The organism is Rossellomorea vietnamensis (assembly GCF_008180415.1).
Taxonomy (GTDB): Bacteria; Bacillota; Bacilli; order Bacillales; family Bacillaceae_B; genus Rossellomorea; species Rossellomorea vietnamensis_C.
On the sequence record NZ_VTEI01000002.1, the window covers coordinates 1 to 115,343 of the forward strand.

The following is a 115,343-nucleotide window of genomic DNA, read 5'->3' on the forward strand; positions in this document are numbered from 1 at the left end:
CCGCTTGGCATCGTAGTCGAGCTGAGCCTGCAGGGCATTATAAGGCTTACAGCGTTTTAGCTCGTAGTTAATGGTGCTCTTGCTTCTTTTCAACTGTGAGGCAATGTAAGACAGCGATTTCTTTTCCAGGCAATAACTTTCAATTAATACACGTTCCTGTGGTACGATATGGGTATAGCTCATTTGGGAACACTCCTTAGTTGATTGGCGTTAACTATTGTGTACCCACTTGAGCTATTTTAATTTACGAGCCGTTCGACTTAATATGATAATCTATATTACAAAAAAGATAATTAAATTACTTAATAATCCACTATATATATTCCAATTTTTCCAATGGTAAAGTAAACTATAATTTTCGATTAAAGCAGCAAAAGTTGTTAAAGCAATAGTAAAAGTCAAATAATGAATGATTATTCTTACCCTTCCTTTATTTATGGGATAAAACATAATAAATATGACTCCAAATGTCGGGTAGATAAGAAAATATAAAGAGAAACTCATTTTTGTTGCATTCTCAAATTCTCTATATGGAAATTCCACCAAGTTACATAATAATTGAGCATATTGATAGATCCATGCAATACCTTGTCCAAATAAAAATGTTATGTGAGCAATTCTTTTGCGATCTTTAGGTACACATTGTATCAATACAATGATTGATAGTAGCCATGATAACAATAGTATCGATACTTCTTTGTTCATTTATAATCAACCTTTATCAATCGTTTTCTAAACCAAAGATAGTATTTATGATTAATAAATAATGAAATAATGACAGTTACTAAAGTCCAATACCACTTCCATTCGTCATATTCCACCAGTGTTGTATACTTCTCAAGTACTACTTCAAACAATGTGAAAAACCCCGAAAAACAGAGGTAATATAAAAAAGCGGTAAACCTTTTGATGTTATATGGATAATATAAACTAAAAAAAATTGCGACTGTTGGGAATAAGAAAAACTCAAACGAGAAACTTGTCTTGTTATACATATTTGCTTGAGGTAATAATTGTGTGGGATATTCAATCCATCCCTTTTCAACAGCAAATAAGCCAGCGGGCCAAGTTATAACTTGAAGAAACAAGAATAATACCCATGCGTCTCTTGATTTACCTTTCGGAACTAGTTTTATTAACGCAAAAATACATAACAATGAAAAGCCTGTTAGAAACCATCTCTCAAGATTCATTTTTAAGAAACACCCTTAAGAAGAGTTTTTTATTATCTTTTCCATTATTGGTTTATATATTCTTATAAGTAAAATGTAAAATACAATTAATTCTTTTATTAATGAGCCTGTTAGATTATGTGTTTCACTGCACAAATTCACCTAAAAATGAATTTCTTTGTTGCGCAGTTTGAGTCTACTCCTTTATACGAGGTTAATCTAGGGAGTGGTAAACAGTCTGTCATTCTGTGGTACACTATTTGTCATTAGGGGGTAAATAATATGTCACAGGTGGTACATTTCAATGGCCGTAATCACTCCAATAAAGCCAAAGATTTGTCCAACTCTATCATCTTTTTTACCAACTTACGCTAAGGAATATACCAAAAGATATTCGCCCTATATATATTTCTTACAACTATCGAATAACTCTTTGGTTTTTCAAACCCATTGTTTTTAGTAACTCTAATAGAAGCAGTATTGTCTGCTGCACAATCCCCAACGAGGAGTTATTTCAAGAATACCTGGTTGGGTACTAAGCAATGCTGCAGACCCGTAGTAACCATGTAGAGATTCCCGTTTATATAATCACTTAAGATCGAATACGCCAAAGTAGAAATGAAATCATGTTTGTTATCTAGCAAGAAAGCTGCTTTATCCTATTTATAGATCACAATTTAAACCTCTTAAAGAGTTTTCTGTAGTAAAGAAAAGATTTTATACTGCCAGTGATATGTATACCTCCCTATATACGTTTTTAGTTTGTATATAGGTGTGTTAGCGTGGAAAAGACATCCCAAATCAAATTTTTTCAAAAAATGCTGACGTCCTAAATGGATGCCAGCAACTGAAACTTAAATCAATTTAGATAAATAAATATGACTTGGATGTGAAAGTACCATGAATGGTATCCTCACTACTTTGAAAGAAGACTAGCTAGAAAAACGTGGGCACTGAAAAAGTCCAACAAAGACTATTAATTGTAAAACTTGCCTTTTCCGCTTCAGATATTATGAAAGAGCTTTGGTTTCCGTTGAAGATAACCGGCTCATCTGAGTAGGCACTTGATGGATCAGGTCTTATAACGAAAGCCGCCTGTCATTTCATTAATTGGGTACCCAGCGGTATAATTAAGGGAACTTTTTTCCCTTATTCGTTAATCCAAGTTAAATACTGGGTAAATAGAGGAACTTTTTTCCGTTATATGATAAAACAGAACATTTTTTAAGTGTATTTAGTTAAATAAGGGAATTTTCTTCCCCTATCTTAGCTTTTTTCAATGTTTCTTAGTAAATAAGGGAACTTTTTTCCTCTATATATTATTTAGAATACTGGGCCATATTGGAAAGTCTCATCGGTCACTGGTTTGAGTTAGCATTTTTTTATGGACTAGTTGAAAAAGGCCGCATTCCTGACAGGCAAATGTGCCCAAATGATTCGATACATTGCATTCAATGAAAAAAGTCAACTTTTTCTTCCTATTTAAGGAAGGAAAGTTGACTTTATCTTTGTTCATAAAAAGAAAATTTTAAAATCTCTAGATTTTCAGTGCCCTTAGAAAAACCCGTAGTTATTTAAAAGAAACTATTTTCGAAATAAATCGGGTAGTCACTGTGACAGTGTATAAAAAGAACCCTTATACAAATTCACTCAGCAATAACCAATAACATGGATTGAGCGGAAGATCAGGGTCCACAGGAATATCGTCTGCGTTATAACCGACGATAAAGCTTTCTGGTTCAGTGGCAGATGCCCAGCCTGCGACGAAAAATTCATTCACAATTGTATTGTCAGTACTGAATATATCTGTGCTGCCTATATAAAAGGAATCGATGCCGGCAATTCCTTTTCCAGCAGTATTTTGGACGGTATTTCCATAGAAAGCGATGAATTTAAAAATATTCAAGATCGCCCCAAACAGTAAGACAGGAACATTTCCTTCACTAATGGTTGTGTTATCGATAATATAGAGACCAAAATTTTCACCTGTAAATTCTTCTATAAGAAGAAGATGCCGCAAAGTAAATGGAGAAGCCAGTTGAGTATTATTTCTGATGACTAAATCTCCCGTCAATGTACCAGAACTAACTGATACATTTGTAATAATGATGAAGGTGCACCTGGTATCTCCTGAATCCGAGACAAAAGTATTTGTATCAATAATACTTTGACCTGATGTAGAAGCAATATTGATATACCGGTAACTGTTGTTCAGCCCAGCATTAGGTGAATAAACAAAATCACAATTGGTAATTTGAAATTCTGTTGCAATCAGTGAAATACCAAACTCACAAACAGAAATCTCACAGTTATCGACATAGATTCCGACAGCTGATAAATTCCCTACTCTAATGACGGTCTCAGTGGATGTTACTGACACGAAATCTTGAACGAGGGACATGTTCTGGAAAACAACATTCGATACTGTCACATTAAACATGTTCGTTACACCGTTATTCGTAGTAATCACAGTCGTTGCGCCTTTTCCTTGACCCTCTATCGTAACCGACTTATTAACATTTATAGTGGAATTTATAATAAAGGTTTCAGCATCAAGCAATAATCGATCACCATTGACTGCTGCGGCTAAAGCAGCATCTATCGTGGTAAACGTTTGAGTGGATCCTACAAGCAGGGTATTTCCTGTTGGAGTCGGAATCGGTCTTGCTGCAGGAGGAACAGGCTGCAGCTGCTTATAAAAAGTATTCCCTGTGGAGGTATCGATATAAAGATCTCCTTCATTACCGAGATCACAGGTTGGTGAGCCTACTCCTGTTAGTACCGGGGTTCCTGCTGGCCCGGTCGCTCCTTGAGGCCCCGTTGCTCCCTGAGGCCCGGTCGCTCCTTGAGGTCCCGTTGCTCCTTGTGGCCCGGTCGCTCCTTGTAGTCCCGTTGCTCCTTGAGGTCCGGTCGCTCCTTGAGGTCCCGTTGCTCCTTGTGGCCCGGTCGCTCCTTGTGGTCCGGTCGCTCCTTGAGGTCCCGTTGCCCCTTGAGGTCCCGTTGCTCCTTGTGGTCCGGTTGCTCCTTGAGGTCCCGTTGCTCCTTGTGGCCCGGTCGCTCCTTGAGGCCCTGTTGCTCCTTGAGGCCCGGTCACTCCTTGAGGTCCCGTTGCTCCTTGAGGTCCGGTTGCCCCTTGAGGTCCGGTCGCTCCTTGAGGTCCCGTTGCTCCTTGAGGTCCGGTCGCTCCTTGAGGTCCCGTCGCTCCTTGAGGTCCCGTCGCTCCTTGAGGTCCCGTTGCTCCTTGAGGCCCGGTCACTCCTTGAGGTCCGGTTGCTCCTTGAGGTCCCGTCGCTCCTTGAGGTCCCGTTGCTCCTTGAGGTCCGGTTGCTCCTTGAGTTCCCGTTGCTCCTTGTGGTCCGGTCGCTCCTTGAGGTCCGGTCGCTCCTTGAGGTCCCGTTGGTCCAACTGGTCCAGTATCAGTACCTAATAGCTCTTCAGACACGACACGATGTGCTGCAACTATCTGCCCATTAGCATTTTTTCCCCAAGTCGAAACTTGTACTTCTTCTTCAGCAGCTCCTTGAACTGTAAAGACAAACTCGAATCCATCTAAGTCTGCAAAATAATTCCTTGTGATCACCGCGTTTGGCAAAACATTCAGAGATTCCAACACATATAATACGCGGGAACCATTAAGATAATAACCTTGAATGAGAACGGCAGCGGAATTACTTGAACTACGGTTGTCAATCTTCACTGTTACTTGTCGAGTAAGCCTTTCCCCATTGGACGGGTTGTTCACAATAGGTCCCGTTGAAAGTATAGACATAGTTTTCTTACCTCCCTTTTAAATTTGAACACTATTCCTACCGAAGTAATCTCAGTTGATAAGACTATGAAACTGTTCTTCTATATGAATAGCTGCTACTATACTATTCGAGTCTATGAAAAGTTGATTGGGTTGAGGCAGTGAGAAGATTATATTGGGGATAGGAATGGGGTACCTTTTACCAGTGAAAGTCTGTAATCTCGGTTATATGCTCTTAAGAAGGATTCATTAATGACTACCTTATCTGCTGGTGATAGCAGCAACCAAAATAGAGAATTCCTTAACCTTCCTAATAGAATATTTTGTGAAAATACGAGGCAGATTATCGCCGTATTGTTCCAACTATTCATTTTTAAAAAAGAGAAGAATTTATGTTACTGATGTACCAATGCTATGAAACTATCTCTATTTATGCAGCAGAAATACAAGATATTTAAAAGAACTTATGCTGCCATTACCGAGAAGCATAAGAACAAAATCTTCTCCAGCGCGGGTCCATAGAATACTTCTCTGCTTGACTATAAAAAGGATAGCAGGATAAAAAAGGATCTTTCTGCAGCTCAGTATTGCCATGCTATCGATCTCTCAGTAACAGATGAAACGAATGATTTCACAGCAAAAAGGACTTCAGCTTGTTTAAAGCTAGAAGTCCTTTCTATTTGGTTGATTCTGCTCGCTGGATGAAGGAATCTCTAAATGCATGATAATCCACCTATCTCATACTCCCTCAAGGACCCTAACCCACACTATGGATATAAACCACCAGAATGAGAAAGAACGCAATTGTTTCCAAGTTAAAGAAATAAGGGTTCACTTTACTCTTTTCCAGGTATGTAATCGGTTTGACCATGCTGGTTTTGACAAGCAGCAGTATGTAATAAATAGAGAATAAACAAAAAAGGCTCATTAAACCTTTAGAAAAAAGCCTTTTATTTACAAGGCTGCGACAATTATTTCCCAATACAAGTATATCAAGAGTTTACAAATAAAAAAGCCTAATCCTCTATATCTTACCGAGGTATGAGGCTTAGGTCTTCCATATTCATACTAATTATGGAGTATATTCAATTTAATAGTTTGATTGTACTGTGCAGCAACTGATATTGTATTGCTATTGTTCTTCTTAAAGTAAGCCCATTTTTGGTATCTAAAACTTCATCACTACAGCAAGATTCCGGGCAGTATTTTTCAAATTTTCATACCCACTTTGAAGCGCTTCCTCTAACGTCATCACTCCTGGCACTATGCTGAAGATTGCATCAATGCCGTGGTCATACACATTGGTATAATCGTTGGTTAAACTACCTGCAAGGGCAATGACGGGTACATTATATTGTTTTGCTGTTTTTGCTACACAAATGGGGGTTTTTCCATAAATCGTTTGATGGTTAATGCCGCCTTCTCCTGTAATGACTAGGTCGGCATCTTGTACCGCTTCTGCTAGTTTCGTTGCTTCAATGACAAGGTCCCCGCCGCGTTTGAGGCTTGCAGATAAAAAGGCAAGCAATCCTGCTCCTAACCCACCCGCAGCTCCTGCACCTGGTATAAATTGAATGTCTTTGCCCACGTCGCGGTTGATGACATTGGCATAATGAACCAAATGAGCGTCTAACAACTCTATTTGCTCCTTGGTTGCTCCTTTTTGCGGGCCATATATCGCAGAAGCCCCTTTAGGACCAGTTAGTGGATTATCAACATCGCACGCCACATCCACTTCCACATGATGAAGACGCTGATCAAGATTCGTCAGATCAATTCGACGAAGGTTGGCAAGCGCCGCTCCTCCAAAGGGAATATCCACACCGTCTCCATCTAGTAATCTTCCACCTAAAGCTTGAAACATTCCAGCGCCGCCATCATTGGTCGCGCTTCCCCCAATTCCGATAATAATCCGTTCCACACCTTTATCGAGAGCAATGGATATTAATTCACCTGTTCCAAAAGTCGTTGCCGTCATGGGATCACGCTTAGTAATCGGCACCAGCTCAAGCCCCGAGGCAGCGGCCATTTCTATGACAGCTGTCTGTCCGTCTCCAAGCAGTCCGTAAAACGCCATTACCTTGTCTCCTAACGGGCCGGTTACCGTCGCATGCTCGATCTTCCCGCCCGTTGCCTCGACTAACGATTGAACCGTTCCTTCGCCCCCATCTGCCATAGGAACTTTTACAAATTCAACATTAGGTAAAACTTCTTTCAGCCCTTCTTCGATCGCATTGGCTGCTTCTAACGCTGTTAAACTCTCTTTAAATGAATCTGGTGCAATGACCACTTTTTTCATGGTTGATCCCTCCCTTATTTTTATAAAAATAGTTTAAATACGCCAAAGATCAGTGTTGATATGATGGCAATCGTTAATCCAACAAGGGACTCATATGGAATCAGCTTTAACCTTTCTTGGAAGTTCATCAGCACGCTTCCTGCGGTTGCGTGGAAGAAGCTTCCGTGCGGGAGGTGATCCAGGACGGTTGCACCTGCATGAATCATGGCTGCACCGGCAAGACCTGCTACACCTAATTCGAGTAACGTTGTACTAAACACACTACTTGCAACGGCCGCACCTGCCGTCGTTGATGCTGTTGCCGCTGACATGAAAATACCTGAAACCGGTGCCAGCACATAGGCCGGCAATCCAAGCACATCAATCCCGTCAATTAAGAGATTTCTAAGTCCAGAGTTCGAGATGATCCCAGCAAGGGTACCTGTTCCTAAAAGTAAAACAGCCACACCAGACATCTTGTTTAATCCAGAAACAATAAATGTATTGATCGATGTCATTTTCCCCATCACTAACGCACCGACAAGTCCGCCAATTGGAAGCGCAAGCATCGGATCGATTACAATGTCAAATAACGGGCGTAGTGCCAGTAACACAATGGTAACGAGCGGAGCAATAATGGCAAGCCAGAAGGATGGCAGCTTTTGACCATCTGTTTGTGTAATTTCATCAAGTGATACTTTCGAACCTTTATTCACTAACCTTTTCGCAAGGACATATGTAACAATTAATCCGCCAACCGCCGGTATGATCCCAGCCGCCATGACCGATGTTAACGATACGCCAAAAGCTTCTGAGACCGCGATCGTATTTGGATTGGGTGACATAATATTTCCTGCCTTACCTCCACCAATCATCGCTAGTAATATTGCCGTTTTTGATAGATTTGCACGGCTGGCAATCGCTAGAGCAATGGGCGCCACGGTTATGACAGCTACATCGACAAACACACCGACAGCTGTTAAAATCATCGTCGCGATCGCTAGGGCAAATAATGCTTTTTTCTCCCCAATTTTCTTTACAATGCTTTCTGCAATGGAAGCAGCTGCTCCCGACTCAATTAACACCCCTGCAAGCACACCAGCTGCTAAAATTCTCAGAACAGCAGGGATGATGCCTTGAGCTCCGCCCATCATTAGATCAACGGTTTCAGGAACAGAAGCTCCCCCAACTAGACCACCAACCATCGCTCCTCCTACTAATGCGTAGACGGGCGGAACTTTCCTGAATATAAGAACAATTGCTAATACTAAACCTATAATCGCACCTAAAGCGCTTACTTGAACATCCATTGTTATACCCCCTAGTTGAATCTTAATTAGTACCTATTGTAAGCGCTTTACATACACAATTCATCGTTCGGATGAACAGAAGAAAACGTATTCAAACCTGTTTTCTCTGTTCATCCGCACAACTCATTTTTCCTCACTCACAAAAGTATTAATAACAAGGGAGAGATACAATTCAAATAAATCCTGATAGTTTCTAGGATCCTTGCCCGTGATTTCCTTAATCCGTTCTAAACGATACTGAAGCGAATTTCTGTGGATAAATAATTTATTGGCTGTATTGATCGCTTTTCCATTTTCATGTATGTACACCTGCAAGGTCTTCTGAAGGTTTCCTAATTCATCCTCTTCCTTTAACTTATGAATCAATTCAAAAAATGGATTGTTTTCGATTTGATTTGCTAATTTACTCATGAACACATAAATAGAAAGGTCACTGAATAGGAAGATGTTCTTTTCAGGTGTTAACTTTTCTCCAACCGTTATGGTTTCTTTCGCCTCACTAAAAGATTGATAGAGACGTTTAAATGTCGAATAATAATTTCCAATCGCTATTTTGACGGCAGGGTCGATTTTACTCAGCTGAGCGAGCCAAATTCGAACCGTGCTGATTGTACGTTCCTTTTCCCACTGGCCATCTTGGATGAATACTTTTTTTACAATCACGATCTCGCCCGTATAAGTAGTAACAGTGAGGTCGTCATGTTCGATGATGTTGTTGATCATCCGCTCTACTTTCTGTTTTCGATCCAACTCAAACGAGTGACTCTTTACGACTATAACCACCCTTGGAAGCAGCAAATCAATCTGTAACGCCTTTGCCTTTTCAAAAAATAAATTCTCATCCAGATGGCTGCCGTTAAGCAACTGATGAACAAACTCTTCTTTTATTCGTTTATCAAGCTGTAATTGCTTTTGCAAATAAGCCTGCTCAATAATCATTTCTGTTGTCATCTTCACTAATTCTCCATATCCTCTCGTTACATCAGGGGCTCCCGTGATTCCTACAACACCAAGGATCTCACCTTGAAACATAATCGGTAAATTAATTCCCTCTTTGACCCCATTCCAATTCTCCGTGTCGGAACCTCCAATTTCTACTGCTTCTTTTCTCCTCAATACTTCACTCGCTACTTCATGTTTTGCCGAAAGACGCTTTTTATCACCTGAACCAATGATCACCCCTTCTTGGTCCATGACATTGATATTATAAGGAAGGATTGCCATGGTTCGATCGACGATTTCTTGAGCAAGTTGTTCAGTTAGATATATGGTCATTCATTTGCTCCTCCTTTTCATCTATTTTCTTAAGAGACAGAAGGTTCCTTGTCCCGGAAGTAAGTAATTCATAAAAACGGTTCAGTCCATTTGGCTCATTTCTGAATACCTCTGTTTTAATACATCCAGTCTCCCGATCCCCTCATATACATAAAAATAAGCAAGTGATTTATATCATCCGCTCCCAACCAAACCTTTATATTAATTTTTTCATCACTTGACGGAGGTTCCCTCAGAATATGACACAGTTTTGCTTGAAGACAAACAAGAGATTTTACTTGCTCTGCCATCTTTCTTACCGACTTGCGCCAATGAATTTACCAGGCTCCGCCAACGTGTTTACCAATAGAAGTATGTTCATGGTTTTATAAAAGAAGTCTAATCCTACTGATCTTTACTGAGGAATTAGGCTTAGGTTATCACACTGTGCTAATTATGGATTAATATCTTCTATCGAATCGTTTCATTGAACTGTTGAGTATTAGCTGAATTTTTCTGTATAATTTTTAAGCCTTGAGAGAGGATATTCCTTATAATCACATAAGGAGGAAGGATTTTCAATGTCCGAGGTGACTAATAATAATACTACTAATAATAATGGCTTGAGCACTGCAAACAAAGTAAACCTTTCAGGTATTGGTATTGGAGCAATTGTCCTTACTACTGTTTACACAGCTATTTTAGCTTCCCAACTACTGGCTACAAAGCACAAGGTCGATTATCTTTACTACAAAGAAATAACTCAAAATAAATAGATTAAATTAACGGTGAACTCTTTCACCGTTTTTATTATTCCTCCCTGGGCATAAGTTCAAAGTTGGAGGCTACTACGTAAAACAATCATTATTCATGTAGTGGTAAACAGTCTGTCATTCTGTGATACACTTTTTGTTATTAGGAAGTAAACCGGATAGTCAGTGTGACAGTGTTGATATCCTGAAGAAGGCAGCAATCCGGGGAGACAGAGGGACAGGTTCATTGTCCCCGAAGTAAGTAATTCATCAAAACGGTTTATTTCAAATGGCTCATTTCTGAATACCCTCTGTTTTAATACAGCCATACTTGCGCGCTCATGCACACAAAAAAAGAAGCAAATGACCAATATCATCCGCTCCCAAGCAAACCTTTAAATTGATTTTTTCATCACTTGAAGGAAGTTTCCTTCTGAATATGGCACAAGTTTTCTTGAAGACAGCCAAGAGATATTACCTGCTCTGCCATCTTTCTTACCGGCTTACGCCAAGGAATTTACCAGGCTGCGCCTACGTGTTTACCAATAGAAGTATGCTGTTCCCAACCTAGCTAGTTATGGATTCATTTTTTTGAATAGCTTATTTATACTGTGAACCAATATCCTGTTTATAACAATTCAGCTGAAATCGAGCTAGCTTCATTCTTTCAGTCTTTTCAATTCCACTTTTCCAATAGTAAAGTAAAATGGCGAAGGAAAAGGCGGACGTTTCCCTTTCATTAATTTTGATAATGAAATATTTAACCAGTTACGTTTTTGGTGTATGCCCGTAAAGAATAAATATAATTTGTCCTGATCCTGTTTCGATTCACCATAGCAACCGTTGGGATAGCCTATTCCATTCCTATACCATTCCGCACCTTCATCACAATCCAAAATTAACTTAGGGGAACGAGACCAATTTCCACGGTCTCCATTTGGTTCGGCACCTTCTAGCAGCCAGAGACCTTGTTTAGGAAATGGGTGCCTGCCATATAAATTTGTACTTCTACAAACAGCCATTCCATAACCGCCCCGATAAGACTTGTGGATTGTTGCATCGTAGTAATTTTCATCTTCATTAAATAAGGTTTTAGGTTGGGACCAATTGTGCAGCCCATCGTCGCTTTCAACGTATTTAACACAATATTGAGGAGTCCCCTTCTTTCCAGTTTCCTTCTTAGTAGTTACATACCACATTCTCCACTTTCCCTCTATGTAGCTTACTTTTGATTCAAGAACATTGGGACTTTCTTTCGTTCCCGCTAGAATTCGTGTGGGATGACGCTTCCAAACACCTTCTCTTTTTTCTATGACTCCGATGGAATAGGGGGATGTATTATCCACCACTTTTCTTGATCCTCTACCAGTATAATACACGCGTTCAACGATATCCCCATCCGTACCTCTTCCGGAAACATAAAATGGTGTATGAAAACCAAAGTAATCCCAGCTTCCTTTCTCTGAGTTTTCGAATATTGGATTTGCCTTTTTGGGATGCCCTGATTGAGTCGTAATTTTCCATTCATTAGAGCTGAGTGTTTTCCCCTCAGGAAGGGTTGCGGTAAAAATATTATTTTTAAAATTAGTTTGAAATCCACTAATAAACATCCACCATTGGTTTTTAATTTTTACAACATGAGGATCACCAAAACCTAATACGTTATGTATATCACCATATCCATCTACTTGATCAAACAACTTTATTGGCGCATTTATTAAAAAGTTCATGTACAATCCCCTTTAAAGTATCGTTTACTTGTATCATTTCCACTATGTAACTAATTAAACTAGTACAATCACTGAGAAAGAAGTTCCTTGTCCCACTCAATCCCGAATTCCCTCGATTTTAATACATCCATACTCGCCATCCCCCTTCTTTACAAAAAAAAGAAGCAAATGATCTATATCATCCGCTTCCAAGCAAACCTTTGTATTTTTTTTACATCACTTGACGGAGGTTTTAACATCCACTATTTTCGACATAAACCGGGTAGTCACTGTGACAGCGTTTTTACTCCATCACTGATTATAAATTTATAAAAATACACCAGCGCAGTTTGAGTAAAGAGGTAAATGGGGAAGGAAAAAAATAACTCATATCCATTTTTATATATAAACACACCCACCTTTACATTTACATATTCAAACGCTATACCCATTAGAGACCAAGCAAGGATATAAAGCAAAAGCCGGATATTCTTAATTTTCCATTTTTCCATTATATATATAAAGAAGTAGCCGAAGGGCCCATATAAAAGATAGGCTACTAAATCCATATCAGTATACTTTTCACCATCCATAATATCATAATAATCATAGGGTGATGCACCTAGTGTATTATCAAATAAACCAGCAACGACAATCCCCCACATAATGAGTAAAAAAGAGATCATCCGGTTTCGGAAAGGACTTTTTATGGTGAAAATAAGACCGTATAAAACAATAATTAAACTTATTACAAAAATGTCATTTAGACCAAAACGTTCCTCTACCAACAAGAATGAACCTTCCATTAAGTCCACCCCAGTCTTTTAAAAACCTTATGACACAGAAACCCCAGTATCATCAATAGTGTTACAAATAACAAAGAAAAATGGATGGACCATTTAGCATATGTCACAAGCTCTTCACTTGTATTAAACCACTCAAAAGTTCCAATTAAAAGAAGCATGCCAACAGCCTGCATGAACCTTGCAATCATTCCTGTTGTATTGAATACCAATACAAAGAAAAATGTTAATACTAATGGAACAACGAAACATTTGTATAGAGTATAAGCTATATACTTACTGGGATCATCATTAAAACTGATAGCTTTAAATATAGCAGCCACTATTTCATATAAGTGGCTGTTCATTAAAGTGAAGAAAAGAAAGTAAAAACCTATTTCCCTATTACTTATGGACCTTTTAATAAAAGCCAATAAACCAACAACCAGCCAGCACGTTACTAAATATACAGCTAAAACCATATGAATCACCCTTAATCTTTAGATCCCCTGCTCCTTAAAAAGAGTACCCACCAAGGATTAACATGAATAGTTGGTCATCGCCAATATAAATGATGTTTACTTGGGCTCTGTTTACGTAATAATTGGTTTAGTATGTACATTATTCATTTTCTTCATTATCTTGATACAATATACAGATTTTAAAAATGAACCAGTCTCTCTGTCCCATGTCACATATTCATCCTCAGTAAATTCTCAGTGCATAATCCCCTCTTCACAGGGTTTTATGAAAAGATAACTCTCTCCTGTCAAACGCATGTTTTCCTTAACCGACTACCCCTTTAACTTTATGCAAAACTCCATCAGCAGCTCTCAAATTTCCCCTTAAACTCTGTCACAGTGACACTACCCGGATGCTCCTCAGCCACTACATAGCTTTTAAGACAAACGGTGATGAATTGTCGGCAGTATTATCTTCATATGTGATCCATTCTCTTCTAAAGAATACTGTCCGCCAAAATCAGTATAGAATAGAAACAAAGTTTACGAAAAGAGCCTCTGAAATAATAAAATCCCAGCGGTACTATCTATACCACTAGGATTAAGGACTAACGATTATAAGTTTTCAATTTTTTTCACATCTTCATGGGATAACACGAAATCGAAAAGCTCTAGATTAGATGCCTGATTTTCACGGTTGTGAGATTTAGGAATAACGACCACACCACGTTGAATTTGGTATTTTAGTAGTACTTGCGCGCCAGATTTTTTGTAGGCTTCACCGATTTCATCCAACACTTCTTTTTGATGGGCATCGGCTTTCATAGGTCCCCATGCAACTGGTGTAATGCCCTCTTCTTTTAATAAAGCAAGGAGATCTTTGTTCGGTTCTTTTAGATTAATTTGGATTTGATTAACAGCTGGCTTCACTTTGGCAAACTCTTTCAATTCTTCTAGATGATTTTTTCCAAAGTTTGAAACACCGATTGCTTTTAGTTTGCCCGCTTCGTAATATTCTTCAAAGACTTCCCACGTGTTTTTAAGTTGGACTTTATCCTCGATAGGAAAGTGAATAAGAAGCAGGTCGAGATAGTCCGTTTGAAAGTTTTTTAGACTGTTATCGATCGCTGCTCGAGTAGCTTCCTTTGAAGAAGTATATTCTTCATCAGCTGGAACTTTTGTGGTAATAAATAACTCTTCTCGAGGCACTGTGCTCTCTGCTAAAACCCTTCCGACAAGTTCTTCGTTTCGATACATGATGGCTGCGTCTATTGAACGGTAACCCAACTGAAGTGCTGATACAAGTTCAGGAATTTCATTTGTAACCGACCCGTTATACTCATTATTTACTTTCCCATACGTATTTGTACCAGTACCGACAATTGGCATTTTCAACCCATTATTAAGTGTTATGTATTCCATATTTTTAAGCACTCCCTCTGTATACTGTAATTTTCAGCTTACAAAGTACATCATATCAAATATGGGAATTTTCAAAAAGAAATCTGTATTAGGGCATAATTCTATTTAGAACAAAGCCCCCAGGTCTTAGCACATTTGAAGAATTCAAGAGATATACAACTTGGCCTTCCTGGATAGGCAGCCCCTATGTGAATGGTAAGTCAATAAAAAAGGAGGTTTTCGCAAAAAATTTGGCTATTTTAAAAGTAATGGATTTCCGCTCCACGTGAAAATGAGGAGGAGATAAAACAGCATTCAAAAGCAACAATCTTTTAGAAAAGAGCCATAAAAAAAGACCACTTATGAAGTGATCGAGGTTAAAATACATATTTAGCACCAATATTCTTATACAGTGGTACAACAGGGGCTTACAAATTTCTATAAACATCATCACTCGTGTATTCCCTCAGAATACCTTCTACAACGTAATATAAATCCACCCTCTAAACAATGGTGTCGTGTTGTGTTATTTTTGCAGCAGCATATCGACGTGAGGGATATTATCTTCTAAATAGGTTTCAGATATGGCCTGAAAACCAAAAGAACCATAGAATTTCCTTAAATAATCTTGGGCTTGAATTTTTACAGTTATTTCATTTAACTCTTCTTGGATAAACTCCAGCCCTTTTTTTATAAGTTCCTCTGCAATTCCTTGGCCCCTGAATTCTTTCTTTACAAAAACTCTTCCAATAGAAACTTCTTGATAAGAAACACCTGCTGGTAAAATCCTTAAATAAGCAATGATTTCTCCGTCGTCTTCTTTAAAAAGATGATATGAAAAAGGATCTTTACCATCAACTTCGAGGTAGGGACAATTTTGTTCAACCACAAAAACTAAAGTTCTTTCTTTTAAAAGATTATATAATTCACTATTTGTTAGCTCGTCGAATTTTTTTAAATTCCAACTCATTGAATTTCACCTCTTATTTGGCAAATGCACAAGCACCTGATGCTGTCGTTCTGGCTGCTTTTATCATATCATTTATCTTTTCTTAAATGAACTAACAGGGAATTGCTTGAAGTGAAACTCATCAAAATCATAATTCCCATCATGGTAAACAGTCTGTCAATCTTTGGCTAATCGTTCTTTGACTGACTTCTTCAAGGTGAAGTTCTAGAATCTTTCGGCAATTAACCATAAAAATGCCTCCTGATATAATAATGTCATGCTGCTAGCATGTAGGGTTATTATACAGGAGGCTTTCATTTATTCCATTTATAGTGGTCCTACATTCCAGCACTGGGTGGCTCTTTTCTCCGCATTGACTGGCTCAAAACTCCGCAGAAGTAGCTCATTTCAACTGCAATAATCAAGGAAAACCTTAATTGTATAACATGTACTATATTCGACATAAACCGGGTAGTCACAGTGACAGAAACTAAGAGGTGGATTTCTCTGCTAGCCTTAGCTTTCTGATATCTTGCTTAATGACCATTTAGAATATTTTTCATCGTACTCTATAATTACTGCACGCATTTCTTCTCCCTCCGTCACAAAATCATTTAAGTTATGAATATAAGTATCTGCTATCTTACTGATATGAATATATCCAGGAAGCTTCTTGCCAAAGTAACCTATGGATCCATTAACAAATGATTTTGTTATTGCCTTAACCTCAAAAGAAACTACATCACCTATTTGTGGATTTTCGTATCTTTTCATATTATAATCCTGCCTCTTACCAACAGATAAAGCACTCTGAAGAGCTTGATGTATCATAATTCTCCATTCATCTGCAATGATAAGTCTATCATCACCTTTATGTTGCCATCTATACATTTGAGATGCAGGAAAGAAATTCCCAATTAATCCGAGTCTGTATAAATCATTTAAAACAGCATTAAAATTTGTATCCATAATACTGTTTCCAAAGAATTTTGTTACTCTATTCCTTAACTGGTTTACAGAAAATATTGATTTGTAACCTGTTAACACATTTATAATGTCTTCTATTTGTTCTGAAGTATATAAAGCTCTCATTTCTTCCCTAATTTCATTTAAACTATCTATAGAATATTGTTTATGTAAACTAGAAAAAACTGACTGGGAGAAAGACGTGCTATCATTATTTATGCTGTTTTGAGCAGATATGATAAACCTTACTATATCCCTTGGTTTATGCCAGCTGTTATTGAGTACATAATTTGAGGGCTCAATATCATGAATTTTTTCTGGAAACCACTGAGCAATAATTTCTTTATCACTTCTAAGACTTTCATCATCTTCAGACTCACTTATAGCAATTCTTCTTAATAAAATTTGCATTATAGGATGACTGAATGAATTAGTATTGTTATAATTCCATATTAGAGGTATCTCAAAACCAGATGTAACTTTATTCAGTTCTTTAGTTACTATAAACCTGGAAATGGCATTTACAATCTCAGATCTTATAGAACAAATTACTTTTATATTACTCATATTTGATGAAGAAAAAATTGAGTTAAACCTCTTAATTGTAAAAATCAAATCTCTAATTAAATATAAATCTCTCTTAAATACTTGGGCATCTCCGTAATATGCTTCAAGTTCGTCTACAAAGATATGATATGGTATATCTGTCTTTGAAACTTTTGTTAAAGCAACTTCTGCATCATCAACTAGCTTTACAAAACTTGAGTAGTTATTTTGAGGTGAACCATTATTAAGATCCACTTCCATCTCAGGTGCAATTGAAGCGCCTGTAGAATCATTAAAGGGAATAGCTAATTTTACCCTATTAGGTATTACACTTTTCTTTATATTAATTGGTCCTTTAATTTTTGAAACGATTTTTTTAAAACTACTCCATTGTTCATCATCCTCAAATAACCCACCATTAAATTCTTCATTATCCGCAACTATTCTCTTAAAAAATAACCATCTCCAAATATATTCAAATTCTGAATTATTAAGCAGTGTATCTTTATCTATCGTGATAGAGGATAATCCTCTTTTTGAAAATTTATCAAACTCTTCTTTTTTAAGTTCTGCAAACTCTTCCTTAAAGAAAACGAAAGAAGAGCATGCGCTTTCATCTCTCTCTCTAATCAAGTTATCCAAATAGAAAAGTAGTGCTGTTTTACCAGTTCCTTTAAATCCAGATATAAAACAATGATTTCCTGAGAGTAACAAATCAAAATCTATGTTCTGTGGCAATATAAATGTCTTAATAAAATCCGAGAGTCCATCAAAATTTATTTCATCTTTAGCATCAGGTTTTCCAGAGTAAATATTTTTTACAGTTATGCTTTTCATAAAAGTCTCCCCCTTTATAGAGTAATTGATTAAGTACTCTGATAGATTTAAGTGTCTGATGTAAGGAATAACAGATGTAATAAGGACATTGCGTCAGAATCTATGTTTTCAGACTGATTATTTACAGTTCCTTTAATTTAACTATGAACATCAATAAATTAAAAAAGGTATTAATAAGATTTAATGCAGAGATAACGGCAGTACTAAAGTTTTAATTGCATTAACCTTTATTATAAATTGACCTGCACCTCAACAGTCCTCTTCATCCCATCCCAAACCCCAGCAATCAACTCAACCCCACCCTGCTTATCCAAACTCTCATTATTCCGTTCACACCTAGATAAGTGTGTACAGTTAGGACATCCCTCATCACATTCACAAGACTTAAGAATCGACAAAGCCTTATTAAGAATATGGTGAAGTCTTTCAGAGACGGTATCCATGATGCCTGCTCCTCCGCCTCCTGTTTCATACAATACAATGGTCGGAACATTGCCGAATTCATTTAAGTTGGAAGATGATAGTAAAGCAAAATCACTGTTTGAACACTTAACCACGGATGGGATGGCAGATGTTAATGCATGCTCGACTACATGTAATGCAGAGTCGGTTACCTGGTTGTCGGCAAATTGCAGCCAGAGGCCTTCTGTCGTGTATTTAACCAGATACATATTGGTTTCGGTTATTAAATCCGAGATCGAACCGCCATATAAAGGGACTTTTTTGTATCCCCACAACCTTCTGGTGACTTCCAAAGTTCCTTTTCCAAATTCCAGTGACTCATTAATCCTGCTACGTTCAAGTTCCGTTTCAATGTAGATCGAATCTTTGACCTGGGACCTTGTTGTATATTCTGCTTTAATTGGAATCACTAATATTTCGTTGGTTCTCTGTGAAATCCTTAAGACTCTATATGTATGCTGGTTGTATAAAAAGACAGCTCCATAATGGTAATCTCGTAATACAGTCCGCTCATCAACGCCTTCCAGGATTACATCTTTTGTATTGCCTTTTTGAGAAAGGATTGAATAAACTTTGCCGCCTGAGACCAGAGGATTGTACAATAATTCTTTAGTAGTTAACTCCCATGTGCCTTTTTTGATTTCTGCCATATTATCTAGAAAACCAGCAGACTTTCTTGCGGCAGAAACCTTAAAGTACTGATGGACCCCAGATATTTTTCCATTCAATTCATGAGCGGCATACTGAAGGTGTTCCGCTACAATGTTGGGATTGGAGACATCAATTGCTACATGCTCTGCTTGTCTTTCCATGAATTCTACCGGATTACTGGCATAGTATTGTTCCAGCGGATCTTCCTGGAATATCTGAATCACCAAGCCTGGACCTTTTCGGCCAACTCTTCCTGCTTGTTGAAGGAAACTAGCTTTGCTGCCTGCATATCCGACCATTATGCAGATATCTAAGTCTCCTATATCTATCCCCATTTCCAGAGCGGAGGTCGACACAAGGCCGGACAATTCCCCTTTTTTGATTCTGCTCATGATTTCTTGTTTTTTATAAGCATTTATGTGGGCATGGAAGGGTGAAAAGTATTCTTGGGGCATCCCTTCCATGCCCCATTTTTCACGTAACGTCGTCCTGATTGCTTTGTTCAATTCAAAACTAGCTGTCTCCGTCGATTTACGATTGCCATGGAACAGAATTGATTTAGGCAATTTTCCGTATTTGTATGCTAGATGTTTTAGAATTTCTATAGCTTCCGAAATTGGCGCCCTCCTGAGCCGGTTGTCAGTTTGGTTTCCTAACAAGCCTGGGGTCATCAAGAGAATTTCCCTTTGATAAGCAGGGCTGCCATCTTCCTCAATCAATGAGAATCCATTGATTCCTTTCAACCCAGTGATGTCTTCGGCCAATTCTTTTGGGTTTCCTATGGAAGCAGAACAGGTGATGAACTGTACGGATGTTCCTAAAGCTTTGCACAATGATCTAATTCTCCTTAAGAGCATCGACACCTTGGAACCCAGCACCCCGTTATAGGCATGAAGTTCATCGACAACAACATATTTAAGGTTCTTGAAGAAGTTCATGATGGCGGGGCCTTTCTTTTTAAAATGCACCGCCCCTTGAAGGATGTAATGGAGATAATGAACATTTGTCAGCCAGTATCTGGCGTTCTGGTAAGTCAATTCTTTAACAGAATCTGCCTTGCCTCCTTCCAGGATTCCCACGCCAACCTCTTTGTCACCTAACCTGATCGTTTTAAAACCAAAAGAAGTCTCACTTGAAGAAGTTCCATGATCGAACATGTCCAATGATTGCAGTTGATCCCTTGTTAAAGCTTTCAATGGAGAAAGATATAGGGCCGTCGCTTTGTCGTCCTCAATAAACGACTCCAATACCGGGATTGAGTACACCAGGGATTTTCCTGATGCTGTCCCCGTAGTAATCACCACGTTCTCTCCCTTTCTTACCTTATTTACTGCTACAGCTTGATGGGAGTATAGCTGACCTATTCCTTTCTCTTTCAACTTCATAGAAAGTTCGTGAGGTAATGGGTACTCGAGATCCCCAAATGTTGCATCCTTTTCCGGAACCGAGTATTGCTGAAGTTTCGAGCCTTCCCTGTTACTGACCTCTTTGATGTCAGAGATGATTTTACTTAGTGGAATATCGTTAAAAGATAGAGCTTCCATTCGGTTATCCTTAAGAAGCTCCCTCTCATCTTTACTAATCAACAGATCATTAACCAAGGAATCACAAGCAGCACAATAGATACCATCACCTAATTGTCTCTCTGGATGAAGTACCCATTCAGCCATCCTCAACCCATTTGTGGGCTGCTTAATTTCTCTTTTGTAGGGTTCTCCCCTAAGTTGAGTACTGATTTGATAAAAGTTCAACTGTGCCTTTTTAGATGTAAAGCAATCCTGACAAATTAACGGCATTGCACTTCAGCCTCCTCGACCTGGACATCATATGATTCAGCGATTTGACTTAATATAAATCTTCCTCCCACTTTAGATAGGTGTTCATTGTTCTTTCCAGGATATTGAATACAAGAAGGACATCCCCCTGGACATGAACACGTTTTCAGGAGATTAAGGGCAGACTCTATGATTCTATTTAAGTTTTCTCCTATAGCAGTGGTGATCCCCATGCCGCCAGATTCGTTCCCGTAAAATCCAATGACCGGATTTCCGTCAAAATTTGGTAAAGAAAAACCTGAAAAACTAGAGATATCCCTGCTGTCACAAATAATTGTATCAGGAATGACTGAGAGAATAACATGCTCTGCAGCACGCAATGAGCCCTCAAGTTTTTCCTGTGTAGCCTCTTCACCTAGTAAGTCAGACAAGGAACCAATGCTTTCTTTTGAAAGATGAATCCAGCATCCCTCTGAATCAAAATTTGAAGAGATTGGGGTAAGAAGCTGCTCCGTTTCTGCCACCCTAGAGTTGAAATAAGACTTATTATAGGCGAAAACAGATCTCTTAATATTCAACTCTCCGAATTTCAAATTCACATGACCTATAGAGTTAGCTGAGGTTTGTTCACTAATGGAAATGGTATCCCTATAGATTGATTGTGTATAATATTCGATTTCCCCAGCAATTTGTTTCACAAGAATTTCGGCTCTATTACTATTAAAGCTGTCTACCTTGTACCCTTTTTCATTTGCATTCCAATAGACAGCTCCTTCATGAAAGTCACGTAAAGCGGTCCATTCGTCGACATTTTCAATCAGGACTTCCCGATTTTTTGTCGAGACCACTTTATAACTGGTTCCACTACCGGAACGAAGACTGCATCGTTCTGAGAGCTCCTCAGTCGTTACCTCACTTAGATGTGCTAATATAGCTGACTGGTAATCCTCGTGGATATCAAATAAGTTTAAGTCCTCTTTTATTAACTTTCTCCCCAGTTCTTCTTGCAGATATTGAAGATGAAGCTTCAGCAGTTCTCTGTTCCTTGGATCAATCCTTACAACCTCCGGGGGCTTTTCAAGGAATTTATCAGGATTCTGCATATAGTACTGCTGCAGCGGCTCATCTTCAAAAATCATTACGGCTACGCCTTCCCCTTTACGTCCCACTCTTCCAATTTGCTGAGAGAATGCTGCCTTGCTGCCAGGATAACCCGAAAGAATGGCCACACTGAGATCACCAATATCTATTCCTACTTCCAAGGCATTTGTGGCAATAACCATATGGACATCGTTTTTCTTAATGGCATGGATAACTTGTTTTCTTTCTTCAACCGCAAGCATCCCATTATAAAATGCCGAAAGTCTCACGCCGGAGACATCATCTTTCTTCAGCCTTAGTTTTTTTCGAAGTACATCTTTCATGGATCTTGCCGTCACTTTCCCTTGCAGTCTCGATCCCTGGAACATAATGGTCCTGATTAATCGATTTTTTTGTACCAGCACATTCTCAGCGATAGATAGCGCATCCGAGACAGGGGCTTTCCTTTCGCCTGTATCCAATGTTAATCCAGGATTCCAGAAGATTATATTCCGCTTTCTCTTGCTTGAATCATCATTATCCACCAATTGAAATCCATTTCTTCCCGTCAGCAGTTCGCCAAGACGATCAGGCTGGTCAATAGTAGCCGAACACAATATGAATTGAATACTGGTATTTCCAAGATTTTCACAGATCTTCTGTAATCTTTTCATCACCAGTGAAACATGGCTTCCGAAGGCTCCACGATATAGATGCATTTCATCAATGACAATGTACTTTAAATTTTTCAGCAGGGTAATAGTATCCTGAGAAGAACTGTTATTCATCGCCATATTTTTCAAAATAGAGTGATGAATCATATCCGGGTTGGTGAAAAGAATTCTTCCATCTTTCAGAAGTCTTCTTCTGGACCCGAGTTGAGTGTCCCCATCAAACCTTCCGAATGAGAGGTATTTCTCACCCAACTTGATCGAACGCTCGTACCAATCATCCAAGTCTTCATCTTCTGAACCGGTATCTTTAAGTTCTGTCCATCTGTATAACTGTTCCACTTGGTCGTCAGCCAGCGCTTTGGTCGGAAATATGTATAAAGCCCTCGCCGACTCATCCTCCATCAATCCCTGCAGAATCGGAAGGTTATAGGATAAAGTCTTTCCGGATGCTGTATGAGTTACAAGAACAACATCTTTCCCTTTTCTTACTGAATTATATGTATCCGTTTGATGAACATAGAGATCATTGATTCCCATGCGGTTTAAAGCTTCTTTTAAACTTACTGGTAATTCTTCATTCAGGGTTCCAAAAGAAGCTTCCGAATCTGGCATCTGATGGATATAGATATCAGCCCGCTCTTTCTCACTTAATTTTTCCAGAGAATCAATAACTTCATCAGATTTAAACTGGCTTGAGCCTACTCCAGGAATACGTTTATCAATCAAGATAGAACTTTCTTCTGGTGCCAGGACTACAGGATTGCAGCAACCCGGACAATACACACCTTCCTCTTGGGTTCTCATCCATGAATGCTCACTATCAATCTCCTGCCATTCACCCATATCCATAGCTGCCCCAACCTTGTATTCAACTAGTCTATATTCTCCGTCAGGGATAACTTTTCTACTCAGCTGAAGTCCTTTCAGCATAGAACCACAGTCACACTGTAAAAAGGCCATTTATATTCAACCTCCCATTTTAATTGTTCTGATTTTTCTTAATTACCATTATACGACAAAAGTAGTCATATAATGTGAAAATCTGTAAAATACATTCTCAATAAACCAATAAAAAAAGACCACTTTTAAAGTGATCTTAAGAATTATTAACAGATTAACTAACGTTTACAGTTATAAGCGGCTGTTCATTAGATATTATTTTTTATTTGCTAGAAGGATAAACCCGTTGCTAAGTCCCTATTCATGATTATGATGAGGATTATTGATATAGGTATGAGTTATCCTTCCATTATGATTAATGGATCCTTAATTTGTGTCTCCTTCGTAAATACCCCATAACATAAGAAGAAAGAGGATTTACCAAATTTTATAAGGCTGAAGTCCTTCTTAAGTTCGCCAAGTAAATTAGTTCTGGATTAATTTTTAATTATTAAAGATTATATCTACCTTCTTAATAACACCTATAATATCTTGAACAAATTGCTCTTCATTTTTCTTCTCTAATTCAAATAATAAGTTCTCCAAGGTATCCTCAACTTGTGATTTTAATAATTTATGATCTTGATTAAAAAAATTGTGACTGGTATCACTAAGTGAATTAACCTTATAATTTCTTAGACACTTTTTAAACGCCTTATTTATATCAGCCGTTTCTATCACTTTGTGACAGGAATTACAAAGAGTTACAAGATTATCCTTATGGTTGGGACCTCCGAGTCTGCGAGGAATCTTATGATGCACATGTAAATCCTTTTCTGCCTCACAAACAACACACCTCCACTCATCTCGATCCTTTACACTCTTTTTTAAATCCTCCCTAAATGTTTGAGACCAAACATCCAGCAACTTTAATTCACCATTAGTTTCTCTTAGTTTGTCCATAACTTCTTGGTGTGGAAGGATAATACTCTCTATCGTCATATAGATGGGTTCAGCAATGGCATCGTCAAATTCAATATACCTGTTATCCTCTTCTTCATCAATATCATAGGAAAAGATGATTTCAGATAGGTCACAAGTAAAGCCCATTATGAGGTCCTTGTTCTTACCACTTAACTTTTCTTGAATCAAAAGAGACTTATTATAAATGTCGGTTATTGATAAGGATCTCCAGTTTGTTATACGCTCTTTAATGATTTGAGGTATATGTTCTCTCCATACTTCTTTTAAGGACGAATCAGCTTCATTGTAGTCTGAACCGACTGCACCCTGTATGTATTTTTCTATAATTTTTAATGGATCCTGATGCTCAAGATCTATTATATCCCTATTCTCTCCTAATTTGCTCTCTCTGATATCTAGAATAGCTTCAAGTTCATCATGAATGGAGATTAGTTCTTCAATATGAAACTCTAATAGTTCATTAAAAGAGTAATCATTTAAATTCATATTGTTGTCGGGTAGTATATAAAGATCCATCTCACCACTCAGTTCTAAAATTCTATCAAGAAAATATTCTCTTTCTCTTTTTTCACCTGATTTTGCAACCACTTACCACACCTTTGAATTCTATTTATACTAATTTTACTTGGCTCATAAATTCGTTATCATTAAATTGGGAAGTGTCATTTTACATAGCTCCAATACTATATGATTAATAGATAGAACATCCTTAGAAATTTTTAATATATCAAATCCGCACTCCTCTCCACCGGGTTTCATCTTATTACAATGTTGATCTCACATTTCATTAATTGCTAAATTGCAAGTAGCTGTAAAGAATTCACATTCTATTTAGTAGCCCTTAGATATAGCAGTGACTTATAAACATTAAACATTTGCAATATCAATCAACCTTTCATAAATCTCCTTCCAAGAGCCATCCAAATCCACTGTCATCACTTCTAGACATACATTCTCACTCCATTGGTAACTCTCTTTTACATCTGTTCCATTCGCAGGATAGATCAGCAGCCCCCTAAGCTGAAGCTCCCTATCCTGGTGCATTAAATAGGTGAATAGTTGATACATATTGTGGCTGTGAAAGGTTGCTTTGCCAAAATTCTCTTGGAATGCATTTTTATAAAACTTTGCATCTATAATGATTTTTTTCTGTTCTTCTTTGTGAGTAAGGGATACATCTGTCTTCATCTGAGGCAGGTATGATTTGTTCCCTTCCAGCCCCCACTGTAATATCTCGGAGGAAACACGATAATCCTTCTGTTCAATTCGGTAAAAATGAAACAGAAACTTTTCGAAAATAGCATTCAACGATCTTTCATCAAGTTCTGCTGAGAATAAACTCCACTTTCCTTGTCTGTGAGACAGTAGCCTCAACTCAAATAATAAGGTTGCCAGATGTATCATCCGTTTGTAATGCTCGTTATGTCTTTTGAATATCAATTGGGAAAAGATCCTTTTAGTAAGAGAGAGATCCCTTACCTCGTGAAGGAGCTCCAATTTCAAAAAACTTTTCTTGCGTGTCTCTGTTTTTAAATACTGGTTCATACAGATGGACTGCAATGTGAATTTCATAATTTGATTTGGCAGGATATCGAGCGAGTATTCATCTTTCTCGCACACAAGCATCGGTTTTTTTCCTGCGAGATAAGGAATGGACTCATTAATCAGCATACGGCCGGACAATCTGTTCGTCACTTCTTGCTTTTCAACATAATCCCTCACCAGTCCACGATGCTGAAGCCAATCCACTTCTCTAAGAAATTGGTCCACGATAAAATCATATGTAATCAAATCTTCATCAACATCACTCAGGCTCTCAATCAACTCTGGCATGTCGTTGATATAGCTGAGGAGACAAAAAAGGTTACGGATCGGGACTTTAAACACCTGTTCCATATCAAGACCCTTCTAATAGAGAAACAACCATGTCCGGACGATCGAAAAAGTATTCTTCCAGTAGCGGCTGAATTTCGAACATAAGAATTCCTTGGTACCAGGCATGCTCATCCATGTCCTCAGGTTTCCCAGTGAAGAACGAATGGCCAATGGCATATCCTTCACCTAGCTGAAAATCTTTCTCAATTTCTTTATTAATACCTGAGACAATGTCAGTGATCTTTTGCAGCATTTCTGCTGACACACCTGTTTCTTGAACAGCTCTGTACCACTTTTCACCAAAGGCTGGATTAAGGGTGATAAAAGCAAACCGCCTACGCAGAGCGACCTCAAGTTGAGCCAGTGATCGGTCTGCCGTATTCATAGTCCCGATGAGATACACATTGCTTGGTACGGTAAATTTTTTCTTAGAGTAACCCATTGTGACATACTCTTCCCGCTTGTCCCTTTCAATCAGCATGAATAGTTCACCAAATACCTTTGACAGGTTTCCTCGGTTAATTTCATCAATGATAAAGTAATAGTCTTCTCCAGGGTTTTCTATCGCACGCTGGCAGAAGTCATAAAAAATACCGTATTGAAGAGAAAACCCATTCTTATCTGGTCTAAACCCCATCACGAAATCTTCATAAGCATAGTTCTGATGAAATTGAACCATTTCGATTCTTGTAGAATCTTTCACACCCATTAAGGAGTATGCCAATCGTTTAGACACAAAGGTCTTCCCTACACCAGGAGGTCCTTGCAGGATAATATTTTTCTTATAACGAAGCAGGCTGGTCATTGTATTATACTGGTCTTCCTCCATGAATACCTCTTTAAGGAAATCCTCTTTGTAATAGCTTTCAAAGTCTGCTTCTGAATACGTATTACCAATCGCTTCCTTCAAATTAGATTTCAACCTCCAGATGAAATGGTTATTCTCTTCATACTCACCGTTGAACAGAACACACCAATAGCAGTCTGTCCCGTCATCTCTTACTGGCACATTTATTCCCGTTGCTTCTATTACGCGCTTCGCCAGTTGAACTACCGGAGTATTAAACGATGAATGGTGTTTACCAAGCTCAACTGCAAGCTGAGAGGCGGTAGCCTCCCCACCTAACTCGTACATTTTATGAAGGTAGACAAAATCGCCCTCAGTAAAAACTTCATTATTGTTCAAAAGCTCTAACCATTTTTCTGAACTTATATTGTCTTGTGAATTTTCATTAGGGGCAGTATTCCCACTAGTATCATTCGTTTCTTGAAATGCATCTATGACGTTTACCATTTTCCAGTGTAAATCTTCATAAGTAAAAGAAGAGACATCACTTGTTTCTTCGATATCCCGCTCTCCTCTTCTTGGATGTTCTGAGCCATAGAGCATTCCATATCTAAGTCCACTGTCCTCTACAGCCACAAACAATTGAGGGGCATTTTTATGATTCATATGATTCTTTTCGTAAACTGCCAGCCAGCAAGTTGAACCACCAAAATTCTGATTCCAGTTGAAGCCATTCAGGACTCTATCTTCAAACAAATCAAATTCCTTTAGCTCTTCCATTTTACGAAGCGCCTCATGAATCTTTCTTTGTTCTTCCAGAACTTTCGCTTTCTTATCCGTATAGTAAAGCTGAAATAAGATCGAGAAGTTGTTCCAGGAGTTTAAGATGTTTGTTTCATACTTAACTCTTACTTCTTCCTTGATTTCTTCCAGTTCATAAACTGTCAAAGACCCATTTTCGATAATCCTGTCTACTACTCTGGACTTGATTAAATTAACCTTCTCGGAATTCTTATACTGATTTTTCAGAATTTGAAGACGAGCAGCATCAAGCTGAGAAAGGCTGTCCAGCATCATTTGTGGATCTAACTTGTATGTATGCAGCTCTGTCGCAATACTATATAGATAGTCAACCGCACTTTCCACTTTGATTTCATCATATGTAGTGCTGCAGTAAAAGAAATCCTGAATATCGAGCATCGTCAACCCTTCATAGTCCTTATCCAAATTAAAAAGAGCAATCTCACACAGCTCTAAATAAGTTTGATAATTAGAGCCTACACTGGAAAGCTTTAGGTTAATACCATAAGACCTCTTCACATCCATAAAAACTTCCTGCTTATAAATTGGATACTTCTTATAATCGAAAGCTGCTAATATATAGCCAAATAAAGGTGCTCCTAAGGAAATTTTAGAATTAAAGGCCTTGGCTTTTTCACGGAAAGCTTCGATCTTCTCATCTATTGAGTCGGTAGAATAGATCAACTCATTCAATAGGGTAGCAGCCACCTGCGGTTCCGTCTCTGCAAACTTCAGCAAATCATCAATATTACTCCAATACACAAAGCTGCCAGACGTCGGATTTTCCTTCTGCAGCTTTTTTACTATATCCAGGACCGTAATCTCATTAATATCCTGCTTGCTCATGAATTCATTCAAGCGGGAAAGGATTTCTTCTTTATAGGACTCATCGTAATTAGAGCTTTTCTTAAACTTCAAGTAACGTTTGAACGACAGATCTATATATGAATCTTTTAAAAGATACTTTTCCAATTCTTGTGTAGACATCATATACACCTCATAAACTATTTTTGTCACCCTATAATTATAAAAGCTGCCAGTAAAATTGAGAGACATACTTATAGCCTAGCATAATTCCCACTAATCCGACTAAACAAATGTAAAACTCCACTAACTTTGTTAAAATATAGTATATATTACTAGAAAGACGTGATTTCATGCTAAAAACACTAATGTCGAAATTATTTGCTCCCCAAAAGAAAGAAGCGCCTATAGAAAATAATCCAGAAGTCGAGGTCAAAAAGCAGCAAGTGGTCATCTATGAGTCCGACCCCAACCGGTTAATGGAAATAACAAAGTCTCCTTTTCCTGGAGGTAGCGATCAAGGGTATGTATATTTCTTACAAGAAAGCCTAAATGGAACCTTTAAGATTGGCAAGACCGCTTCCATTGATAAGGATATGAAAATCTTCAAAGAAGAACTTCCATTCAAGACTCAATTGGTACACCTCATAAAGTCGGGAGAATCTTCAGGGACAGAAGCCTCTTTCCATAACTACTTCTCTCCACAGCACTTAGAGAACGGATGGTATGACTTAAGTCGAAACCAGGTAGCATGGATCAAAGAGGAAAACTATACCGAGCAAATCAGGGAAACGATAGGCATCGCAGAAGACAAAAGTGAAAAACCCCTGACTCAAAAACAAATCGATTATGCCAAAACCCTTGTGAAGCGATTGGAAAAAGACTATGTAATGACAGCCGATTATTCGGCACTGACAACCAAAGATTTAAACAGATTGCTGGTGTATTTCCGTTACAAAAATGAACGGGCACTACTAAATCTTGTTAAAAAAGGCGTTCTCTCTCCGAAACAACAAGTACATTCATAATCACGCCGGCATGCTGGTAAACCTAAAATCAAAATAGTTAAAACCCCAGAAGCCGCTCTTCTGGGGTTTTAACTTATAGACTGTCTAAGATTATTGTTCAAGTTTTTTCCACTTCCAGTAGTTATAGAGAAATTGTATTCCGTCAAGAGCCAAGAAGAAAACAGCCAAGATAATAATTTGTGTAAGGTCTAATTCTGCCAAATAAGAAATACCGATAATTAAAATAACGAGTATGGGAATGGACCACAAAGTTCGTATCATTTTTCTTCTGTAACTTAACTTATAATAGGAGAATACTACACCTTTATCTTTCTTTTCTTTGTTTTTATATACTAGAGCTAAAATTACTGTAGCGATCAGGCCTCCAATTAAACTAGGTATCATTATATTTAGTAGATTCTCAATAGCGATTTCATCTCCTTTCTTTCCAATGATGGTTTAGGCTTAGCCAGGTGTTTTTACTGGTTGTTACATTCTCTTCCCACTAACCTGCAATATCATTATTTTGTCAACTGCTTTTATCAGATGACACCTTTCGCTTCTTCCGTTCATTCGCAATTTCTTGAAAATAGTTCGTGAATTCCGATTCTCCTGAATAAGACAAGCAAAGATATTCCTTCGCGCGCGTCATTCCAATGTAAAGCAGAGATGTTTCTCTCTCAACATCATCTTCCAGAGCAAAAGGCATATTATCCAGGTTGACGATGAAAACGGCCTGAAAATCAAGTCCCTTGCTGCTATCGATCGTGCTGATTTTCACACGCTCATCATCTTTCTCAAATTTCCGCTTCGATTCACTGTTTTCTGTGATCCAGAAGTAGTCAATTCCTTCCGCTTTCAAAGCATCTTTTAATACATCCACATAGCTCATTTTGTATGTCTTTTTCACTCGATATAGAATTAACATCTAAGAAAGAGGAACCTTTTTCTGCTCATGAAGTTTCTTAATTTGCTTGGCGACGATCTTGGCTTCTGTAAAGAATGAATCTGCCTTAAGAATTGCTGGGTCCACTCCCTTACGCCTAGTACTTTGAGGGGCAATAATCTCGCCTTCAAAGTCCTTCGCCACAACCTTGCTTTTCAAAGAAGAATGAGATTGATAAAAGTCCCATGCAAATTTCACAATTTGAGCGGTGTTACGGTAGTTGATATTCAGTACCTTGGAACGGCCCCTGAAGTTCAAGCCTGTATCCTGCACGTAGCTTCTTTTTCGTTTATAAATCGACTGTGCACGGTCTTCTACCAGCAGAAGAGATTTCGTCTCAGGGTTTAACAATGAACTTACAAGTTCAAACCATTCTGACTCAAAATCCTGTCCCTCATCAATTAGAATTGCATCATATGTAGGTAGTATAGCTTCGCCGTTTTTCAACTTTAACAGAACAGCCGGAATTCTACTTTCTGATATCTTCAAGTCATTTTTCAGCCAAGAATGAAAGTTTCTTACCGTAATGTTATGTGGAATTGCTGCTGGAAGTTCGTCTGTATTGGTATAATCAAAGTCAAAAAGATTGTCAGGTTCGTGCATCATATGGTGAATCATCTGCTCGATATTACGAGCTAACGAAATGTTATAACAAAGAATTAGTATCTTCCAATCAGGATGATCTTTCGTCAGCATCTTTGCCCGGCTGCCTAGGATAAGTGTCTTCCCACTGCCGGCCACTCCCCGGATTAAACGGTTTTTGTCACCGATCTGCTTAGCCAGATTTTCTTGATGTAAGTCCATCGCCTTAATATCGTGTAGTGAAAGCAGCAACTGATCCTGATAAGGCACCGGCCTTTTAAACTCTGCACTGATCCGCACCTCTGGAAACAAATGATAGCGGATAGAATCCATCTCTTCTTTCGTCAGTGGTTCTCTTAATCGATAAGGAACAATAAACATGTTGGCAATCTTCTCATACAGATTCTCTTCTGAAAATGCTTCTTTATCTGGATCCATTTCATCTCTTGTCAGACTAAGAGAAGGTTCAATCACACTATATAAATCGTTCTCGATAAAATCTCTTTGAGACAACCTCGTAAAAACAGTGCCGAATCCATAAGGAAACTTCAATTGAAATTGATACTTGCCATCCAATTGAACAAGATTTTTATCCTTTTTCAATGCATCAACAATATGAAACACATTATCTCTGGCCTGTTTCAACGGGCTCTTCACCTTGGTCTGTTGCCCAGAAGTTGTCACCAATGTCCACTCATCTTGGTTCAATTGAAACAAAGTATTCTTGGTATAATCTTTCACTTCCAGAACCAGTAAACCAAGGTCAGGACCAATAATAACAAAATCAGGTCTTCGTCCATGGATATCCGGTTCAAAATAAACAATATAATCATCAGGTAAATACGTCTTTAATGTTCTGAAAAGCAGCCGCTCCCCTGCCGTTGCCGAAGACCGAATAATCTCTGGAATTGTATAAGCCACAACTAACACTCCAAATTATGAGGTTTTCTTTTATTATACTACAAAAGAACTCCTATTTTTACATAAAATGGGTAGATTGGGATTTTACTTGGTGAGCGTTCTCTTCCCTTTACACCATAAGAACGGTTATAAAATCTTCTTGTGCTACTGATTATCATAACTTTTTGACGGTATTGATCTCACTGAGAAAAAATATTTTATTAAATAACCATTTTTATCCTTTTTATTGCCTATAGACAGTTTAACCTTCTTGGATCCACTTGAATAATAGAGCTAAAAGGATGATAATGAGATGGACGAAATAGAAAAAGAATATGTAAAGCAAATAGGAAAACACATACGCGGCCACCGGCAAAGACTGAACTTGACCATTGCCGAACTGGCTGAACCTTCAGGATTAGACCCCACCCACCTGGGTAAAATCGAAAGAGGCAAAACTCATCCTGGAATGGTAACCGTCGCCAAAATTGCGACTGGACTGAAGCTGCCAGATCCCCACCTTTTATTCATGGAATCCAAAGAGAAATACTACCCGATTCCGATAAAGCTCTTATATTAATCTTACAAAATTTTGGGGAAACCCTCCTCCCCAAAATTACTCCCTTAAGGAAAGGCTCAATGAAAAAAGAACTTTGGTACATTCAGGACCAAGAAGTCTTCATCTATACCTTGATTGGCTTTCAAGAGCCTGGTGGATATGGGGAAGTACATATCAAGAGTAAAACAGAAACGATCCATATATTCAGGGGATACGAGAGAAGAAAAGTCTTGAAGGAAGTCAGGAGAGAATTGAACACCCTGCTTAGAATTCAGACAACGGAAAGAAATTAATTTTTTGGCAATGTGACAGTCCAATCGTCTGGTAGCAATATAGATTTGAATAGAATCAAAAAAAGGAAGAAAACTTCTGCCTTTTTGTTATGTTATGTAGTACCCAGGATGGTTAATGCTCACTATTTAATAAAAGTCACTTCTAGAGATGAACGCTCTACCTTGAAGTATAGGTGATAACCCTTTTCCTCTTTTGTAAATATCGGTACATGATAATCATAAACAGAATCAAGAAAAGCTTTTAAATCAGCAACATACCTTGAAATTACCCATTCCTCATTGCTGTGTATAAAATCTTCTGCTTCCTCTAGGGGGGAAAAATTAAGATCTGCATCTAATTGCTCACTGGTGACTACATTGAAACATTTAACGAAAAACATCATAAGACCTCCAAGATAGTAACTTCGACATCATAGAGGGTGTTTTCCTTTATTTATTACACAGAATTCACTAGGAAGTATTATGTTTCGGTCATTTCGTAACTATAAAACGTTAGTACTTTAACAAAAAATCATGCTCTATTTTAAGGCTGCATCCCTGAGTGATAAAACCAGAAGTATTGTGTTTCAAGACCGCAAATATCTTAAGAGTCGTTTTACATTTATTACTTCTAAATCATGGAAATATACTAAACACTCGTTCTGATTTTGCTTAAAATGTAGCTGAGGACTAAGTACCTCAGCTTAACGTATTTTGATAACCTTTCTTGCCAATATAACTCCCGACAATAACAAGTTAATAATATATGCTTCGGTTTACCAATAAAAGAAAATCCCTTAATATTGCTTATGTTTTCAATTCATCTTCAGCGTTATCCTTAATCTTATTTTCTTTAAGATACTCTTTTAAAACATCCAGTGAGTTTTCTACTGTTGCTTTTGAACTTTCAATTACGGCGTCATCTATTTCATCTTTAGTTAGATGCTTAATCAGTGCAACTTTTTTATATGAAACATGTATTTTAACTAAGAGGTCATCAGGAATGTTGAGATGTAACATTGTTGCTTTCCATGTATCGTCAGATAAATTAGCCTTAAGCAAATTATAGTCATCTTGATTATATGGAGAACAAGAGTTTAAAACAGAGATATTGTCTCTCATTTCTTCCCTGATTAATTTAAGCATCGTGATAGTAGTTTCTTTTTGCTTTACTTCTTCTTGAATTTTAGATTTAGCAATCTGGTATTTGGCAACCAATAATGCTACAATACCTCCTGCTATACCTCCAATGACATTACCATTAAAAGATAATAGAGCACTAATCCAATCAGCGCCAGTTTTCGAGTATTCCATGAATGAATAGGTAGATCCCACAATAAAAAAAACCATAATAATAATAAAGACTAATGTCCAAAGCAATTCTTTAACAGTAAAATTCATTAAGAACTCCTAATCCTTTCATCTAATCCATCTAATAGCCTCCGAGCCGTGGGCGTCTTTTTTATTCGTGCAGGTCGAAGGCCTCCTGCTTTTCCCCGTATATCATTACCTCTTGAAATATCCTTTTTACCATTTTGCTGTGGTAATTGGGGGGATTGAATTAGCTCAAACCAAATTACCAAATTGTTCAAAGAAACATCAATATACTGATTACATTCATTACATAAAATTCTGTGAGGAACTTCATGTGCAGAAGTATATACACCTAATATTGTATTGTCATGAGGGCATTCAACGATATATTTTTCTTGCAAAACTTTGATTTTTGGGTCTGTACAAATCGCAAATAATGAGATAGAGTATTCTTCATCAATATCTGTATCGATACTGAATTGCAAAGGGGTTAAGAACTTCCTTACTGCTTGTCGCCTCGTTCCTAGCCAGGAATCTAATTTACTAATAACAAAATTATCTATCTGGTGGTAGTTCTTCAAAATGTTTAAAGTTGGAAAATACATGATTTTGCATCTCCTTTGTGGTATATGCATATAAAAAATGAATAACAAAGTGTTCTTTTGCTACTTCAAATTTCGTTTCAATTTTCTCAAGTGGTTGACCGGTACGCTTATAAAACCATGTTATCCATATTTTATCAAACTTTTGCAGTTTTTCTATAGACTCTTTTGTGTCAAAGTATATATCTGCAACAGCAATACCTTCCTCAACTTCACTTGATCTAGCATTAACAGAGGCACCAGTGGCATCTGAAAAATATATTCTATTTACGATACCTCTTTTTCCTTCAAAATATCCTTCATATATGTGAAAATCTTGCTGTATTAAAGCTCGCTCTAATAATCGCTTTAATCGATGAGGTAAATCAACCGGATCATAAGGACTATGTAAGCCCACTTCTCCAGCTACCTCTTCTGCAAATGTTGTTATCTTTTCTTCTAGTGGTGCCACTGCTGCAGTAAAAGGTTGTTCTGCTGTTTCAGTAAGATCTTTAAACATCTTATATAATATGTTCTTTACACCTTCCATAGATTTTGGTGCCAATGAAAAAGTTTCTCTCACAATAGTGGATATTTCATCATATAGTTCTTTTATTCTAGAATTGTTAACCCAAACATTCCCTGAACGCTGTCTCATTTTGATATGAATCTTTTTGTCAGTTGGTAAAATATCCACCCATACATATTCGGTTTCATTTCGAGGGGGTAATTCTTCACCTTCTTCATCAATTGCCCCTTTTATAATAACAGTCTTTGAAAAGCAAAGTGATATTTTATTTACCAATTGTTCTTCATGTATTTTTAAGTAAGCTAGTTCGAGATTTTCTGGGCAACTAATAGTGTGCAAGTTATTAAAATTTACTGTTCTTAGCCCTTTCATTCTAAGAGCATCTCTAATTGCCTCAACATTTTGTAAATTAGCGACTGCGCTATCAGGGAAAGAGGAGACAAACAAAATTCTATTCTTTCCATGTGCAATTTCTTCAGCCAAAAACTCTTCAACCTCTGTCTGATTTATAATTCCTGAAACCACGGATTCTTTAATTAGATTAACAAGTTCGTTTTTCGTACCTGATACTCGTAGTCCGTGTCTCCTATTAAACATTCGAATTCTTTCAAGGTTGATATTTGACATAACATCTGAAACAACTTGCATAAAATAGCTCCTCTCATTATGAATATTAAAGTATATGGGACTGAGGGACAGGTATCTCGTTCATCTCATCACTCTTATCGTAAGTTTCCTTCTTTTTATATAGGTAATCTGTTGTCCCTATAAATTTGCATATGGGACAGTTCCCCTTTTCCATTAGTCCCATATAGACTCTTAGTCAACCTCTCTTAATCTTTCCTTGCATCTTGTAATTCCTCTTGGAATCTATTTATTGAGTTATCTTAAAAACTTTGTGATTTAAGATTTGCTAGATGGAAAATCTATCTGCACTTCCATAAAACGTTTTACCTCAAACCACAACATCTCTCAACAGCTGGAAAATTATTGCTTACTTATATCCTACTACATATCTACATGTTTTTGAACCTATGTGAATATTGTCGACATTAGTCAAACGGAACTGTCTCATCTTTGATAATACAAAGAATATCCCCAACTCCGCTACCATGAGTTTTATGAACACTTATACAATAAGCTGATTCCATAGGATATTTCTATCTTTACTTAAAATAAAAAAATCCGTCAGAACCTCCGACGGACTTTCTTAATAAATTTTGAGAAAGAACATACAACTCATTAAGATAAAAAATATAGCTATATCCTGGTTGAGTTGTACATGGAGACAAGAAACTTGTCCCACATTGAGGAATACAAACTTATCGGGACATTTACCTGTCCCTGCATCAAGAATAAATCTTTCTATTTATACTTCCTTTTAATTTTCGGGACAATCTCCGGTAGTACTTTCAGGAGTTCCATATTATGTTCCAATAGGTTACTAGTTTTGGGGTTTTCAATCGAACCATAATCTACATTACTTGTTAATTCATCAATATAAGGAATATCCTTTGGATTCGCTGATGAATAGGTTTCTAACGATTTCTCAAGAATCATTCCATTAAGTCCCCACTCTTGGGATAATTTATAAATTTCATTTTTTAATTTATTTCGCTTCCATTCTTCATATGCTTCATCAAAGTTCACATCACTCGCTACATTCCCTGGTTCTAATTCCTCTTTAACAAATTGTTTCAGTAGCTCTGCTTGGTCAAAATCACCCATATTACTTAATTCTTCAATATGTTGATAAATAATACGTAATGTTTCTGCATCCACTGTTTGTTTTCCGTTTGTTGAAGTGGTTTTCTCCCCGATTAATTGAATAATATAATACGCATCAATTTTTTGAGTACCAGCTAGTTTTGCTTCACCCAAAGGTAATATTGGTAAATCTTCTGGATCACCGTCTGGATTATCATCTCTCGTTACGTTACGATAGGCACCGACATAACGTAGCCATTCATGCTCTGATATACCGAATGCTTCATCTACCCAAGCAAATTCATAATATTGTTGAATCGTATTTAATTGACTGTTTGCTTTTTTAAAAGCTTTTACGAAGATTTCCTTTGCCTCATCATCTCTTTCTAAGGCTTGCCATGCCGTTGGATCTTGTAAAATCTCCATCACTTCTTGTGAGTATTTTACAAATTCCTCTACAGCTACAGGGTAGGGTTCTACTATTGCTTTACTATTCTTTCCACCACTTCCGTATAAAATCAATGCATCATTTACTGTTTGTTCCGTTATTCTTGGGTACTGGAAGTTGACAATTGTGCCAAATTCCTTTTCTTTCCCATGAATTCGGTTTGTGCGTGAATAAGCTTGGATTAATCCTTGTAGTGCCAGTGAACGATCCACATATAATGTGTTAATAAATCTTGAATCATAACCCGTTAGTAACTGATCCGCAACAATAATAAGGTCAATGTTTTTTGGGTTCCGACCACTCCCACCACGTGTTGCTCGTTCAACGACATCTTCATAATATGCATCTTCTCCTCGTCGTTTATCACCGTAAGCATATTCAATTCCCGTGAAAGCAGCGTAATCTCTAAACATCGTCTTAATTAGTTCTGGGTCGGTAGGTTTTGTATCTGCATCGGTTCCAAAACTAAATGTCATTGCTACGTTTAAGGCAATATCATCTCGTTCTGCTAATTGCTTTTTAAACTCTTCATAGTATGCTATTACACGATGTTTAAATGCTACCGTTAAAATGGCATTGAAAACCTTATGTTGTGATTGATCTTCCCAGTTGTTTAATATTTCCTCAACCACTCTCGGAATATGTGTCTCATCATGATAAAACAATAATTTGCGTTTTTTTGCTTCTTTTTCAACTTCTAACTCAGAAAGTTCATATACTTGTCGTTCCAGTTTTCTTTTGGGTGTGTCAGGTTGTTCAGCTAGTTTATATTCAACAATTTGTTCACGTAATGTATCGTAACTTTCAAACTCTCCGGTATTTATGTAGTCAACATGAAATCCTAATACGTTTTTATCTGCAATTGCTTCATCAATTGTATATTGATGCAATCGTCGTCCGAAAAGCTTTTCTGTTGTATCGATTAGTTCACTCTTCTCATTGATCATTCCTTTAATCTTATTCTCGTCAAATAAGGGTGTCCCAGTATAACCATAAAAGAGACCATTTTTCCGGAAGTAATTTTTAATTGTTACCATCATGTCACCCATTGTCGTTCGGTGAGCTTCATCAATAATAAAGACGATTTTCTTATTTGATAAGCTTTCATCCTTCGCTTCAATTAAATCTTTCACTAGATAATTTAATTTAAACGTTGTCGTTACAACGATACTTGTACTAGCAGATGATAAAAGTTTACGTAATTGAAATGTATGTGCTGTATCATCAACTGTTACTGATTCGTATTGTGCATAGGCTTTGAAATTATCACTCGTACGACTATCGAGTTCTTTCCGATCCACTAAGAAAACAACGTTATCAAATCCTGCTCTAGTCGATAAAAATAAAGCTGTTTTAAAACTGGTGATTGTTTTACCAGAACCTGTTGTATGCCAAACAAATCCACCATGAGGAATTTTATCCTCATTATCCCAGCCTAGTGCTGCACCTTCGACAGCTTGCAGGGCATGTACTTGATAAGAGCGTAATAACATATGTTTACGATTTTCCACTTCTTTTGCTTCATCAATGACTAAATAATCGCCAACTATTTGATGTGCCATCGGAATCATTAAAAGGTGACCTATGACATCTTTCCAATGATTAATCGGTCGATTATATTTGTCTGCCCAATGAAAAACAAAGCTTGGATTAAACGCTTGAATTGACTTTGGTGTCGCAAAGTAACGTGTAGATACTTCAGATGTCATCACCATCATTTGAGAAAATGCCATAAAATTGTTCACATATTCACCAGCAGCATAATAACGTTTAAACTGATTAAATGCTTCTTCTAACGATTTGTCTGTACGCTTTTGTTCAATATTAATAAGTGGTAGACCATTAATGAGTAAAACAATATCAAAACGATTTCCGTTCGGTGTTTCTACTTCTCTTGCGATATTATAACTAGAATCTCCACCACGCACTTGTGCCTTTTTAAAGATTGTCATTGTAATTTGTTCGCGTGTAACGTCAGGATGAGAATCTCGATAAATGCCATCAATTTTACCAGTCGATTGTTCCATTGCTAATAACTTTGCAGCTTCATAACTGTTTTCAATTTGCGATACTTTTGCCATTACTTGTGCAAATTCATTATCTGTTAAAGGAACACTCTCCAAGACATCTGCATTCATTCGATTTAGTTCCTTCCGCCAATGATTGACTAAATCTTGTACAGTTACTTTTTGTTTATTTCCATTAAGAAAATCTGGTGCGTTCCATTTATATTGTTGTAGCTTAGCAACGTATTTATCTTGAAAAGCTTTCTCAGCAGCATTTTTTCGTCCATTACTCATATATGTACCTCCTTCCTATACAAACATCTCTTCTAAATAAGCCTCTTTTACCTTCTTAAGTTTTTCTAGTTTTTTTTCTTCGGTTGTAATCTGGGCATTTAGATTTTTGAAGAACTCACCGATTTTTTGTTGTTCTTCCAATTCAGGTACATAAGAACTTAAATTCCCTAACGTTACTAATCCGATACGTTTTCTAGTTGTTCCAGTTGAATTTTCTATTGCTTTGGTTCTAAAATTATCATGGTTAATCAAAGTTAATATAAAGTAATTATCAAATTTATTTTTATCTACTTTTAATCTAATACCATCTGATGCCATTAAGTATTTTTCTTCATGATACGGTAATATAGCTGCTCTAGCCAGAGGCTCAGCCATTTTTGCAATGATGATATCCTCTGGAAAAATTAAATTGGAAGACAGTGATGCTGCCTTTTCTTTCGAAGTGTATATTTTATATTCATTGGAAAAATAACCATCTCCTATATTTTGTAGTTGAATAATTCGTGTACCAGTTTTGGTGTAATCATCTGTTTTTAAATCCGAACCAAAAGGTCCTCCTGTATAAGAATATGCGTCCGATTCATCTCTGAAATCTTTTAAACTTTTTTCTTGCCATTTCCCTTCAAACCCATTAAATCTTCTTCGCGGTTCGACTTCGCCTTCTTGTGGGAACATATCGGTTAAATAAGCAGACTTTAATGCTTTTACTTTAACTATTTTTCGTTCTTGAATTGTAATTCTTTCATCTAATATCTTAAAAAACTCACCTATTTTTTGTTGTTCTTTATAAGTCCGTGGAATGTTAATATTTGTTTCTAAAATATCCTTATTATAGAGTCTCTGAATAGTACTTCCTTCCAAACCATTCCATTTTATTATCTTATAGAATTGTTTTAGAAAAAGATTATTTAACTTGCCATTATGTTTTAACCATACAATATTCGAATCCTGAAAATAAGCATCTTCACCATTATATTCTACAGTCCTTCCAATACTTCCTGAAGCTGAAATTAATATATCTCCTATATTTGGATACGGGTACTTTAACTTATATTCATTAAAGATATCATATGAGATAAACGCATTTGCTTTTTGCCCGAAGGTACCTATCTTATAGAATGGCACATCTCCTACAATAGAAGTTTGCCATTTAAATATTCGCTTATTCATTTCAACCGTACCAAAATCTCCTAAATTTCCTTCTGTCCACTTTTTCTCAAACTCTTTAAACCTTCTCTTCGGCACCAACTTATTTGTTTCCATTACTCTGTCACCACCAATTCTTGCAGCATTTCGTCAAATTTTGCTTCTAGTAATTTACTTTCTTCTTCAATAGTTTCTAACGTATCAGCATATCTTTCCTTTAATTCTTTCAATGTATCCAGTTCCTTTATAAGAGGTACTTCTACAAGTTTTGAGATGTCTCCTATTAATTGACCAAACCACTTTTTATACATGAGTTGGTCGATTTCTTCATGTGTTAAGTTTTCAATTCTTTTTTCAACTTGTTCAGTTAATGCTTTTTCTTTTTCTCTAATTGCTTTGTTTAATGATGATCTTTCATCCAATAGCTCTCTAACCTTGTGTAATAAAACATATTCATCCGTATCTTTTGCAACTTTCTTTAATTCTGCTTTTACAGCTGATAAAGTAAAGTCGTCTTCTCTAGCATTTAATGCATCTCCCAATGCTTCCGCTTCTTCACTTTCTTCTACTTTTGCTGCTTCAACGAGTTCATTTACTTCATCATTAATAGCTGCTAAAGCTTCTTTTTGTGTTTCAACATCACGTAGTTCTTCTGTATAAAGTTCCCTTAATACAAGTTCATTTGGAACAATCGCTCCTACCCAACCATCTTGTTCTGTCCGTTTCGTTTTACCAGAACCTTTTGTAACCATATTGGCTTCACGTGTTTTTCCTACTGTATAAAAGTCACTAATCGCAATTTTCTCTGTATCTTGGGATAGTATATTTCCCCATAACTCAGCAATAATTTGATAACCATCATACGTATGAACGTGATTAAATTGTTTTGTTAGCTTTTTAATTTCCGATAACATTTCTTCATTTAACGGCTCAATATCATTCACATCAGCCACCGTTTTTAACTTTTTCCAATATGTATACATATAGGACTCTGTTACTTCTTTTATTGCTTTGATTATATTTTGTACGCTTTCATGTGTTAACACTTCTTCTGTTAAATCTTTAACTGACTGTGTTACTTCCACATAGCCTGGACGTACTTCAGTAAGCGCATTATATAAAACATCTTTTGTCATCTCGTGTAGCACTGTTAGTGTATTAACTTGGCTTAATGGGATGCCACCATACAAATGTGCATCTACATCGTGGGCAATATCTTCTTCTACCCCTTCAATATAACGTTGGATATTTAATTTATATTCATTATCTTTAATGTCTTTTCTAGTTGCATTATTACTGTACCCTGGTTCACTCGTGCGTTCGATATATGTATCAACAATTTTAGCGATGTCCTTCTCTTGTAAGACGTGCTGCTTTCCTTCTTTTACAAACGATTTAGAAGCATCAATCATAAGAACAGGATCATCTAGCTTTCGGTTTTTTTTCAATATTAACACAGTTACTTGAATGCCTGTATTGGTAAACAGTTTATCTGGCAACCCAATGATTGTATCAATATAGTTTTTCTCTAATAGTCGTTTACGAATTTGCCCTTCTGCCCCTCCGCGGGATAACACACCATGTGGTAGTACAATTGCCATCGTACCTTCTTGACCTAAATGGAATAAACCGTGTAATAAAAATGAATAATCACCTTTAGAATCTGGTGGTAAAACCCCAGCAATTTCAAATCGTGGATCTGTTACTTTTAAGTCTTCTTGATTCCAATTTTTCACTGAATATGGTGGGTTCATTACTACCGCATCAAACTGAACACCCTCATTGGGACGTTCTGGATCTTCAGGCCAATCTTGTCCTAATGTATCGCCATTTTTTACAGTCATTTTTTCCGGTCGAACACCATGTAATAGTAGGTTCATTCGTGTTAAGTTATATGTAGCTGTATTTTTTTCTTGACCATAGTAATGGAGATCTTTTCGATTATCTTCTTTTAAATGTCGACTAACCGTTAAAAGTAATGAACCCGATCCCACTGTAGGGTCATAAATCGATTTTACCTCCGTAGTTTTAGCAACAATTTGTGCCATGACTTCACTTACTTGACGTGGTGTATAGAACTCTCCAGCTTTTTTTCCCGATTCCATCGCAAACTGACCGATTAAATATTCGTAAGCATCTCCTAACACATCACCTTTTTGAAGTGCAACCATATTTAAATCAGCAAATAATTCAATTAATTTACGAATATTTTTACTTCGAGCATTCAAGTTACTTCCTAACGCAGTGTCTGTTAAATCAATTGTAGAACTAGAAAAAAGTCCTTTAAAATCATCGATATCACCTGTTGTAGCAACCGTACGTTCGAAACTTTGTAAGCTCTCTGTTACCTTCTCTAATTCAAAAGTGCCTTCACGAATATCTTTTAACCAAGTCTGGTATAAGTGTTTAGGTAAAACATAATATCCAAGGACATTTTGAATCATATTGATGAGATGGTTTCCATAATTTGAATAAGCCTCTTCATAAGCTTGAACAATTTCTTGCTCATTCCCTTTAGTACCACTTGTTTTTACAAATGTTTCAAGTGTTTTATCACTAAGGAACTTATAGAACATTAACCCTAGCATATAATCTTTATAACGGCTGGCATCCATAGAACCACGAAGGTCATTGGCACCGTCCCACAATCTTCTTTTAATATCATCTGACGTAATCATATGTTTTCCTCCTTGTGTGTGCATACATTCTCATTCAAAGTGACTAAAATATTATTAATAAGTGTCTGCCATGTGAAATTAAGCCTCTTTTACCCATTTTAGTCTTTACTTCAGAAAAGGGAAATACCTTGTTCCTAGAATCTGCTTTCAAACGATTTATCGAAGTAACTAATGTCCCATTCAATTTTACAATTTACATCATACACATGCAAAGATACTAATGCGTATGGGTAAAAATCTAAAAGTCGTCATTGAACGATTGGGACATACACAAGTTGTATCATTTTAGAAATCTCATACCACACAGGAATTTAGCGGCAATTGGCGAGCATAATTGAAAAAAGAAATTCTAAATTAACTATTACCGACAGTATGAGTCTACTGTACATTATTAACTGCCTATTACAATATATAATAGTGAACGGGAAGCTTCCTGTTGATCTATGTACTTGTTGTAACATGTACAAAGGGACGGTTCTGCAACTTCCTTTCATGTAAAGAAGTTTAGGGATTGTCCCCTTGTTCTCTATGTTATTTAGTTACCTCATCAACTATTTTTCTTTGAATACAAATATCAACTATAGGAATCAAGACACTTTTAAGGTCTTTGACTGAAATATAACGCATTGAACTACTCGTTTCATACCTATTAGTTTGTTGATCCACTAAATATGAATTTAAGATTATTGATAGATATTCGGGAAGTACAATTTCTGTGTTAGATTGAATTCTCACTAAGTGATCATGGAACAAATAACCGTTTGCTTCTTCATCGACTATTGCTGCCGGTCCTATACTCCCTTTTACTCGAAAAAGAATATCTCCTTTTACAAGAAATTTTTCCTCTGGTATATTGTCTACTTCAACTGATTCCTCATTTTCAAGGTTTATTTTTTGGACCCTTATATTTTTCGCCTTAATAAGCCCAATTTTGTTTGAACCGTCTGCTTTATGTTTTGATGGGTTAAATCCACTATCTACTTTACCCACTTTATCAAGTGGCAATATACTTTTAGCCTGTCTAGTTAACTCATTAACAAAATCATCCATTAAAGGATTAAGTCCTGAAGGAATCCATGTATCTCCACTTAGAGCCTGATAACCTACAGAAAACAATTTTTTCTCTTCATTTTTAGTCATGTCTATGTTAATATATTTTTTAATAATATTGTTAATCAATCCTGAAGTAGATTGAGAATCTTCTGTATCCAAATCATTAAGTTGCAGCTTAATTGTTTGGGTTTTTTCTTTTCGTAGTTCCTCTTTCATCCAAGGGATACTAATTTGTTTTAGATCTCTGAGGCTTAGTCGTTTAACAACTGTACCTTTACTTAGAGCCTTGATCTGTGTTTTTACATATTCTGTAGTAAATGCCCAATAAATATAGTTAGGGTCAATTTTGGGTACGCATACTGCAAAGATATCTGAGACAAGAAATAATTCATTTTTCGGTAGGATTGTTGGTAAAGATGACTCAGCCTCAACTAATGGGATCAGCATATCCCCACCTTCAGTACAATATCTAAGTCTTCTCGAAACTTTATCGTTAATCTTCTTACTATTTTTTATTCCTCCTGTGAACTTATCAATACAACTACCATCGATATATTTATCGTAATTTTTTATTTCAACGTTTGAAACTTTCCGATTACTTGGTACTATTAGACATAGACTTTCAAGTATTCTTGTTTCTTCATACTCCCCTAAATTAGTTTGTTGAAAATGAAAATTTGGTTCCCACCTTTCTGTATTTGTTAGAGACGAATAATCAATTAATTTAATTTCCATTTATACACCTTCTCTCTCAGATAATAACTTACATAACTCCATAAACTCTTTTATTTCAGTTGGTTGTAATTCTTGCTTTTTATCTACTTTAATATCACTAAAATCCCCCATAATGACGTCTTCAGGTTCAGTCAAATCCTTTGATTTTTTCTGTAGTATTAACATACAGGTTGATACACCAGAGTAAGGCAGAAAAACATTAGAAGGTAAAGAAATAATGGATATAACATAAGCTTGTTTCAGGATGGCATCTCTAACCTTTTTTGTAGCTCCTCCCTTAAACAGAAAACCAGAAGGTAGAACTGTAATTATATAGCCACCTGGTTTTGCAATAGTAAACGCCTTATCTAAAATTAATAATTCTGTTTCAGTCGTTTTAATGTCAGTTAGCAAATCCCCACTACTAAGTAATTCATTTCTATCCACTCTTACACCAAAAGGGACAGTGTAGCTAACAATATCAACTTTCGATTTAGGAACTCCTTCCATAATTACATTTTTTTGATCTACCTCTATAGATAAGCCTGTTAATTTTCCTACTTTTTTCTGAATTTGAACGAGCACTTCCATTAGCTCAAAAGATAATGTTTCTGTTGTGTTTAATTCTTTAAGGAGTTTCCTTTGTGTAAATCCCAGTCCAGATGTGATATCAGCTAAACTAATAGGTGTATCCTTCACAATCGACTTTGCCACTTCAGTAATGGCGTTAGTTACAAATTCAGGATCTTGTAGCTCACCATGTGAGGACTCTAGGGAAATCTTTCTCAATATTAATTCGAGTTTCACTAGTAACTCATCTTTTGAAATGAACATCAATTCTTTCATTACATCAGGGTACTTTACATCAACCAAATTCACCCCGTTTGTTAAATCCTCTAACTGATTAAGCACTACTGTAAATTCATTAAAATAATTCCCTCCTTTAGCACTAACTTCATTTTTAAACATATCAGCAATGTTCATCTGTGTTCCTCCTTTAAATTTTTATTAGGATTATTTTTAGTTTTTCTAATAACTTAATTATAATACGGATTATTTTAAATATCAATAATAAAAAAGGATTATTTTTAGTTTTTTATTAATGGTTAATTTAGTAATTAATAAATAGCCGTAGAACGATATAAAGTCCTACAGCTTTAATATATGATACAAATCAATAACACACTATAATATCGACTTAATTGTTTTAAGGACTTAAATCAATCTGCATTTCCTTAATAAACTGTTTCTTTTCCTCTTCCTTATATCGTTCAGTAAGAAATTGAACAAGGTCCTCTTGTCGTGGTTGCCCGAACACCATTTTATATAAAGCTAAAGAAGTACGTAATGCCTTAAGCTTTTGAAAATCCTAATTATCTGTCACAGTGACACCTTAGTAATTGTCGAACTCTATATTATTCTATAAAGGAAGAAAAAAATTATATTTTCATTCTGACATGGGCAAATATAAGCGAACTTGCAAGTCATGTAATGTTCAACCATGGACACCTTAAGCCTCCAAACATGAAAACAGCTTACATTACACAGTATGTTATAATGCTTGGAGGCTGTGTAAATATTCATTCTCCCCTTTATTGTCATTTAGCGATTCTTCAAATCTTCACGACGCTGGAAGAAATAATGCAGTCTGTACTGGCATACCTCTTTTGTAAATTGATATAATAGATTCTTCTCCTGCTCTTCAGGCAAAACTTGCACATCAAACTTATTATCCTCAAGTGTAATCAATCCTTTTGAACTCCCACTCCACATGGTCATCGGCATTTTCTTAATTAGATTTGCAAGCTTCTTCTCATCATACTCCCAAAGCTTCTGTGAAGATTTATCGGAGAAATCGATCCGCTTACGGTATTCCTCACTAGTCAAGTAGTCGTGAAAGTAAGTTGCTGCTTCTTCAGGAGAGATCGGATCAAACCAGTGCTCTGGCCCTCTTTCCAGCATCGCTGAAAGCAAAACCATTTTATAACTCTTTTGCATTCCTGTTTTCTCTACTTCTCGGAACCATTCTTCATGTTTTAAGAAAACTTCCTCTTCTTTTTCCGACAATTCATCTGCCCAGTCAAGGAAAGCATGGTAAGACTTCCACTCATCGTAATACGGCTTGGCGCCTATTGATCCTTTGAGATGCAGTTCAAGGTAGGTTGGTCTTCTCCCCAATTCCTGCTTCACTTCTCTGTAGGCAGCTAATAACTGCTGCTTTCGCGGCTGCTGCTTATGTGCCAATTCATTGATCAGATTAATAGCTTTCACATCGATTTCAAATGCACAACTTTCTGGTACTGTCGGAAGGATCTCGCCTTTCTTCCGTTTCCCGTCCAACTCTTGATCAAAGACGGATAGTTTTACATCTGCATGGCGATAATTACCGATTAAATCGATAATGACACAGGAGTCTTTGGATGAGTGCAGACGTAATCCACGCCCAATTTGCTGTGTGAAGACGGTTAAGGATTCAGTCGGCCGGACAAACAAAATGGTATCGACTGATGGAATATCAATCCCTTCATTAAACAAATCTACAGTAAAGATTGCTTCTAGTGTTCCTGCTTCGAGCTGCCTGATAGCTTCTTTTCTGCTGATGTCTTTCTGCTGTGAATGAAGGCTGACTGTATTGTAACCTTGTCTGTTGAAGTAATCAGAAAGGAATACCGCTTGTCTGATTGATGAACAAAAGACAAGTGACTTTGTTTGTTTATGCTTTTCCCATGCACTGATGATATTTTCCGCTATGTCTTCTCTCAATTGAGCTTGTAACAGCTGTTCCTCGTCATATCGATTACCAAGCCAGCGGATTTGCGAGTAGTCGGTATCATCGTACACACCGAAATACTGGAAGGGAGAAAGCCAATTTCTTTGGATGGCTTCCAGGAAGTCCATCTTGAAGGCGACATTTCCTTCACAAAGTGCATACACGTCACGATCGTCATTACGGTCAGGCGTAGCAGTGATGCCCAGGAGGAACTCTGGGTGGAAATAGGATAGCAATCTCTGGTAGGAATCTGCTGCTGCATGATGAAATTCATCAATAACAATTAAATCAAAACTATTAGGATTGAATGCTTCCAGATGCTTCTTCATCGAGAGTGTGAATACGGATGCAAAGACAAAATCCGCTTCTCCATCTTTTGTTCTACCATTATAAATGCCAGTGGATGCTTCGGGCATGACAATCTTAAAAGATTTCTCTGCCTGATAGAGAATCTCTTCACGATGGGCAATAAACAATACTCGTTTAAATTTTTCAGCGAAAAAGGCTGCCAGGTATGTCTTCCCGAGCCCTGTAGCCATAACTACCATAGCTTTCTTATAACCCTCATCATACGTTTTTTCCAATTCTTCCAGCGCTTCAATTTGGGCAAATCTGGGTTTGATGGTCCCGTACTCGGCTTCTGGTTCATGAACTTGCCCGATGTCTTTCCGTTTATTGTCCTCTTCAGGAAGCATAGCTTCAATCTCTTCCTGTTCAGTCCATTTACGAATCAAGGTGGGGTACTTTTCATGATATTCTTTATATTCACTCTCATACTCTTTTATGGTTTCGTTATTAACGGAAATCGTTTTTTCATGATAAAAGAGATGAATGAACTGCTCCTGCACTTCCTCGAACAATTCTTTGTTTTGCTGGACTGCCAGGCTCCATTCCACCCCTTCTGTTAAAGCAGAGGCGGAAAGATTAGAAGAACCTACAACCAAGAACTCGCCTTCCGAGGTTTCAATCAAGTAGGCTTTTGGATGAAAAGAAACCCCTCCGCTTTTCCACAAGCGCACTTCAATGCGATCGTCAATCGACATTAGCTCTTTCAGTGCTTCTGGTTGTGTAATATGAAGATAATCTCCAGTTAACAGCTTAATATCTGCCTGAAGTTCTGCTGCCAGCTTTAAAGCATTCTTTAGATACCGAACACCGGATTTCATAGAGAAAGAAGTCAGTATATATACTGACTTCGCTGACTGAATTTTCTCTTTGATCGTTTTGCCTAGATGTGATGTGATTAACTGAATATCAGACATTACTCATCCTCTACATCAATTAAGAAGATTTTTTCGTCAAACGCCCCTCGTTTCTCAGCTTTCTTAAGACGGATCTCTTCTATTTCTTCAAGAGTAGAACCATGGGACTTGGCAAAGGCATGAACGATTTCCATCAAATCAGCCAGCTCTTCTAGTGCTTCTTCCCTGGTTCCTGCATCCCTGTATTCTTCTAACTCTTCAAAACTTTTATTTTTAAGTTCTGTTATGTACTCTTCTTCAGAAAGGATTCTTGTTGAGAATTTTTTCCCGTTAGATTCAATAATTTCAGGGATTTTGTCACGTACTAGTTTGTTGTATGTAGGCATAAGGGTTCCTCCAAAATTATATATGAATATTATAATAACTTCCAATTTTATCTTACCAAAACAATGTAAAAAGAGCCATCTGATTTCAGAGGACTCTTTTGGGTATTACCATTTAATTCACTAAAGGTCTGAAGTATTTCTAGTCATTAGAATAGTTAAAACTACAATCCTCTGAACAGAATAAAGAATTATCAGTTATTGGTTTTCCGCAGTTCAAACAAAACTCCTTTTCATGAGCCGCCATATAACCACCCCTCTCATATTTAGAAGATATGAGATTTAAACGGTAATTATTATCAATACTTTGGTTTGTCAGTTCTTATAACACTAGCATTACTCAAACTGAACAATAATACTAACAACCTCAGCCCGAGTACCAAGCCGAATAGGCGGCCCCCAAAAACCAAAACCTGATGTCACAATCGAATGCATTTGTTCCTTCTGCAGATGTCCCCAATCATTTTCATAGATCATATTAGTCAGCAGGCTCCCAGGGAAAATCTGCCCGCGATGGGTATGGCCGGACACCATGAGGTCAATGCCTTCCTGCTGTGCGATGTCGAGGTCATATGGCTGGTGATCGATTAAGATTTTAGGTTTAGTTTGGTCGACGTCATTCATTAATGCATCTAATGGCAATCTTTCATCGTCGATCCGGTCTTTACGTCCGATCAGCGTGAACTGCCCTTCGATGTCTACTGTCTCGTCATAGAGCACTGTGATGCCTCCCTGCTCCAATGACTGAATCAGTTCCTTCATGGTGCCATCGTGTCTGTCATGATTGCCAAGTGAGGCATAGACTCCGAGTGGTGCCTGGAGATCTGATAGAATTTTATCAATCTCCTGGTCAATGAATGGCTGCACATCGTCGTCGAAGAGATCGCCCGGAAGCAGAATGATGTCGGGGTTGAGTGCATTGGTTTCTTTCACAAAACGCTCTGCATGATCTTTCCCTGACAGCAGGCCAAAGTGCATGTCGGCGGCCATCACGATATGAAGTTCGTCGAGTGTAGAAGAGCCTTTATCGATCTGTATTTCATAGTCGCGGACAACGGGGCTGAATGCATTATAGCTGCCCCATGCCATAAAGAAGATTAGCAGCCCAAGGGTAATGAATCCCGCCCACTTCTGTGTTCCATGCCTCGGCAGCCTGGTGAGGCGCAGGAGGATGACTGTCACGTGAGCAAGTGGAACTAGCAGCAGAAGCAAATAAAAGCAGGCCATCCAGTATGCTCCGATAATATTGATAAACGTGAGTCCAGTCATGCGGCCAACGATAAACGAGGTGGCTGCCAGCACAATGACCAGGCTGTAGAGGATCTTAAAACGTCTGGTTGAAGACTTCGGCCGCAGCCAGTGTAAACCGCGCCAGCCGATATAGTAGACAAGGCCGCCATATAGCAGCAGTGTGATTATAAAAACAAGAATGACCATATGTATTCTTCATGCCCCTTTTTAAGTGATTTCAATTCTGCAGTCTTATAAGCAATCGCAGCCTAGCCTATATCCGAAATGGTTAGCATTCAGTAAACGATGATGATTAAGACCTCACTTTTTATAGTACCGCATTCCTATCGAAATCACTAACGGGAAGAGTCGGGATTAACAGAAACGTGAAATGGGTGATTACAGTGATGCCCGTAACCTAGTGGCGGCTCTGCGAAAATGTTCAGAAGAGGTCGTTGATGGTACAGGTTACAGAAAAAATCGCTCTGAACAGCATGCTCTACGCAACAACTCCTGCAACCTGTTATTTCACCGGGCCCATACAGGCCCAATGGACGGTTTGATTCTCTTGGATCCGTTTGCCATACGGGCCTCCCCCTCTCTCTTCCACCTCTCGAGCTTGGCCAGGAAATCATTCGTTTCTTTTACCAGGTTGGCAGAAGAGGTTGGGGGCTTAGGAGTACTCCTGGAACTCCTGATTTTCCGCAGCAAAGCCTTCTCGTAGTAGGCAAACGACTTGATAGTGCTGTCCTCATTCCGCTTTCGATAGGAGGACTGGATATCCTCCATCCAGCACACCAGCGTCTCCAACTCGATATCCTTATTTTTTCAATGGCACACTGCTCCTTAAGGGAAAGATAGAACCCTGAATTTCGCAGCTTCAAAAATTTTTCCGTGACCTTCTCGACTCTCATCTGCACATCTGGATTGGAAGGCAGGTCCTCTCGCGCGCGCACGCTCTCTTTTTCTTTCTTTTCTCTACCTTTCTTACATTCTTCTTTTAGTGGCGCATTCATTACCGGCTCGTCATTCTGTTCTTCATCCTCCGTTCTCCCGTTTTCGTGCACAGAAAAATCATTTTCATTTTGGAGTAATGTGAACAACGTACCGATTTTGGTTTCCTCAGTAGAGATGAGACCATACTTCCTCAAACGTTCCACACTCAATCTAATCATATTCTTCGACGGAATCTTCAAATTGCCACTCTCCACATACTGCAAATCTTCAGCCAGCCGCGAATACGAGCGTAAATATTGGCCTCTCAACACCTTCACTTCTTCCACATACATGAATTCCTTCTGCAGTGCCCTGCAGCTCAGCAATAATAGAAGCCTCAAGGTAAACGGGCTCCCCCAAACCGGACTATCAATCATGCTTCGGTTAAATTTGATCCATCCTGTCATTTGTAATTCCTCCCTATAAGTCTTTTTACCTTTTATGTAGAGAGTTTTTAAGGAAAGAGACACCGTTTTAACAAACTATTTGTATATCAAAAAAATTTAATGTGCGAAACCCACATTAAAAAAAGGCCCTAATCGCCGGTACATTAATAGGTTCGTGTACCAGGATTAGGACCTTATTCTCGATTCTGATTTCAGCCCTTTTTTATATGGACTGCTTCATAACTACGCTTTTTCCACATTTACTCTTTTTGTTGCAATTGTCTTTTGGAAAGTATCGTCATGTTCTACAAAAATCATGGTGGGATTGAATGTTTGGATAAGCTCTTCGATTTGCATGCGAGAGTAAACATCAATAAAATTTAATGGTTCATCCCAAATATACAGATGCGCCTTTTCACACAAACTCTTGGCAATAAGCAGCTTTTTCTTCTGTCCACCTGAATAAAAGGAGATATCTTTTTCAAACTGTATCCGATCGAAATCCATTTTTCTCAATATCGACTTAAATAGAGTCTCATTAATCTGATGTTCCTCGATAAAATCAGCCAGAGATCCCTTTAAATGGGAGGTATCTTGCTGAACATAAGAAATGATGAGATTAGATCCCTTATTCATAACACCTGTATGCTGAATTGGACGTCCTAAGATTGATTTTAAGATACTGCTCTTTCCGCTGCCATTCTTTCCTTCCAAGACAATTCTATCTCCTTGTTCAATAGAGAAGCTGACAGGTTTGTTCACCAATTGACCATCATACACTACAGACATATCTGCAATTTGAATGATTTCCTTGGATTTATATTTTAAGGGTTCTATCTGCAGGGCTTCTGTTTTTTCAACATTTTTTAATAGGTTCGATTTTTCTTCAATTGCTTTTTGCTGCCGGGCCTCCAGGTTCTTTGAGCGTTTCATCATTTTCGATGCTTTATGCCCTACAAAACCTTTATCCAATTTTGAACCTGAATTCGTTGTTCCATTCTTAGTAGCTTCGACTTGATTAGACCAGCTTGCTGAACGTCTTGAAGATTGTTTCAGCCTTCCAATATCTTTCTCCAAGCGTTCATTTGCTGCTTCTTCATGTTCCTGCTGGCGGTCAAAGTTCACTTTCCAAGAAGAATAATTTCCACTTTGAACTTCAATATTCTCTCTGTTTATAGACAAAATATGATCTACGCAGCCATCTAAAAAGTTTCGATCATGAGAAATTAAAATGAATCCCTTCTTCTTTTTCAAGTAACTAGAGACCACTTTCCGTCCTTCAGTATCTAAATGGTTAGTGGGTTCATCAATTAACAAAAATTGTCCCTCGTTTAAAAATAGAGCAGCAAGCAGGACTTTTGTTTGTTCACCGTTTGACAGCGTTTCAAAGGGGCGGTACATTGCTTCGGCATCGACATCCAAATAAGCAATTTCCCGAAGGAACTCCCAATCTTCTGCCTGCGGGCATATTTCTTCTAAAATTTCATGAGTATCCTTACTTTTATCTCTTATTGGAAAAGGAAAATAGTTATAATCGACAGAAGATATAATTTTTCCACTGTAATCAAATTTCCCTAGCAGCAAATTAAAGAAGGTTGTTTTCCCTCGTCCATTTCTGCCTATAAAACCCAACTTCCAATCTGTATCGATCCCAAAGTTTACATTTTCAAAAATGGGATCAAAACTACTCGGATAAGAGAAAGTTAAATTTTGAACTTGTATCATTGACATATAAATTCCTCCTTTGTATTTTACGCTTATCTACAAATACAAAGTCGGTATATCCATCTCGACTACTTCACTCCGTACAAGCCTGATGGAGTATATCGACTTATACGGAGTAATACATGTGTAACATCCAATTCTAAAGACATATTATCTCTCCTTTTCATTAGAATATAGCTCATGAATGAATATTCTTTTAAAAAAAATAAAAATCCTTTCCATCTTCGGAAGGATTGATAATTAACTTTATATACATAAGCCTCGAATATACCATATGATTTGGCACATAAAGTGTAACTGACTACAAACAATAATCAGCCTAATCCTATACCTTAAAAAAAGTATTTAATTTCATAAGGTAACTGAATAAAGAATCAATATTTGTAAGTTCAGTCCTTTCCATTTCTTAAAATATGTTCTACAGCCTTTTTCATAACAAAAATTATACATCAAGGATAACACAATTGTCCGCCCTTCGCTATCCACGTTGCTATGGTGACTTCTTCCTTGGTTTCTAAACTTAAGGAGTTATTGCACGGTAAGAGTTTTCTGCATACAAAGGTAAAACTATTTAGTGGTAAATAGTCTGTCATTCTGCGGTACACTTTTTGTCTTTAGGTGGTATATGTCCAATCATGATTATCCTCTATAAGTCTGAATCTACGCATCTAGTCGATGGTATAAGGAGCTATTATAGTATTAAAACGAAACTTACCTTGCGGATTACTCTCTTCATCTATTAGCCAAATTAAATAATCTATCCTGCTATTGAGTTCATTTGTTTTTCCGATAAATGATAAATCATCTTAATTTTTCCCATTCCACACTTATAGCAAATAGTAGACTGCTTCATAAGCACCTACCATACCGTTTCAAAATAAATTAACCTAATTATTCTTTAATCAGAATTCACTTGATACACATTTAAGTAACTGTATGTTCTGAGCAATAAAGAACTTTAAGCATACTTCTTTCATATTTGACAATACTAAAGTCACTCTTAACTTTAGGTGATAGAATGATCCTTTCTGTGTTTATGTTTATATTGATTTTCTTGTTAATTGTTTTTTGCAACTATAAAAAGAGACTTCACCTTTTTGAGATACTTTTCATATGGATGACAGTCTGGTTAGTTACACATTCAGTATCATCTATCCTTATAGTCAATTTAAAATTATTAAGCTTATCAGAAAATCAAAGTGATTTTTGGACTCATTTTTTAAAAAGGTTTTTGCTATATCCATTAATTATTATTTTCTTTTTCGATTTTTACCTTAAAATTAGAGATCGCGTTGGGAAAATCGCTCTTTTAATTTTTAATATCTGCTTTATGTCTTCATTAGAATTTTTATTTATTTTTTTAGGTGTATTGAAAAATGAAAAGTTTTATGTTCACCATTCATTAGTCGAATGGACAGTTACAGTTGTTCTAACCTATATACTTTGGATCTGGTACAGAAATCAACGTCTAATGAGGTCATGATATGTTTTTATACCTTCCTGAAAAGTTTGATATTAATGAATGGACTATTATTGCTTTAGTCATTTTTAATATAAGTATTTTTTTCTTTATGCATAAAAGAATCCCAAAGGAAATAACCCCTTTAATTGTATTGCTTAGCATTTCATTTCCTAAAATTATGGACCATTCAATGGGAGTTATGCCGTTTGATCTTTATGACTTAACAGACACTAATAAATATGAGTTGTTTGATTTAATTTTATATGGGGCCTATCCAGCCTTTGGCTACTTATTTGTTTATTTCTTGGACTATTTCAAATTAAAAGGGAAGAAGCTAGTCTTCTACTTTTTATCATGGACATTCATTTCAGTTGCTTTTGAACTATTACTAGTTAAGTTACATGTGTTTCTTTACACTGGCTGGAAAATAGTTTATTCATTACCTGTTTATATGATTGTTCTTTCCCTAACATTTTTGTTTTATAAGTTCCTTATCTACTACAAAAACTACAAGAACAACAAGCAAATTAATGAGGGTGAGTAAAAAACTTAGCCTGATTCTTTTCTAAAAATTAATTGAGTCTCCTATGTGTACAAGATTATCTCCAGGTGTACTGCTTGATTAGGTATAACTTTAAGCTTTTATAGAAAAGTTTCATACAGCGGGTACTAGCGGTAACCAGCAGACTCCAGCATAAAATAGAGACAGTCAGATGTCCCTTCTTAGAAATTACATTTAAATATTGGACATTAGGTTCTGTTTTCAGCCCTCTTCTATCGAGAATCTAAAAAGCACCTTTTTGACTGTCTAATAATCAATAGACCTAGTTATTGTGTAATAACATCACAAGTTGGCACAACTTGATACGTCGTGTTTTTCGGTTTTGCTTTTCATTAAGAAGCTATTTAGCCAAGAACCACTCTAGAAGAGAGAATGATGACCCACAAATAATGCAATAAAAAAAGCCACTGGATGAGAGTAGCTTTTTGAATAGTTAAGCGCGATTTAGTTCAGGAGAGCGTTGATCAAAAGAGAATAGTCCTATATGTTAACTATAGTCTCATAGTGAATAGAATCTATTTACTTTTACAAATTTCCCACCAACAAAAAAAGACCCACTCGGTTAGGAGTCAGTTTCAATAAGATTGGTGTTTAGATGAAGTAAAATAAACTCTCGGAACCCCTCTAAGCTTACTCCTTATCTTAAACATATTATTTACTAATCTATTGTCTACAGTTAAAAAACTTAGGTTATAATGATCAGCAATAGAAGCATTAACAGCATCAGCCGACCCTAGTTCCTTAAAGACTTCAAGTTGTTTGATTACAGTATTCTTATTTCCGGAAGCTACTTGAAGAACATCATTTTTAATCAATTCTTTAACTTTGTCTACAGTTAAATCAATTAATTCGAGAGGATTAACTTCCTTTAAATCAATTTCTGGATGTTTTCTTTTATATGACTCAAAGGGTTTTCCTGCCAAGAAAGTTATTTCATTTAATATTGTTGGGTTTATAAAAAGAAAGATTGGTTTATCGTCTTCGTTTATTACATACTGTTCAAATAAATTTTTGACTGTGTTGTGCCAAGAGTCGTATTCGTTTGCTAATGCCAAGATTATACCAGTATCAACTAGAATTTTTTCGTTATTATTAAATCCTTGGAAGTTTAAATTAAAGTCAATTTTTCTCATTATTCCAGTTATCTTTAACCTTGTTTAAATCTATTTTAGAAGAACTACTACCAATAAAATTCTTTAATAAATCTTTTCTTTTTTTATTAAGTGGCTTAATGGAATTTTTCTCAATTACTAATTCCATATCTTTACCCTCCTCATTACGCATACCATCACCTCTAACTATATGTTAACAAGATTAGCATGCGTGTAGTTACCATAATTATACCAAAAATTTCTACACCACTTCAAGATAATGAGGTAAATATTGTAACTATTTAGCATATACTAACTTCTTTTTTCCTCTACCCGACATGAAAAGATGAAAACTAACTAATTATTATTATAAAATGAAAATTATGTAGAATTTTTTAATTAATGACCTCATTCAAGTGTTAGCCGAAAGAGTCAGCTAACCAATTCATCGATAACTCTCAAGGTTTTTGAAGAATGTTCCAAGCTTATCATACTTCGAATTGTAAGGTTAACTCCAATTAATCTCATATAACTTTAGCTCACTGATTTAGCTTGTCTCTAAGGCAGCATCAAGTGTTCTTGAAAAAATCACTCAACTAACAGGTCCTTATCTTCAATAAGGATTATAAACAGTGACCCCAATCTAACTGTGTCCCTGTTTTATGGCCATTTATCAACAATTCTAATTAACATTGCTGAATAGAATGGCCCAATTTAGTTCAAGAGTGCATTGACTTGTTTGATTGTGTAGTCATTTAGACTATAAATGGTATGTGTATCTTCAGCGTTCATGATCGTTCCAGATTTTTCACTAATCCAAAGGAAATACGTCTCCTTCCCATGTACGATTTTGAATTGAGGGTCTGCCATATCAACAATTCCAGGTTGCTTTTTGGCTTTACTAATCGCTTCTGTAATCATTTCAATGGTGTCAGGTTCCTCGATAACAAGCTTTCCTGAACCTTTCTCCATTTTATAGATCGTTATCTTTTCTAGTCTTTCGAGTTCAGCTTGTGGCTGGCAGCCAATTAATACGATTGATATAAGAACGAAAGATAAGAGAAAGCTAATTTTTTTCATAAATAGAAACCTCACTTCACTCTCTTTATACTTTAGACGAAAGCATCTCTTTTTAGTTACACTTCTTTCAGCAGTATTCGTACCAATGGCTTTACACAAAAAAACACCTGTCATTCCTTCACCGTTGAGTTATTCAACGTTTCGGGACACTGACAGGCACTTTCTTATCTTTTCAGAAGATAATTTTCCGTTGTTATGGGCAGAAGACCCATGATCTTTTCTACGGCTTCTTCAATGTTATTTACATGGAGGGTTATTTTTTGATCTTCTGGATACTGCATGGCGGCATGCCCATACTTGGGATCATAATAATGCTCCAGAAGCAATGACAGGAACGGCTTATACTCCCCTTGGTCCAAATGGGTCTGAAGTTCTCTGGCGATAGGTGTGTGAATACGGCTTTTGATTTTTTGAAAAGCATCGCGAAGTTCCTCAAGATGTCCTTCAATTCTGTACTCTTCAAGAATATGAAGCACTCTTTGTTCCATAGGCATTTCTATAAAAATATGAGTTCCCTGCTCTTTTTTCTTAAGCAGCGTTTCCGGCACGGTTACCTTGCCAATCCTCTTGCTTTCTGCTTCAAAGACAATGAATGGGGAAGATTTCAATTGAGAGATTTCATGCAGGAGCATTGAATCGAACTTTTTCTGGTTGTTTGGACTACTGCCAATGTGTCCAAAAACAGACCCGCGGTGGCCGGCCAGGCCTTCCAGATCCAGGACAGGTTTTCCCTTCTCTTGCAATCGTTTTAGGATCGTCGTTTTCCCTATTCCGGTACCTCCGTTCAACACGTAGGCATCGGCATTAATCTCAAGCCCCTCCATTTTTTCCAAGACCCACTGGCGGTAGGTACGTACTCCCCCTTGCAGGCGCCAAGCCTTTATCCCCATTAAATCAATCATGGTTGCGGCCGTTTTACTCCGCATTCCTCCTCGCCAGCAAAAGACAGCTATCTCTCCCTCGATTTGTTGAAACTTTTTAATAAATCCTGGCAGCTTGGCAGAGAAAATCTCAAGCCCTCTCTCCTTAGCAGCTTCCGGGCTGACCTGCTTATAAAGCGTGCCCACTTCTGCTCTCTCTTCATCATCAAACACAGGGATATTGATGCTTCCCGGCATTGTCATCTCGTGGAATTCAGATGGAGAACGAACATCCACTAACGTCCAGTCTTTTTTATCGTTCTGCAATAGTTCATCGATCTTTATATCTTTAAACAAAATAATCTACCTTTCTATTTAAGGGAGAAAAATCACCCAATCTGTTTCCTAAAAGTATTTTAGTGAGAATACTATTATCAATCTTACAGAAATGATCCTCATCTAAACCGCTATAAACCTTCTTTACCGGGGAAACTCATCAATAACCATTACAGTTAAACTGTTGTGGGAAGCATCCCGCTTTTTTCGAAGTATATCTATTATACCACCAAACGAAAAAGCCTGTGCTTATCCGGTTTGCGGTCTATGATCCAATATAGTCTGTTTTTCCCCTACTGCCTGCACGGATGGTATTGAAGACGACCACCACACTCTAAAAAGCTGAAGGACATCTGGACTTTTAGCTGCTTCAATGAGTATGTTCAATGGAAATAAAGTGTACCTACAGAGATTGACTGCATAAGATAGGATGATCATTTTTTCACCGAACCGTATCGTCCACCCTTGAAAGGAGTGCAGCTATGGAATTAATTCCCATGACAAGCAAGAGTAAGTACTTTATCCAAATGCTCAACTTGTATACAATCCTTTACGGTGAAGACCCGTTAGAAATGCAGAAGCAATTTCTCCATCATTTTCAATTTCCAAACTTCGAAGGGTATTTCGCTGTCATAGACAAAAGACTCGCAGGATTTATATATGGGTATTCTTCTCGTAAGGGGCAGTATTATCATGACTTATTGTCAAAGCAGTTGAATGGAGACCGTAACTGGATGGAAAACTGCATGGAGCTGGCGGAGTTAGGTATCCACCCCCGTTACCGAAGGCGGGGAATTGCCAAGGAACTAGTGAATGCATTGCTTAAAAATAGAACGGAATCTAAAGCTTTGCTGACAACACGAAAGGATAATGAAGCAGGAATCAAGTTTTATAGAAAGATGGGATGGATGAAACTCAGTGATGGATTCTTCCCGAATGTTCCCTATGAATATATTATTTTTGGGAAGGACTTATCTCCTTCCGTTAGGGGAGTGGATTTCTGACTTTATCTCAGGCAATGCAGGTTATTCTGGAAAAAGCATTCGGGACGCAGTGCCCCGCGTCCCATCCATTAGTTTGTTTGGAACATCTTCTTTAAAATACTCTTCTTACGAAAAAAAGCGGGACAGGTGAAATGTTACGCTGGCAAGCTTGTGATAAAAAAAGGACTTTGTTTTTAGAAGATTTCAACCAGTAGAGATAGTTTTCTAGTGATGAGGGGTTTTCTTTATGAAATGATACTGATGCTTGCGAGGTGATTGATACTGAATATAACTAGAAGAGTATACAGTTTATGGACTTAACTTCCTGGCTGTCTGCTTAAACACTCAATATCTGATTCAACATGATAAACTCTTTTATTCAACACTTCCGTTCTAGCATCAACGTGATCAGATATTTTCTCAGTATACTCACCAAGACTTTCTATAAAATCTTTTTGTAGTTTCTTCAGTCCATCTTCAAGCCTGGCTTGTCCGGTTTTTAATTCACCTAAATCTGTCTTTAAATCTCCTAGGTCTGTTTTTAATACACTTACATCTGTCTTTAAGTCTCCAACATCCGTTTTTAATGAACCTACATCTGTCTTTAAGACTCCTACATCTGTCTTTAAGTATCTAACATCTGTTTTTAATGAACCTACATCTGTCTTTAAGTCTCCAACATCTGTTTTTAATGAACCTACATCTGTCTTTAAGTCTCCAACATCCGTTTTTAATGAACCTACATCTGTCTTTAAGTCTCCAACATCCGTTTTAATTCCTTGCAGTTCACCCAGAATTTGTTTTAATATATCTTCCACAACTCTTCCCTCCTCTTTTTGTGAAACTAATCCTATTATAACAGCTTCGTGCTAAAACTTTTTAAAAATAAATGAATTATAATCATTTTTTCTTTGGTTTGTCTTTCACAAATTGACATATCTTTTGATGAACAGATTTATTACTTAGCACTAATGGCCAAGCGTTTCCCATTTAACGCCTCCTAATGATAAACAAAATGATTTAGTATTATAGGAAAAGTCTAATCCCTTTAGTCACAAGGAATTAGACGAATAAACGGCATGGGTAATTCTTATATTTCAGGTTGAATACAGGTAGTAATTACAGGTCCTGCTTTCCCCGTATCAGTAACCGAAGTAAAATACTAGAAATCAGGCAAGCGAAGAGCCTGCTGTAATAGAAAAATCATTTTATAATTGATCAAATTTTTAACCATATAACCCCTTATTAGTATAACTGAACATAAAGAGGCAATAGCGGAACCCTCCACCATTGCCAAAAGGTAAGAAATACAACACTATTCTAATTAGCCAAAGAGAAAATGGAGCATATTAACTTTTAGGAGGTGGTATCGTGGCTGACAATAAGAAAATTCCCAAGGGCACCGGAAAATTCGGGGCATTAAACAAAGAGAATAAAAATGACCGGCACAACGAGAATGCCAAAGCAGCGGCAAATCTTGAGCAGGAGTATCCCAGGATTAATACGGATAATATTTAATAGTAAGTGAATAGAGCTGTTAATAACAATACAGCACACATTGAAGACAGCGCGGCAGTTGACACTATTCAGTTGTTTACAATTCGGTTTTCTGTCGATGTGCCAAGTGTTTAGCACGGCACTAATCAACAAATAAATTCATAAAGACCTTTTCAAAGTCAAACAAGCTTAGAGAGACAACTATCCCTAAGCCTGTTAAAGGAAATTCGTAAGCTAATATAAAAATAAGACGTGTAAAACTTGGATAGATAAGGGAAAAATGTTCCGTTATTTCGAAAGGAACACTGCAATTAGCTTAAATAGCGGAACAAATTTCCCCTATCACTTTGAAAAGACGGAAAAAAATCTATTTTGCCTTGAATAAGGGAATTTTGTTCCCTTATATCTCTGAATCCAGCACGATTCTGCTGCTTAACGGAAAAATGTTCCCTTATTTTTTTGGATAGAGTCGATTTTCATATGTACCTTGGGTCTCAGCCCCCCTTAATAATTTTAAGGAAAACCTAAAGGACTAGAATTACGAATTTCATTAAATTCTTCTGCTTGCTGCATGAAAGGACCCTGCTCACTGCTAGTAGTGATTTCGATTCCCAACCCAACGTCCCGAAGAATTCCCCTTAATTTTTCAAAGTTCCGCTTATCCTCTTGGGTTACATCAACAAATCTGTATAACTCACCATGAGGATACTGATTTAAATGGGAATGCAGGCGTTCAAGAATTTTCCTGTCACGATCAGATAGCGTTCCTAACTGTTTTCCAGTAGTCATTGCGAGCCAAATGCCGTTTAATACGTCACTTAATTCAGTTGTGACCAAGTTAGGCTCAAACCAATTTTTCTCCATCTGAATAGAAATCAAGCCTTCAAGTTCTACTAAATTATCTTGCACCTCTGTAAGAATAACTTGCTCACTTACGAAGTTTACCCTCGCTATTCTCCAGGCTAAGATTAGGATGAGCAGTATATTTAAACCTATTGATATCTTGAAAAGAACTTTGATTTTACTCCTCAGTTTCATTCCCCCCTTACCATTTATCAATCCCTAAAACCTTCCAAGCCCTCTCCGAGTATATAATGTGAAAACCACATCAAATTCTGCTTCATAATCGCCGCATGCATACCCGGCTGGTCGGAACTATAAGCCATTCCTTTAAAAACAACTAGTTCTGTTTCCACATTCATATCCCTTAGCCCTCTATATAGATCATAGGCATTGGTAATCGGCACCCTTGCATCCATTTCTCCATGCTGAATCAACGTGGGGGTGCTTGCCGATTTTATATAAGTCATAGGCGAGGCTTTACTGTAAATCTCTGGATCATCCCAAGGAGTACTTCCTAGATACATCCTGAAAAAGTAAGGGATATCTGTATTAACATAATGATTTCTCAAATTCGTTATAGCTCCACCAACTGATGCTGCCTTGAAACGATCGCTGTATATTGAACAGAAGGCGGCGATAAATCCTCCCTGGCTCCATCCCATCACCCCAACTCGATCTCTATCGGCTATCCCCTTGCCGACCAGCAAATCCACTCCGGATATCGCATCATCGTAGTCACCGATTCCGAAATTACGATAGTTGGCTTTGTAAAAGTCATTTCCATACCCCGTGCTGCCTCTGTAGTTGGGTTCCAGAACGATAAAGCCCTTCTGTACAAACGCCTCAACCGGATATTTGTCATTAAAGCAGCCTGAATGGATCGGAAAGGATGCCCACCCTGGGCCGCCATGGACGAGCACCAGCAAAGGATATTTTTTAGAAGCATCAAAATCTGCCGGAGTTGTAAAAACTCCTTCAATTTCAACATCATCACTGTTTTTCCATGAGATGATCTCTCTGTTACTCCTTAGATTACCTTTGAAAATACTGTTTTCATTCGTTATCTTCCTATCGTCTAAATAGACTTCAAAGGTTTCGTTGGTTGCGGCCTTCGTATAAGCTAAATGATTTCCATCTCTTGTAATAGAAGCTTCACTTATCACGCCATCTGTATTGATTTTTTCCACTGTGCCGTTTTCAGATAAAAGGCCAATAAGGTAATTCGTTTTATAATGCCATCCTATTAAAATGCCTTTGGATGTCCATCGGATGGGAGTAACCGTACTATCAAAATCATGTAAAGGCTGAAGGTATTTACCGCTTTCAAAATCATAAATTTCGATTGTGCTGTCTTGAATTTGGTTTTTATAAAACTCCTTCTCTTTCAAGCTGGCTGTATAGCAAATTTTGCCGGCATCCGGAGAAAAGCAAACGCTCCCTCCCAACAGCTTTTTACAGTTTATCTTTTGTAACTTTCCAGATTCACGGTCTGCTATGTATAGGTCCCTGTTTGGATCATCCTGGGCTTCCGGGCTTGGTTTAGCGATGAATGCAATTTTTTTCCCATCTTTAGAAATATCAAATTCCTGCACATGAAAATCTTTAGCGTCCGTCAGTTGATAGACTGTGCTGTTTGACCTGGACGTACCAATTTCAATATAGGATAAAATATGATTCTGGTATTCCTTGCCTGCATGATGAAAGTTCCCATAGATCGCCTTGCGCTTCGTTATTGTCTCTGATTCTTTTTCCCGTGAAGTAAAATAAATTCCATTTCCAGGAGGGTCCCATTTGAATGTACTTATTCCTTCATTCGCATCGGTTACTTGTGTTCTGCTATCCCCATTTAATGACTGAATGAAGATTTGATTCTTCCCACCGACTTCGCTAAGGTAGGCAAGACTCTTTGAATCTGGAGACCATATAGGAGATGTACCTTCTATATTGCTTAGTGCATAGCATTCTCCCTTATTATTTTCAAATATCCATATGTGATTTCGATACAGATTGCCTTTCCAGTCAGCTGTCGTTTTGACGAACGCAGCTTTTTCACCATCTTCGCTGATATTTACGTATGATAAGGTAGGTATGGATAACAGTTTTTCTATATTGAGATATTTGTTTTCTTTGCTGGTCATACATTATTCTCCTACTCTTGGATTCATAATTTAGAGGCACTCATTTTGCATGAAAATTCTAACAATATCCATTATTATGTTACCAATATTTTCATTAAGGTGCTATCATAGATTTTCTGTTTTCCAGATGGATGCTCTTGGCTTTTTTTAAAAGGAAGACAAAAAAATGATTACGCGGGTTAACCACATAATCATTTTCATAAAACTTCATCTAAACGATTGGGCTATTTTCACCAGTTCTTCTTTGTATAACATTTGCCCCGATTCACCCGGTTTATAATGTAAGCTATACATCTTTTGTTCTTCCTCTAACCACACCATACTGCTAGTTTTAAATTTGAAATCATTATTAACTTCAACTGATTGATCTTGAGAATAGTACCCTTCAAACTTTCCTTCTTTAACTTGTTCTCCGGCAAAAGTTAGATTTTCAATATTATCATTCATGGATTGAAAAAAAAGTCGAAGGGTTTCTTTCTTCTCTCCGATTAAGGTAACGGTGTACATCATACCGACAGGGCTTTCTCTGGTTCTGGTTTTAACATCTGAAACCTTAAAAGGCACTTTTGCTGGGAATTTAAACTCGTCTCCTAAAAAAGACGGTTTTTCTATATTAATGTTGTAATAGTGAATGCTTGTTTCGGCAGAATGGTTTTCAATGATTCCTAATTCTGAACCACCGTAGTAGGCTGCTACTGAAATACTTGCAACTGCAAAAATGGAAGACAGAACGGGAGCGAACTTAATTCTCTTTTTTGTGCTAAGAGTCTCTTTAGAGTTGATTTGATTAACAATGTTGTTCTTCATCCTGCTGGTGAATCCATGATTTCTAAATGTGTCCGCCTTCATCATGGTTCGAAGATTTTTCAGTTCATCCATTGTTATACACCTCATCTTTAATTAAGGATTCAATCTTTTTTCGTCCTCTGGCCAGCCGCGATTTGACAGTATTTATGTTGACGTGAAGTACTTCACAAATTTCATCCAGTTTCATTTCCTCGAAGTAATGCAGGAAGATGACCTCTCTGTATTTAATCGGAAGAGATAAAACCGTGCTAATGAGTTCATGATTGGTTTCATTATGTATGACCGTTTCTTCTGGCGTTCCTAGTGTCCCTTTTACCATGTCATTAATCTTATTAGTGATACTTACCATCCTGTTGTTCCAGCTTCTTAAATAATCCTTGCAATGATTAATCGCAATACTGATGATCCAGCTCTTCAAGGCGGAATCTTCTCTAAACGTATCCATTTTGTTATAGCATTTAATAAATACCTCTTGAGTGAGATCTTCGGCCAAGCTGTGATCCTTCACATAAGAAAATACGATATAGTAAACCTCATTTCCATACAGGTTCATGGCTTGATTGAGGAGCTGATCTCTTTCGGCTTTCTCTAAGTCTCTGGGTCGTTCTATTGCCAAGTATGTCACCTTCTTTGAGCTTTTCTGTATACATAAGACGGATGCCGGCTTGATAAGGTTGCTTTTTTGGCGAAAAAATTCTTATAAATATTTCTCTGCTTCAGTAAATTCTTCTATGCCATGTTATTGTGTGATTCACTATAAATTATTTTTAAAAGTCTTTTTCTGCAAAGGTTATGGTTGTTTAAAAGAAATGGATTTCCGCTCCAGGCGTACGACTACGCGGGGCGGGCGTTGAGCCTCCTGGGCTTTGCCTATGGGGTCTCACCTGTCCCGCTAGTCCCGCAGGAGGTCGGACGCCTTCCGCTCCAATCCTTATATATATAAGGGAAAAAGATATATTTACATTTTAAAGCAGAAATAGAAAATCCAATTAATTAAACTGCTTTAATATTATTATTGCTTCTTTTCTTCTAATTTCCAGAATACCCCTGCTTATCTTTTAAAGATCTTTAAAAACTTGAACCTCACGTTACGTGATGTTTTATGATAGAGGTAAGAAATATAAATGGAGATGATATACATGGACCTTTATTCTGTGGGCGAGTTTGCCAAATTAACCGGTGTTAGCATTAGGACCCTGCATTATTACGATGAGATTGGCATTTTGATTCCACTTCGAAAAGATAACGGACGAAGATATTACGATCGATCCCATTTAGTCTCTATGCAAAAAATTGTGACCTTAAAGTTCCTCGGATTTTCCCTGGAACAAATGAAAGAGCTGCTTCTGCAGACAGACTGGAATTTGAAGGAAACTCTGCAGTTTCAGATAAAGCTTCTTGAAGAAAAACTGCTCGGATTGCAAAAAGTGATGAAGGCTTTGGACCATTCGATCCATCTGGCGGAAAGTAGTGAGACCATTGATGCCAGTATTTTCACCTCCTTGATCCGGGGAATTCAATATCAGGACGAACATAAAGAGTGGCTGAAAGACATTTACACGGAAGAAAAGATTGACGAGATCTTCAGTATCCACCCCCAAAGACAGCAGGAACTGGAAAAGAAATTTACCGAGATTCTTTCAAAATTAAAATCCAAGCATGGGAGTAACCCTGGAGCCCCTGATGTCCAATACCTTGTCTCACAGCTGATGGATATGCTGCAGGAGGTCGTCGGTGAGGATCTGCCTGACTTTTTTCAAAGGACAAAGGGTTCGAAAATTGCCACAGAAGATCCAGCCTTTCCTTTGCCGCTGGATTCATCTGAGCAGGAATGGCTTAGAAATGCAATTAAAGTTTATCTTGAAAATGCCGGGATCAAGGAGGAAGCAGATAAATGATGACCTATGGGTAATTGTGGCTGCTTTGATGCTGCCTGGAATCCTGTTAATGGCACTAAATGAAAAAGGGTTATATAAGGAAGCAGTTCCGGAAATCGAACCTCCTCCCTTTTACCTTCGCTTGGTCAATCACATGATCCTGGCCTTCCCCTTTGCAGCGTTAGGCTTGTTTTTCTATAAACGAGCGGGTTTTCATTCACCGGTTTTCATACAAGGGGTTGATGGACTTTCCCTGCTGCTTGGTCTGCTGTGTGCCCTTTTCAATGTTGCTGTCTACTACCTCTTTTTCAAAAAGAAAACGACAGCAGAAATCTTCGAGAAATTGGAAAAAACAAGGCAGCAGGTGTGGATCTCGACACGTTGTTTGTATGGGGGAATTGTGGAAGAAGTGATCTTTCGTTTCGGCCTTATGAGCTTCTTTGTCTGGGCTGGAAATTTCGTAACCGACCAACCTTTACTCTCTGTTTGGATTGCCAATCTCTTAGCAAGTATCTTATTTGCACTAGCCCACCTCCCTGCGGTCTATCAGATGAAGATCTCTGTCACCAAACCCATTCTCTTCTATTCCGTAGGGATGAATATGGTGGTCGGGTTGACGTGCGGCTGGTTATACTGGGATAACGACCTTACAGCAGCCGTCCTGTGTCATATGCTTTTCCATCTGGTTTGGTATGGATTTGAAAAAATTGGCCATAAGTAGAAGAATGGTTGAAACAGAGGTGTGAAAGTTTTGATGGATTTTTCATCGAAGCCGGAAGTGCATTCAGCGTATTAGTTATTTAACTCACTCCAAATATTTACAGACTTTTCACTTTCCACCCCTCACTAAAATTTAGTATACTCTAATAGGAGGTGATAAAAATGGAAGAGAAAATAATAAATCTTCTAACCGAAATGAACCAGGAGATGAAAGGGGTCAAGAAAGAGTTTATTAGCTTCAAAGGTGAGATGATTAGTTTTAAGAAAGATGTTAATGATCGCTTTGATGGTGTAGACCGCCGCCTTGATGGTTTGGATTTACGTCTCGATGGTGTAGATGGCCGCCTCGATAGTGTAGATCGCCGACTCAATAAGGTAGACGGCCGCCTCGATAGTGTAGATCGCCGACTCAATAAGGTAGATGGCCGTCTCGATAGTGTAGATCGCCGACTCAATAAGGTAGATGGCCGTCTCGATAGTGTAGATCGCCGACTCAATAAGGTAGATGGCCGTCTCGATAGTGTAGATCGCCACCTTGAAAAAATGGATGCTAAGCTGGATGGAATAGGGTATCAGTTTGAACAAACGAATGCGTTAAGATCAGAAGACGTTGACTTTGTGACAGCTAAGGTTAATAAGCTGGAGAAGGAAGTTTTTATTCTTAAAAGCAAAAAAAAGTTTAATTCTTTTTAAATTCCACCACAAAGCCTCTTTAGGTTCCTCTTGCTCTAAGCAGCAAAAAAGTTATCCCGCAAATTCTTTACCCGGCTTATTTTTTTCAAGCAGCTCTCTGTTTGTTTACGTGAAACGTCGGTGCCCTTTACGTACTACTTTTCAAGCACTCCCCCATTCAATAATATCTTCTCATTTTTCGATTACAAAAAGCCATCTCCAGTCGATGGCTTTTTTGATAGATTCTTTCATATATGTGACTTATTGCTACGCTTTATGTGCTCCGTGGAAAACGGTACTCAAGTAGTTTCCGTAGTCATCCCCAAAAGGAAGCACCTTTTCCATTAAATCTATCCATAGTCTTTTGTCGAGTTCGAACAGTCCCTTGAGGTGCAGAACTTCCAAGTCTTGAACAGAGAGTTCGGCATGATAGTATTTTTCTCCATTTTTTACGACCATTTCATAATCCGGCCATTTCATCACAAATACTTCATAGTTTACATCCCACTCATGCAGCTGGTTTTCCATTATGCCAGCGACGTACTTCAAGAAGTCTTCACTGCTCATCACCTGCTGCATGTAGCTTCTGACTATACCATTGGTTTGCATAAGCGTTCCTCCTGATCATTAAGTCCTCTCATGTTGGTTTCTTCTTACTTATTTTCCCTCTTTGCTCTTTCCTATAACACCTTCCTGCCCAATGATTGTGATAAAATGGATGCATTTCTAAAATGGCAGAGGTCTATACTCTTCTAGGCAGGAAAGACGTTTGGAAAATCGAAGAGGTAACGAGACTAACTAAGCATTTCATTTGAAGGCCCAAAAAGGCAGTAGTATGATTTTTTTATAACGAGAAACTATAAGTAGAAATGATTTTAGTTATAAGGAGTGCATTGTTTATGAAAATTAAAGCAGCGGTTACCCACGGACAAGGACAGGATTTTAAAATTGAAGAAGTCGAATTAGCAGAACCTAAGGCTAATGAAGTTTTGGTGAAGATCGTTGCCGCCGGTGTCTGCCATACAGACGCAGTGGCGCGTGATGCAGCCATTGCCCCTCTTCCTGCTGTTTTAGGACATGAAGGAGCAGGAATTGTGGAGAAGGTGGGACAAGGAGTGAACACCCTTGAAGAAGGCGATCACGTTGTCCTTTCTTTTGCACACTGCGGCCACTGCCAGAACTGTTTAACAGGCCATCCCGCTGTTTGTGAAACATTCAATGATCTGAACTTCGGTGGTGTTGCCGATGACCACACACACCGCTTAAGCCAGGACGGCCAGGAATTATCTACCTTCTTTGGCCAATCATCATTTGGGACCTTTGCCATTGCTCATGAGCGAAATATAGTAAAAGTGGATAAAGATGTAGATCTTGCTTTATTAGGACCGCTTGGCTGCGGTATCCAAACAGGTGCCGGGACCGTATTGAACACCCTGAAACCTGAATTTGGTTCAACTATCGCCATCTACGGAGCGGGTGCTGTAGGGTTGAGTGCCATTATGGCAGCAAAAATAACAGGCTGCAAACATATAATTGTTGTTGATATACACGACAGCCGTCTCGAATTAGCAAAAGAACTAGGAGCCACTCACACTCTGAATGGTTCTCAAGTAGACGTTGTGAAAGAAATCAAGGCGATCACCAACGGAGGTACAAACTATGCCATTGATACAACCGGGGTTCCTCCCGTCGTCCGACAATGCTTGCAAGCGATGCGTCCACTAGGAAAAGCGGCTATAGTCGGCGTAACTCCTGAAATGAATATCGATGTCCACAATGACATCATGGCAGAAGGCAAAACCATGATGGGCGTTATCGAGGGAGACTCGGTTCCACGAGTATTCATTCCTCAGCTTGTCGAGTATTACAAAGAAGGACGCTTTCCATTCGATAAATTAGTGAAGTTCTTTGAGTTCGAACAAATCAATGAAGCTTTTGAAGAGTCCAAAAATGGAAATGCGATTAAACCGATATTGCGGTTGGGATAAGAAGGATACTGCGGAAAAAGGCATGGGTTGATCCCATGCCTTTTTTAGTTAATATATTGGGGGAGAATTAGCCCCAATTAAAATCTCATTCCCTCATACATTAATCCAATTTCTTTATACCAGGTAATTCAGTCAAATTTAATCGCATACTTTGCAAATTCCTCAGCAAGACCTGCGATATCTTCTTGCATTTGTGATCGCCTCCGCTTTAACTCTCTTTTATTCGAGTAAAATATGGACCGCACAGACCGGTTTCATGTGTAACTGCAAAAGTCCAGTGAAAATGTTTGTCTACTATATACATATCTGTATCTTCTTCATCAAACAAGTCATCCGTGTGAAACAATAACGCGTTTTCAACCAGTAACGCATCATCCTCATGTTGGAAGAAAACAAAGCATTCTTTTTTCGCTTCATAGTTAAATGCCTCTTCAGCTTTTTCACCCTCCAGGCATTCCAACGTATTGTAACTGAAAACATGCCATAAATGACCGCTTGACCCTCCTTTATCAAAGAGATGGATACCTGCTTTTTCTTGTTTGGTAAGGTGATTGGCAAAGCTATTTTCCCACTCTTTTCTCAAGTAAGGTCCCCATTTTGGTATTTCAGTCACTTGTATTTTTTTCCTTTTCAGCCTATCGATTATATTCATTTTACACCTCTGGGTAATATGTAAATGTGCATTTCTTTGAGTGGTTTAGGTATAACCTTCTTTTTCCGTTAACTTAACTATACCTGGCAATGTGATTAATTCTTCTGTAAGACGAATGAGTTGGAGAGAAAGTTTCAATTTAATTGTAATAAAACTATACAAAAAAACTGAAGATCACTTAAAGATCTTCAGCCTTTATCTATACATCTGCATCTCTGCAACTAAATACTTGCCGGAAGGACAGTCACCTATTTCACCGATAACTTCCCGCATTCTTTCAGCAAGCCCTCGTATACCTTTTGATCTCTCGGATTAAAGTCCACATCTTTATAGACGATTTCACCCTTCTTGTCGATTAGGAAACAAGAACGAATCGCCACTTCATCTTTTTCATGGAACACTCCATACTTCTTCACTGTTTCTTTATGCCAGTCTGACAACAACGGATATGGCAGGGTTCCAAGGCTTGCCTCAAACACATTATGTGAAAAAATGTGATCGACGCCAATTGCCAGAATTTCTGTATCTGTACTCTTTATTTCCTCGTAGTCCTCTTTCCAAGAGGATAATTCCGTAATTCAGCCAGGGGTGAAATTTAGCGGATAATAGGCCAGAAGGACATTTTTCTTTCCTTCATAGTCCGATAAGGAAATCTTCTCTTTTCTAGTAGAAGAGAGTTTAAAATCGGGAGCTTTATCACCCACCTTAAGTTCCATGTGGTTTCCCTCCTTTATAGTGCGGTTCTGCAATAGAAACCTTCTTATCTTCATTCTTCCCTGACTTGAGAATATAAAACTTTTTAATGTTTCTTCTTATAGAATGATTGTCACTTGCCCCTCAGGCTTACAACAGATATGTACATTAAATATTAAGAGTAGATGATTTCTCTCCGGATAACCTATTTATGAGGCTCTTTTCGTAAACTTTGTTACTATTTTATATTAACTTCGTAAGGAAACGGCTATATATTCTGCTAAGCCTAAAGAAATGAGCTCCTCCCCGTTTAGAGAGATAACTCTTAGTGTCCGGAGGGTTATACTGCCGAAAGCAAAAATGATGCGAAAACAGTCTATTTTATAGGCGTTTTCTTATTAATTTCTGATTTGAAATTCGATTTTATCTTCACTCCCCTGTTCGTAGGAGGATTGAAGTGGAAGGCGTACGATCTCCTGCGGGACTAGCGGGACAGGTGAGACCCCGCAGGCGCAGCCGAGGAGGCTCACCGCCCGCCCCGCGGAGTCGTGCGCCTGGAGCGGTAATCCATTTCGTTTTATGCAGCCACAATCTTTGCGAAAACTGCCATTTTTTGAAGAAGATATACACCCTTCAACATTATAGAAAACAGAAAGAAGCTGAAGTTTACTTTGTGAATCTTCAGCCTTTTATTAAGGTGCCTTCAGACGGATTTGCAACATATCTTTGTACAAAATCTTCATACGTTAACGGCTTGCTGAAATAAAAACCTTGTCCGATTTCACAGTTCAGGTCTTGCAGGAAACGAAGCTGCGACGCGTTTTCAATTCCTTCGGCAACTACTTCAAACTTCATGTTGTGTCCCATATAGACAATGGTTTTGACGATAGATTCTTCATCTTCTTTCGTGTTGATGCCGTGGATGAAGGATTTATCGATTTTTAACGTGTTGATCGGCAGATGTCTTAGGTAGTTCAAAGAGGAGTATCCTGTACCGAAATCATCGATGGCTACTTTGACGCCGATTTCCTGCAGGCACTCTAATACAAATTTGGCATTTTCGATATCCTGCATGATGCTTTCTGTTAGTTCTATTTCCAGATACTCCGGCTGCAGGCCTGTTTGCTGCAAGACGTGCAGCACTCGTGTGACAAACTTTTGATCTTTAAACTGGACAGGCGATATATTCACAGATACGGTCAATTCAGTGAGCCCTTCTTCCTGCCACTGTTTACATTGAGCTGCAGCTTCTTGCAGAATCCATTCTCCCATTTCTACGATAATGCCTAATTCTTCTGCAAGCGGGATAAATTCAACAGGAGATATTTCACCGAGTTCTGAGCTACTCCATCTCATCAACGCTTCCATCCCGACCACTTTATCATCGGACAGCCTCACTTTTGGCTGATATTGAACATAGAATTCTTTATTCTCCAGTCCTCTTCTCATGCGGTTCTCCAGCTGAAGCTTTCGCCGGTTCACTTCATTAAGAGACGATTTAAAGAATTTATAATTATTTCTTCCGTTTTCCTTTGCGTGATACATGGCTGTATCCGCTGCCTGAATAATCTCTTCCATGCTCTTTCCGTCAAGGGGATACAATCCGATCCCGATGCTTGGCGAACTAAAAAACTCTAAACCTTTAATGATAAATGGTTCTCTGAATTCATGGATAATCTTCTTGCAAATCTCAATGGTTTCCTCTTTGTCGGCATTATCGAGGATGATGATAAATTCATCTCCTCCATACCGGATCAAGCTGTCTTTTCCATAAATACACTGCTTAAAGCGCTTAGAAACCTCGATCAATAATAAGTCCCCAAATTCATGGCCTTGTGTATCGTTGACGATTTTAAAACGGTCTAGATCAATAAAAAGAAGCGAAAAAGGAAGATTCTTCTCTTCCAGAATTAAGTGATTCTTTAAATAAGTCCTATTGGGCAGCCCCGTCAAAGGATCATGATGAGCCAGATACTGAAACTTTTCCTTATACTTAATTTGTTCAGTAATCTCAATTACAACCCCAGTTACCTTATCTAACATTCCGATACGGCTGTAATAAGGGCTCCCTGTCATCTGGATCCACTTGACCTCTTTGTTAGGCAGAATAATCCGGAACTCTTTGGAAGTATCCAGCCCGATCGCCACATCTTCCATTAACTCTCCAACAATCGATAGATCTCTGGGATGAACAGCGTCAATCCACCTTTTTTCAGGATCATAGGAGAGGTAATTATGTTTGTATCCAAATAACTTACTTACTCCCTTGGAGAAGTAGAATTGCTTTGTATGTATATCGTACGACCAAAGTGCAGCACTGGTATTATCGACAATTTGAGTATAGTGCTCCATTTTCTTGTTAATCTCATCATTTTGCTTATCCATTGCCTTATATTTTATGGAAAAATAAATAATAGGAAAGGCAAAGAGAACCGTGTCAAAAATCACGTAGTAATAGGCTTGATTTCCGTAATAATGAAACGCTGCTACGGCAAACGATTTACAAAATGTGATAAGAACAATAAAAAAGAAAACAAGGTCACGTTCCAGCTTCCTCACTTTACTCTCATCCAGCATCATGGAGATCACCTCAGTTCTTTATGTATGGGCGTCTATTTTTCTGTTACATAAATCTCTAAAATTCATCGGGATTCACTCACTCATAGGAAATTTTTCCTATATCCATTAGAACACAAATATAAACAAGAAAATATTAAATTATTGTAAAAAAAAGAAGCAAAAGGACTAGAAGAATTAGCAGAAGTAAAATTGAAGAAACAGTTCAATCTCAGGGTGCTCTTGGAACATTGAATGAACGATCTATTTTGTAAGAGTTTCCTTTTAAGAGGTGTTAAATGTTGGGTTGTCCTCTATACTTATAGTGAAACTACTATTTCATTTAGGAGGCAACCGGCATGAAACTAGGAGCATTTTCAGTAAGTTTGACCGTAAAAGATATCCACGCATCCAAATCATTTTACGAGAAACTGGGGTTCACTGTTATAGGGGGCGAGCTTCAACACTATTATCTCATCATGAAGAATGAGAATTGTGTCATTGGTTTATTTCAGGGAATGTTTGATAAGAACATTCTTACCTTCAATCCTGGGTGGAATGGGAATGGAGAAAATCTTGAATCTTTTACAGATGTAAGGGAATTGCAGAAACAGCTGAAAGAAAAGGATGTTACCATTATAAAAGAGGTAGATGGTGGAGAAGAAGGGCCAGCATACTTAACGATTGAAGATCCGGATGGAAATCATATTTTGATTGACCAGCACCGTTGAGTACACTTACATAAAAATTCTGCAAGTAAAAGAAGCTGGTGCTCCTATCAGCTTCTTTGATTGTATCTAATTTTACAAATAGGAAGGCTTGGCCACCCTGCTTTATTGACTTTTAAACTCTATGAATACCGCTTAATTGTTTCCTCTGCATAATGAATTAAACTAGAATAGCTGGAATTCCCTCTTAAGAATTGGTTTAGTATTGTCAGCGGATCAATCACAGTATCTCTCCTTTTTGAATAGAGAACCGTCTGTATTTCGTTCCTAACCACATAATTGGCAGAATGACGTTCAACCGAATCTGATTCATACCAGTAAAAATCCTGATTGATATCTCTTCTTATCACCTCTCCAATATAAGCCCCCAGGCGAGTCACAAAGTTATCAAAATAGGTATTCAATAAATCGGTGTCATACTGCGACTTCATTAATCTCTCTGCATACTTGTCTATAATGCGGACACTCTCTACGCTGAAATCCAAATTTCTTTTAGTCAAGTTCTCTCTATCCCATGAATTTTTGGACACATCCTGATACATCAAGGCAGCAATTCCTTTTAAATCGTCTTTTTTCAATTTCCTACTCCGGAAACCAAACATATTGATATTCTCCTTTTTCCAATCTCACGGTTCTTGTTTCATCTCAAGTATGTATGGATCTAATATTTTTCGCAAAGGTTTCATGAAGCTCTTCCCTGCCCACCAGCCTATATCAAAAACCCCGTCTCCATTGCCGGTAGAGATGCACTTCACTGTGGTGTCTCCTTCAAAATCGCTGACAGTAACGGTTAATGTAGCGGTGCTGTTGTTACGGAAGAAATATTTTTCAAAAACCAGAATCGCAACCGCTTTGGCATCCTCGTCTTTCCCATTTGCTACCTTGTAGTCTTGAAAAGCCAGTTCTTCTTTATAATCCGGGTCACTTAAAATTTTTGAAACGGCGTCAAATGGTTTTAGATCGACTGTAAATTCTAAATAGCTGCGCAATGTTATTCATCCTTTGTTTAGAAATATCGTATTCCTTAATATGATTTTTCAGGCTTAAAAATTATTGGATTTTTCTGATCTCTTAGTTAGTATACGATTCAACCTTCCGCAAGGTTTCATTCATTTCGATTCGGCTACCTTAATTGACAAATTCTTACTTTTTTAAATAATAGGATTAAACCTATGGGGAAGGAGACTAATAGATGTCAAAAAAACTCACTTGGGGAATTGCTTTTATCATCAGCCTCGGTATTCTGCTCACCATATATGCCGCAATGAATTTTGAATTGCTAAGTTATGAGTGGAATGAAAAAGAGCAACTCGTCTTACATGAAGGATTCGGAAATAGCATCACTGTTACGAATCACGATGTGACCATCGATTATGACAGCCTGGAGATTTTGGAGCAGCAGATGGGTGCCTTTAACAGGTTGATATTCATCGGCATCCTGCTTGCCTCTTTGTTCATTGCCACCTACTGGGTTCTGTTAAGTGATAAATGGCAGGAAAATGAAAAGAAGAGGAAAAAATACATGCTGTGGACGCTCTCCTTGAATGGAATCACCATTACGGCTGCAGTATTCATTGTTTTGCGTTACTATCATCAAATGAATGAGACCTATCATAATGTTTTGTTTTAAAACCAATCAGTATTTTTAATGTGCAAATTATTACTATCAAAATCTTTTAACTGAGGAAAAATAAGGGGAGAAATTCCGCTTATTTAAAAATCAGCCCCAAAAAAGGCTAAAATAAGCGGAGAAATTTCCCTTATTTTCTTAAAAGTTACGAATTCCAGACACTTTACTGATCTTAAGCGGAAAAACTCCGCTTATATACCCCCTATCAAACTCTATTTTTCAGCTTAACCGGAGAATTTCCGCTTATTTATGATGCAACGGGATGTTTATGAAGTGACGGTGAATCTGGAATACCCGGCATAGCAAGGGGACTTCAAGACTCTCTATAAAAAACTCCCTGCAGCAGTGATTCTGCCAGGGAGTTTACTTGTTCCTATTAGGCTTTCACATTAGAATCTTCCTTTAGAAATTCACCAATATAATCATAGACTTCCTGAATATCCTCTTTGGCATCCATCAGGCTGAAGAAGTTGAAGAATCCGTGTATCTGTCCTTCCTCTCTTTTAAGCTTGACAGGTACTCCCGCTTCCTTCAGCTTTTCAGCATAAGCTTCGCCTTCATCACGAAGTGGATCGAATTCGGCCGTGATGACCAGTGCTGGCGGCAGGCCGCTGAGATCGTCTGCATTCATGGGGGCTGCATGTGGATGAAGGTTCCATTCCTTATTTTGAACATAGAGTGTGCTGTAGAGTCCGATATGCTCTGTCGTCAGGAAATACCCGCTTCCATTTTCTTTGTAAGATTCATATTTTTCCGGATTATAAGAATCTGTAACAGGATAAATGAGGACCTGTTTTGAAATGGAAAGTCCCCCTTTGTCTTTAGCGAGCATGGATACAACTGTTGAAAGATTAGCACCCGCACTATCACCTGCTACTGATAAACGGGATGCATCTCCGTTCAGTTCTGCAGCATTTTCATACACCCATTTGGCGGCCTCATAACAATCATTCACCGCAGCAGGAAAAGGATTCTCCGGTGCTAGTCGATAATCCACCGCAATGATTACGTGCTGAGAAGCATTGACCATCCCCCTGCAAAGAGCGTCATGGCTTTCAAGGTCTCCATATACGAAGCCTCCTCCATGAAAAAAGACGACTAATGGAAACGGGCCTTCTCCTTCAGGTGTATAGATTCTTATAGGGAGGATACTTTCAGGACCTTGGATACTCCTGTTCTCTATTTTATGCACAGGCTCTGCTGTTCCATAGCCCACACTTGCTCTTGAGCGAATATCCTCCAATGTCGGTGTGTAGCCTTCTGGATAAACAGGGAGCAGATTATCTAAAAAATATCTCATCTTCGGATTTAAAGCAGCCATCTTTTTCCCTCCAATTTTTATTTACTTAAGGTGACTCCATGGTTGGCGGCAGGTTTGGGCTTTCCTTCTCTGCGTCCAATATAATCACTTCTTTTTAACTTGGAAGCTTTTTTGAGAAATGAGAATGTATAGCCCGGCCAAAGTGTGGAGTTCCTGCCGGTTTGATCAAGGTACCAGCTTTTGCAACCGCCGGAAGTCCAGACCGTCCCTTCCATCAATTGGTCTGTTTCCCTAATAAAGCGTTCTTGGGCTTCGGCACTGGGTTCAATTGTTTTCAGATTCTGTCTATTTATATGTTTAAGCGCTTTCATAATATGCTCTACCTGTGCCTCTATCATAATGATTACAGATGAATGACCCAGCCCTGTGTTAGGACCTTGAAGAATGAACAAGTTAGGAAACCCGGAGACCGTTGTCCCCATATAGGCCTGGGGGCTGCCATTCCATTCTTCTTTAAGTGTATGACCTTTCCTGCCATATATGTTTTCCGAAAACGGCATTTCCGAGACTTGAAAACCGGTGCCAAAAATGATGGTATCAACAGGTATTTCTCTGCCGGCAGAATCTCGCACAGCATTCTCGGTTACCTTCGCGAGGCCTGATGTATTCACTTCTACATTAGGTTGTGCTAATGCAGGAAAGTAATTGTTGGATAGAAGGATCCGTTTACACCCTATTCGATAATCAGGAGTAAGCTTTTCCCGCAACTCAGGATCTTTAATTGCCTTATGCAAATGGTGTCTCGCAATGCTTTCCATTGTCTTCATCCATTTCGGATTCCTGAATGCGAGTACCCTTACCTCTCGCTGTGCATAAATTTTCAGTCTTGTTACTTTTTGGTGTAAAGATGATTTTTTAAGCTTCTGCTGCTCCTCCGTACTGATCGGTCCGTCCAGCCGCGGAACGACCCAAGGCGGAGTACGCTGGAAAACGTGGAGGTGTTCCGCGTCAGGCTGGATAGCCGGGATGAATTGAATAGCTGAAGCTCCCGTACCCACAACCGCAATTCGCTTTCCTGCTGGATTATAATTTTCCGGCCAAGCGGCTGAATGAAAAACCTCTCCTTTAAACTGCTGAAGTCCCTCCAGCTTAGGAATGGAAGGGTTGCTAAGCGCCCCGAAAGCTCCTACTACAAACTGGCTTGTAAAATCACCCTTACTTGTTCCAATGCTCCATTCCCCTTTTTGTTCATTCCATTCCATCCTCTTCACCTCGTGATGGAAGCGGATATGCTCCATCAACCCAAACTCTTTTGCGCAGTTTTGCAGGTAGGTATATATTTCAGGCTGAGGAGAAAAGACCCTGCTCCAGTTTGGATTAGGCGCAAAAGAAAAAGAGTACAGGTGAGATTCCACATCACAAGCACAGCCAGGATATCGATTATCACGCCAAACTCCTCCCACATCGCCCTCCCTCTCCAAGATAATGATATCCCGTTCTCCTTCCTGCCTTAAACGAACCGCTGCTGCAAGACCGGAAAAACCCGTTCCTACAATTACAAATCTGGCACTGTTTGCATTCTTTTGTCTGCCCTTCGATTCCAAGCAAGCATCTCCCTTCCTGTATAAAACTTTTGGTTTTGTTTCCATCTGCTTTAAAGGGAACTCTTACCTCTATTGTATTACGAATATTCTGATATTTAAATTTAATAAAATTTAATCTTCTTTAAAAAATATTTAACTTGTCTGCTTTAGATATTAATTATTGAATTTTCTAACTATTACTATCTATCTGCATCCCTTTTTTGGTAAAATTTATCTAAAGTCATTTATAATATCTTTTAAGGTGTGTGAGAATGAACATAACTCAGCTGCAATATCTTTTAGATGTCGGAGAACTTGGCTCATTTACTGGAGCAGCAAAGAAAAATCTTATGACAGTGCCTGCTATCAGCATCTCCATCAGCCAATTGGAAACCGAACTGGGTGTTTCCCTATTTTCCCGTTCTAGAAAAGGTGTCATTCCAACGTTAGAAGGAAAGAAAGTCATACAGCACGCCGTTTCTATATTAAAATCAGTTGAAAAAATGAAAGATGAAATCTCAATTTTAAAAGAAACTGTATACGGCAATATCACCATTGCCACCATTCCTGGCATGGTCCCGAAGATCATTGATACAACACTGGAATTTCAAAAGAATTTTCCCCATGTGAATGTGCAAATGGCAGAAGCTCCCTCAAGCGATGTGATCATTGGGGTTAAAAAGGGACAGGCTGATATAGGTTTTCTCTCTGCCGCAGCGAGCAATCAAGACCCTGCCCTTACCTGGACATCAGTTATGAAGGATGAGGCAAGGCTGGTAATCAATAAAAATTCCCGATTAAGATTCTTTGAAAGTATAAATGGAGAAGAAATCAAGAATGAAACCTTTGTCCTTTATAACGATCCCCTGATAAAATCCATCGCGGGAAATCTTTTTTTAAAAGAGAATACCAACCGGGTCGCCTTAACGACGAACAATGCAGAGGCCATTTACCAGATGGTGATCAAGAGTAATGCCATCACCATCGCAACAGAATATATCGTAGACTCTTTGCCTTTTCATATAAAAAGTGAAATTATCACCATTCCTCTGAATAAAATTAATAGCATCCCTAATTTCTTGTGGAGAATTACCCGTAAGGATGAGGAGTTATCAGGAGTAATAGAGACGTTCACCCATCAGCTGTTAACGCAATTGCTTCATAAAGATTCTCAATGAAATTTCTAAAAAGGAGATATGGATATGAATCTGTATACTTATGAAAAAAGACGTTCCATACAAAGTTATCTTTTTGAAAGATACTTAGGTCTGGCGATGAGAAACACCAAAAGAGGATATTCCACCATTGAAAATACTACGAGATATGTAACCGAAACAGGTGAGGAAAACATCAAGCCTTACGCTATAGGCAAGGTTAAGCTGCACAGCGAAGTAAAGGATGAGATGCTTGAAAATATGAAGGTCTTCACGATAAATGATAGAGGTTCTTCGAAGCAGAAAGTAATTCTATATATCCATGGAGGCGCCTGGGTCAACCAGCCAGTCAGTTTTCATTGGAAGTTCATGGACAAAATGGCGCAGTCCCTAAATGCCAAAATTATTGCACCTATTTATCCTAAAGTCCCTCATTTTAACTACAGCCATACGTATCCCAAACTGTTGGAAATTTATCAAGACCAGCTGAGCAGTGTCGAGAACTCCCAGCAATTAACCATCATGGGTGATTCTTCAGGTGGAAATATCGCTCTTGGCCTTGCTCAGCTTTTAAAAGAGCATGATATTCCTCAACCAAAGGATATCATCCTCTTATCTGCATGCGTAGATATGTGCCTTGATAATCCTCAAATTGCCGACTATGAAAGAAAGGACCCCATGCTATCTGCAGGAGGAATGGAAGTCATCACGAAAAAGTGGGCAGCAGATAAAAATCTACAAGATCCTCTCATCAGCCCTATTTACGGAGACCTCAAAGGCCTGGCAAAGATTTCTCACTTTATCGGTACACACGAAGGCTTGTACCCGGATGCTCTCAAACTCGCTGAAAAGCTGGCCAGCGAAGGAATTGAGCACAACACCTATGTGTATCCGAAAATGAATCATGTCTTTGTTGTGCTGCCGATTCCGGAAGCACGGGATGCTCACCAAAAGATTATTCATATTATTAATAATTGACGGGGTGATTAGGCAGCAGCACTTGCGAATAAGTATGGTAGCACTCCTGCGTTTTGCTGTGTGGGTACACATATCTATAGTCCTTTGTGAGCGGGATATGCGGTTATACGAGCGCATTATACATAAATACGAACGGAAAATCTGGGAATGCGAGCGGGTTCCTATACTCAAACGCCAGTGCTGGCAAGTGATTCTGCGATCTCAACTCTTTATAAAAATTGATTATAATCTTCATACCGACACTGTAATACAAAGGCTCTTTTCTAAAAGATTGTTGCTTTTGAATGCTATTTTATCTCCTCATCATTTTCACGTGGAAGGATTGGATCGTAAGGCGTGCGACCTCCTGCGGGACTAGCGGGACAGGTGAGACCCCACAGGCGAAGCCGAGGAGGCTCAACGCCCGCCCCGCGGAGTCGCGCGCCTGGAGCGGAAATTCATTACTTTTAATATAGCCACAGTCTTTGCGAAAACAGTCAATAAAAAAGAGCTCAATCTTATAAAGAATGGGGCTCTTTTCTAAAAATATTAGGTTGTAACCGAACGATGTAACAGGCTTTTCAAATACTCCAAAAACACATCCTTGACCATCTCATTTTTTCCTAGGTCTATCAATCTATTTTCTTTAACTGAGCTGTATCCGCACACTTCTTCATAAAGCATAGGAGATCCGGTTCCGATTGTGTATAGTCTCTCTTTTTCTAAGTCTTTGCCATTTACTTTGATATCACTGATAGTATCTTCAGTATTTTCCCACGTCACACCTGAAAAAGCTAAGGTTCCGATCGGAATTCCGTGTGGACGGAATCCATTTCCGTAAACTGGTTTTGATATGATTTCATCCTTAAAGCTATCCTCGATCAATCGGGAGATGTGTTTGCCCTGAAGTTCTATCAGCACCGGAGAATGCATGCTTTTGCAGGTATTCAGCACAGATCCTTTTGTCACATCGCCTGCTTCCATTCCTCCAACAGCTCCGCCGCCGTACATGATTCCGATTTCTGCATTCCATCGATTACGAAGGCTGTCCGCCATGAGCTGAATGACATTTGCGTGAGATAAAGGCTCACTTGTTGTGAACAGAACCTCAGAAAGAAATTCCTCCGTTTCCTTCCTTCCCGTTTCTAAGATGTATTCCATGGCAGGATCCGGTTCAGAGTCAGGAGATATCTGGACTAATTTGCCTTCAAAAGAATCGATAATGTGGTCGCCCTCGTTGTCGACATTGATGCTCAAAGACAATTCGCCAACATAGATTCCGTGAGATCCTGCCTGTACGATCGGAACACCCGATTCAACCACGGGACTCTCCAACACAGTGTGAGAGTGCGCTCCAATGATGATATCCACTTGTCCGTTTATTTCTTTTGCCATCTCCTTATCCGCACCAAACCCTAGGTGAGACAGAAATAGGATCAAGTCTGCTCCATCTTCTTTTAAACGAGAGGCCGTTTTCTTTATAACATTCAACGTATCAAGGTTTTTAAAGCCGTGCTTGTTTTCATAGAGATCCTCAAACTGGTCGGTGGCTCCAAACAGTCCAATCCTAATTCCGTTCGCTGCTGTGACAATAAGGGATTCCTTCATCCCGCCGATGATGAATCCATCCCCTTCCACAAGGTTGGATAATAACCAAGGCACGCTGGACTGCAGGCTGAGTTTCCTGATCAATTCAGGCGTTGACCGCAGCAATTCATTATTGCCGACGGACATGGCATGATATCCTGTTTCCGCCAGCATGTCCAAATGCACTTCACCCTCAGTAGCCAGGCATTCATTGACACTCATGTCCATGTGATCGCCGCCGTCCACCAAGAGAAAGCTTTCCCCGTTGTCTTCCATTTCCCTGACTCGTTTTTTTATGTAAGCTACCTGCCTAAGTGCTTGTTCATAACTTGCATGAAGATCATTTGTGTGCAGAATGGTAAGTTTCTTATTCATATGTATTTCCCCCTTCAAACAGCCTGCAGGTTAAATCTTTCGTTTAAAAGATTCAGCACGACTTCAACCGTATTTTCGATAAACTCATCGACCTCAACAGCTGTTAGATAGATAAACTCATGGTCCTCAGAGACTGTACTGGTTTGGTAAAACTCCGTAATGTTTTTGATCTGTGTAAGGGTCTGTCCTTCCGGGAAGATATCCAAATACTCCGGAAAATCAGTGATGTGCTGAAAATCTGTCCAGAAAATAGTATCTTTATGATCCTTCAAATACTGAAAATCCAAGCCATACCAATCTTTTTTAACAAGGCGGGCGTAGTCAGGACTGTCCAATATTTCTTGATAAACCTTCTCCTCTTTCTTTCTGGCCAGCAGTTTAAGCCATTCTTCATCTGTCACCAAGTGAAAGTAATACCCTAGATAATAGGATAACTTTCTGGATAATGGTTGTAATTCACAGGAAAGATGTTTCTGATAAAAGGAATTCGAATTAATTTTCCCATCAACCTTGAAATGGGTATGTTCTTTTGATGGAGTCGGTCTTCCATCTTCACCAACAAGCCCGCAATCAGGACCGATATTTCCAACCAGGAATTCAATCTGTGAAACAGGCAGATTCCTTTTCAATAATTCTTCTGTAATCCTAAAATGTGTAACCCAAGTAGCCACTATATGCTCTCCCCTTTTTTGTTTCTCTCAAAGTAATTCTAAATGAAGGTATTAAACTCCTCTTTTTATAGGGAAATAATGGATCACGGTTGACCCTGGGCTGAGGGGAACCGGGAACATGTACCTGGGCGAGGTACTGAGAATCTACCGGATTAAAGGATCTACTTTTCTTAAAAAAGCATTTTATGTGCTACCAGTGACCGGTGGCACTTATCTATGAGGTTCAGGATGGTGGATAGTAAATAGAAGAAAAAAGTTCCCTTATTTACTAAAAGACATTGAAAAAAACTAAAATAGCGGAACTAACTTCCCTTATTTAACTCCATACACTGAAAAAATCTACTTTTTTATCAAATAAGGGAAAAAGGTTCCTCTATTTACCGCAAAATTAGCTTAAATTTAAAAATAAGGGAAAAAAGTTCCCTTATTTTTACGACTGGACACCCATTTAAGGAACTAACAGGCGTCCTGTCCCTCCGCCCCAGATCTTTCCAACTATGAAGACTTCGACTTCTTTCTCAGAAAAGACTCGAAAGGCCCTCTCATAGATTTACCTGCCAATAAGGCGGCAAGAATGACGGATAGAATCCAGACAAGCAGCGCAATCAGATCACTTCCCAATTGGCCCAGGTGACCGCCAAGTCCTCCAGCATAAGGAGCCAGGATAAGGACAAACATAACGGACTGAAATAGGTAAAAGCTCAAGGATCGCTGCCCCAGGGCTGCAATGGCTGAAACGAAGCTTCCTTGCTTTCCTTCAAGCCTGACAACTGCCAGCCCTATAAGCGCCGTCCACCCTGCTCCTCCCGCATATCCGGATGTGATGTGTAGGATTTTTGCTGCTGCTACCGCTATTTCTCCATTACCACTCCAAAAAAGCGAGGATCTCAGGGCTATTGGAATGGCGCCGGCTATCGATAGAAGCAGACCAATCAAGGCAACTTTTCTCAGTGTTTTCTGATGATTTTCGGGGTTGTCCAGAAACCCGGCCCGCCCGAGCAGGATCCCAATCAGCACACCGGGAACATATTGATAGCTTAAGGAAGGAGTATAAAAAATCCACTCATATATGCGGATAAGTGAGGCCTCCAGAGGGTTTTCCATTACAGCTGTACCGGCAGCAGCCATAAGCAGCGTCTCGTAGGCTCTTGGCATGAAAGGAGCAATGATCCCCACCACGATCAGCAGGATTGAGGTAACAACTACCATCTCTCGATTGGACAGACGAAGCAGCCGCCCGGCAAAAACAAGCGCAATAATTCCATAAACACCAATGATATCCTCAAAAAATAGGCCGGCGTGAAGAAAGCCGATGACCAGCATCCAACTCCCTCTTCGCTTCAATATATTTTTCGTTTCTCTCCATGGCGCACCTTTCATCTCCTGCCTGGTATATAACTTATGAAGTCCATACCCGAAAAGAATGGCAAATAACGGGAAGGCACGGCTGTCAATGAACAGCTGTCTAAAAAAGACAGTTATCTGGTCGGTTATCGTGATTTCTCGATCTGAGGAAAACAAAAATAGATTAGCATGAGCGAGAGCAATGAACAACAACATGAACCCCCGGGCAAGATCCGGGGTTAATTTTCTCTGAGCGACAGGAATTGTGTTGTTCATCCTCTATCCATCTTTTCTATAAAAATAGTGAAAACGGACAAAAACCCTGCTTCCCCTATCGATCTTAAATTTTTATTCGCTAACTGATTGTAATTTTGTACGACTTGCTCCTTCAACTCTTCATCACCCCTTAGAAGTCTCATCATGCTGGTGGATCGTTCTCTTATTACTTCATTCCGAAAAGTGCAGACTCTTTTTCACTGCCTGTTGAAGAAGATCCCAGCTGTTCGATTCTTTCAGATATTATTTACCCTAAATTACTTATCTCTTATCACCCTTTTTGGGACAATGCACTTGTACCTCCATTCCGTTTTACATTGTGAGAATAAACCTGTTATACTATCCTTACGACCGTTCGGAAGGATGATGATGAATGACATCAGATCAAATAAAGAAAGCTGCTTTGAAATATTTTGCTCTAAACGGCTATGAAGGTGCTTCCCTTTCTCATATTGCCAATGATGTAGGAATTAAAAAGCAGTCCATCTATACTCATTTCAGTGGAAAGGATGAACTTTTCCTTCAGATCTGCAGAGATGCTTTTGTATCTGAGCTCGCGAGTGTGAAAGATTTTATAAATACAAACCGTTCACAGCCTGTAAAGGAAGTTTTATATGGCTTCTTGCTTCATTGTATTGAGAGGTTTGAGAGCCTGGATTCTGCCAAATTCATGATCCGGATCTCATTTTTCCCTCCAGCCCACCTCAGTTCTGAAGTGCTGAAAGAGGTTTATCACTACTTGGACGAGTTAGAGGCTCTGTTTCTTCCTATTTTAGAAACTGCGGCTGACAGAGGAGAAATCCTATCCAGCATAGATGTTCCTAAAGCAACAGCTGCTTTCTTAGGTGTGATGGACGCGGTTATTGTTGAAATGCTTTACGGCGGGCCTGTTCGATTACAAAAAAGATTGGATGCCTCCTGGTATCTTTACTGGAATGGAATTATGAATGATTAATCGAATGGAGAGTGTTTAGTGTGAATCGAAGTTGGTTCCTCGTTATGATTGCGGGTATTATAGAGGTTTTATGGGCGGTAGGGCTGAAGCATTCGGATGATTTCATTTCATGGAGTGCCACCATTCTGCTTATCTATTTTTCGTTTGTGGTTTTAATAAAAGCTACTCAAAAATTGCCGGTTGCCACTGTCTATGCAGTCTTTACGGGAATCGGAACAGCAGGAACTGTGCTGGTTGAAATCCTGCTATTTGGTGAAGCCTTCAGCGGGACAAAATTATTCTTTATTCTCCTGCTGCTATCAGGTGTCATTGGCTTGAAACGCGTCACTCCTCCATCCGACGAAAAGGAAGGTGGAGTTTAATGGCTTGGACTTATTTAATTTTAGCAGGTGCTTTTGAAGTCGTCGGTGTAACAGGAATCAATCTGGTTGTAAAAGAAAAAAGATGGCAGTCGTATCTCGTTTTATTTCTGGGATTTCTATTTAGTTTTGGGTTTTTGAGTTTGGCGATGAGAACTCTTCCTATGGGGATGTCCTATGCCATTTGGACAGGCATCGGCACTGTCGGAGGCGTGCTGGTTGGGATGTTGTTTTATGGAGAGCCCAAAGATTGGAAGCGGATCTTATTTATAGGAGTCATCATTAGTGCAGTGTTGGGGTTGAGATTGGCTTCTTAAGTTTTTTATATGGGAGCTTTCAACAAGGGTGCTCCCATTTTCTTGATGGCCTTGATGCCGTTCATGATGGGATTATACAGGGGGCATGGTCACTGCTTTGAACGAACTCATCTCAAATAAGCGGAATTTTTCAGGCTAAGCGCGCCCGCTTGGTTACTTTTCCCTTTGATTTGTGTGGAGTTTGGGCAGCTAGGCGTCCGCTTGGTTACCTTTTCCTTTGATTTGTGTGGAGTTTGGGCACCAAGGCGTCCGCTTGGTTACCTTTCCCTTGATTTATGTGGAGTTTGGGCACCAAGGCGCCCGCTTGGTTACTTTTTCCCTTGATTTATGTGGAGTTTGGGCACCAAGACGTTCGCTTGGTTACCTTTTCCTTTGATTTGTGTGGAGTTTGGGCACCTAGACACATGCTTGGCGCCTTTTTCTCCTAAAGTCTGGTGAGTACGGGCTCCAAGGCACCCGCTTGGTTACCTTTTCACTTGATCTCTGTGGAGTTTAGGCACCAAAGCACCCGCTTGGTTACTTTTTCCCTTGATCTCTGTGGAGTTTGGGCACCAAGACGTTCGCTTGGTTACCTTTCCCTTTGATTTGTGTGGAGTTTGGGCACCTAGACACATGCTTGGCGCCCTTTTCTCTTAAAGTCTGGTGTGTACGGGCACCAAGGCGTCCGCTTGGTTACCTTTTCCATTGATTTGTGTGGAGTTTGGGCACCTGGGCGTCGGCTTGGTGCCCTTTTCCTTATATTCCAGTTAGTTTGGGCATTGATTAGACAGCGATTTTGGGTAAATAAGCGGAATTTCTCCCCCTACTGCTCAAAATGTTTTCACAGGAAAAAACTTGATAGTGATAAACCGATGGGTTTTATCGTAAATTCTGGTGTCGCAGTCTCAAAATAGATATAGTCAGCCGTAATGGAATCACTATTCCGTTAGCTCAATTTCAAACAGTATATGGTTTCATCATGGAAACCTTTTTCAATTTCACCTGCTCATTTTGTTCGTCCTGCAGAATACAGAAGAAATTCCATATCTATTTTCCTAAAACTCTTAGTATCTTTATCAATAATATTCATACCGTTTCGAACAGCAACTTTTTGAGCGGCTAAATTTGTGTCCCTAATAATAGAGTAAACCCTATCTGCATTAAGAACTGAAAAAGCGTATTCCTTGCAAGCAACTGCCGCTTCTGTTGCATAACCCCTGTGCCAATACGCTTTTTGAAACAAAAATCCTATTTCCAAAACTTCATTTTCTCTCCAGCCTTGCATCGTCACGCCGCATTGACCAATCATTTCGTTTGTTTCTTTTAATTCAACAGCCCATAGTCCAAAACCAAGTTCTTCATATCTTTTAAGATGTCTGTTAAGCCAATTTTGAGCTTCTTCTAAGTTGAATGCACTTTCATAAGCACCACGCATTACTTCCTCATCACACAATATTCTGCACAATGCATCATAATCGGACTGCACCATTTCTCTAATTATAAGACGTTTTGTTTCTATCACAAATCTCCCGCCTTTCTATTGCATCAATAACCTTTAAAATTCCTTGTCCTTCCCCGTCAGCTTAGCAAGACATGAATAAGCAGAAAGCCGGTGTTTATTATTCGTTCCGGTTACTGTAAACAAGCAGATTTCACCAACATATTCTTCTTATTGAATGAGGGTTTCTGCACTCTGGAACCGTCACATCCTTGGTTCGAAATTGCAAAAAGAAAATAAGCTCTCGCTTACCGTTATCGGCCGAGGTATCAGCAAGCCTCTTTAGTTCCTTTAAATCCATGGTAAAACAACTAGGAATAGTGATATTACCCTTATTTCAAACTATTAGTTCGTATAAATTATATCTATAACAAAGTTTAGCATAACCTTTTAGAAGAATCCCCCAAACACCACTGTCGAGGCAATCACCATAGCTACAGCAATAATCAATTCATAAGGCAGTGCTCTCAGCCGTTCTTTCATCTCCATGAAAAGAGACTCCCGAGATATATGAAAAAGAGGTCCATGAGGCAGGAAGTCAAAGCCGACAGCGGCAGCATTGATCATGGCTGCGCCAGCGAGGGCCGCGACCCCATTTTCGAGCAGCATTTCTGCAAAGACTCCGCTTGAAATAGCCGCTGACGATGTGGCAGATGCGGTTGCCATGGACATGAATGCCCCTGAAAAAGGAGCGATGAAAGATACTGGCAAGTGGAAAAAATTCAATCCGCTCAAAATCATGTCATTCAGCGAAGAGTGAACGATGATTCCCGCTAAAGTACCTGTTCCTAGAATGACAATGGCTATGCCAGACATCTTTTGAAGGCCGCTGGAGATATGAAGCTTGAACTCGCCCATCTTCCCCATGACAAGCAATCCGAAGAAACCTCCCGCAGGCAGTGCCACTAAAGAATCGATTTTGATCCCTGCTATTGGCTGCAGTGAAAGCAGGAAGATAGTAAATAAAGGGCCGGAAATCGCACCCAGGAATGAAGGTTCTTTCTTACTTGTGATTTTCTCTGTTTCCATCTCAGTAACCATTGGTCCCTTGTTACTGAGTTTTTTGGCAATAAGATATGTAAGCCCTGCACCAACCGCCGCCGGCACGAGCCCTGCAGCCATAACACTGGTCAAAGGCAGTGAAAAGCCATCTGCTGCTGCAATGGTACTTGGATTCGGAGCGATGGCATTTCCCGCTCTACCGCCGCATATAACCGCAATCAGCACACTGATCCTGGATACGCCGGTTCGCTTGGCAATCATGAGGGCGATGGGAGCGACCGTCAGTATAGCTGCTGCAATAAACACCCCAACTGCTGTTAATATCATTGAAGACAATGTTATGGCCAGCAGGGCTTTCGTTTCTCCCAGCTTGCTGACGATTGTAGCAGCAATCACGTTGGCTGCACCGGATTCAATTAGAACACCTATTAAGACACCTGCCGCCAAAATTCGCAGTACGGCCGGCGTTAATAACTGCGCTCCGCCTATCATGTATTCTACTGTTGTTGAAAGATCCAGCCCGCCAATGATTCCGCCTGCACAGGCGCCTGCAATCATCGCATAGGCAGGATTGATTCTTCTGAAGATCAGGATGACCGTGAAAGCCATCGCGAGGAGCACTCCCCATATACTCACCTGTAATTCGATTGAACTCACCGCCTTAATCGATAACTTCCAAAGCTTGTTAATAAATTCAACACAAAGAGCTGCTTTTCCTTCTAAAATAAAAATAGGACAAGGTATCGTCCCTTGTCCCAGTTGGAAATCATTCCTGCTTATCTTTCAACAGCAGAGTTCACTTCATCATTGTTCTGTATTTCTCAAGCATTTTTCACACTGATTAAAGTAAGCGAATTGAGAATCATCGATCATTCTTCCGCAATCACAGCATTCTTTTACACCTTTTGTTGCAGCATTCACTCTTTTCATTTTCCTTCCTCCTTCTGTAAAAATTTTCATGGGTCATTAGCTTTGAAATTGTGCCGTTTCGGTTGAACCTTTAAGCGCTGTTGTAGAGGAAGTTCCTCCTGTGATGACCTGTGTCACTTCATCAAAATAACCTGTTCCAACTTCTCTTTGGTGCCTTGTAGCGGTGTACCCATTTTTCTCGGCGGAAAACTCTGCTTGCTGAAGTTCGGAATAAGCTCCCATTCCTCGCGTCTTATATCCTCGTGCCAGTTCAAACATTCCATAGTTGAGTGAGTGGAAGCCGGCAAGGGTTACAAATTGGAATTTATAGCCCATTTTACTAAGTTCGACTTGGTATGTTTCGATGGTTTCTTTTTCAAGATTCGCTTCCCAATTGAAGGATGGTGAACAGTTATAAGCCAGCAGTTTTCCAGGGAATTTTTCATGAATGGCATCTGCAAATGTTTTGGCTTCTTCCAGGCTAGGTTTAGATGTTTCGCACCAGATCAAGTCAGCATATGGGGCATAAGCCAGACCTCGCGCAATGGCCTGGTCAATCCCTGCCTTTGTGCGGTAGAATCCTTCTGGTGTTCTCTCCCCTGTAATAAATTCAGCGTCTACCGGATCGATATCGCTTGTGATCAGGTCTGCTGCATCAGCATCGGTGCGTGCGACGAGCACTGTTGGAACTCCGGAAACATCAGCTGCAAGACGGGCAGAAATCAGATTTCGGACGGCCGTTTGAGTTGGAAGCAAAACTTTACCGCCTAAATGCCCGCATTTCTTTTCCGAGGACAATTGGTCTTCAAAGTGAACACCGGACGCTCCAGCTTCAATCATGCCCTTCATCAATTCAAACACATTGAGCTGGCCGCCAAAGCCGGCTTCTGCATCGGCTACAATCGGAGCAAAATAATCAATCTCCCCTTCGCCTTCCATGTGTTGAATTTGATCAGCTCTTGTTAATGCATTATTGATACGCTTTACTACCTGAGGAACCGAATTCACTGGATACAGGCTTTGATCCGGATACATCTGCCCTGCCACGTTGGCGTCTGCCGCGACCTGCCAGCCACTGAGATAAATGGCTTTCAAGCCTGCCTTTACCTGCTGAACAGCCTGCCCGCCGGTTAAAGCGCCAAGAGCATTCACAAAAGGTTCTTCATTAATCAGTTTCCATAGTTTTTCAGCTCCGGTATGAGCCAGTGTGTGCTCCACCTTTAGAGATCCTCTCAACCGTAAAACATCCTCTGGAGAATACGGGCGCTCAACACCTTCCCATCTAGGATTCAATTCCCAATCTTCTCTCAATGCAAGTGCCTCATTTTGAACTGATTCTTTATTCATTCTCCTGCCTCCAAGTCTTTGTTTTTTTGCTGTATTAATACAGTTATAGTTTAATTGTTTTTATTATATAACACTACTTTCTGTATTACAACAGATACTTTTATAAAATTCTGAAAATATCTTTATTGTTTGATTAGACACTAAATCCTTTTTAACCAATAGTCTCAAAGGGTGAGACTTGTTATATAACACAATCTTGATCATTTGTGCCGCTTACACAAAAAAAGAACCGCATCTTCCAATTATCGAAGAGGCGGTTCCTTTTAATGAGCAAAATTATTTAATTCACCAAATTCTTAGCAAGGGCTTTCGCTTCAAGCCTTCTTCTGTGCAGGATCGGTTCGGTGTAACCATTCGGCTGCTGTGATCCTTCGAAAATCAATTCTGTTGCTGCCTGAAATGCTATCGAGCGATGAAATTGAGGTGACATAGGTTGGTACTGAGAATCGTCTGCATTTTGCTCATCAACGACTTTAGCCATTCTCTCCAAGGTTTCTGTAACTTGGTTTTTTGTGCAGACACCATGGTGCAGCCAGTTGGCAACATGCTGACTTGATATACGAAGGGTCGCACGATCTTCCATAAGTCCTACATTATTAATGTCCGGCACTTTCGAACAGCCGATACCTTGATTCACCCAGCGCACCACATATCCCAGAATGCCTTGAATATTATTATCGAGTTCTTGTTGGATTTCTTCTTCACTCCAGGAGAAAGTCTCCACGAAAGGAACATACAGCATGTCATCTCGGCCACTAAAATCTTCTTCCCCTAATTCATTTTGGATCTTCCTGACATCCGCCTGATGATAATGTAGGGCATGCAGTGTTGCTGCTGTCGGTGATGGAACCCAGGCTGTATTGGCTCCCGCTTGAAGATGAGCAATCTTTTGACTTAGCATGTCTGCCATCCTGTCCGGCATCGCCCACATTCCTTTTCCAATCTGAGCTTTCCCTTTGAACCCCGCTTGCAGTCCTCGACTAACATTGGCCCGTTCATAAGCATTCAGCCAATTCGTTGATTTCATGTCATTTTTCCTGCACATAACCCCTGCTTCCATAGAGGTATGAATCTCATCCCCTGTTCGGTCCAGGAACCCAGTATTCACGAAGGCGATCCGGTTTTTCACTTGATAAATGCAATTCTTTAAATTCAGGGAAGTCCGCCTTTCTTCATCCATGACCCCAATTTTTATAGTATGACGGTCCAGCCCTAACAAGTCTTCTATTCGATCAAACAGCTTATTGGCAAAGGCCGCTTCTTGCGATCCATGCATTTTGGGTTTAACAATATAGATTGACCCTCTAGTTGAATTAGTAAAATCTCTACCGGCTTCCAGATCACGCTTGGCTATTAAACTGGTAACCACTCCATCTAATATCCCCTCGAAAATTTCCTCCCCATTGTGATCCAAAACCGCGTTGGTCGTCATTAAGTGACCCACATTTCTTATAAAAAGCAGAGAGCGACCGCGCAGTGAAAAGGAACTTCCTGTTAAGGATGTGTACATGCGGTCTTCATGAAGAGAACGCACTACCGTTGTCTCTCCCTTTGAAAAAGTGGTCTCTAAATCTCCCGTCATTAATCCAAGCCAATTGCGGTAAACCCCGACCTTGTCCTCTGCGTCAACTGCAGCAACAGAATCTTCACAGTCCATTATCGTGGTTACGGCAGATTCCATCACTAAATCTTTCACACCCGTTTTATCATTCTTTCCAATCGGATGTTGGCGGTCCACCACAATTTCAAAATGAAGGTTATTGTTTTTCATCAGCAAGACACTTGGATCTTCCGGCGTTCCGTTGTATCCTGCCAATTTTAACGGATCCATTAATTGGGCTGTATTCCCATTCGCCAGCTGAGCCTGCAGTTTATTCCCCACTATGTGATAGTGACTCACTTCTTTATGCGAGCCTTTTGTAAGAGGAATGGTGTCATCGAGGAATTGTTTGGAGAATGCAATGACTTTTTCTCCTCGTTTCGGGTTGTAGGACTGACCTTTTTCACAATCATCTCCCTCAGAAATGGCGTCTGTACCATACAGCGCATCATATAGGCTTCCCCACCTGGCATTAGCAGCATTAATGGCATAGCGGGCATTATTCACTGGTACCACAAGTTGTGGTCCTGCCTGAACAGCGATTTCATCATCCACGTTTTCCGTGGAAATGACAAAATCCTCTACTTCGTCTTCTAAATAATTGATTTCTTTTAAAAAAGCTTGATACTTCTGTGCATTGAATTGGGGATTTTCTCGATGCCATTTATTCAAGGAGTTTTGAAATTGTGCTCTCTGTTTTAATAGAGATTTATTTTCAGGAGTAAATTCCTTTATTAGTCCTGCAAATTTGTCCCAAAAATTATAAACTCCTGCTTGAGGAAGCACCTCAGAATTCATAAAATCATAAAATACTCTCGCAATTTTTAACTCACCGCACGTTACATAGTTTTCCAACTGATTTCCTCCTTTAATTTGTGAATTTACTGTACTATTACAGATTTTAATTTTATATTAATTATTATATAACAGAAGGAATATTCAGACAATACTTAATTTGCGTGGTGCGGAGGTTCCTTGTCCGGTTTGTTATCAGAACTGAGCGGCTTTTTAGTATGTGGTTCAATGTATGATAATTTTTGTAGGCTGGGTGCAGGCTCTTTCTGATTACATTATTTCTCTTTAACGGATTTCGATGCTGGCAGCGAAAACTGCTGACTACATGGATGATTCGTTTCCGGGATAGAGTGCTGTCAGTATGGCTTTCTGATAATTTATCATAAATGAATTCTGCCATTTTCATTCGAACAAAATAAGCACAATTCCTCAAAGGAATTGCGCTTGAATGATCACTCTATTCGATTTAGAGAATGGAATTACTGCTTTTGGCATACCACAACTTTCTCATCTATTCACCCTTCACCCCCACCAAGGCCGCTTTCGAGCTGCCCTCTTCTTTTTTTATAATGGATAGCGAGCCATCTCCTTCAAGCACGATTGCTGCTACGTTTTCAAATGATGCCATTCCTTCTTTCCGTACTTTCGATCGTAAATCATCGATGAGGATCCGCTGCTTCTGCATTTCTTTTTCATAAAATTCTCCATCATTATAAAGGAAAGACGGAGAGGCTTTGATTATGTCAGAAAATCTTTTTGAATTCTTGGCCGCTTTTGCAATAATCATCTGCAGCAAAGTGAGCATAAATAAAATGACAGCTCCTTCTGCAAATGAGACTTTATCATTTGTCAATATACTTGATAAGGTGGCTCCATAAGTTACTGTTATAATAAAATCAAACATATTTACATTGGTAAGGGTGCGTTTTCCGAAGACCCTCAGGACGAAGATAAGAAAAGGGTAAGCCAATAGGCACATCACCGCTGCCCTGAGAAGGCTTTTCCAATTGTCGAATAAGACAGTATCAAGCATTTTTACACTTCCTCTCAATTCATTTCCTGCCTCTGATTTTATAGAGCGATTACCCTTTAGGGAGCAGGTTTAAACGGGAAAGGAAGAATGCACATACCCTTAATAGAATGGTAAAAGGTTTTCATTCATGAGGTGAGTTCGGATTTTTCATCCTGTTGTTTTAGTACTTTAAAACATAGAAACCATCCCTTCTTAATGATGGGATGGTTTCTAATCTTTGGCGTGAATTTCCTTTTACTAACTCAGGTGCTGTACAGATAAAATTAACTCGGCCTGCCCTGTCTAAACAATCTTCCTGTTCCTATGTACGCTTAACTACGTTATATAACGTTTGGATGGAATCTTCGAGTGAGGTGTAATTGTTGACGATTTCATTCACTTTGCCGTTTTGCTCTTCGACACTTGCCAGTACCTCTTCTACTCCGGCAGCGGTTTGCTCTGTTACAGAAGAGACAGCGTTGACCTCTTCGGAAGTTTTCATGGAAGACTCAACCAGGGTCCGGATAAGGTCATCGATGATTTCAGCCTGTTCCATGACTCTTTTTCCGTTTGAGCTGACTTGCTCCAATATATTCTTGATTTCTTTTGTGTTATCCTGACTGGTTTGTACTGCATTTGTTCCTTTTTCAACTTGATTAGCTGCGTTTTCTGTATTGGTTTGTATTTTGTTCAAGATATTCGTAATCTTCTGCGTTGATTCCTGTGAGTCCTCGGCGAGCTTTCGTACCTCATCTGCCACAACCGCAAACCCTTTACCATGCTCTCCAGCACGTGCCGCTTCGATTGCCGCGTTCAAAGCCAGGAGGTTGGTTTGTTCAGAGATGGAATTTATGACGTTTAGAATCTCACTGATTTGGGCGGCGTCCTGTTCCAGCTGACTCATTGTATCCTTTGTCCCATTCATAATTTTGCTCAAGCCTTTCATTTCAGAATCCAGGCTTTCGATTTTTTCATTAGCGGTCCTGGTCACTTCCACAGATGATTCTGTCAATTCCTTCATCTTATTGGAACCATTCGATACGTTATCAGTGCTGTTGGTGCTGTCCATTATAAGTCGGTTTATATCTGCAACGCTTAGAGCTTGATGTTCAATCGAAGCGGCCATTTCATTAAACGTTACTGCTACATCGGAAGATATGCTGCCGGTGACCGTGATATTTTCCTTCAAGCCGTTGCTGAAAGAACGCAAAGAGTCGACTGAATTGCGGACTGTATGGATGATTTCTTCAGCCTGTTCTTTTGCAGCCAGGGCTTCTTCTGCATACTTCCAAGAGTTACGCTGAATATTCGTATTCAGTTTTGCTTGAAACAATAGAAAAGATGTTACGAGTATAAGATACATAATCAATGTCATAAGACCAGCAGGGCCATATTCAGAAAACATAGGTTCGTTGAATTTTATGTAAAAAAGGACTGTCAGACCAATTTGAGCCAGTCCGGTGACGATGATTGGCTTCATCTGCTGATACATGGCTATGACAGCTAAATTATAATAGACCATTAAATAGGATAGAAAGCCAGGATTTGATGACATCATGGAATAGGTAATGATGGTCAATCCAAGCATCAGTATGTACATGACATATTTAACGCCGACTTCTTTCCATGCCATAAATGTGCTGATTCCAGTTGAAATTCCGCCCATCACTGCAATGATCGCAAGGATCTCCCACGCTGAGCCTCTCGTTAAATTAATGACAAGGCTGAGTGCAATAGAAAACCACGTCAATTTTACTAATAGTTTGTTTCTTTGGTTAAGTAATTCATGTTGTTTGTCCAAGTACTTTTTCCTCCAGTTATGTAGTTGATTAGGTTTTACCTGGGTAATTTGAACTATCCACTCTACTATAATAGATGATGTTTTGGAATTTTTCTACTTTTAACTCTTTTAAAAATAGTTGTTTAGAATCGCAAATCAATTAAGTATTCACTTTTAAATAAACCATCCTAAAAATTACTACATACTTACACTAGTAACTTAATGATTATAGGGGAAGTGGAGTACTGTGTACATAAACATTAACAAAATGAAAGACTATTAATTACCTCATTTTATTCTTATAGTTAACAAAGAGCATTGTACTGTAGCTATTTACACTTTTAACACAGCTGGAGGGACCATTTTATGAAAATTGAAACACCAAATATACCTAATGATTTACCTTTGAAGAATTTTAATGATATTTTCTACGAAGAAGATCCTGAATTGGAACTTTGTGAAATACAGGATTCTGTTTTTGAGGATGAAACCCTGCCTAAAGTACGGTTGTATCGGATGACCTTAAAGAATTGCAGGTTTACCAACACTGATTTTTCCTCTATTGACCTGACAGATGTACGCTTTGAGAATTGCGATTTTTCCAACGCCCGGATGAGCGGCGCTTCCATACACAGGACCGTTTTCAAGAATTGCAAATTGCTCGGAGTTGATTTTACAGAGGCCCGCTTTGGAAATGTTGTATTTCAGGATTCTCTGCTTAACTTGGCTTCCTTTGGGAATTCCAAGCTTGAAAAAGTCAACATGCAAGAAAGCACATTGGAGCGTGCAGATTTTTATGATTGCACTTTCAAAAAAGTTGAGTTTCACTCCTGCAGCCTGAACCATGCCAGTTTTGAAAGTACGTCTCTAAAAGGGGTCGACATCAGCACTTCCGCTTTTGACGCCATTTCTGTTTCTATACCTGATTTGAAGGGATGCAAGGTGTCCACAAACCAAGCCATCCAATTCTCCGCCTTATTGGGGATTGTAATAGTTGATTAATGCCTTGCTGTTCACTGCACCAATAGCCGCAATGTAATCGCTGCGGCTTTTTCGCGTAAAATTTTTACCACCTTTCAGCGCTGGCATCATATAGTGTAACGATGAAGAAAGGTGGGTTCTAAATGAGTGAAAATGTGATAAATGAACTGAATCGATTTGCGGCCGAGCTGATTGAAGAATGGAACAAGGCATGCAACCTTGATCAACTTCCGTTAAGTAATGAAACCTCGGAATACAGTGAACAATTAGATGAGTTCATCAAACAATTGGAGCAGCAAAGGAATAATAGCACTTTGCTGGATCAACACACTGCCAATCAATTACAGCTGCAATCTGTCCTATTAGCAGAACAATGGGAATCTATATTAACCTTGACGGAAACAGACAGCCAAAGAAATAATTCCGGCGTACCGATCGGCGGCCATAAACTTCCCCCTATTCCATATCCTTATAAAGCCCTTGAACCTTATATAGATAAAAGAATCATGGAACTTCACCATGACAAGCATCATCAAAGTTATGTCGATGGTCTCAATAAAGCTGAAAATGAAATGGAAAAGGCAAGACGGATGAATGATTTTGCTTTGATCAAACATTGGGAACGGGAAGCAGCCTTCAATGGAGCCGGCCATTATCTGCATACTATCTTCTGGAACATCATGAGTCCTCAAGGCGGCGGTAAGCCGAAAGGAGCTTTACTTGCTGAAATCAATTCTTCGTTTGGAAGCTTCGATCAGTTTAAACGCCATTTTTCAGAAGCGGCTAAAAATGTGGAAGCTTCCGGATGGGCTATTCTCGTCTGGTCTCCTCGCTCGCACCGCCTCGAAATCCTGCAAGCAGAGAAGCACCAGAATTTGAGCCAGTGGGACGTCATTCCTCTCCTGGTTTTGGATGTGTGGGAACATGCCTACTACTTGCAGTATGAAAACAACCGGGGTAAATACGTGGATAATTGGTGGAATGTCGTTAATTGGAACGAGGTTGAAAAGAGATATAATGAAGCGAAAAAGGTTAAATGGAAACCCTTTTAAAATATGAATTTGAAAGATCTTTTGTTTGTAGTAGTTAATGGCTGCTTGGGGCATTTTTTCTGTTAGATGTGGAACTGCAATATCAGTTGAGATGTTTCTAAGCCGTAATATTGGCTTTATTAGCGAGAAACTGGGCCGCATTTCTGATATGCGGGCCTTTTAGATTGATTTTTTAGCTGATGATGACCTGCAGATAGCGGTTAAGGGTCATTGAGATTGATTCTTCCACTAGATATTGGACCGCAAGTGACGTTAACGGCCCATTGAGACTCACTTTTACGCTAGATATTGGGCCACAAGTATAATATTGGGGCAGATATTAAAGGATCCCACAGATAGACTTACCTCACAGCAAAAAACACTGCGAGGGAAAGGGTCCTATTTATGTATAAGTTCTATTTTGCATTCTCGTCCGTTGAAGCTTTCCTGGAACCATTCATAGCAGAAATCCCCATTACACCACAAGCGATTACCCCCATGACCAACACCACAGTCAAAACCCAGTTATCGCCCCAGCTCTAATATGCGCTGTATAAACAAACCCTGGCTATACTAAAACTGGAATACTTTGCTCTATTACTACTTATTTCATACACCTTTTTCGCAATTCATTCTAATCATTCAATGTCTTTATTGAGTTTCTGAGCTGTTCTCTTCTTCTTCCAAACATAAGGAACATCTGTCCAATGAAAAAACAAAGAAATTAAAAATACCATTGAGCTGATTCCTAAGTTCTCACCCCATCTTATTTCATTATGGATGAATAATTGATAAATAATCTGTGTTGTTAAATAGACCGCTGAATAACCGATGCTCTTCTTAACCATCATGTGACTTCCTATCGCTGCAGGAGCACTTATTGATTTCTTTTATACTTTTTGTACCTGCGTTCCGATAAGCTCCAATTGAAGAATCCGAATAATACACCAAATGTAACAGCTCCTGTCAAATAATTACCTGTTTCTAATTCATTGCCTAAGATGAAATTAATCAGGACTTGAATAAGAAAAAATACCGAACCTCCACAGAGCAATCCAAAGAAAATGATATATTTCCATTTGCCCATTGGGCGGAACCTTTCCCAATCTTTAACGATCCTTTCCTTTTTATAAATACCAACACCCCCTAAAACTAAGAAACTTAAACTCTCACACCAAAAGATTCACCTTACAAAGGAAGGTTATTTTATAGCTGCTCAGATGGACTACCTAAAAAAATATACCGTATACGAAAGAATCATAATGACGCCAACAGATACAAACAGCACAAAGCCAACAAACCCAATGATACCGCCCCATCCAGTTAGATAAGCCATGGTAAACAATGCATAAAAGAATCCACTGAGGATCATGGCGAGAGGTACATTAAATGGAAAGACCCTTTTCCAGACGATAGCCAGTATGGCAGAAAAGAAAAGCAGAACAGCCGCTAATGCTGTTTGAGAAGAATCCCAGCGAAACTCTAGACGAGATTGCCCGGCATCAAAAGACTGTGAATCAACCAGTTTTCGCGTTCCATCGAATCCTTCTGATAGTAAAAGAAGGCCAACAAAAAGCAGAGCTCCAAATACAATCCAGTTGATCTTTTGAAACCTTTCTTTATTTCTCATGTAGCTGCCCCCTTTATTAGTTGACGAGAGCCAGGGCATTAAGGTTTCGATTTTATAAATAAAGCCACTAAAAAAATCCTGAACCACATTATGAAGGGAGGTCCAGGCGAATCATAACCAATTAAAATGGGCTTTTCCAATCTTAGTAAAATTACTTACAGCCAATAATGAAATCACTTAGTTTGGCGGAGGCAAATAATCAAGCAAGAAAAACTCATTCTGTTCACACTTAAATGGGTAGTGAGTTTCAGTCAACTCTTTGCTTCCGCAGACTTCCGCTACAATTGTTTGCGCCGGAAGCTGGTTATCCTCGACTTTATGCTTCCCTGCTGTGTCAATTTTGTAACTACTGTCCGATTTCGCATCATAGCTTTCACGTATACCATCTGTTTTAAGATGGTAGTATTCCTTGCCTTCCATTTCGAACATTGATGGTGTTATGATATCGATGTTCGCCAGCACCAGCTCTGCGTCCGTAAATTGCTGATTACTGAGGTAATCATCATCTTCTTTCACCTTATAACGTGATACCTCAAAACTTTCCCTGTCGTCTGAAAGATCGATGCTATAGTTAACCGTCCCTTTGTGGGTATCCTCTGCCAGCCCAAAGCTAAGATACTTATAGGTCCCATCCTCCTGAATGACCATATCAAGACCCCTCAATTCAGTACTGTTTCGATTCATATGAAAATAGTCTTTCAGATGTTCTAATTCATCTGCCAGGCTTCCACTATAAAAATTGGTGTCTTGGATATCGACGTGATGAGTGCGCTGAAAGATCATCGTTTCAATATGAGGAATAAAAATTCCAAGCAATAAAATGTGCACGCCTGCGAACGCTGCAATCTGCTTTGTATCTGCATTGACTTTAGGTTTACGAAAGAACAGCAGAAACACCGCGAAACCTAACGGCAGCTTTACGCCGTCTAAATCCAGCACGAATGCACCGATGCATGTATATCCAGCTAACTTTAAGAGTAAAAATGATTCGGCATCCTTCGATTTAGTGTAGAGTACCAATACAACGATAATGCTGAGAACCAAAATAATTACTTGCGCCGTATCGCTCATTAGTGCCTCCTATTCTTATAATTATTATATTTCATTCGTTTTCTTAGAGGCTGCCATTTAATACAATGTCCTCTTCTTCTAAAAACACCTGAATATTATTCCGCCCATTCCTTTTAGCAGCATAAAGGGCCTGGTCTGCCTTTCCAATAGTTAATTTCAAGTGGTCCAGGGAGAAGGCCTCCGATGCGCCAATGTAGGAAATCCCAAAACTGGATGTGACCTGTACCGGACTGCGATCTACTTTGACCAGACAGGCTGCAATGCTGATTCTTAATCTATTTGCTATAAGAAATGCATCTTCTGGGGTTGTTTCCGGTAAGAGAATGATGAACTCTTCCCCGCCATATCTGCCCAAAAGGTCATCCGCCCTCAGATGTGACTTTGCTTCCCGGGCAACTTGGGAAAGCACCAGGTCTCCCGCTTCATGACCGTAGGTATCGTTAACCTGCTTAAAATGGTCGATATCAAATAAAATCAGCGAGGCACCGCTCACGGACGAATTCAGCAGGGATTCAGCTTTGTCCAGAAAGTATGTACGGTTATATACCTTGGTAAGTCCGTCAAAGCTGGCAAGTTTCTTTAACTTATCCTGCAGAATCACTCTCTCGGAGATGTTCATAAAGGTAATGATGCTTCCGATCACTTCCTTATTTTTGTGAAATACGGGAGAGAAACGGACCTGATAATGCTCCACAGACCCTTCTATGGAACATTCATAGTCACACTCCTTCCCTTTGCAAATCAAAGCAGCCAGTCTTGGATCCTGAAGCACTTTATGAATGGATTTACCGACAGCCAGTGGATTGAACTCAGGAACAACTTTCAGCATGGCTTGATTGTAATCCAGGACAGCTCCCCTTTGATCGAGGACCACCACCCCTTCCCTCATGCTGTCAAATATTTTTTCCCTTGCAATGGGAAGGACATTGAACATTTGATAGGACAACAAAGCTATTCCGTGAAGAATGAATGAAAGGCTCATCGACACAGGTCCCAGATCAATTCCCGTATGGCTGTATTTATTCACATAAAAATAATTGGCGGCAATGGGGACGAATAATCCCAGGACCATCAAGATGATTTGTATCCTGAAACGAAATGGAGCTTTTTTTAACTGAAGCAGCAGCAGGACCATACTGGTGGCCAGACAAAGGAAAAGATACAAAGCATGAACGTAGAAAAGTGGCCCATATGTCAGTTCTACAGTGCTGAACGATGTGTCATCCCTCAGTCGAATAGATGTGTAGTATAAATGATGAAGTTCATTCGTATGATGTGTGAACACTGTAATAATGGGAGGCAGAAACAGCAGATATAGATGGCGCTGCCTGAGTTCTATACCTGCATACCTTACACACATCCATAAAAGGAAACCGGGAATAAACGGCATGACGAGATATTCTGCACCCAGCCAGAACTTCACTTCCTCCAAGGTACTGCTTGTCAGTTCAAATATATAGGCGAATGAGAAAACCGCGGATAAAAAAGCAGCAATCATATACTGCCGGCCGCCTGGAGCGTCTTGAAGTTTATAATAAGAAAACAAGCTTAAACCCAAACTTAAAAAACCTGCCAAACCGATCAGCAGGACATACAACCACAATTCTTCTGCCATTTATTTTCTCCTATACTAGTAAAAGGGATTATTCTTCAATTATATAATGAGAGGAAGGGAATAACTACCTCATTTTATCCGAAGAGGTCATACTTTGCCTGCAGCTTTTGACTACACATGTATGGCTGAGTTGTGATGAAAGTTAGAAGAATGAAAAATCCACCTATATACACTCTTTAATTCAGCACTACGGTTTTGTCATTAATATGACCACTAATTCTCTCTGTGCAGGTACACAGACTTTCAATTAGTTTATTTTGTTATTCTTGCAGCCGTCTTCAAGTCTTGATTGATTTGCTTTTAATTCTCCTAAGATTACTTCAGCACTTCTACTACACCACATACCTCCCTTTTGAGAATTTTGTAATTATCATTACCTGTGGCCTTAATGATTGATCAATTTCCTGCCCCTACCTTATCCTCGATTGACTCAAATGTAACTCCTTCTGTAGTTTGAACGATGAGAGGTTCCTTGATTTCATCAATTCCAATCATGATATAAGGAGTATGATTGTCTTGTTCCCCTTCCTTTATCTCGACCGTGATTTCTGTGTTATTTTTTTCGCTGACCCTTTTCACTTCTATCTCTTTGCCTAGATACTCCTTCCCAAGAGTTAACGTTACTTGTTTAGTTCCTTCTGAGACGGTTGTAACTCTATAATAATTTTCATATTTACGGCCGTCTCCCTCAACATATTTTGTGCTTCCTTCATCAATAATCCGGTAATTCTCATTCGTGATGATGATAATCCCCACAGAAGCGGCAAACACAAGAGGGAGAGAGAATAGCATGATGAGGTCACGTTTCACAAAACGCTGCTTCTCTCCTTTGCCAACCAGGAACCTCAAACTAATCGTACCAATAATAGCCGTAATCAAGAATCCTAACCCAATGAATCCATAAGCCATTCCTGCAAACCCCGGTACATAGGTAAAACCATAGGCAGTAACCAGAACTGCGGCAAAAAAAGTGACCAAGGGCGGGACGAAATACTTTCCATATTTCTTTGAAAGAACGTAAGTGAACACAAATAATAATATACCCCAGAATACACCAAGATAGATTAAAGCAAACATGTGACTTCCTCCCTTTTTAGTTGAATAACCATGATAAGAATATAGGCGTCAAGATAATAACCAAGACATCTGCCCCTACTGATATGAGACTCCATTTTTTATTAAAAAATGTAAAGGTGAAAATGGTTAGAAAAATTGCTGCTGGAAAATAGAACAGAAAGATACCCGCTTCCACATGGTGGATTGTTGTTAAATTTATTGAAATTTCATCTGCGAAATTTTGACTTGAAAGGATTAAGTAAAATAGGATTACGACCCTTACGCCAATCAGTAAAGTTTTGAGACCCGTATTGAATTGAACCAATTTCTTCAATGGCGGAATTTCTACTTCTTCGCTGGCGTGTTCAGTTGAAAAACTCTCGCTGAATTTATTCATTTTGTTGTAATACTGCTGACATGTTCTGCAGTCCTGTATATGATTAATCAGAATCTCTTTTGTTTGGAGATCTACGTCTTCCATGAGCGGAATCAGTTCCTTACATAACTGATGAATTTTTTCCTGGTCACTCACCTAATCACCTTCTCTCGCAATCTGCTTTTTTATTCTGAAAACCTTTGATTTCAAAGTGGCGACCGGGATCTCCATCAGGCCGCTGATTTCTTGATAATTATAGCCGTAGAATTCTTTAGCCAGAATAATAGCTCTATCGGTTGAGGATAAAGAATTCATTATCTCCCCTAATTCATTCTTAAGAATTACTTTGAATTCAGGTGTTTCGTTCTCAATTAATAAAGACTCTATGATGGTTTCATCTTTCATTATGTAGGGCTTCTTCTTTTTATAATGGTCCAGCAGCGTGTTTTTAGCTCCTCTAACAAGCCAGCTTTTCATGTGGCGGACCTCAAACACTGTGGAGGGATTCAAAAGAATTTTCGCAAATAATTCCTGAATGATCTCATCCGCTAATTCTCCATCCCTGGTCAACCCCATTAAAAAGTTGCGCAGGTAAGAATAATGCTTATTGTATACATCCTCAATAACCTTCAATGGTTGATGCCCCGCCATATCAAAAACTCCCMATCACTTTGCCGCTAGTAGTGAGACGCTTCAGGTTGAAAAAAGTTGCAATTTTTTTATTTTTTTTATAGTTCTCCTTTGTTTATAAAATTCAGTCTGTTAAGATTTCATCATCGGATCTATTTTAGGCTACAAACTACCTGCCATTAGAGCATGTCAATGTCATTTTATGTTAGGATAAAATGGGAAAGTTTACTTGCAGTCCTTTTAGTATTTCAGAGACACATAGAGGGGGATTTCATGAAAAACCAGAGGATTATGATTGTATTACTGGGAGTGATATTTTTACTTATCACCGCCTGCGGAAATTCGTCAGAAGAGTCAAATACAGCACAGGATAATGGGGATTCAAATTCAAATAGCAGTTCTGCTCAAAATGAAACGCAAAATCCATCAGACACAAGTACAGATGAAGATTCAGCACAAGATAGTTCATCCAATGACCGCTCCACTGAAGAAAATGAGCAGCAGACTGGAACAGATGAAACCCAAAATGAAGAAAGCGCCAAGAGCACTGAAGAAAATCAAGCTTCTGAAAAAACGAAAAAGGAATACCTGGATAAGCTGAATGCTATGGAAGAAGAAGATAAGCATGCAGAGGCTAAAGATACCATGGTTGAAATGGAAGAACAAGAGCAGGAAAGGTTTGAGAAGTGGGATGATGCGTTAAATGAAATTTACGGAGTTCTTCAAGAGCAGCTGGGCAAAGAAGAGATGGAAAAGTTAAGAGAAGAACAGCGGGATTGGGTTCAACAGCGAGACGAAGAAGCCAAAAAAGCATCACTGAAATATGAAGGCGGAACCACAGAATCACTGGAATACATAGCAACCCAGGCGTCACTGACTAAAGAGAGAGCCTATTTCCTGGTCGCGCACTATATGAAGTAAAACTTTTCAGCACAAACTATATTTTAGCGCTTTAAAGGACGAAGAGGGACTGTCCCTTTTCGTCCTTTAAAGCGTTGAAGGTCCATCCCTTTGGACACTTAATATGCTAAGACTTCTGCTTTTAGTCTTTTTAACACAAGGGTTTCCCGTTTCAGCCAGGAATTTCTTTTAATTTTATGCATCAGTACTTCATTTTGTCTAATTGCTTCATCCAATGTTACCCAAACTGGTGAAAAGTCCAGTTCGGCCTCGTATTCATTCAGCCTTATCGACGTCTTGTCTTCATTTATTAACTTACAAAGATAATAAGTCGAGTTCATGCTAAACAAACAATCGCTTTCAAATTCGTCTGTTTTTCGCTCAAGGATCTTTCCAATGGTTTTAATTACCTCAAGATTGATATATCCGGTTTCCTCCTCTACTTCACGTTTCAATGCTTGCTGGTGATTCTCTTCCCCTTCAATCCCGCCGCCAGGAAATTTGAAATCCCTTTTATTAGATTGAACTAAGAGGATTTTATCGTCCTGTAAGATTACTGCCCTTACAGCCTCCCTGTTATTAATTTTCGTATGAACCTTTTTTAAAAGGGGTACTTCGAGTTTTATAGTGAAAGGTACTGTATCATTCATGCCCTTTGTCTCCTTATACATTTATCGTTGAGCTAAAGAATATGTAATAATCTCCTTCAGTGAGAGCTTGGCTGATATAAATTGAAATGATTTGTTAAAAGGCATCTTACTTAATCATTGATAGAGGTAAAACAGAGGCTCAACGCCCGCCCGGAGTCGCACCCCTGTAGCGGAACTCCAAGTGATTAGAAAAGACACAATCTTTGCGAAAAGACTCTTCAAGAATTAACCCCTCACTTTGAAGCAAAAAAGTTGGCTCCCACTAACTTAGAAAGCAATAAGCCCAAGGGAAAGGTTGCACCCAATCTGAAGATCCATTTCCATTGGACTACTTCCATAGGAAGAAAAAAGAAAGCAGCGTGAACACAAAAAATACAATCACTCCTGCCAGCAGGATGGGGTAGCCTTTCTTGGATTCTTTAACCACTTCAGACTGTAACTGTTCCAGCGTTCATCGTGCACCCTTCAACAAAAATTTCCAGCATATTCCTACATTAACTTTATCATTGAGATTTTTGTATAAATCTTTTTACCATTAACTTTTCAAATTCCACACCCGGCACCGGCCTGCTGTAGATGTATCCCTGGACATGGTCGCAATGGTTTTGGTACAGAAACTCGAGCTGTTCTTCTGATTCTACCCCTTCTGCTACCACATCGAGTCCAAGCCCATGCGCCATTTCTATAAGAGATTTCGTAATGACAGAGTCTTCACTTTTAACAGGAACATTCTTGATGAATGACTGGTCAATTTTAAGTGTATCGAATTTAAAGTGCTGCAATTGTGACAATGCTGAGTAGCCTGTGCCAAAGTCGTCCAGTGATATCTTCACTCCCATTTCTTTCAGAGAAGTCATGGTTTTTTGGACAACCTCAGAATAGTGGATCAAAGAGGTCTCTGTGATCTCGAGTTCGATCCATGTTGGGTCTATATCATACTTAGCTATATTGGATTGAACTGCCTCGACAACATCCTTTTTTAAAAAGTGCTGTGGAGAGATGTTGATGCATACAGGTACAATCGGAAATCCCTTTTCAGACCATTCCTTCTGCTGCCGGCATACATCCTGCAGCACCCATATCCCGATTTCAGTAATAAATCCACTGTCTTCAGCGATTGGAATAAATTCAGCAGGAGAAATATTTCCCCATTCCTCATGCTCCCATCTGAGAAGTGCTTCAGCTCCTATGATCTCTTCGGTTTTCACATTTACTTTCGGCTGAAAATTCACCCGAAACTCATCTTTTCTAACTGCTTTTCGCATATCTCTCTCCAGACAGTACTTTCGATAGGATTCCTGATTCATCTCCCGGGTGTATACTTGGTATGTATTCTTGCCATTTCCTTTGGCATACGATAAAGCAGTATCTGCATTTTTAACAAGAGAGTCGGCATCCTCCCCATCCTTTGGAAAAACACCAATTCCAATACTTGTTGATATAAATAGGTCATAATCACCATAGTGAAAAGGTTCTTCTAAAATGGCAATGATCTGCTGTGCCACATTCACCGGTTCATCCAGCGTTTTTAACCCTGGCAGGCAGATGGCAAATTCATCACCGCTGAGCCTCGCTGTAAATTGATTCTCTGATCGATTCTTCAGCCTCTCCGTCACTTGCTTCAGAAGCTCATCTCCGACGAAGTGTCCCAGACGGTCATTAATGAATTTAAAGCGATCCAAATCCATATACAGGAGTGCGAATGATTCCTCCTTTTCTCGATGAAAGGCGATTTGCTCTTCGATATATTCTTCAAATCTTCTTCTATTCGGCAATTGAGTCAGGTAATCCTGAAAAGCGGCCTTGTGAAGCTTTTCTTCAGATTTTTTCTTATCCGTAATATCCCACATAATACCGTCTAGGCGAATCAAATTCCCTTCAGCGTCACAGGTGGGGATTGCTTTTACGTCGATCCATTTGATATCACCGCAGGAATGAAGGAGACGATATTGTTCAAATATCTCATTCCCTTTTCTGATCTCAGACATGATCAATAAAATTTTTTTCGAGTCTTCATGATAGATGGTTTCATCCCATAGTGATGGTGATTTAATGAGATCTTCCAGTTTATACCCGCAGACAACTTCAAATTCCTCCGAGCAAAATAACACTTTTTTGTTTTGGATATCTATGGACCAGACGATTTCATTCAAATTTTTAAAAATCATTTGCGCATGAGCTTCACTTTGCTCAAGCATAGCTTCTGTTCTTCTGTATTCCGTAATATCATGGACGGTCCCTATCATCCTTGTCACTACTCCATTTTCGTCTACGATCGTATTTCCCTGTTCATGGACGATTCGTTCTCTTCCGTCTCTTCTGATGATTCGATATTCTATACTGAAGGCTGTGCCTGTTTGATAAGCACTCATGCATGTCTCCATGAACTCATTGATGTCATCAGGATGAACCATTGAAAGATAATTTTCTAATGAAGGGGTAATCTTTTCAGGATCCTCCATACCATAAATCCTATATAATTGCTCTGACCAGTGTGCTTCTTGACTTTCCACCTTATACTCCCAATTGCCAACATTTCCGACAACCTGGACAAAATCCAGGTCTTTCTGAGTCCGTGAAAGCTTTTCTTTAAACATTTTAAATTCTGTCGCATCTCTGGCAGTGCCAAAAACACCCAGTATAGTTTCTCCATTCAAGATCGGCGAATGAGTCATTCGCAGGTCCACTCTTTTCCCTGTCCGGCTGACAAATACAATATCATAGCTGACGGTTTCACCTGTAACGGCTAGAGCAAATTTCTGTCTTGCCTCTTCTTGATAATCAGCAGCGACGAACTGATCAAAAGGGCCCGTCACTTCTGCTTTTGAATAACCGGTGTATTTTAAAATAGCATCATTGGACTCCAGGATGTTCCCTTCCAGATCCAAAATGAGGACTACATCCTGATGCTTCTGAAAGAACAAATGATAGATTTCTTGATTTTCCAACGCATTCTCTTGCTTGTTTCTCCCTATATTTAATTCATTATATTTATCTGACACTAACATTAACCCCTTTTGCAGCAGCAAGTATAGTTGTTCTTAGAGGAATAAAAACTGGTATTCTATCTTTATATCGTTTTCATAGTAGGTTTTTTTTACCTATATTCCTTAATATTGTAATATAAATAGAATCAGACTTCATTTCTTCCTCGAAGAAAAGGAAGGAAAATTTTTAGAAAAGAACTGGAGTGACAGAAAATGAAACCTGAATGGATTCCCATGTATGTATCATTTGGAACGATGATTTCACTCTACCTTATTGGGTACCTGGCGAAGATTAAAATACTTACATTCAAACTTTCATTCTCTAATACTGAGATAGCACTGCTGCCGATCGCTGCGGGATTTGCTGCATGTTTGATTAGTCAATGGATTTTGAAAAGGAAGGAAAGAAGGGCATGAAAGCGGTCACGGGGACAATGGGTCAACTAAGTGATACAAATTCAGCCTTATCAGGTTCTTACCTAGGCCTCATTGGATAAACTTTGTTGTGAATCAATTAAATATATATATATATATATATATATATATATATATTGACCGAAACTCTGCCGGTAAACGGAGGATTCAGAGTCAAAAAACCAGTAAATTCTCTCCTTTGAGGCTTTTTTCCAAAATGATTATCCAAACCAATCCACCCTCTTGAATAGAGGGAAAAATCCCCCTTATTTCCTTAAATGAATGGAAAAACAGCTTAAATAGAGGGAGAAATTCCCCTTATTTACGTAAATCACTTGAATGCAGCTGCTATTTCTTCGGTTAAGGGGAAAAACTCCCTCTATTTACTCCAAAACGAGCTTAGAAATTGCCATTAGCGGGAAAATCTCCCCTTATTTTTAAGCCTTGATACTTAAGACAAACGCTTTCCTTGTAAAGCCTAATCCTCCAGGTACACAGGCAAAGCAAGATAGTAAAAAAGAACAATCCATTAGAAAGGGCTTTTCTAATGAATTGTTCTTTTTTACTACTATTTAACTTTATTACTCTGTGCCAGCCCTTCCCCTCAACGAACCGAAAACCAGGCACACTATCTTCATTTAATTTCTTCGCTTCTTACCTAGTGATGTGCAACAACTGGAACCCTATTCTTTAAGCATTCCTTTGCCCACCATCTGAAGCATGATTTCTCTGGGATCGATCAGCAGCTCTTCTGGAGTATCTGATGAGTTCTGTTCTTTTAGAATATTGATCTCATTATTAATTGTTTCCATCTTCAAATCGAGCTCAGCAACAGTATTGGCAGCTTCCTTCAATTGTCTTGTTAAATGCTCCGGAACTTGTTTGTTGTACTTGTAATAAATTTTGTGCTCAAGGCTCGCCCAAAAGTCCATGGCAATCGTGCGAATTTGCATTTCGACATATACATGTTCAATGCGGTCTGACATGAACACCGGAATCTTCATGATGATATGCAAGCTTTGATACCCATTTGGCTTTGGGTGCTGGATGTAATCTTTAACTTCAACGACTTCAATATCCGACTGGGCCTGTATCATTTCGCTGATACGGTAGATATCTGACACGAATGAACAAATAATTCGTATACCTGCTATATCTTTAATACTCTCCTGGATGCTTGTAATAGAAGGTGCAAGTTTCTTTCTTTGCAGCTTTCTGTAAAGGCTATCCGGCGATTTGACACGTGAGTTCACATGCTCAATCGGATTGTAATCATGTATTAAGCGGAACTCTTCTTTCAATATATTCACTTTCGTATTTACTTCATCTAAAGCAAACTTATATACCATGCTAAATCGAGTGATTTCCTTACGTAGTCTATCCAGTGTTTCTTTTTTTATAGTAAGCGTTTCAGTAGAATTCATTACGGCAAGATCCTTTCCATATGTCTGTTTCTCTTCAGTCAATTCGTTACATCACCTAGTCTGTTAAAGGCTAAATGATTCATCCTCCATTTCAAGCGGGTCTTTCTAGGGAGAAATTGGCGGATATCCTCACTGTATCCAGCCTGCAGTCTCTTTTCATCCACAATGATGGGACTCTTAAGCAGTTTTGGATACTTATTAATGTACTCAATCAACTCATGCAAAGATAAGTCTTCTAAGTTAGCATTCATTTCTTGATACGTTTGTGATTTAACTGCCATTATTTCATCTGTTCCGTTTTCTGTTATACGTAAAATTGAATGAAGTTCTCCAATGGTAATAGGGTCTTGGATAATATTCCTCTCCACATAAGGAATCCCGTTCTCTTTCAGCCACTGCTTAGCTTTCCTTGTTGAACTGCAGCTGCGTCCATAAACTGTAACCGTCATCTGCCTCTCCCCTATCATCTAATTTCACTTTGGCGAAAGTGATATTACCTTTGATAAATCCCGTTCTTAATCAGTTCCATTTGAACTCTAAAATGTTTAATGGCCTCTTCATCGGATAGTTTTCTAGATAACTTATCAATTAAATTGTGGAAAGCTATGGCTGCAATGATTTGCAATACAGGGACCAATTCAGTGTCCTTCCGAACGTTCACTAATTCTTTATTCACTAGTTCCAACATCTTTTTGAAATGCTCGTGATCATGAGTGGAATCAATCATATACCTGAAGGAATTCTCCACTTTATGAGTAGCATAGAGCAATGCATTTTTTATAAAATTTTCTTCCTCTTCATCCGGCATCATAATCAGGAAATTATGATGCATATCGATGACAGCTTCGATAATATCACCATTATGTACCTCCAACATCGTTAGAAAGTGCTCTTTTCCTTCTTTCAACTTTTCGTCTAATAAATAGAAATAAAGATCGTCCTTATTCTCAAAGTATTGATAAAAGCTTCCCCTTGGTATACCCGCAGATTTAACTATATTTGCAATGGAAGCCTCATGGAGAGGAACTCTTGCAAATTCATTTTCCGCAGCATCAATCAGCACTTTTCTTTTGTTTTCTGGGAGATTAAAGAATGTTAACTTTGGCAATAGGCTCACTCCACGAATGTGACATAGTGTCACTTTTTGATATCTTCATTTTATATGACACGTTGTCACATGTCAATCTCATGACAATAAATTTGAGTCTCTGGTTCCCTCGGGAATTTCTTAAGAGAGAGATCCTGAGTGACACCTGAAGGCCGAAATTTGAGCTTTGGTGTCTCTCGGGAGTTTCCTGAGTGACACCTGATGGACGAAAATGAGTCTCTGGGGTCCCTCGTGAGGATCCTGAGTGACACCTAAAGGCTCAAAAAGGTGTTTTGGTGTCTCTCGTAAGCATCCTGAGTGACACCTGAAGGCCAAAATTGGAGCTCTGGTGTCCTTCGGGAGGTTCCTGAGTGACACCTGAAGGCTCAAAAAGGTGTTTTGGTGTCTCTCGGGAGAATCCTGAGTGACACCTGAAGGCCAAAATTGGAGCTCTGGTGTCCTTCGGGAGGTTCCTGAGTGACACCTGAAGGCTCAAAATGGTGTTTTAGTGTCTCTCGGGAGAATCCTGAGTGACACCTGAAGGCCAAAATTGGAGCTTTGGTGTCTCTCGTGAGCATCCTGAGTGACACCTGAAGGCCAAAATTGGAGCTCTGGTGTCCTTCTGGAGGTTCCTGAGTGACACCTGAAGGCTCAAAATGGTGTTTTGGTGTCTCTCGGGAGAATCCTGAGTAACACCTGAAGCCCAAAATTGGAGCTCTGGTGTCCTTCGGGAGTTTCCTGAGTGACACCTGAAGGCTCAAAAAGAAGTTCTTGTGTCTCTCGTGAGCATCCTGAGTGACACTTATCGGCCAAGTCCCGATACTTTTGATTTTTTCATTATCCCGCTAGTATAGCTTCCTCAAAAAAAGACCCGCCAATTGACGGGCCCTAACCAAACTAGTTACCTAACTGGGCGTTTTTCTTCCTCCGAATAACTAAAAATGAGACAATTCCCATTCCAATCATGATGATCAAAAAGGTTATGCCTACTATTGGCGCTACCGTAAAGCCCCTATGTAACTGAACACTGTACAAGAAGGCTATAACAGCTAAACTTATGTACCCATTTCTTTTGTTTTTGATATAAATGGAAGAAAAAATAGCCATAACCAACGATACTTGAATTAAATGTGAGGCAGTCATCATCAAGTACATTCCGATACTAATATCCATATTCCTCCCTCCCATCA

At 38.9% G+C, this 115,343-nt stretch carries 95 protein-coding genes and 2 pseudogenes; 22 read left to right on the top strand and 75 right to left on the bottom strand.

Annotation, left to right across the window (positions count from 1 at the left end; all coding sequences use genetic code 11):
- The 7 genes from FZC78_RS02665 to FZC78_RS02695 all read right to left on the bottom strand — a co-directional run.
- Positions 1 to 183 (bottom strand): helix-turn-helix domain-containing protein (locus FZC78_RS02665; protein WP_148938137.1); only part of this gene is annotated, 183 nt, incomplete at its 3' end.
- Positions 184 to 273: 90 nt separating this feature from the next.
- Positions 274 to 705 carry a CBO0543 family protein gene (locus tag FZC78_RS02670; RefSeq protein ID WP_148938138.1) on the bottom strand — a complete coding sequence of 144 codons (432 nt, stop codon included), beginning with the start codon at positions 703 to 705 and terminating at the stop codon, positions 274 to 276.
- Positions 702 to 1,193, bottom strand: a complete 492-nt coding sequence (locus FZC78_RS02675; protein ID WP_148938139.1) for a CBO0543 family protein — start codon at positions 1,191 to 1,193, stop codon at positions 702 to 704. Before FZC78_RS02675 ends, FZC78_RS02670 begins: the two co-directional genes overlap by 4 nt.
- 1,615 nt (positions 1,194 to 2,808) lie before the next feature.
- Positions 2,809 to 4,941, bottom strand: coding sequence for a collagen-like protein (locus FZC78_RS24805; protein ID WP_148938140.1), 2,133 nt, complete (start codon positions 4,939 to 4,941; stop codon positions 2,809 to 2,811).
- A gap of 1,147 nt (positions 4,942 to 6,088) precedes the next feature.
- Positions 6,089 to 7,219 (bottom strand): glycerate kinase, encoded by a 1,131-nt coding sequence (locus tag FZC78_RS02685; RefSeq protein ID WP_148938141.1) that lies wholly within the window; start codon positions 7,217 to 7,219, stop codon positions 6,089 to 6,091.
- 20 nt (positions 7,220 to 7,239) lie between these two features.
- Entirely contained in the window at positions 7,240 to 8,508 is a 1,269-nt protein-coding gene (locus FZC78_RS02690) for a GntP family permease (RefSeq protein ID WP_148938142.1), read from the bottom strand.
- Positions 8,509 to 8,631: 123 nt separating this feature from the next.
- Positions 8,632 to 9,783: a sugar diacid recognition domain-containing protein gene (locus FZC78_RS02695; protein WP_148938143.1), complete on the bottom strand. Its 1,152-nt coding sequence runs from the start codon at positions 9,781 to 9,783 to the stop codon at positions 8,632 to 8,634.
- A gap of 560 nt (positions 9,784 to 10,343) precedes the next feature.
- On the opposite strand from FZC78_RS02695, the gene FZC78_RS02700 reads away from it, so the two are divergent.
- Positions 10,344 to 10,538 (top strand): hypothetical protein, encoded by a 195-nt coding sequence (locus FZC78_RS02700; RefSeq protein WP_148938144.1) that lies wholly within the window; start codon positions 10,344 to 10,346, stop codon positions 10,536 to 10,538.
- 635 nt (positions 10,539 to 11,173) lie between these two features.
- Here FZC78_RS02700 and FZC78_RS02705 read toward each other — a convergent pair.
- From FZC78_RS02705 to FZC78_RS02755, 11 genes are all read right to left on the bottom strand, one after another.
- Entirely contained in the window at positions 11,174 to 12,244 is a 1,071-nt protein-coding gene (locus FZC78_RS02705; protein ID WP_148938145.1) for a hypothetical protein, read from the bottom strand.
- A gap of 266 nt (positions 12,245 to 12,510) precedes the next feature.
- Positions 12,511 to 13,029, bottom strand: a complete 519-nt coding sequence (locus tag FZC78_RS02710; RefSeq protein ID WP_148938146.1) for a hypothetical protein — start codon at positions 13,027 to 13,029, stop codon at positions 12,511 to 12,513.
- A complete protein-coding gene (locus tag FZC78_RS02715; protein WP_148938147.1) occupies positions 13,029 to 13,487 on the bottom strand; it encodes a hypothetical protein in 459 nt (152 codons plus the stop codon). The genes FZC78_RS02710 and FZC78_RS02715 overlap by 1 nt, the downstream gene beginning before the upstream one ends.
- A 594-nt stretch (positions 13,488 to 14,081) precedes the next feature.
- Entirely contained in the window at positions 14,082 to 14,888 is an 807-nt protein-coding gene (locus FZC78_RS02720; protein WP_148938148.1) for an aldo/keto reductase, read from the bottom strand.
- A 505-nt stretch (positions 14,889 to 15,393) separates the two neighbouring features.
- Positions 15,394 to 15,837 carry a GNAT family N-acetyltransferase gene (locus FZC78_RS02725; protein ID WP_148938149.1) on the bottom strand — a complete coding sequence of 148 codons (444 nt, stop codon included), beginning with the start codon at positions 15,835 to 15,837 and terminating at the stop codon, positions 15,394 to 15,396.
- Positions 15,838 to 16,332: 495 nt separating this feature from the next.
- A complete protein-coding gene (locus FZC78_RS02730) occupies positions 16,333 to 18,165 on the bottom strand; it encodes a P-loop ATPase, Sll1717 family (RefSeq protein ID WP_148938150.1) in 1,833 nt (610 codons plus the stop codon).
- 230 nt (positions 18,166 to 18,395) lie between these two features.
- On the bottom strand, positions 18,396 to 21,074 hold the full coding sequence (locus FZC78_RS02735) for a DEAD/DEAH box helicase (protein WP_148938151.1): 2,679 nt from the start codon (positions 21,072 to 21,074) through the stop codon (positions 18,396 to 18,398).
- Positions 21,065 to 23,767: a DEAD/DEAH box helicase gene (locus FZC78_RS02740; RefSeq protein WP_148938152.1), complete on the bottom strand. Its 2,703-nt coding sequence runs from the start codon at positions 23,765 to 23,767 to the stop codon at positions 21,065 to 21,067. Before FZC78_RS02740 ends, FZC78_RS02735 begins: the two co-directional genes overlap by 10 nt.
- A gap of 423 nt (positions 23,768 to 24,190) precedes the next feature.
- On the bottom strand, positions 24,191 to 25,258 hold the full coding sequence (locus FZC78_RS02745) for an HNH endonuclease (protein WP_148938153.1): 1,068 nt from the start codon (positions 25,256 to 25,258) through the stop codon (positions 24,191 to 24,193).
- A 279-nt stretch (positions 25,259 to 25,537) separates the two neighbouring features.
- Positions 25,538 to 26,566 carry a 5-methylcytosine restriction system specificity protein McrC gene (locus FZC78_RS02750; protein ID WP_148938154.1) on the bottom strand — a complete coding sequence of 343 codons (1,029 nt, stop codon included), beginning with the start codon at positions 26,564 to 26,566 and terminating at the stop codon, positions 25,538 to 25,540.
- Between the two features lies 1 nt (position 26,567).
- The gene (locus FZC78_RS02755) at positions 26,568 to 29,123 is read right to left on the bottom strand and encodes an AAA family ATPase (protein ID WP_187444773.1); all 2,556 of its coding nucleotides are present in this window, start codon (positions 29,121 to 29,123) and stop codon (positions 26,568 to 26,570) included.
- Positions 29,124 to 29,290: 167 nt separating this feature from the next.
- Between FZC78_RS02755 and FZC78_RS02760 the strand changes: the two genes are divergently transcribed.
- Positions 29,291 to 29,965, top strand: coding sequence for a GIY-YIG nuclease family protein (locus tag FZC78_RS02760; RefSeq protein ID WP_148938156.1), 675 nt, complete (start codon positions 29,291 to 29,293; stop codon positions 29,963 to 29,965).
- Positions 29,966 to 30,473: 508 nt separating this feature from the next.
- Here FZC78_RS02760 and FZC78_RS02765 read toward each other — a convergent pair.
- Positions 30,474 to 32,393: pseudogene (locus FZC78_RS02765) on the bottom strand (3'-5' exonuclease).
- Positions 32,394 to 32,685: 292 nt separating this feature from the next.
- Between FZC78_RS02765 and FZC78_RS02770 the strand changes: the two are divergent.
- The gene (locus FZC78_RS02770; RefSeq protein WP_148938157.1) at positions 32,686 to 32,952 is read left to right on the top strand and encodes a helix-turn-helix domain-containing protein; all 267 of its coding nucleotides are present in this window, start codon (positions 32,686 to 32,688) and stop codon (positions 32,950 to 32,952) included.
- Between the two features lie 59 nt (positions 32,953 to 33,011).
- Positions 33,012 to 33,224, top strand: coding sequence for a hypothetical protein (locus tag FZC78_RS02775; RefSeq protein WP_148938158.1), 213 nt, complete (start codon positions 33,012 to 33,014; stop codon positions 33,222 to 33,224).
- A gap of 122 nt (positions 33,225 to 33,346) precedes the next feature.
- On the opposite strand, the gene FZC78_RS02780 is transcribed toward FZC78_RS02775, so the two are convergent.
- The 14 genes from FZC78_RS02780 to FZC78_RS02850 form a co-directional block, all read right to left on the bottom strand.
- Positions 33,347 to 33,607, bottom strand: a complete 261-nt coding sequence (locus FZC78_RS02780) for a hypothetical protein (RefSeq protein WP_148938159.1) — start codon at positions 33,605 to 33,607, stop codon at positions 33,347 to 33,349.
- Positions 33,608 to 34,010: 403 nt separating this feature from the next.
- Positions 34,011 to 34,604, bottom strand: coding sequence for a hypothetical protein (locus tag FZC78_RS02785; RefSeq protein ID WP_148938160.1), 594 nt, complete (start codon positions 34,602 to 34,604; stop codon positions 34,011 to 34,013).
- The gene (locus FZC78_RS02790) at positions 34,604 to 35,122 is read right to left on the bottom strand and encodes a hypothetical protein (RefSeq protein ID WP_148938161.1); all 519 of its coding nucleotides are present in this window, start codon (positions 35,120 to 35,122) and stop codon (positions 34,604 to 34,606) included. The genes FZC78_RS02785 and FZC78_RS02790 overlap by 1 nt, the downstream gene beginning before the upstream one ends.
- Positions 35,073 to 36,275, bottom strand: a complete 1,203-nt coding sequence (locus FZC78_RS02795) for a hypothetical protein (protein ID WP_148938162.1) — start codon at positions 36,273 to 36,275, stop codon at positions 35,073 to 35,075. The genes FZC78_RS02790 and FZC78_RS02795 overlap by 50 nt, the downstream gene beginning before the upstream one ends.
- A 717-nt stretch (positions 36,276 to 36,992) precedes the next feature.
- Positions 36,993 to 40,082, bottom strand: a complete 3,090-nt coding sequence (locus FZC78_RS02800) for a type I restriction endonuclease subunit R (RefSeq protein ID WP_148938163.1) — start codon at positions 40,080 to 40,082, stop codon at positions 36,993 to 36,995.
- Between the two features lie 15 nt (positions 40,083 to 40,097).
- Complete coding sequence (locus FZC78_RS02805; protein WP_148938164.1) at positions 40,098 to 41,345, bottom strand: restriction endonuclease subunit S; 1,248 nt, start codon at positions 41,343 to 41,345, stop codon at positions 40,098 to 40,100.
- A complete protein-coding gene (locus tag FZC78_RS02810; RefSeq protein ID WP_148938165.1) occupies positions 41,345 to 43,906 on the bottom strand; it encodes a type I restriction-modification system subunit M in 2,562 nt (853 codons plus the stop codon). Before FZC78_RS02810 ends, FZC78_RS02805 begins: the two co-directional genes overlap by 1 nt.
- 531 nt (positions 43,907 to 44,437) lie before the next feature.
- Entirely contained in the window at positions 44,438 to 45,694 is a 1,257-nt protein-coding gene (locus FZC78_RS02815; protein ID WP_148938166.1) for a restriction endonuclease subunit S, read from the bottom strand.
- Positions 45,695 to 46,657 (bottom strand): N-6 DNA methylase, encoded by a 963-nt coding sequence (locus FZC78_RS02820; protein WP_148938167.1) that lies wholly within the window; start codon positions 46,655 to 46,657, stop codon positions 45,695 to 45,697. It abuts the gene before it with no gap.
- Positions 46,658 to 47,275: 618 nt separating this feature from the next.
- Positions 47,276 to 49,705 (bottom strand): DEAD/DEAH box helicase family protein, encoded by a 2,430-nt coding sequence (locus FZC78_RS02825; protein WP_148938168.1) that lies wholly within the window; start codon positions 49,703 to 49,705, stop codon positions 47,276 to 47,278.
- Entirely contained in the window at positions 49,705 to 50,031 is a 327-nt protein-coding gene (locus FZC78_RS02830; RefSeq protein ID WP_148938169.1) for a nucleoside triphosphate pyrophosphohydrolase, read from the bottom strand. The genes FZC78_RS02825 and FZC78_RS02830 overlap by 1 nt, the downstream gene beginning before the upstream one ends.
- 333 nt (positions 50,032 to 50,364) lie before the next feature.
- Entirely contained in the window at positions 50,365 to 51,465 is a 1,101-nt protein-coding gene (locus FZC78_RS02840; protein ID WP_148938171.1) for a metallophosphoesterase, read from the bottom strand.
- A 437-nt stretch (positions 51,466 to 51,902) separates the two neighbouring features.
- The gene (locus tag FZC78_RS02845) at positions 51,903 to 52,661 is read right to left on the bottom strand and encodes a hypothetical protein (RefSeq protein ID WP_252183481.1); all 759 of its coding nucleotides are present in this window, start codon (positions 52,659 to 52,661) and stop codon (positions 51,903 to 51,905) included.
- A 222-nt stretch (positions 52,662 to 52,883) separates the two neighbouring features.
- The gene (locus FZC78_RS02850) at positions 52,884 to 54,371 is read right to left on the bottom strand and encodes an Lsa family ABC-F type ribosomal protection protein (protein ID WP_148938172.1); all 1,488 of its coding nucleotides are present in this window, start codon (positions 54,369 to 54,371) and stop codon (positions 52,884 to 52,886) included.
- A gap of 1,478 nt (positions 54,372 to 55,849) precedes the next feature.
- Between FZC78_RS02850 and FZC78_RS02855 the strand changes: the two genes are divergently transcribed.
- The gene (locus tag FZC78_RS02855) at positions 55,850 to 56,371 is read left to right on the top strand and encodes a hypothetical protein (protein ID WP_148938173.1); all 522 of its coding nucleotides are present in this window, start codon (positions 55,850 to 55,852) and stop codon (positions 56,369 to 56,371) included.
- Positions 56,372 to 56,964: 593 nt separating this feature from the next.
- Here FZC78_RS02855 and FZC78_RS02860 read toward each other — a convergent pair.
- From FZC78_RS02860 to mnmH, 4 genes are all read right to left on the bottom strand, one after another.
- Complete coding sequence (locus FZC78_RS02860) at positions 56,965 to 57,522, bottom strand: PIN domain-containing protein (RefSeq protein WP_148938174.1); 558 nt, start codon at positions 57,520 to 57,522, stop codon at positions 56,965 to 56,967.
- Positions 57,509 to 57,649, bottom strand: a complete 141-nt coding sequence (locus FZC78_RS23435; protein ID WP_187444774.1) for a hypothetical protein — start codon at positions 57,647 to 57,649, stop codon at positions 57,509 to 57,511. The genes FZC78_RS02860 and FZC78_RS23435 overlap by 14 nt, the downstream gene beginning before the upstream one ends.
- A gap of 545 nt (positions 57,650 to 58,194) precedes the next feature.
- Positions 58,195 to 58,560, bottom strand: coding sequence for a hypothetical protein (locus tag FZC78_RS02865; protein WP_148938175.1), 366 nt, complete (start codon positions 58,558 to 58,560; stop codon positions 58,195 to 58,197).
- Positions 58,561 to 58,724: 164 nt separating this feature from the next.
- Positions 58,725 to 59,777 (bottom strand): tRNA 2-selenouridine(34) synthase MnmH, encoded by a 1,053-nt coding sequence (gene mnmH / locus FZC78_RS02870; protein WP_148938176.1) that lies wholly within the window; start codon positions 59,775 to 59,777, stop codon positions 58,725 to 58,727.
- Between the two features lie 461 nt (positions 59,778 to 60,238).
- Here mnmH and FZC78_RS02875 point away from each other — a divergent pair, with 461 nt between their 5' ends.
- Positions 60,239 to 60,760, top strand: a complete 522-nt coding sequence (locus tag FZC78_RS02875) for a GNAT family N-acetyltransferase (RefSeq protein ID WP_148938177.1) — start codon at positions 60,239 to 60,241, stop codon at positions 60,758 to 60,760.
- A 296-nt stretch (positions 60,761 to 61,056) separates the two neighbouring features.
- On the opposite strand, the gene FZC78_RS23440 is transcribed toward FZC78_RS02875, so the two are convergent.
- Entirely contained in the window at positions 61,057 to 61,557 is a 501-nt protein-coding gene (locus FZC78_RS23440) for a hypothetical protein (protein WP_187444775.1), read from the bottom strand.
- 553 nt (positions 61,558 to 62,110) lie between these two features.
- Here FZC78_RS23440 and FZC78_RS23445 point away from each other — a divergent pair.
- On the top strand, positions 62,111 to 62,257 hold the full coding sequence (locus FZC78_RS23445; RefSeq protein WP_187444776.1) for a hypothetical protein: 147 nt from the start codon (positions 62,111 to 62,113) through the stop codon (positions 62,255 to 62,257).
- 492 nt (positions 62,258 to 62,749) lie between these two features.
- On the opposite strand, the gene FZC78_RS02885 is transcribed toward FZC78_RS23445, so the two are convergent.
- The 4 genes from FZC78_RS02885 to FZC78_RS02900 form a co-directional block, all read right to left on the bottom strand.
- Positions 62,750 to 63,274, bottom strand: coding sequence for a hypothetical protein (locus FZC78_RS02885; protein WP_252183482.1), 525 nt, complete (start codon positions 63,272 to 63,274; stop codon positions 62,750 to 62,752).
- A gap of 17 nt (positions 63,275 to 63,291) precedes the next feature.
- Positions 63,292 to 65,217, bottom strand: a complete 1,926-nt coding sequence (locus FZC78_RS02890) for an alpha/beta hydrolase family protein (protein WP_148938178.1) — start codon at positions 65,215 to 65,217, stop codon at positions 63,292 to 63,294.
- A gap of 207 nt (positions 65,218 to 65,424) precedes the next feature.
- Positions 65,425 to 66,096 carry a hypothetical protein gene (locus FZC78_RS02895; RefSeq protein WP_148938179.1) on the bottom strand — a complete coding sequence of 224 codons (672 nt, stop codon included), beginning with the start codon at positions 66,094 to 66,096 and terminating at the stop codon, positions 65,425 to 65,427.
- Complete coding sequence (locus tag FZC78_RS02900; RefSeq protein WP_148938180.1) at positions 66,089 to 66,640, bottom strand: sigma-70 family RNA polymerase sigma factor; 552 nt, start codon at positions 66,638 to 66,640, stop codon at positions 66,089 to 66,091. Before FZC78_RS02900 ends, FZC78_RS02895 begins: the two co-directional genes overlap by 8 nt.
- 523 nt (positions 66,641 to 67,163) lie before the next feature.
- Between FZC78_RS02900 and FZC78_RS02905 the strand changes: the two genes are divergently transcribed.
- The 3 genes from FZC78_RS02905 to FZC78_RS02915 all read left to right on the top strand — a co-directional run bounded on the left by FZC78_RS02905 (position 67,164) and on the right by FZC78_RS02915 (position 69,314).
- Positions 67,164 to 67,922 (top strand): MerR family transcriptional regulator, encoded by a 759-nt coding sequence (locus FZC78_RS02905; RefSeq protein WP_187444777.1) that lies wholly within the window; start codon positions 67,164 to 67,166, stop codon positions 67,920 to 67,922.
- A complete protein-coding gene (locus FZC78_RS02910) occupies positions 67,867 to 68,622 on the top strand; it encodes a CPBP family intramembrane glutamic endopeptidase (RefSeq protein WP_148938182.1) in 756 nt (251 codons plus the stop codon). The genes FZC78_RS02905 and FZC78_RS02910 overlap by 56 nt, the downstream gene beginning before the upstream one ends.
- Positions 68,623 to 68,783: 161 nt before the next feature.
- Positions 68,784 to 69,314, top strand: coding sequence for a DUF7310 family coiled-coil domain-containing protein (locus FZC78_RS02915; protein WP_148938183.1), 531 nt, complete (start codon positions 68,784 to 68,786; stop codon positions 69,312 to 69,314).
- A 246-nt stretch (positions 69,315 to 69,560) separates the two neighbouring features.
- Here FZC78_RS02915 and FZC78_RS02920 read toward each other — a convergent pair whose 3' ends face one another.
- Positions 69,561 to 69,902 carry a hypothetical protein gene (locus FZC78_RS02920; RefSeq protein WP_148938184.1) on the bottom strand — a complete coding sequence of 114 codons (342 nt, stop codon included), beginning with the start codon at positions 69,900 to 69,902 and terminating at the stop codon, positions 69,561 to 69,563.
- A gap of 290 nt (positions 69,903 to 70,192) precedes the next feature.
- Between FZC78_RS02920 and FZC78_RS02925 the strand changes: the two genes are divergently transcribed.
- Positions 70,193 to 71,281 (top strand): NAD(P)-dependent alcohol dehydrogenase, encoded by a 1,089-nt coding sequence (locus FZC78_RS02925; RefSeq protein WP_148938185.1) that lies wholly within the window; start codon positions 70,193 to 70,195, stop codon positions 71,279 to 71,281.
- Positions 71,282 to 71,489: 208 nt separating this feature from the next.
- On the opposite strand, the gene FZC78_RS02930 is transcribed toward FZC78_RS02925, so the two are convergent.
- The 3 genes from FZC78_RS02930 to FZC78_RS02945 all read right to left on the bottom strand — a co-directional run bounded on the left by FZC78_RS02930 (position 71,490) and on the right by FZC78_RS02945 (position 75,206).
- Positions 71,490 to 71,933, bottom strand: coding sequence for a DUF4275 family protein (locus FZC78_RS02930; protein ID WP_148938186.1), 444 nt, complete (start codon positions 71,931 to 71,933; stop codon positions 71,490 to 71,492).
- Positions 71,934 to 72,181: 248 nt separating this feature from the next.
- A complete protein-coding gene (locus tag FZC78_RS02935; protein ID WP_353733557.1) occupies positions 72,182 to 72,703 on the bottom strand; it encodes a redoxin domain-containing protein in 522 nt (173 codons plus the stop codon).
- Positions 72,704 to 73,307: 604 nt separating this feature from the next.
- Positions 73,308 to 75,206 (bottom strand): bifunctional diguanylate cyclase/phosphodiesterase, encoded by a 1,899-nt coding sequence (locus tag FZC78_RS02945; RefSeq protein ID WP_148938189.1) that lies wholly within the window; start codon positions 75,204 to 75,206, stop codon positions 73,308 to 73,310.
- Between the two features lie 335 nt (positions 75,207 to 75,541).
- On the opposite strand from FZC78_RS02945, the gene FZC78_RS02950 reads away from it, so the two are divergent.
- Positions 75,542 to 75,913, top strand: a complete 372-nt coding sequence (locus FZC78_RS02950; RefSeq protein WP_148938190.1) for a VOC family protein — start codon at positions 75,542 to 75,544, stop codon at positions 75,911 to 75,913.
- 119 nt (positions 75,914 to 76,032) lie between these two features.
- On the opposite strand, the gene FZC78_RS02955 is transcribed toward FZC78_RS02950, so the two are convergent.
- A complete protein-coding gene (locus tag FZC78_RS02955) occupies positions 76,033 to 76,512 on the bottom strand; it encodes a hypothetical protein (RefSeq protein WP_148938191.1) in 480 nt (159 codons plus the stop codon).
- 24 nt (positions 76,513 to 76,536) lie between these two features.
- Positions 76,537 to 76,899, bottom strand: a complete 363-nt coding sequence (locus FZC78_RS02960; protein ID WP_148938192.1) for a DUF6054 family protein — start codon at positions 76,897 to 76,899, stop codon at positions 76,537 to 76,539.
- Between the two features lie 203 nt (positions 76,900 to 77,102).
- On the opposite strand from FZC78_RS02960, the gene FZC78_RS02965 reads away from it, so the two are divergent.
- Positions 77,103 to 77,540 carry a hypothetical protein gene (locus FZC78_RS02965; RefSeq protein ID WP_148938193.1) on the top strand — a complete coding sequence of 146 codons (438 nt, stop codon included), beginning with the start codon at positions 77,103 to 77,105 and terminating at the stop codon, positions 77,538 to 77,540.
- Between the two features lie 376 nt (positions 77,541 to 77,916).
- Here FZC78_RS02965 and FZC78_RS02970 read toward each other — a convergent pair whose 3' ends face one another.
- The gene (locus FZC78_RS02970; RefSeq protein ID WP_148938194.1) at positions 77,917 to 78,861 is read right to left on the bottom strand and encodes an alpha/beta hydrolase; all 945 of its coding nucleotides are present in this window, start codon (positions 78,859 to 78,861) and stop codon (positions 77,917 to 77,919) included.
- 17 nt (positions 78,862 to 78,878) lie between these two features.
- On the bottom strand, positions 78,879 to 80,405 hold the full coding sequence (locus tag FZC78_RS02975) for a flavin-containing monooxygenase (RefSeq protein ID WP_252183484.1): 1,527 nt from the start codon (positions 80,403 to 80,405) through the stop codon (positions 78,879 to 78,881).
- A 251-nt stretch (positions 80,406 to 80,656) separates the two neighbouring features.
- Here FZC78_RS02975 and FZC78_RS02980 point away from each other — a divergent pair, with 251 nt between their 5' ends.
- Together FZC78_RS02980 and FZC78_RS02985 are read left to right on the top strand one after the other, a co-directional pair.
- The gene (locus FZC78_RS02980) at positions 80,657 to 81,562 is read left to right on the top strand and encodes a LysR family transcriptional regulator (protein ID WP_148938196.1); all 906 of its coding nucleotides are present in this window, start codon (positions 80,657 to 80,659) and stop codon (positions 81,560 to 81,562) included.
- A 24-nt stretch (positions 81,563 to 81,586) separates the two neighbouring features.
- On the top strand, positions 81,587 to 82,516 hold the full coding sequence (locus FZC78_RS02985) for an alpha/beta hydrolase fold domain-containing protein (protein ID WP_148938197.1): 930 nt from the start codon (positions 81,587 to 81,589) through the stop codon (positions 82,514 to 82,516).
- A 528-nt stretch (positions 82,517 to 83,044) separates the two neighbouring features.
- Here the strand turns inward: FZC78_RS02985 and FZC78_RS02990 are convergent.
- The 3 genes from FZC78_RS02990 to FZC78_RS03000 all read right to left on the bottom strand — a co-directional run bounded on the left by FZC78_RS02990 (position 83,045) and on the right by FZC78_RS03000 (position 86,748).
- Complete coding sequence (locus FZC78_RS02990) at positions 83,045 to 84,457, bottom strand: bifunctional metallophosphatase/5'-nucleotidase (protein ID WP_148938198.1); 1,413 nt, start codon at positions 84,455 to 84,457, stop codon at positions 83,045 to 83,047.
- A 14-nt stretch (positions 84,458 to 84,471) separates the two neighbouring features.
- Positions 84,472 to 85,128, bottom strand: a complete 657-nt coding sequence (locus FZC78_RS02995; RefSeq protein WP_148938199.1) for a hypothetical protein — start codon at positions 85,126 to 85,128, stop codon at positions 84,472 to 84,474.
- A 495-nt stretch (positions 85,129 to 85,623) separates the two neighbouring features.
- Positions 85,624 to 86,748, bottom strand: coding sequence for a DUF418 domain-containing protein (locus FZC78_RS03000; protein ID WP_148938200.1), 1,125 nt, complete (start codon positions 86,746 to 86,748; stop codon positions 85,624 to 85,626).
- A gap of 373 nt (positions 86,749 to 87,121) precedes the next feature.
- Between FZC78_RS03000 and FZC78_RS03005 the strand changes: the two genes are divergently transcribed.
- From FZC78_RS03005 to FZC78_RS03015, 3 genes are read left to right on the top strand one after another with little or no spacing between them, the layout of a single operon-like run.
- Positions 87,122 to 87,703, top strand: a complete 582-nt coding sequence (locus tag FZC78_RS03005) for a TetR/AcrR family transcriptional regulator (protein WP_148938201.1) — start codon at positions 87,122 to 87,124, stop codon at positions 87,701 to 87,703.
- 20 nt (positions 87,704 to 87,723) lie between these two features.
- The gene (locus FZC78_RS03010; RefSeq protein ID WP_148938202.1) at positions 87,724 to 88,065 is read left to right on the top strand and encodes a DMT family transporter; all 342 of its coding nucleotides are present in this window, start codon (positions 87,724 to 87,726) and stop codon (positions 88,063 to 88,065) included.
- Positions 88,065 to 88,379, top strand: coding sequence for a DMT family transporter (locus tag FZC78_RS03015; protein WP_148938203.1), 315 nt, complete (start codon positions 88,065 to 88,067; stop codon positions 88,377 to 88,379). Before FZC78_RS03010 ends, FZC78_RS03015 begins: the two co-directional genes overlap by 1 nt.
- 985 nt (positions 88,380 to 89,364) lie before the next feature.
- Here the strand turns inward: FZC78_RS03015 and FZC78_RS03020 are convergent.
- The 8 genes and pseudogenes from FZC78_RS03020 to FZC78_RS03050 form a co-directional block, all read right to left on the bottom strand.
- Positions 89,365 to 89,880 (bottom strand): GNAT family N-acetyltransferase, encoded by a 516-nt coding sequence (locus FZC78_RS03020; RefSeq protein WP_148938204.1) that lies wholly within the window; start codon positions 89,878 to 89,880, stop codon positions 89,365 to 89,367.
- A 172-nt stretch (positions 89,881 to 90,052) separates the two neighbouring features.
- Positions 90,053 to 90,157: pseudogene (locus FZC78_RS24810) on the bottom strand (IS1595 family transposase); the annotation flags it as partial.
- An 89-nt stretch (positions 90,158 to 90,246) separates the two neighbouring features.
- Complete coding sequence (locus FZC78_RS03025) at positions 90,247 to 91,506, bottom strand: GntP family permease (protein WP_148938773.1); 1,260 nt, start codon at positions 91,504 to 91,506, stop codon at positions 90,247 to 90,249.
- A gap of 156 nt (positions 91,507 to 91,662) precedes the next feature.
- Entirely contained in the window at positions 91,663 to 91,788 is a 126-nt protein-coding gene (yhfH, locus tag FZC78_RS03030; RefSeq protein WP_148938205.1) for a protein YhfH, read from the bottom strand.
- Between the two features lie 36 nt (positions 91,789 to 91,824).
- Complete coding sequence (gene aceA / locus FZC78_RS03035) at positions 91,825 to 93,114, bottom strand: isocitrate lyase (protein ID WP_148938206.1); 1,290 nt, start codon at positions 93,112 to 93,114, stop codon at positions 91,825 to 91,827.
- A gap of 280 nt (positions 93,115 to 93,394) precedes the next feature.
- A complete protein-coding gene (locus tag FZC78_RS03040) occupies positions 93,395 to 95,569 on the bottom strand; it encodes a malate synthase G (protein ID WP_148938207.1) in 2,175 nt (724 codons plus the stop codon).
- Between the two features lie 451 nt (positions 95,570 to 96,020).
- Positions 96,021 to 96,542 (bottom strand): DUF421 domain-containing protein, encoded by a 522-nt coding sequence (locus FZC78_RS03045; protein ID WP_148938208.1) that lies wholly within the window; start codon positions 96,540 to 96,542, stop codon positions 96,021 to 96,023.
- 301 nt (positions 96,543 to 96,843) lie between these two features.
- A complete protein-coding gene (locus tag FZC78_RS03050; protein WP_148938209.1) occupies positions 96,844 to 98,322 on the bottom strand; it encodes a methyl-accepting chemotaxis protein in 1,479 nt (492 codons plus the stop codon).
- Between the two features lie 345 nt (positions 98,323 to 98,667).
- On the opposite strand from FZC78_RS03050, the gene FZC78_RS03055 reads away from it, so the two are divergent.
- Positions 98,668 to 99,303, top strand: a complete 636-nt coding sequence (locus tag FZC78_RS03055; RefSeq protein ID WP_148938210.1) for a pentapeptide repeat-containing protein — start codon at positions 98,668 to 98,670, stop codon at positions 99,301 to 99,303.
- Positions 99,304 to 99,425: 122 nt separating this feature from the next.
- The gene (locus FZC78_RS03060) at positions 99,426 to 100,334 is read left to right on the top strand and encodes a superoxide dismutase (protein ID WP_148938211.1); all 909 of its coding nucleotides are present in this window, start codon (positions 99,426 to 99,428) and stop codon (positions 100,332 to 100,334) included.
- A 617-nt stretch (positions 100,335 to 100,951) separates the two neighbouring features.
- Here FZC78_RS03060 and FZC78_RS03065 read toward each other — a convergent pair.
- From FZC78_RS03065 to FZC78_RS03095, 7 genes are all read right to left on the bottom strand, one after another.
- Positions 100,952 to 101,164, bottom strand: coding sequence for a hypothetical protein (locus FZC78_RS03065; protein WP_148938212.1), 213 nt, complete (start codon positions 101,162 to 101,164; stop codon positions 100,952 to 100,954).
- Positions 101,165 to 101,538: 374 nt separating this feature from the next.
- The gene (locus FZC78_RS03070; RefSeq protein WP_148938213.1) at positions 101,539 to 101,943 is read right to left on the bottom strand and encodes a hypothetical protein; all 405 of its coding nucleotides are present in this window, start codon (positions 101,941 to 101,943) and stop codon (positions 101,539 to 101,541) included.
- A gap of 177 nt (positions 101,944 to 102,120) precedes the next feature.
- Positions 102,121 to 103,014 (bottom strand): hypothetical protein, encoded by an 894-nt coding sequence (locus FZC78_RS03075; protein WP_148938214.1) that lies wholly within the window; start codon positions 103,012 to 103,014, stop codon positions 102,121 to 102,123.
- 43 nt (positions 103,015 to 103,057) lie between these two features.
- A complete protein-coding gene (locus FZC78_RS03080; protein ID WP_148938215.1) occupies positions 103,058 to 104,629 on the bottom strand; it encodes a histidine kinase N-terminal 7TM domain-containing diguanylate cyclase in 1,572 nt (523 codons plus the stop codon).
- A gap of 396 nt (positions 104,630 to 105,025) precedes the next feature.
- Positions 105,026 to 105,706 (bottom strand): hypothetical protein, encoded by a 681-nt coding sequence (locus FZC78_RS03085; protein WP_148938216.1) that lies wholly within the window; start codon positions 105,704 to 105,706, stop codon positions 105,026 to 105,028.
- 16 nt (positions 105,707 to 105,722) lie between these two features.
- Positions 105,723 to 106,217 carry a hypothetical protein gene (locus FZC78_RS03090; protein ID WP_148938217.1) on the bottom strand — a complete coding sequence of 165 codons (495 nt, stop codon included), beginning with the start codon at positions 106,215 to 106,217 and terminating at the stop codon, positions 105,723 to 105,725.
- The gene (locus tag FZC78_RS03095; RefSeq protein ID WP_148938218.1) at positions 106,218 to 106,712 is read right to left on the bottom strand and encodes an RNA polymerase sigma factor; all 495 of its coding nucleotides are present in this window, start codon (positions 106,710 to 106,712) and stop codon (positions 106,218 to 106,220) included.
- 252 nt (positions 106,713 to 106,964) lie between these two features.
- On the opposite strand from FZC78_RS03095, the gene FZC78_RS03100 reads away from it, so the two are divergent.
- On the top strand, positions 106,965 to 107,612 hold the full coding sequence (locus FZC78_RS03100) for a lysozyme inhibitor LprI family protein (protein WP_148938219.1): 648 nt from the start codon (positions 106,965 to 106,967) through the stop codon (positions 107,610 to 107,612).
- Positions 107,613 to 107,710: 98 nt separating this feature from the next.
- Here FZC78_RS03100 and FZC78_RS03105 read toward each other — a convergent pair whose 3' ends face one another.
- The 3 genes from FZC78_RS03105 to FZC78_RS03110 form a co-directional block, all read right to left on the bottom strand.
- Complete coding sequence (locus tag FZC78_RS03105) at positions 107,711 to 108,241, bottom strand: NUDIX domain-containing protein (protein ID WP_148938220.1); 531 nt, start codon at positions 108,239 to 108,241, stop codon at positions 107,711 to 107,713.
- A gap of 328 nt (positions 108,242 to 108,569) precedes the next feature.
- Positions 108,570 to 108,689, bottom strand: coding sequence for a DUF7010 family protein (locus FZC78_RS24815; protein ID WP_435874027.1), 120 nt, complete (start codon positions 108,687 to 108,689; stop codon positions 108,570 to 108,572).
- Positions 108,690 to 108,744: 55 nt separating this feature from the next.
- Positions 108,745 to 111,243, bottom strand: a complete 2,499-nt coding sequence (locus tag FZC78_RS03110) for a sensor domain-containing protein (RefSeq protein WP_187444779.1) — start codon at positions 111,241 to 111,243, stop codon at positions 108,745 to 108,747.
- A 198-nt stretch (positions 111,244 to 111,441) separates the two neighbouring features.
- Here FZC78_RS03110 and FZC78_RS03115 point away from each other — a divergent pair, with 198 nt between their 5' ends.
- Positions 111,442 to 111,645 (top strand): ATPase, encoded by a 204-nt coding sequence (locus tag FZC78_RS03115; RefSeq protein WP_148938222.1) that lies wholly within the window; start codon positions 111,442 to 111,444, stop codon positions 111,643 to 111,645.
- A 680-nt stretch (positions 111,646 to 112,325) separates the two neighbouring features.
- Here the strand turns inward: FZC78_RS03115 and FZC78_RS03120 are convergent.
- From FZC78_RS03120 to FZC78_RS03135, 4 genes are all read right to left on the bottom strand, one after another.
- Positions 112,326 to 113,066, bottom strand: a complete 741-nt coding sequence (locus tag FZC78_RS03120) for a GTP pyrophosphokinase (protein ID WP_148938774.1) — start codon at positions 113,064 to 113,066, stop codon at positions 112,326 to 112,328.
- A 38-nt stretch (positions 113,067 to 113,104) separates the two neighbouring features.
- Complete coding sequence (gene spx / locus FZC78_RS03125) at positions 113,105 to 113,515, bottom strand: transcriptional regulator Spx (protein WP_148938223.1); 411 nt, start codon at positions 113,513 to 113,515, stop codon at positions 113,105 to 113,107.
- Positions 113,516 to 113,559: 44 nt separating this feature from the next.
- Positions 113,560 to 114,174 carry a TetR/AcrR family transcriptional regulator gene (locus tag FZC78_RS03130; RefSeq protein WP_148938224.1) on the bottom strand — a complete coding sequence of 205 codons (615 nt, stop codon included), beginning with the start codon at positions 114,172 to 114,174 and terminating at the stop codon, positions 113,560 to 113,562.
- Positions 114,175 to 115,050: 876 nt separating this feature from the next.
- Positions 115,051 to 115,326: a hypothetical protein gene (locus FZC78_RS03135; protein WP_148938225.1), complete on the bottom strand. Its 276-nt coding sequence runs from the start codon at positions 115,324 to 115,326 to the stop codon at positions 115,051 to 115,053.
- Between the last annotated feature and the right edge of the window lie 17 nt (positions 115,327 to 115,343).

Bases quoted from the DNA above. Each gene is read 5' to 3' on its own strand.
- FZC78_RS02965 (WP_148938193.1), top strand. From the start codon at position 77,103: ATGTCAAAAAAACTCACTTGGGGAATTGCTTTTATCATCAGCCTCGGT.
- FZC78_RS02820 (WP_148938167.1), bottom strand. From the start codon at position 46,657: ATGAACATTGCTGATATGTTTAAAAATGAAGTTAGTGCTAAAGGAGGG.
- FZC78_RS02730 (WP_148938150.1), bottom strand. From the start codon at position 18,165: ATGAAAAGCATAACTGTAAAAAATATTTACTCTGGAAAACCTGATGCT.
- FZC78_RS02715 (WP_148938147.1), bottom strand. From the start codon at position 13,487: ATGGTTTTAGCTGTATATTTAGTAACGTGCTGGCTGGTTGTTGGTTTA.
- FZC78_RS03060 (WP_148938211.1), top strand. From the start codon at position 99,426: ATGAGTGAAAATGTGATAAATGAACTGAATCGATTTGCGGCCGAGCTG.
- FZC78_RS02845 (WP_252183481.1), bottom strand. From the start codon at position 52,661: ATGACAGGATGGATCAAATTTAACCGAAGCATGATTGATAGTCCGGTT.
- FZC78_RS02840 (WP_148938171.1), bottom strand. From the start codon at position 51,465: ATGGTCATTCTTGTTTTTATAATCACACTGCTGCTATATGGCGGCCTT.
- FZC78_RS02950 (WP_148938190.1), top strand. From the start codon at position 75,542: ATGAAACTAGGAGCATTTTCAGTAAGTTTGACCGTAAAAGATATCCAC.
- FZC78_RS02890 (WP_148938178.1), bottom strand. From the start codon at position 65,217: ATGACCAGCAAAGAAAACAAATATCTCAATATAGAAAAACTGTTATCC.
- FZC78_RS02750 (WP_148938154.1), bottom strand. From the start codon at position 26,566: ATGGAACAGGTGTTTAAAGTCCCGATCCGTAACCTTTTTTGTCTCCTC.
- FZC78_RS02710 (WP_148938146.1), bottom strand. From the start codon at position 13,029: ATGGAAGGTTCATTCTTGTTGGTAGAGGAACGTTTTGGTCTAAATGAC.
- FZC78_RS03100 (WP_148938219.1), top strand. From the start codon at position 106,965: ATGAAAAACCAGAGGATTATGATTGTATTACTGGGAGTGATATTTTTA.
- aceA (WP_148938206.1), bottom strand. From the start codon at position 93,114: ATGAATAAAGAATCAGTTCAAAATGAGGCACTTGCATTGAGAGAAGAT.
- FZC78_RS02725 (WP_148938149.1), bottom strand. From the start codon at position 15,837: ATGAGTTGGAATTTAAAAAAATTCGACGAGCTAACAAATAGTGAATTA.
- FZC78_RS02705 (WP_148938145.1), bottom strand. From the start codon at position 12,244: ATGAACTTTTTAATAAATGCGCCAATAAAGTTGTTTGATCAAGTAGAT.
- FZC78_RS02690 (WP_148938142.1), bottom strand. From the start codon at position 8,508: ATGGATGTTCAAGTAAGCGCTTTAGGTGCGATTATAGGTTTAGTATTA.
- FZC78_RS03095 (WP_148938218.1), bottom strand. From the start codon at position 106,712: ATGGCGGGGCATCAACCATTGAAGGTTATTGAGGATGTATACAATAAG.
- FZC78_RS02865 (WP_148938175.1), bottom strand. From the start codon at position 58,560: ATGAAAAAAATTAGCTTTCTCTTATCTTTCGTTCTTATATCAATCGTA.
- FZC78_RS03015 (WP_148938203.1), top strand. From the start codon at position 88,065: ATGGCTTGGACTTATTTAATTTTAGCAGGTGCTTTTGAAGTCGTCGGT.
- FZC78_RS02755 (WP_187444773.1), bottom strand. From the start codon at position 29,123: ATGATGTCTACACAAGAATTGGAAAAGTATCTTTTAAAAGATTCATAT.
- FZC78_RS03055 (WP_148938210.1), top strand. From the start codon at position 98,668: ATGAAAATTGAAACACCAAATATACCTAATGATTTACCTTTGAAGAAT.
- spx (WP_148938223.1), bottom strand. From the start codon at position 113,515: ATGACGGTTACAGTTTATGGACGCAGCTGCAGTTCAACAAGGAAAGCT.
- FZC78_RS02685 (WP_148938141.1), bottom strand. From the start codon at position 7,219: ATGAAAAAAGTGGTCATTGCACCAGATTCATTTAAAGAGAGTTTAACA.
- FZC78_RS02790 (WP_148938161.1), bottom strand. From the start codon at position 35,122: ATGTATTTTCCAACTTTAAACATTTTGAAGAACTACCACCAGATAGAT.
- FZC78_RS03070 (WP_148938213.1), bottom strand. From the start codon at position 101,943: ATGAGAAATAAAGAAAGGTTTCAAAAGATCAACTGGATTGTATTTGGA.
- FZC78_RS03000 (WP_148938200.1), bottom strand. From the start codon at position 86,748: ATGAACAACACAATTCCTGTCGCTCAGAGAAAATTAACCCCGGATCTT.
- FZC78_RS02740 (WP_148938152.1), bottom strand. From the start codon at position 23,767: ATGGCCTTTTTACAGTGTGACTGTGGTTCTATGCTGAAAGGACTTCAG.
- FZC78_RS24805 (WP_148938140.1), bottom strand. From the start codon at position 4,941: ATGTCTATACTTTCAACGGGACCTATTGTGAACAACCCGTCCAATGGG.
- FZC78_RS03135 (WP_148938225.1), bottom strand. From the start codon at position 115,326: ATGGATATTAGTATCGGAATGTACTTGATGATGACTGCCTCACATTTA.
- FZC78_RS02990 (WP_148938198.1), bottom strand. From the start codon at position 84,457: ATGAATAAGAAACTTACCATTCTGCACACAAATGATCTTCATGCAAGT.
- FZC78_RS03080 (WP_148938215.1), bottom strand. From the start codon at position 104,629: ATGGCAGAAGAATTGTGGTTGTATGTCCTGCTGATCGGTTTGGCAGGT.
- FZC78_RS03005 (WP_148938201.1), top strand. From the start codon at position 87,122: ATGACATCAGATCAAATAAAGAAAGCTGCTTTGAAATATTTTGCTCTA.
- FZC78_RS02775 (WP_148938158.1), top strand. From the start codon at position 33,012: ATGAAAAAAGAACTTTGGTACATTCAGGACCAAGAAGTCTTCATCTAT.
- FZC78_RS02760 (WP_148938156.1), top strand. From the start codon at position 29,291: ATGCTAAAAACACTAATGTCGAAATTATTTGCTCCCCAAAAGAAAGAA.
- FZC78_RS03120 (WP_148938774.1), bottom strand. From the start codon at position 113,066: ATGAATTCTACTGAAACGCTTACTATAAAAAAAGAAACACTGGATAGA.
- FZC78_RS02850 (WP_148938172.1), bottom strand. From the start codon at position 54,371: ATGTCAATGATACAAGTTCAAAATTTAACTTTCTCTTATCCGAGTAGT.
- FZC78_RS02970 (WP_148938194.1), bottom strand. From the start codon at position 78,861: ATGGCTGCTTTAAATCCGAAGATGAGATATTTTTTAGATAATCTGCTC.
- FZC78_RS02895 (WP_148938179.1), bottom strand. From the start codon at position 66,096: ATGGATGAACTGAAAAATCTTCGAACCATGATGAAGGCGGACACATTT.
- FZC78_RS03075 (WP_148938214.1), bottom strand. From the start codon at position 103,014: ATGAGCGATACGGCGCAAGTAATTATTTTGGTTCTCAGCATTATCGTT.
- FZC78_RS02780 (WP_148938159.1), bottom strand. From the start codon at position 33,607: ATGATGTTTTTCGTTAAATGTTTCAATGTAGTCACCAGTGAGCAATTA.
- FZC78_RS03115 (WP_148938222.1), top strand. From the start codon at position 111,442: ATGAAACCTGAATGGATTCCCATGTATGTATCATTTGGAACGATGATT.
- FZC78_RS03045 (WP_148938208.1), bottom strand. From the start codon at position 96,542: ATGCTTGATACTGTCTTATTCGACAATTGGAAAAGCCTTCTCAGGGCA.
- FZC78_RS02980 (WP_148938196.1), top strand. From the start codon at position 80,657: ATGAACATAACTCAGCTGCAATATCTTTTAGATGTCGGAGAACTTGGC.
- FZC78_RS03065 (WP_148938212.1), bottom strand. From the start codon at position 101,164: ATGATGGTTAAGAAGAGCATCGGTTATTCAGCGGTCTATTTAACAACA.
- FZC78_RS02885 (WP_252183482.1), bottom strand. From the start codon at position 63,274: ATGAAACTGAGGAGTAAAATCAAAGTTCTTTTCAAGATATCAATAGGT.
- FZC78_RS02795 (WP_148938162.1), bottom strand. From the start codon at position 36,275: ATGCAAGTTGTTTCAGATGTTATGTCAAATATCAACCTTGAAAGAATT.
- FZC78_RS02700 (WP_148938144.1), top strand. From the start codon at position 10,344: ATGTCCGAGGTGACTAATAATAATACTACTAATAATAATGGCTTGAGC.
- FZC78_RS02945 (WP_148938189.1), bottom strand. From the start codon at position 75,206: ATGATGCTGGATGAGAGTAAAGTGAGGAAGCTGGAACGTGACCTTGTT.
- FZC78_RS02825 (WP_148938168.1), bottom strand. From the start codon at position 49,705: ATGTCTGATATTCAGTTAATCACATCACATCTAGGCAAAACGATCAAA.
- FZC78_RS02830 (WP_148938169.1), bottom strand. From the start codon at position 50,031: ATGCCTACATACAACAAACTAGTACGTGACAAAATCCCTGAAATTATT.
- FZC78_RS02955 (WP_148938191.1), bottom strand. From the start codon at position 76,512: ATGTTTGGTTTCCGGAGTAGGAAATTGAAAAAAGACGATTTAAAAGGA.
- FZC78_RS03085 (WP_148938216.1), bottom strand. From the start codon at position 105,706: ATGTTTGCTTTAATCTATCTTGGTGTATTCTGGGGTATATTATTATTT.
- FZC78_RS02860 (WP_148938174.1), bottom strand. From the start codon at position 57,522: ATGAGAAAAATTGACTTTAATTTAAACTTCCAAGGATTTAATAATAAC.
- FZC78_RS03105 (WP_148938220.1), bottom strand. From the start codon at position 108,241: ATGAATGATACAGTACCTTTCACTATAAAACTCGAAGTACCCCTTTTA.
- FZC78_RS02805 (WP_148938164.1), bottom strand. From the start codon at position 41,345: ATGGAAACAAATAAGTTGGTGCCGAAGAGAAGGTTTAAAGAGTTTGAG.
- FZC78_RS02905 (WP_187444777.1), top strand. From the start codon at position 67,164: ATGGACCTTTATTCTGTGGGCGAGTTTGCCAAATTAACCGGTGTTAGC.
- yhfH (WP_148938205.1), bottom strand. From the start codon at position 91,788: ATGAAAAGAGTGAATGCTGCAACAAAAGGTGTAAAAGAATGCTGTGAT.
- FZC78_RS02770 (WP_148938157.1), top strand. From the start codon at position 32,686: ATGGACGAAATAGAAAAAGAATATGTAAAGCAAATAGGAAAACACATA.
- FZC78_RS02930 (WP_148938186.1), bottom strand. From the start codon at position 71,933: ATGAATATAATCGATAGGCTGAAAAGGAAAAAAATACAAGTGACTGAA.
- FZC78_RS02810 (WP_148938165.1), bottom strand. From the start codon at position 43,906: ATGATTACGTCAGATGATATTAAAAGAAGATTGTGGGACGGTGCCAAT.
- FZC78_RS02735 (WP_148938151.1), bottom strand. From the start codon at position 21,074: ATGCCGTTAATTTGTCAGGATTGCTTTACATCTAAAAAGGCACAGTTG.
- FZC78_RS02875 (WP_148938177.1), top strand. From the start codon at position 60,239: ATGGAATTAATTCCCATGACAAGCAAGAGTAAGTACTTTATCCAAATG.
- FZC78_RS02815 (WP_148938166.1), bottom strand. From the start codon at position 45,694: ATGGAAATTAAATTAATTGATTATTCGTCTCTAACAAATACAGAAAGG.
- FZC78_RS02720 (WP_148938148.1), bottom strand. From the start codon at position 14,888: ATGGAATACATAACACTTAATAATGGGTTGAAAATGCCAATTGTCGGT.
- FZC78_RS02920 (WP_148938184.1), bottom strand. From the start codon at position 69,902: ATGCAAACCAATGGTATAGTCAGAAGCTACATGCAGCAGGTGATGAGC.
- FZC78_RS23435 (WP_187444774.1), bottom strand. From the start codon at position 57,649: ATGGAATTAGTAATTGAGAAAAATTCCATTAAGCCACTTAATAAAAAA.
- FZC78_RS02675 (WP_148938139.1), bottom strand. From the start codon at position 1,193: ATGAATCTTGAGAGATGGTTTCTAACAGGCTTTTCATTGTTATGTATT.
- FZC78_RS02925 (WP_148938185.1), top strand. From the start codon at position 70,193: ATGAAAATTAAAGCAGCGGTTACCCACGGACAAGGACAGGATTTTAAA.
- FZC78_RS02695 (WP_148938143.1), bottom strand. From the start codon at position 9,783: ATGACCATATATCTAACTGAACAACTTGCTCAAGAAATCGTCGATCGA.
- FZC78_RS02985 (WP_148938197.1), top strand. From the start codon at position 81,587: ATGAATCTGTATACTTATGAAAAAAGACGTTCCATACAAAGTTATCTT.
- FZC78_RS02800 (WP_148938163.1), bottom strand. From the start codon at position 40,082: ATGAGTAATGGACGAAAAAATGCTGCTGAGAAAGCTTTTCAAGATAAA.
- FZC78_RS02785 (WP_148938160.1), bottom strand. From the start codon at position 34,604: ATGAATTTTACTGTTAAAGAATTGCTTTGGACATTAGTCTTTATTATT.
- FZC78_RS02910 (WP_148938182.1), top strand. From the start codon at position 67,867: ATGCAATTAAAGTTTATCTTGAAAATGCCGGGATCAAGGAGGAAGCAG.
- FZC78_RS02915 (WP_148938183.1), top strand. From the start codon at position 68,784: ATGGAAGAGAAAATAATAAATCTTCTAACCGAAATGAACCAGGAGATG.
- FZC78_RS02855 (WP_148938173.1), top strand. From the start codon at position 55,850: ATGTTTTTATACCTTCCTGAAAAGTTTGATATTAATGAATGGACTATT.
- FZC78_RS02670 (WP_148938138.1), bottom strand. From the start codon at position 705: ATGAACAAAGAAGTATCGATACTATTGTTATCATGGCTACTATCAATC.